The sequence below is a fragment of the Methylobacterium komagatae genome (assembly GCF_042661665.1).
Lineage (GTDB): Bacteria > Pseudomonadota > Alphaproteobacteria > Rhizobiales > Beijerinckiaceae > Methylobacterium > Methylobacterium komagatae.
This window is the reverse complement of sequence record NZ_JBHSWN010000001.1, coordinates 1584603-1697243: the sequence shown is the minus strand read 5'-3', so window position 1 is coordinate 1697243 and position 112641 is coordinate 1584603. Positions and strand designations below refer to the sequence as shown.

95 protein-coding genes, 1 tRNA gene, 15 pseudogenes and 1 other annotated feature (2 of these 112 running past the window's edge) are annotated in these 112641 nt (G+C 68.5%); of the genes and pseudogenes, 58 read left to right on the top strand and 53 right to left on the bottom strand.

Translation table 11 applies throughout. From position 1 onward, the window contains the following. Positions 1–249 carry the final stretch of a uracil-DNA glycosylase gene (locus ACFQE0_RS08235; RefSeq protein WP_230365902.1) on the top strand. Its footprint begins 318 nt before the window's first position, so 249 of the gene's 567 nt are visible here — the last part of the coding sequence; the start codon falls outside the window, past its left edge; the stop codon is at positions 247–249. A 102-nt stretch (positions 250–351) separates the two neighbouring features. On the opposite strand, the gene ACFQE0_RS08230 is transcribed toward ACFQE0_RS08235, so the two are convergent. The 8 genes from ACFQE0_RS08230 to ACFQE0_RS08195 all read right to left on the bottom strand — a co-directional run bounded on the left by ACFQE0_RS08230 (position 352) and on the right by ACFQE0_RS08195 (position 6026). Beyond that, entirely contained in the window at positions 352–1074 is a 723-nt protein-coding gene (locus ACFQE0_RS08230; protein ID WP_206406839.1) for a hypothetical protein, read from the bottom strand. Between the two features lie 31 nt (positions 1075–1105). Beyond that, on the bottom strand, positions 1106–1621 hold the full coding sequence (locus ACFQE0_RS08225; protein WP_378968715.1) for a C1 family peptidase: 516 nt from the start codon (positions 1619–1621) through the stop codon (positions 1106–1108). Positions 1622–1788: 167 nt separating this feature from the next. Further along, the gene (locus ACFQE0_RS08220; RefSeq protein ID WP_081948541.1) at positions 1789–2802 is read right to left on the bottom strand and encodes an ImmA/IrrE family metallo-endopeptidase; all 1014 of its coding nucleotides are present in this window, start codon (positions 2800–2802) and stop codon (positions 1789–1791) included. Between the two features lie 3 nt (positions 2803–2805). Beyond that, positions 2806–3180, bottom strand: coding sequence for a helix-turn-helix domain-containing protein (locus tag ACFQE0_RS08215; protein WP_378968713.1), 375 nt, complete (start codon positions 3178–3180; stop codon positions 2806–2808). Continuing rightward, positions 3177–3569 (bottom strand): hypothetical protein, encoded by a 393-nt coding sequence (locus ACFQE0_RS08210; protein WP_378968711.1) that lies wholly within the window; start codon positions 3567–3569, stop codon positions 3177–3179. The genes ACFQE0_RS08215 and ACFQE0_RS08210 overlap by 4 nt, the downstream gene beginning before the upstream one ends. 1101 nt (positions 3570–4670) lie before the next feature. After that, positions 4671–4745 (bottom strand) — tRNA-Gly (locus ACFQE0_RS08205). 112 nt (positions 4746–4857) lie between these two features. Further along, positions 4858–5322: an NUDIX domain-containing protein gene (locus ACFQE0_RS08200; RefSeq protein WP_378968708.1), complete on the bottom strand. Its 465-nt coding sequence runs from the start codon at positions 5320–5322 to the stop codon at positions 4858–4860. 8 nt (positions 5323–5330) lie between these two features. Beyond that, the gene (locus ACFQE0_RS08195; protein ID WP_378968706.1) at positions 5331–6026 is read right to left on the bottom strand and encodes a fumarylacetoacetate hydrolase family protein; all 696 of its coding nucleotides are present in this window, start codon (positions 6024–6026) and stop codon (positions 5331–5333) included. Between the two features lie 112 nt (positions 6027–6138). Here ACFQE0_RS08195 and ACFQE0_RS08190 point away from each other — a divergent pair. Together ACFQE0_RS08190 and ACFQE0_RS08185 are read left to right on the top strand one after the other, a co-directional pair. After that, positions 6139–7571 (top strand): annotated as a pseudogene (locus tag ACFQE0_RS08190) (FAD-binding oxidoreductase). Positions 7572–7815: 244 nt separating this feature from the next. After that, entirely contained in the window at positions 7816–8112 is a 297-nt protein-coding gene (locus ACFQE0_RS08185) for a DUF2218 domain-containing protein (RefSeq protein ID WP_378968703.1), read from the top strand. 13 nt (positions 8113–8125) lie between these two features. Here ACFQE0_RS08185 and hslV read toward each other — a convergent pair. The 3 genes and pseudogenes from hslV to ACFQE0_RS08170 form a co-directional block, all read right to left on the bottom strand. Further along, positions 8126–8666: pseudogene (gene hslV, locus ACFQE0_RS08180) on the bottom strand (ATP-dependent protease subunit HslV). 103 nt (positions 8667–8769) lie between these two features. Continuing rightward, positions 8770–9876 (bottom strand): annotated as a pseudogene (gene queG / locus ACFQE0_RS08175) (tRNA epoxyqueuosine(34) reductase QueG); the annotation flags it as partial. Between the two features lie 29 nt (positions 9877–9905). Further along, positions 9906–10598: a glutathione S-transferase family protein gene (locus ACFQE0_RS08170; RefSeq protein ID WP_378968701.1), complete on the bottom strand. Its 693-nt coding sequence runs from the start codon at positions 10596–10598 to the stop codon at positions 9906–9908. Positions 10599–10837: 239 nt separating this feature from the next. Here ACFQE0_RS08170 and ACFQE0_RS08165 point away from each other — a divergent pair, with 239 nt between their 5' ends. The 5 genes from ACFQE0_RS08165 to ACFQE0_RS08145 all read left to right on the top strand — a co-directional run bounded on the left by ACFQE0_RS08165 (position 10838) and on the right by ACFQE0_RS08145 (position 15424). Next, positions 10838–11641: an undecaprenyl-diphosphate phosphatase gene (locus tag ACFQE0_RS08165; RefSeq protein ID WP_378968699.1), complete on the top strand. Its 804-nt coding sequence runs from the start codon at positions 10838–10840 to the stop codon at positions 11639–11641. A gap of 157 nt (positions 11642–11798) precedes the next feature. Continuing rightward, complete coding sequence (locus tag ACFQE0_RS08160; protein WP_378968697.1) at positions 11799–13676, top strand: methylmalonyl-CoA mutase family protein; 1878 nt, start codon at positions 11799–11801, stop codon at positions 13674–13676. A 19-nt stretch (positions 13677–13695) separates the two neighbouring features. Then, a complete protein-coding gene (locus ACFQE0_RS08155; RefSeq protein WP_378968695.1) occupies positions 13696–14085 on the top strand; it encodes a hypothetical protein in 390 nt (129 codons plus the stop codon). 128 nt (positions 14086–14213) lie between these two features. Continuing rightward, positions 14214–14657, top strand: a complete 444-nt coding sequence (locus ACFQE0_RS08150; RefSeq protein WP_378968693.1) for a hypothetical protein — start codon at positions 14214–14216, stop codon at positions 14655–14657. A 47-nt stretch (positions 14658–14704) separates the two neighbouring features. Further along, on the top strand, positions 14705–15424 hold the full coding sequence (locus ACFQE0_RS08145) for a glutathione S-transferase (RefSeq protein WP_378968691.1): 720 nt from the start codon (positions 14705–14707) through the stop codon (positions 15422–15424). 15 nt (positions 15425–15439) lie between these two features. Here ACFQE0_RS08145 and ACFQE0_RS08140 read toward each other — a convergent pair whose 3' ends face one another. Beyond that, positions 15440–16972, bottom strand: a complete 1533-nt coding sequence (locus ACFQE0_RS08140; protein ID WP_378968688.1) for a YifB family Mg chelatase-like AAA ATPase — start codon at positions 16970–16972, stop codon at positions 15440–15442. A 147-nt stretch (positions 16973–17119) separates the two neighbouring features. Here ACFQE0_RS08140 and ACFQE0_RS08135 point away from each other — a divergent pair, with 147 nt between their 5' ends. The 3 genes from ACFQE0_RS08135 (at position 17120) to ACFQE0_RS08125 (ending at position 19382) form a co-directional block, all read left to right on the top strand. Continuing rightward, positions 17120–17380, top strand: coding sequence for a PepSY domain-containing protein (locus ACFQE0_RS08135; RefSeq protein WP_378968686.1), 261 nt, complete (start codon positions 17120–17122; stop codon positions 17378–17380). A 324-nt stretch (positions 17381–17704) separates the two neighbouring features. After that, a complete protein-coding gene (locus tag ACFQE0_RS08130; RefSeq protein WP_378975377.1) occupies positions 17705–18472 on the top strand; it encodes an SGNH/GDSL hydrolase family protein in 768 nt (255 codons plus the stop codon). 49 nt (positions 18473–18521) lie between these two features. Continuing rightward, positions 18522–19382 (top strand): SDR family oxidoreductase, encoded by an 861-nt coding sequence (locus tag ACFQE0_RS08125; RefSeq protein ID WP_378968684.1) that lies wholly within the window; start codon positions 18522–18524, stop codon positions 19380–19382. Between the two features lie 6 nt (positions 19383–19388). Here the strand turns inward: ACFQE0_RS08125 and ACFQE0_RS08120 are convergent. The 3 genes and pseudogenes from ACFQE0_RS08120 to ACFQE0_RS08110 all read right to left on the bottom strand — a co-directional run bounded on the left by ACFQE0_RS08120 (position 19389) and on the right by ACFQE0_RS08110 (position 21242). Then, positions 19389–20212: pseudogene (locus ACFQE0_RS08120) on the bottom strand (metal ABC transporter permease). A 35-nt stretch (positions 20213–20247) separates the two neighbouring features. Next, entirely contained in the window at positions 20248–21120 is an 873-nt protein-coding gene (locus tag ACFQE0_RS08115) for a metal ABC transporter ATP-binding protein (RefSeq protein ID WP_378968681.1), read from the bottom strand. Next, positions 21117–21242, bottom strand: coding sequence for a hypothetical protein (locus ACFQE0_RS08110; RefSeq protein ID WP_378968679.1), 126 nt, complete (start codon positions 21240–21242; stop codon positions 21117–21119). The genes ACFQE0_RS08115 and ACFQE0_RS08110 overlap by 4 nt, the downstream gene beginning before the upstream one ends. A gap of 177 nt (positions 21243–21419) precedes the next feature. On the opposite strand from ACFQE0_RS08110, the gene ACFQE0_RS08105 reads away from it, so the two are divergent. Together ACFQE0_RS08105 and ACFQE0_RS08100 are read left to right on the top strand one after the other, a co-directional pair. Continuing rightward, positions 21420–21944 (top strand): Fur family transcriptional regulator, encoded by a 525-nt coding sequence (locus ACFQE0_RS08105; protein ID WP_378968677.1) that lies wholly within the window; start codon positions 21420–21422, stop codon positions 21942–21944. 71 nt (positions 21945–22015) lie between these two features. Continuing rightward, on the top strand, positions 22016–22321 hold the full coding sequence (locus tag ACFQE0_RS08100; protein ID WP_378968675.1) for a hypothetical protein: 306 nt from the start codon (positions 22016–22018) through the stop codon (positions 22319–22321). Here ACFQE0_RS08100 and selB read toward each other — a convergent pair. Beyond that, positions 22279–24276, bottom strand: a complete 1998-nt coding sequence (selB, locus tag ACFQE0_RS08095) for a selenocysteine-specific translation elongation factor (RefSeq protein ID WP_378975375.1) — start codon at positions 24274–24276, stop codon at positions 22279–22281. The genes ACFQE0_RS08100 and selB overlap by 43 nt on opposite strands. Positions 24277–24577: 301 nt before the next feature. On the opposite strand from selB, the gene ACFQE0_RS08090 reads away from it, so the two are divergent. The 11 genes and pseudogenes from ACFQE0_RS08090 to hslU all read left to right on the top strand — a co-directional run bounded on the left by ACFQE0_RS08090 (position 24578) and on the right by hslU (position 36173). After that, positions 24578–25441, top strand: a complete 864-nt coding sequence (locus ACFQE0_RS08090) for a CYTH domain-containing protein (RefSeq protein ID WP_378968673.1) — start codon at positions 24578–24580, stop codon at positions 25439–25441. Beyond that, a pseudogene (locus tag ACFQE0_RS08085) lies at positions 25333–25907 on the top strand (CHAD domain-containing protein); the annotation flags it as partial. The gene ACFQE0_RS08090 and the pseudogene ACFQE0_RS08085, both read left to right, overlap by 109 nt. A gap of 508 nt (positions 25908–26415) precedes the next feature. After that, positions 26416–27669, top strand: coding sequence for a Zn-dependent hydrolase (locus ACFQE0_RS08080; RefSeq protein WP_378968671.1), 1254 nt, complete (start codon positions 26416–26418; stop codon positions 27667–27669). A gap of 115 nt (positions 27670–27784) precedes the next feature. Next, a complete protein-coding gene (locus ACFQE0_RS08075) occupies positions 27785–29068 on the top strand; it encodes a beta-ketoacyl-ACP synthase (RefSeq protein ID WP_378968668.1) in 1284 nt (427 codons plus the stop codon). Beyond that, positions 29065–29829 (top strand): SDR family NAD(P)-dependent oxidoreductase, encoded by a 765-nt coding sequence (locus ACFQE0_RS08070; RefSeq protein ID WP_378968666.1) that lies wholly within the window; start codon positions 29065–29067, stop codon positions 29827–29829. The genes ACFQE0_RS08075 and ACFQE0_RS08070 overlap by 4 nt, the downstream gene beginning before the upstream one ends. 7 nt (positions 29830–29836) lie before the next feature. Further along, positions 29837–30118, top strand: coding sequence for an SH3 domain-containing protein (locus tag ACFQE0_RS08065; protein WP_378968664.1), 282 nt, complete (start codon positions 29837–29839; stop codon positions 30116–30118). Between the two features lie 99 nt (positions 30119–30217). Continuing rightward, positions 30218–31240: a zinc-binding dehydrogenase gene (locus tag ACFQE0_RS08060; protein ID WP_378968662.1), complete on the top strand. Its 1023-nt coding sequence runs from the start codon at positions 30218–30220 to the stop codon at positions 31238–31240. A gap of 76 nt (positions 31241–31316) precedes the next feature. Further along, on the top strand, positions 31317–32312 hold the full coding sequence (locus tag ACFQE0_RS08055; protein WP_378968660.1) for a lipid A biosynthesis lauroyl acyltransferase: 996 nt from the start codon (positions 31317–31319) through the stop codon (positions 32310–32312). 9 nt (positions 32313–32321) lie between these two features. Continuing rightward, the gene (locus ACFQE0_RS08050) at positions 32322–33107 is read left to right on the top strand and encodes a DUF1223 domain-containing protein (RefSeq protein WP_378968658.1); all 786 of its coding nucleotides are present in this window, start codon (positions 32322–32324) and stop codon (positions 33105–33107) included. Positions 33108–33159: 52 nt separating this feature from the next. After that, positions 33160–33215, top strand: a sequence feature (sul1 is cis-regulatory element that is thought to sense ions involved in sulfur or methionine metabolism; They are found in Alphaproteobacteria). 52 nt (positions 33216–33267) lie between these two features. Further along, positions 33268–34764, top strand: a complete 1497-nt coding sequence (locus tag ACFQE0_RS08045; protein ID WP_378968656.1) for a SulP family inorganic anion transporter — start codon at positions 33268–33270, stop codon at positions 34762–34764. 98 nt (positions 34765–34862) lie between these two features. Continuing rightward, positions 34863–36173: pseudogene (gene hslU / locus ACFQE0_RS08040) on the top strand (ATP-dependent protease ATPase subunit HslU). On the opposite strand, the gene ACFQE0_RS08035 reads toward hslU, so the two are convergent. Next, complete coding sequence (locus tag ACFQE0_RS08035) at positions 36163–37212, bottom strand: SDR family oxidoreductase (protein ID WP_378968654.1); 1050 nt, start codon at positions 37210–37212, stop codon at positions 36163–36165. The pseudogene hslU and the gene ACFQE0_RS08035 sit on opposite strands and share 11 nt — an antisense overlap. 181 nt (positions 37213–37393) lie before the next feature. On the opposite strand from ACFQE0_RS08035, the gene ACFQE0_RS08030 reads away from it, so the two are divergent. From ACFQE0_RS08030 to ACFQE0_RS08015, 4 genes are all read left to right on the top strand, one after another. Then, positions 37394–38140 carry a YebC/PmpR family DNA-binding transcriptional regulator gene (locus ACFQE0_RS08030; RefSeq protein ID WP_378968652.1) on the top strand — a complete coding sequence of 249 codons (747 nt, stop codon included), beginning with the start codon at positions 37394–37396 and terminating at the stop codon, positions 38138–38140. 89 nt (positions 38141–38229) lie between these two features. Then, a complete protein-coding gene (gene ada, locus ACFQE0_RS08025) occupies positions 38230–39291 on the top strand; it encodes a bifunctional DNA-binding transcriptional regulator/O6-methylguanine-DNA methyltransferase Ada (protein ID WP_378968649.1) in 1062 nt (353 codons plus the stop codon). A 181-nt stretch (positions 39292–39472) separates the two neighbouring features. Continuing rightward, on the top strand, positions 39473–39619 hold the full coding sequence (locus ACFQE0_RS08020) for a hypothetical protein (RefSeq protein ID WP_378968647.1): 147 nt from the start codon (positions 39473–39475) through the stop codon (positions 39617–39619). 74 nt (positions 39620–39693) lie between these two features. Continuing rightward, positions 39694–39891 carry a hypothetical protein gene (locus ACFQE0_RS08015; protein WP_378968645.1) on the top strand — a complete coding sequence of 66 codons (198 nt, stop codon included), beginning with the start codon at positions 39694–39696 and terminating at the stop codon, positions 39889–39891. A gap of 10 nt (positions 39892–39901) precedes the next feature. On the opposite strand, the pseudogene grpE reads toward ACFQE0_RS08015, so the two are convergent. Together grpE and ACFQE0_RS08005 are read right to left on the bottom strand one after the other, a co-directional pair. Next, positions 39902–40493: pseudogene (grpE, locus tag ACFQE0_RS08010) on the bottom strand (nucleotide exchange factor GrpE). A 111-nt stretch (positions 40494–40604) separates the two neighbouring features. Further along, positions 40605–43397 (bottom strand): [protein-PII] uridylyltransferase, encoded by a 2793-nt coding sequence (locus tag ACFQE0_RS08005; RefSeq protein WP_378975373.1) that lies wholly within the window; start codon positions 43395–43397, stop codon positions 40605–40607. A 157-nt stretch (positions 43398–43554) separates the two neighbouring features. Here ACFQE0_RS08005 and ACFQE0_RS08000 point away from each other — a divergent pair, with 157 nt between their 5' ends. Next, positions 43555–44520: an aliphatic sulfonate ABC transporter substrate-binding protein gene (locus ACFQE0_RS08000; RefSeq protein WP_378968643.1), complete on the top strand. Its 966-nt coding sequence runs from the start codon at positions 43555–43557 to the stop codon at positions 44518–44520. Positions 44521–44530: 10 nt separating this feature from the next. On the opposite strand, the gene ACFQE0_RS07995 is transcribed toward ACFQE0_RS08000, so the two are convergent. After that, complete coding sequence (locus tag ACFQE0_RS07995; RefSeq protein ID WP_378968641.1) at positions 44531–45937, bottom strand: TAXI family TRAP transporter solute-binding subunit; 1407 nt, start codon at positions 45935–45937, stop codon at positions 44531–44533. A 63-nt stretch (positions 45938–46000) separates the two neighbouring features. Next, positions 46001–47403: pseudogene (locus ACFQE0_RS07990) on the bottom strand (TAXI family TRAP transporter solute-binding subunit). 200 nt (positions 47404–47603) lie between these two features. Here ACFQE0_RS07990 and ACFQE0_RS07985 point away from each other — a divergent pair. The 5 genes from ACFQE0_RS07985 (at position 47604) to polA (ending at position 54663) form a co-directional block, all read left to right on the top strand. Continuing rightward, positions 47604–48116, top strand: coding sequence for a regulatory protein RecX (locus tag ACFQE0_RS07985; protein ID WP_378968639.1), 513 nt, complete (start codon positions 47604–47606; stop codon positions 48114–48116). A gap of 87 nt (positions 48117–48203) precedes the next feature. After that, positions 48204–49415: a putative DNA modification/repair radical SAM protein gene (locus ACFQE0_RS07980; protein WP_378968637.1), complete on the top strand. Its 1212-nt coding sequence runs from the start codon at positions 48204–48206 to the stop codon at positions 49413–49415. Beyond that, entirely contained in the window at positions 49415–50953 is a 1539-nt protein-coding gene (locus tag ACFQE0_RS07975) for a UdgX family uracil-DNA binding protein (protein WP_378968635.1), read from the top strand. Before ACFQE0_RS07980 ends, ACFQE0_RS07975 begins: the two co-directional genes overlap by 1 nt. Positions 50954–51087: 134 nt before the next feature. Then, entirely contained in the window at positions 51088–51342 is a 255-nt protein-coding gene (locus ACFQE0_RS07970) for a hypothetical protein (RefSeq protein ID WP_378968632.1), read from the top strand. A gap of 189 nt (positions 51343–51531) precedes the next feature. Next, entirely contained in the window at positions 51532–54663 is a 3132-nt protein-coding gene (gene polA, locus ACFQE0_RS07965; RefSeq protein ID WP_378968630.1) for a DNA polymerase I, read from the top strand. 66 nt (positions 54664–54729) lie between these two features. On the opposite strand, the gene ACFQE0_RS07960 is transcribed toward polA, so the two are convergent. Further along, positions 54730–55017 carry a GIY-YIG nuclease family protein gene (locus tag ACFQE0_RS07960; RefSeq protein ID WP_378975371.1) on the bottom strand — a complete coding sequence of 96 codons (288 nt, stop codon included), beginning with the start codon at positions 55015–55017 and terminating at the stop codon, positions 54730–54732. A gap of 193 nt (positions 55018–55210) precedes the next feature. On the opposite strand from ACFQE0_RS07960, the gene ACFQE0_RS07955 reads away from it, so the two are divergent. Then, entirely contained in the window at positions 55211–56185 is a 975-nt protein-coding gene (locus ACFQE0_RS07955) for an NADPH:quinone oxidoreductase family protein (protein WP_378968627.1), read from the top strand. Between the two features lie 3 nt (positions 56186–56188). On the opposite strand, the gene ACFQE0_RS07950 is transcribed toward ACFQE0_RS07955, so the two are convergent. From ACFQE0_RS07950 to ACFQE0_RS07925, 6 genes and pseudogenes are all read right to left on the bottom strand, one after another. Further along, positions 56189–57202, bottom strand: a complete 1014-nt coding sequence (locus ACFQE0_RS07950) for an adenosine kinase (protein WP_378968625.1) — start codon at positions 57200–57202, stop codon at positions 56189–56191. A 74-nt stretch (positions 57203–57276) separates the two neighbouring features. After that, positions 57277–58668, bottom strand: coding sequence for an MFS transporter (locus ACFQE0_RS07945; protein WP_378968623.1), 1392 nt, complete (start codon positions 58666–58668; stop codon positions 57277–57279). Between the two features lie 67 nt (positions 58669–58735). Then, complete coding sequence (locus ACFQE0_RS07940) at positions 58736–59665, bottom strand: glutaminase (RefSeq protein ID WP_378968621.1); 930 nt, start codon at positions 59663–59665, stop codon at positions 58736–58738. A 244-nt stretch (positions 59666–59909) separates the two neighbouring features. Then, positions 59910–61680: pseudogene (locus tag ACFQE0_RS07935) on the bottom strand (ABC transporter ATP-binding protein). 200 nt (positions 61681–61880) lie between these two features. Next, positions 61881–63284, bottom strand: coding sequence for an MFS transporter (locus ACFQE0_RS07930; protein ID WP_378968619.1), 1404 nt, complete (start codon positions 63282–63284; stop codon positions 61881–61883). Then, complete coding sequence (locus ACFQE0_RS07925; protein ID WP_378968616.1) at positions 63285–64034, bottom strand: PRC-barrel domain-containing protein; 750 nt, start codon at positions 64032–64034, stop codon at positions 63285–63287. A 279-nt stretch (positions 64035–64313) separates the two neighbouring features. Between ACFQE0_RS07925 and ACFQE0_RS07920 the strand changes: the two genes are divergently transcribed. Beyond that, positions 64314–64709, top strand: a complete 396-nt coding sequence (locus tag ACFQE0_RS07920; RefSeq protein WP_378968614.1) for a hypothetical protein — start codon at positions 64314–64316, stop codon at positions 64707–64709. 6 nt (positions 64710–64715) lie between these two features. Here ACFQE0_RS07920 and ACFQE0_RS07915 read toward each other — a convergent pair. After that, positions 64716–65151, bottom strand: a pseudogene (locus tag ACFQE0_RS07915) (PRC-barrel domain-containing protein). Positions 65152–65604: 453 nt separating this feature from the next. Between ACFQE0_RS07915 and ACFQE0_RS07910 the strand changes: the two are divergent. Further along, on the top strand, positions 65605–65961 hold the full coding sequence (locus ACFQE0_RS07910; RefSeq protein ID WP_378968612.1) for an SWIB/MDM2 domain-containing protein: 357 nt from the start codon (positions 65605–65607) through the stop codon (positions 65959–65961). Between the two features lie 66 nt (positions 65962–66027). On the opposite strand, the gene ACFQE0_RS07905 is transcribed toward ACFQE0_RS07910, so the two are convergent. The 4 genes from ACFQE0_RS07905 to ACFQE0_RS07890 form a co-directional block, all read right to left on the bottom strand. Next, entirely contained in the window at positions 66028–66822 is a 795-nt protein-coding gene (locus tag ACFQE0_RS07905) for an SDR family NAD(P)-dependent oxidoreductase (RefSeq protein WP_378975369.1), read from the bottom strand. 68 nt (positions 66823–66890) lie between these two features. Then, entirely contained in the window at positions 66891–68285 is a 1395-nt protein-coding gene (locus ACFQE0_RS07900) for an MFS transporter (protein WP_378968610.1), read from the bottom strand. A gap of 126 nt (positions 68286–68411) precedes the next feature. After that, positions 68412–69149, bottom strand: coding sequence for a peptidase inhibitor family I36 protein (locus tag ACFQE0_RS07895; protein ID WP_378968608.1), 738 nt, complete (start codon positions 69147–69149; stop codon positions 68412–68414). Positions 69150–69153: 4 nt separating this feature from the next. Beyond that, entirely contained in the window at positions 69154–69786 is a 633-nt protein-coding gene (locus ACFQE0_RS07890; RefSeq protein WP_378968606.1) for a 2OG-Fe(II) oxygenase, read from the bottom strand. 260 nt (positions 69787–70046) lie between these two features. On the opposite strand from ACFQE0_RS07890, the gene ACFQE0_RS07885 reads away from it, so the two are divergent. The 3 genes from ACFQE0_RS07885 (at position 70047) to ACFQE0_RS07875 (ending at position 72133) form a co-directional block, all read left to right on the top strand. Next, the gene (locus ACFQE0_RS07885; RefSeq protein ID WP_378968604.1) at positions 70047–70367 is read left to right on the top strand and encodes a hypothetical protein; all 321 of its coding nucleotides are present in this window, start codon (positions 70047–70049) and stop codon (positions 70365–70367) included. Between the two features lie 113 nt (positions 70368–70480). Then, positions 70481–71749: a PQQ-dependent sugar dehydrogenase gene (locus tag ACFQE0_RS07880; protein ID WP_378968602.1), complete on the top strand. Its 1269-nt coding sequence runs from the start codon at positions 70481–70483 to the stop codon at positions 71747–71749. Positions 71750–71815: 66 nt separating this feature from the next. After that, positions 71816–72133 (top strand): c-type cytochrome, encoded by a 318-nt coding sequence (locus tag ACFQE0_RS07875; RefSeq protein ID WP_378968601.1) that lies wholly within the window; start codon positions 71816–71818, stop codon positions 72131–72133. A gap of 114 nt (positions 72134–72247) precedes the next feature. On the opposite strand, the gene lepA is transcribed toward ACFQE0_RS07875, so the two are convergent. From lepA to ACFQE0_RS07860, 3 genes are all read right to left on the bottom strand, one after another. Next, complete coding sequence (gene lepA, locus ACFQE0_RS07870; protein WP_378968598.1) at positions 72248–74050, bottom strand: translation elongation factor 4; 1803 nt, start codon at positions 74048–74050, stop codon at positions 72248–72250. Positions 74051–74263: 213 nt separating this feature from the next. Then, entirely contained in the window at positions 74264–74464 is a 201-nt protein-coding gene (locus tag ACFQE0_RS07865) for a hypothetical protein (RefSeq protein ID WP_238201181.1), read from the bottom strand. A gap of 82 nt (positions 74465–74546) precedes the next feature. Then, positions 74547–75326 carry a HugZ family pyridoxamine 5'-phosphate oxidase gene (locus ACFQE0_RS07860; RefSeq protein WP_378968596.1) on the bottom strand — a complete coding sequence of 260 codons (780 nt, stop codon included), beginning with the start codon at positions 75324–75326 and terminating at the stop codon, positions 74547–74549. Positions 75327–75551: 225 nt separating this feature from the next. On the opposite strand from ACFQE0_RS07860, the gene ACFQE0_RS07855 reads away from it, so the two are divergent. From ACFQE0_RS07855 to ACFQE0_RS07840, 4 genes are all read left to right on the top strand, one after another. Then, complete coding sequence (locus ACFQE0_RS07855; RefSeq protein WP_238201179.1) at positions 75552–76262, top strand: response regulator transcription factor; 711 nt, start codon at positions 75552–75554, stop codon at positions 76260–76262. An 11-nt stretch (positions 76263–76273) separates the two neighbouring features. Beyond that, complete coding sequence (locus ACFQE0_RS07850; RefSeq protein ID WP_378968594.1) at positions 76274–78118, top strand: stimulus-sensing domain-containing protein; 1845 nt, start codon at positions 76274–76276, stop codon at positions 78116–78118. Beyond that, positions 78118–78558: an HPr kinase/phosphorylase gene (locus tag ACFQE0_RS07845; protein ID WP_378968592.1), complete on the top strand. Its 441-nt coding sequence runs from the start codon at positions 78118–78120 to the stop codon at positions 78556–78558. Before ACFQE0_RS07850 ends, ACFQE0_RS07845 begins: the two co-directional genes overlap by 1 nt. 173 nt (positions 78559–78731) lie before the next feature. Further along, the gene (locus ACFQE0_RS07840) at positions 78732–79133 is read left to right on the top strand and encodes a PTS sugar transporter subunit IIA (protein WP_378975367.1); all 402 of its coding nucleotides are present in this window, start codon (positions 78732–78734) and stop codon (positions 79131–79133) included. Here ACFQE0_RS07840 and ACFQE0_RS07835 read toward each other — a convergent pair. From ACFQE0_RS07835 to ACFQE0_RS07820, 4 genes are all read right to left on the bottom strand, one after another. Further along, positions 79099–79938: an EamA family transporter gene (locus ACFQE0_RS07835; RefSeq protein WP_378968590.1), complete on the bottom strand. Its 840-nt coding sequence runs from the start codon at positions 79936–79938 to the stop codon at positions 79099–79101. The genes ACFQE0_RS07840 and ACFQE0_RS07835 overlap by 35 nt on opposite strands. A 47-nt stretch (positions 79939–79985) precedes the next feature. Further along, positions 79986–80672 (bottom strand): ribulose-phosphate 3-epimerase, encoded by a 687-nt coding sequence (gene rpe / locus ACFQE0_RS07830; protein WP_378968588.1) that lies wholly within the window; start codon positions 80670–80672, stop codon positions 79986–79988. Between the two features lie 168 nt (positions 80673–80840). Then, positions 80841–81701 (bottom strand): phosphoribulokinase, encoded by an 861-nt coding sequence (locus ACFQE0_RS07825; RefSeq protein WP_378968586.1) that lies wholly within the window; start codon positions 81699–81701, stop codon positions 80841–80843. Between the two features lie 28 nt (positions 81702–81729). Further along, positions 81730–82779 carry a class 1 fructose-bisphosphatase gene (locus ACFQE0_RS07820; protein ID WP_378968584.1) on the bottom strand — a complete coding sequence of 350 codons (1050 nt, stop codon included), beginning with the start codon at positions 82777–82779 and terminating at the stop codon, positions 81730–81732. Positions 82780–82945: 166 nt separating this feature from the next. Between ACFQE0_RS07820 and ACFQE0_RS07815 the strand changes: the two genes are divergently transcribed. Continuing rightward, positions 82946–83893, top strand: coding sequence for a LysR family transcriptional regulator (locus ACFQE0_RS07815; protein ID WP_378968581.1), 948 nt, complete (start codon positions 82946–82948; stop codon positions 83891–83893). 2 nt (positions 83894–83895) lie between these two features. Continuing rightward, a complete protein-coding gene (locus ACFQE0_RS07810) occupies positions 83896–85131 on the top strand; it encodes an NAD(P)/FAD-dependent oxidoreductase (protein ID WP_378968579.1) in 1236 nt (411 codons plus the stop codon). Here the strand turns inward: ACFQE0_RS07810 and ACFQE0_RS07805 are convergent. Beyond that, complete coding sequence (locus ACFQE0_RS07805; RefSeq protein WP_378968577.1) at positions 85106–86005, bottom strand: LysR family transcriptional regulator; 900 nt, start codon at positions 86003–86005, stop codon at positions 85106–85108. The genes ACFQE0_RS07810 and ACFQE0_RS07805 overlap by 26 nt on opposite strands. 104 nt (positions 86006–86109) lie before the next feature. On the opposite strand from ACFQE0_RS07805, the gene ACFQE0_RS07800 reads away from it, so the two are divergent. The 6 genes and pseudogenes from ACFQE0_RS07800 to ACFQE0_RS07775 all read left to right on the top strand — a co-directional run bounded on the left by ACFQE0_RS07800 (position 86110) and on the right by ACFQE0_RS07775 (position 92206). Next, positions 86110–86724, top strand: coding sequence for a glutathione S-transferase family protein (locus ACFQE0_RS07800; protein ID WP_378968575.1), 615 nt, complete (start codon positions 86110–86112; stop codon positions 86722–86724). 7 nt (positions 86725–86731) lie between these two features. After that, positions 86732–87664 (top strand): pyridoxamine 5'-phosphate oxidase family protein, encoded by a 933-nt coding sequence (locus tag ACFQE0_RS07795; protein ID WP_378968572.1) that lies wholly within the window; start codon positions 86732–86734, stop codon positions 87662–87664. A 104-nt stretch (positions 87665–87768) separates the two neighbouring features. Next, complete coding sequence (locus tag ACFQE0_RS07790) at positions 87769–88149, top strand: response regulator (protein ID WP_378975365.1); 381 nt, start codon at positions 87769–87771, stop codon at positions 88147–88149. Positions 88150–88196: 47 nt separating this feature from the next. Next, a pseudogene (locus ACFQE0_RS07785) lies at positions 88197–90134 on the top strand (AI-2E family transporter); the annotation flags it as partial. 132 nt (positions 90135–90266) lie between these two features. Continuing rightward, positions 90267–91868 (top strand): hybrid sensor histidine kinase/response regulator, encoded by a 1602-nt coding sequence (locus ACFQE0_RS07780; protein WP_378975363.1) that lies wholly within the window; start codon positions 90267–90269, stop codon positions 91866–91868. Positions 91869–91894: 26 nt separating this feature from the next. Next, positions 91895–92206 (top strand): plasmid stabilization protein, encoded by a 312-nt coding sequence (locus ACFQE0_RS07775; RefSeq protein WP_378968570.1) that lies wholly within the window; start codon positions 91895–91897, stop codon positions 92204–92206. Here ACFQE0_RS07775 and ACFQE0_RS07770 read toward each other — a convergent pair. The 3 genes and pseudogenes from ACFQE0_RS07770 to ydiJ form a co-directional block, all read right to left on the bottom strand. Beyond that, the gene (locus tag ACFQE0_RS07770; RefSeq protein ID WP_378968568.1) at positions 92203–92508 is read right to left on the bottom strand and encodes a ketopantoate reductase family protein; all 306 of its coding nucleotides are present in this window, start codon (positions 92506–92508) and stop codon (positions 92203–92205) included. The genes ACFQE0_RS07775 and ACFQE0_RS07770 overlap by 4 nt on opposite strands. Before the next feature lie 31 nt (positions 92509–92539). Further along, positions 92540–93073: pseudogene (locus tag ACFQE0_RS07765) on the bottom strand (ketopantoate reductase family protein); the annotation flags it as partial. Positions 93074–93102: 29 nt separating this feature from the next. Then, positions 93103–96152 (bottom strand): annotated as a pseudogene (gene ydiJ, locus ACFQE0_RS07760) (D-2-hydroxyglutarate dehydrogenase YdiJ). A gap of 96 nt (positions 96153–96248) precedes the next feature. Here ydiJ and ACFQE0_RS07755 point away from each other — a divergent pair. The 6 genes from ACFQE0_RS07755 (at position 96249) to rpmG (ending at position 101767) form a co-directional block, all read left to right on the top strand. Further along, complete coding sequence (locus ACFQE0_RS07755) at positions 96249–96587, top strand: hypothetical protein (protein WP_378968565.1); 339 nt, start codon at positions 96249–96251, stop codon at positions 96585–96587. Positions 96588–96736: 149 nt separating this feature from the next. Beyond that, positions 96737–99049 carry a ribonuclease R gene (gene rnr / locus ACFQE0_RS07750; protein WP_378968563.1) on the top strand — a complete coding sequence of 771 codons (2313 nt, stop codon included), beginning with the start codon at positions 96737–96739 and terminating at the stop codon, positions 99047–99049. 57 nt (positions 99050–99106) lie between these two features. Next, positions 99107–99568 (top strand): DUF983 domain-containing protein, encoded by a 462-nt coding sequence (locus ACFQE0_RS07745; protein WP_378968561.1) that lies wholly within the window; start codon positions 99107–99109, stop codon positions 99566–99568. Next, complete coding sequence (locus ACFQE0_RS07740) at positions 99528–100280, top strand: NUDIX hydrolase (RefSeq protein ID WP_378968559.1); 753 nt, start codon at positions 99528–99530, stop codon at positions 100278–100280. Before ACFQE0_RS07745 ends, ACFQE0_RS07740 begins: the two co-directional genes overlap by 41 nt. 71 nt (positions 100281–100351) lie before the next feature. Then, positions 100352–101491, top strand: coding sequence for an MFS transporter (locus ACFQE0_RS07735; RefSeq protein ID WP_378975361.1), 1140 nt, complete (start codon positions 100352–100354; stop codon positions 101489–101491). A 108-nt stretch (positions 101492–101599) separates the two neighbouring features. Continuing rightward, on the top strand, positions 101600–101767 hold the full coding sequence (gene rpmG, locus ACFQE0_RS07730) for a 50S ribosomal protein L33 (RefSeq protein WP_010684598.1): 168 nt from the start codon (positions 101600–101602) through the stop codon (positions 101765–101767). Positions 101768–101813: 46 nt separating this feature from the next. On the opposite strand, the gene ACFQE0_RS07725 is transcribed toward rpmG, so the two are convergent. The 9 genes and pseudogenes from ACFQE0_RS07725 to ACFQE0_RS07685 all read right to left on the bottom strand — a co-directional run. Then, positions 101814–102719, bottom strand: coding sequence for a LysR family transcriptional regulator (locus ACFQE0_RS07725; protein WP_378968557.1), 906 nt, complete (start codon positions 102717–102719; stop codon positions 101814–101816). A gap of 78 nt (positions 102720–102797) precedes the next feature. Beyond that, positions 102798–104459 (bottom strand): OFA family MFS transporter, encoded by a 1662-nt coding sequence (locus tag ACFQE0_RS07720; RefSeq protein WP_378968555.1) that lies wholly within the window; start codon positions 104457–104459, stop codon positions 102798–102800. A gap of 135 nt (positions 104460–104594) precedes the next feature. Continuing rightward, positions 104595–104888, bottom strand: a complete 294-nt coding sequence (locus tag ACFQE0_RS07715; protein WP_378968553.1) for a formate dehydrogenase subunit delta — start codon at positions 104886–104888, stop codon at positions 104595–104597. 5 nt (positions 104889–104893) lie between these two features. Continuing rightward, positions 104894–107760 (bottom strand): annotated as a pseudogene (gene fdhF / locus ACFQE0_RS07710) (formate dehydrogenase subunit alpha). Positions 107761–107770: 10 nt separating this feature from the next. After that, a pseudogene (locus ACFQE0_RS07705) lies at positions 107771–109329 on the bottom strand (formate dehydrogenase beta subunit). Further along, a complete protein-coding gene (locus ACFQE0_RS07700) occupies positions 109326–109802 on the bottom strand; it encodes a formate dehydrogenase subunit gamma (RefSeq protein WP_378968551.1) in 477 nt (158 codons plus the stop codon). Before ACFQE0_RS07700 ends, ACFQE0_RS07705 begins: the two are co-directional and overlap by 4 nt. Before the next feature lie 258 nt (positions 109803–110060). Then, positions 110061–110717, bottom strand: coding sequence for a glutathione S-transferase family protein (locus tag ACFQE0_RS07695; protein ID WP_378968548.1), 657 nt, complete (start codon positions 110715–110717; stop codon positions 110061–110063). 91 nt (positions 110718–110808) lie between these two features. Then, positions 110809–111270 (bottom strand): cytochrome c-type biogenesis protein, encoded by a 462-nt coding sequence (locus ACFQE0_RS07690; protein ID WP_378968546.1) that lies wholly within the window; start codon positions 111268–111270, stop codon positions 110809–110811. Then, a protein-coding gene (locus tag ACFQE0_RS07685) for a heme lyase CcmF/NrfE family subunit (RefSeq protein WP_378975359.1) crosses the window boundary here: on the bottom strand, positions 111267–112641 show its 3' portion. Its footprint extends 629 nt past the window's final position; the window shows 1375 of its 2004 coding nt (coding positions 630–2004); the start codon falls outside the window, past its right edge — the gene reads right to left on this strand; it ends in the stop codon at positions 111267–111269. The genes ACFQE0_RS07690 and ACFQE0_RS07685 overlap by 4 nt, the downstream gene beginning before the upstream one ends.

Here is a 112641-nt window from a genome sequence, read left to right as displayed (position 1 = left end):
CACACCCGCGCCGAGCGCGACGCCACGTGGTGCCTCATGGAGGCCTTGATCGCGATGGTCGCGCCCAAGCGCATCGTCGCGATCGGGCGCGATGCGGCTCTGGCTCTTTCTGGTATCGACATCCCGCTCTCAGTCGTCCGCCACCCGAGCTACGGCGGACAGGCGGAGTTCATCTCTGGCGTGCATTCGCTCTACGGTGTCGCCCAGACGACCAAGGAGCGGCCGACGCCTGCGAGCCTGCCCTTCTGAACACGCATGCGGGCCTTGCGGAAGGGCTCCGGCGACTCCGTCCGAGACGATCGGCGGCGACGGGACGAACGTGGTCGCGGCGCCCCCTCGATCCGGCATCGGTCAGGCCGCGTATTTCTGGCCGGCATCCCGGACTCGGCTTAGAAGGGTCTTGATGTCGTTGCGACGGGTGCCCTTCGGCAAATCGACCTCAGCACGCGTGGAGACGATCGTGAGTTCGCCGAGATCGAGGCCCGTCTCACGGCAGACGAAATCCATCAGACGCCCAAGGCCGATGAGGTTTCCGAGCAATTTTTCAACGTAGAAGTGGTTACGATACATCGCCGTAAGCCCAAGCTTCTTTCCGCTGTTCTTCGCTCCGGGCACCACCTTGAAACTCAGGAAGCTGAGACATTGTCCTCCGTAGGGTGAATTGTCGACGTCGCGTGCCGCATCGAACAATGGAAGCTCGAATTTGTTGAGGGATTTGACTTTTTTGTCGTTGATCCGTCCGACGATATCCCAAAGCTGATTCGGGCTCTTCCCTTCCGGCACCGAAACGTCGATCATCCGCTCGAAGTAGTAGCCAGACCACCGCTCGTTGCGCCGAACCCTTCTCAACACCCGTTCCTGGAAGACGTCGAAGAAGGCCGGGGCACCGTATCGGTGGTAAAGACTGGCAGGGAAGATCGTGTTCGCCACGGTCCCGACCGCCTGTTGACCCTGTTGGCGGAGGAAGTCATCGACCAGAGCGACGCCTGGATCCTGCAGCGTCGTGTTCCTCGTCGGGTCCGCGATGTCGAGGACGACGTTGTAGGCGCAGTGGCTCGGCTGCGCTTCGACCATCCGTACGGCCTCGCGCCAAGCGCTGATGCAGTCAGGCTGCTGGGGGATCGGGAGATACAACGACATCCTCCGTCAGTTTCGCGGCAGCGTAGATGCGCGGGGCGATAAACGTCTCGGTGAGCCAAGCGTGGCCTCGCTTGCCCCACTTCGCGCCCCAGCTGTTCCGCACCAGGATCGCACGATGGCCGCCGGCCTTTCCGTGGCCGACGGCGACCACGGCGTGACGGCGCTGCGGCTCCGGCGTTTCGCCGGTGGCGGGATGGATCATGCCGTCCGCATCCGGTCGAAAGAAGGAGCGGGAAAGCTGGATCAGGACGATGACCGGCTGGCCGCGCTCGATCTCGCCCACGATGATGTCGAAGGCGACCGGGCGACGTTCGGATCCGCGTCTGAACAGAAGGCCGACGTCGCCCGGCGGGACCCAGGACGCAGCATCGACCGGCGTCGCCGGAAGGTAGGGCCAACCGCCCTCCTCCGGCTGCCCGTCCTCACGCAGTACGTCCAGCATGGACGCCAGCGTCGCTCCTTCATCCGGACCGAAACCCATGCGCGTCTGAGCCCGATGAAACGCGTACTCGGACGAAAGGGGGAGCCATCCGGGCCGAACCCCGGCATGGGTGTCGCTCGCAGCAAACGCGAGACAGGTCGGCCGGGGGCCCTGATCGCGCGCATGACCGAAGCGCGGCCGCAGGTCTACGAAAACCTCGACGCCGCTCATGCCGCCTCAAGCAAGCTCCGCCGCTCGGCACGAGAGAGGCCTTCCTCCTCGGGGCCGGTCAGGTCCATCTCGACGTCCAATTTGGTTAGGAGCGCGTCGGGATCCCAGGGCCGAAACTCGGCGAGTTCGATCAGTCCGCGGAAGTCGTCCGGCGGCGCGGCCGTGACGCGCCGAAGCACGTTGTCGCCGACGCTGTCTTCGGGTGGCTCCGACAATTCGTCCCCGACGATCGCGAAGCCGCTGTCTTTGAGCTGATCGATGTCCCACAGATATCCGCCGCCGCTGTGCTCCTTCAGGCGGAGCACGAAGATGTCGTTGCGGCTTCCATCGATGCGGGTTCCGGCGTCGCGTTCCGTGAGAAGCCAGACGTCGCCTCGATAGTCGTCTGGGCGGTAGGGATCCAGAAGCTCGGCCTTGAGTTCCCGCGGTTTCGTCTCGAGGAGCGCGTCGACGTGTCCGGAGGTGATCAGACGATGCCTCGCGAGCGTGTAGCAGGTCGCCGCGTAGCTGGCGCCCAGACGCAGAGAAAGCTGGTAGACGCGATCGGGTCGGACGAAGTCCCTCGCCGTCCAGCCCTGACGCGATGCGTGTGCGAAGAAGAGCCAACGCGGCATCATGAACTCGACCGCGAAGGCATCCGCTTCGACCTCCTGGAATTTCGGCGCCCTCTCACCAGCCATCGGCATGCGCCGCAGAATTCCCTCGTCGTCGAGACTGGGCTCGTGCCCAAGGGAGAAGTGCCCGAGCTCGTGGGCTGCCGTGAAGCGCTGGATGCTCATGGCGCGCTGTGTGGTCACGAGGATTCCCGGAGCCGGATCGTTCAGATAGGCTCCGAGGAGTCCCTGCAGAGGACGCAGAAGGAGTGGCAGGTCGAGCGCTCCGATCGATCCGAATACGTCGACATTGCCCCCATGCGCTTCGACCCGTGATCGTATGCCGAGATCCCGATGAAGCCGCGCGGCGGCCTGTGTACCGGCCCGGACCGCTCCTGCGTAGGTTGTCGCGACCATCGCTCAGCCTCGATCCGGCCGCGCTCTGACCCGCAGGTACTCCGCGAAGCGACCGAGCTCCTCTCTGTCCTTCTCCGAGAGCGCCGCCGCCTGCCGCGCCAAGTGGGCGACGTCGATCGGCAGTTGTGAGGAGGCCTCGTCTTCTCCGGTGAAGTAGCCCACAGGTTGGCGGTAGAGTCTGGCCAAACGCGTCGGCTCGATGGCTTCCACACGGCGCTGGCCACTCTCGATATCGGTCAAGGCAGTGCGCGGGATCTTGAGGTAGTTCGCCACCTCCTCCTGCTTCAGACCGAGATACTTCCTGGCCTCTTTCAGCCGATCGCCCAGCTTCCTGCGTTCCTCCTCGTCGCTGCCCGGAGGGCTCGAGGCTTGGTTCACGTCTTCACTCCGTTGATCTTGGCCCAGTGCTTCTCGATCCGTGGAACAAGCTGTTCCAACGCCTGCTCCACCGACGTGAAGCCACCCGCGCGTACGACGGTATCCGGCAGGTTGCAGCCGACGACACTTTCGACCGCCGTGAGCAGCGAGACGACCACCAGGGAGTCGATCTGAAACTTCGTCGTGGCGATCGCCGCCGGCGTGGGCGGCAGGGCGTCGCCTTTCACGGCCGCCTCCGATTTGACCGCCTCGATCAGCTCGTCGCGTAGGCACTTCTCGACTTCGGCCGTCGGGAAGGACGACACGGATGGAGCGGGGAACGTGGCGAGCGTCATGGCCTGTCGAAATCCGTGACTTTCCAAGAACAATAATGTCGAATTTTTCGACATGCAAGCGGCGATCAGGATGCGACCTGAAACGGCTGCGGACGCCCTGCAAAAGCGTTGGACGACCGATCGCGGCCAAGCGTATCGGAAATGCCGCATCCGATTTCGGACCGGTGGCACGACGCCGATCCGTACCTTCCATGGCCTCGCGATAGGTTGCCGAGGAAGTTACGGACAAGGAAGACGCCGGACCCAAGCCCGAACGGATCAGTCACCCGACGTGCCGAACCCGCGATCATCCGGCCTCGGGACTAGAACGCCACGCGGCCCTGCAACTGGTCGCGCCGTGTCCCGCCCTGCTGACCGCGGCGATGGCACGACGACCGATCTCGGTCGACGGTGCTGCCTCAGGCGACGCATCGCACACCCGGCCCGCCTCGCGACGAGCGGCAGGTCGATACGCGATGCGAGATCCGGATGCGGGCGAAGGACGCCGTGCGACGCTTCGGCCCGTTGGTGGATCGACCCGATCCGCACGTGAGCCGAGAAGGCACCCCCATCAAAAGGGTGTTTCGATTTTTTCGTGGGCCGACGGCGACCTCGTGCGCGTAAGAACGGCAGGACCTCCTCGATGTCCCACCGAGTGACCGCGCCCGGCGCGCGATCTCGGCCGCCGATGTGCCCGTGTCGAGTGCATAGGAAGCACCGGCCCACTTTTGAACCGCGTTCGCCGTCGGGCGGAGGAGGCGCCCGCATGGACCGCGGAGCACCGAAGGAACCAGCGTACCCTGGATCGGCATAGCCGCGGACGACGTCTGGAACGTCGAACGCCTCCGACCCTGGATATCGCCGATCGACGAGCGGCACACCCGCCTGGACCGAAGGCAGTGGATTTCTGAGCAGGTCGGAAGGAATGCGCAGGTCCCGTGTCCCGCACCTAGGTCGAGATCGAGCTACGAAGGCGCCTAAGGCGTCGGGAGATCCAGCGCGGCCGAAACCGGAAAATCGGAGTGAGCCGTCGCTTGCCCATTCCTTCGGGAGCGGACCCACACGCGGGTCCCGCAGCGTGGCATACCCGGTGCCGCCTTGGTGCTGCCTGGAAAGCTGCAACGCCGGGGTGAGGTGTTGCAACGATCCTGCAAGTACTTGCAATAATTGAAGTTTTGGAGCGGGCGAAGGGATTCGAACCCTCGACCCCAACCTTGGCAAGGTTGTGCTCTACCCCTGAGCTACACCCGCTCTCTAGTGCCTGAGACGCCTCGGAAGTCCGTCTCCGGAAGTCCGTGCCGGCGTCCCCCGGCGCGGCTCTCTAAACACCATTCCTTTCGCCGGCGCAACCCCCTTTTCCGCCTCACCACTGCAAAGCTGGAAAAAGTCCTTCTTGCAGCTCCCGCAGCCGCGCGGCGGTGGCCCGCGTGGTGCCCTCAGGCAGGGCGTCGAGGGGGAAGAACCCGCTCTCCGCGATCTCCCGGTCCGGTGCCTTCGGCCCCCGCAGGCTGAAAGCGGGGGCTTGGAACAGGGCGATGTGGTCGCGGGCGGCCCCCACCTCGCTGTGGAACAGGCCGAGGAGGCGCAGCGGCGCCTGCGCCTCGATCTCCGCCTCCTCGCGGAATTCCCGCACCATCGCGTCGTGGGCGGTCTCGCCGCGCTCCACGCCGCCGCCCGGCAGGTGCCAGCCGGCGACGTAGGTATGGCGCACGAGACAGACGTGGCCCTCCCTGTCGAGGGCGATGCCGCGCACGCCGAGGGTAACGCCGCGGGTGGCGAGGGCGCCGAGCAGAAAGAGCCGCCGGAAGACGGGCCGGTCGAGGAGCATCCGGCGGGTCAGACGACGTCGAGGGTGATCTCGCCGAGGCCCGCCACGGCGGCGACCATCCGCTGCCCGCGCTCCACGGCGCCGACGCCGGAGGGCGTGCCCGTGAAGATCAGGTCGCCGGGCTGGAGGACGAAGTAGCGCGACAGGTAGGCGATCTGCTCGGCCACCGACCAGATCATCTCACCGAGGTCACCCTTCTGCCGCACGGCACCATCGACCGTGAGGGTGATCGCCCCCTTGTCCGGATGCCCGATCACCGAGGCCGGATGGAGCGGGCCGATGGGGCCGGAAAAGTCGGCCGCCTTGCCGAGGTCCCAGGGCCTGGACATCTTCTTAGCCTCGTCCTGCAGGTCGCGCCGGGTCATGTCGAGGCCGACCGCGTAGCCGTAGACCTGATGCAGCGCGGTCTCGACCGGGATGTCGCTGCCCCCGCCGGACAGCGCCGCCACCATCTCCACCTCGAAATGGTAGTTCGCGGTCTTGGGCGGATAGGGGTGCTCCGCCGGTTCCGTCCCGACCACCTGAAGCGCGTCGGCGGGCTTCATGAAGAAGAACGGCGGCTCGCGGTCCGGATCGGCGCCCATTTCACGGGCATGGGCAGCGTAGTTGCGGCCCACACAATAGACCCGCCGCACCGGGAAGAAATCCTGGCTGCCGACGATGGGCAGCGTGGTCCGGGGCGGATTCTGGATGACGGACAGCATCGGGATCCTCGGGTGGTTCGCGTCGTCTCTGGCAGAAACTCTGCCGCGATGGACCCTTTGTAGGCCATCGACCGGGCTTGCTGTATGTACGCCACAGCGCAAAATTCGGGCGATGTCAGAGCCAGCCCCCGCCGATTTCCTGAACGCCCTGCGTGGCGCCATCGGTGAGCGCCATGTCCTCACCGATCCAGGCGTGGTCGCGCCCTACCTGACCGAGCGACGCGGGCTCTATGCGGGCACCACGCGGGCCGTGCTGCGGCCGGGCTCGACGGCGGAGGTGGCGGCCTGCGTCACGCTCTGCGCAGAGGCGGGCGTGCCCTTCGTGGCCCAGGGGGCAATACCGGCCTCACCGGTGGCGGCGTGCCCCAGGGCGGCGTGGTCCTCTCCCTGGAGCGCCTGACCGCCGTGCGGGCCGTCGATCCCATCGGCGCGACGATCATTGTCGAAGCCGGGGCGATTCTCGAAACCGTGCAGCAGGCCGCCGAGGCGGCGGGGATGCTGTTTCCCCTCACCTATGCCTCGCGCGGATCGGCACGGATCGGCGGAGGCATCTCCACCAATGCCGGCGGGCTCAACGTGCTTGCCTACGGCAATGCCCGCGAACTCACCCTCGGCCTCGAAGCCGTCCTCGCGGACGGGCGGGTCTGGGACGGGTTGAAGACCCTGCGCAAGGACAATGCGGGCTATGACCTGAAGCAGCTCTTCATCGGCTCGGAGGGCACGCTCGGCATCGTGACCGCCGTCGCTCTGCGGCTGTTCCCGAAGCCGCGCTCCCTCGGCGTCGCCTTCGCCGGGCTCGCTTCGGCGCAGGCGGCCCTCGACCTGTTCGTCTTCCTGCGCGACCGGGCCGACCGCGAACTCACCGCCTTCGAATACATGCCGCCCTTCGCTCTGGAGATCGCCCTGCAGCACAAGGCCGGCGCCGTGAAGCCGCTGACGGGCGAGCACGGAGCCTATGCCCTCATCGAGTTCTCCTCGTGCCGCCCCGGTTCGGAGGCGCGCCATGATTTGGAAGCCGCCCTCAATGAAGCCCTCGAAGCCGGGCTGATCGGCGATGCCACCGTCGCGGCCGGCGGCGCGCAGGCGAACGCCCTGTGGGATCTCCGCGAAGCGGTGCCGGAGGCGCAGACCCGCGAGGGCGGCTCGATCAAGCACGACGTGTCGGTGCCCCTCGCCCGCCTGCCGGAGTTCTTGGAACGGGCGAACGCAGCCTGCCTCGCCGCCATGCCGGGCCTGCGCCCCTGCGGCTTCGGGCATTTCGGCGACGGCAACATCCACTTCAACCTCAGCCAGCCGGTCGGCATGGACAAGGCGGAGTTCCTCTCGCACTGGACCCGTTTCAACCGCATCGTTCACGACATCGTGCACGACCTCGGAGGCTCCATCGCCGCCGAGCACGGCGTCGGATTGGTGAAGCGCGAGGAGTTGGCCCTCTACGCTCCGCCCGTCGCGCTCGACCTGATGCGCAGGCTCAAGGACACCCTCGATCCGCGCGGCCTGCTCAACCCCGGCAAGGTGATTCCGCCCGCCGAGACGACTGCGTAACAGGGGTCGACTTTTGTGCGGCGCGCCATAATTCGGCTCCCCTGACGGAGGAAGACGGGGACGCGGGGGACACACCTGCCGCAATCGAACCTTGGCATTAACTCATTGCTAAGGCGTCGATCCGACCTTCTGGTGAGGGCGTGGCCTGCATCCCCAGGAAAAGGCCCGCCCCTTGCTTCTCGCCGTCGGGCGTCTCGCAGTTGCGAGACAAACCGCCGAGCGCCATCGATCCGGAGTCATCCGCATGCCCACTTCATTGGCCCGCGTGCAGACCACCGAAGCTAGCCGCTATTTGCAGCAGCTCTGCCGCCATTGGAGCCACAAGTTCGACGTCGAGGCCACGACCGATCACGGCACCGTGCCGTTCGGCGCGGACCGCGTCTGCACCCTCGACGCCGAGCCCGACGCCCTCGTCATGCGCATCGAGAGCGCGGACCCGGTGAACCTCACCCGCCTAGAGAACGTGGTCTCCGACCACCTCCTGCGCTTCGCCTTCCGCGAAGGGCTCGGCGACATCCGCTGGTCGCGCGCCGCCGCCTGAGCCTGATCGGGGACTAGCGCCCCGCCGCGTCCTCCAGCGCCTCGATGACGAGGTTGCCGTTGGTGTAGACGCAGATCTCCGCCGCGATACCCATCGCCCGGCGGACGATCTCTTCCGCATTCAGCGGACCGTCCTCCAGCGCGCGGGCTGCGGCGAGCGCATAATTGCCGCCCGAGCCGATGGCCATGACGCCGCTCTCGGGCTCCAGCACGTCGCCGGAGCCCGACAGGAGCAGGCTGACATCCTTGTCCGCCACCAGCATCATCGCTTCCAGGCGGCGAAGGTAGCGGTCGGTCCGCCAATCCTTCGTCGAGCTCGACGCAGGCGCGGGTGAGCTGGCCGGGATACTGCTCCAGCTTGGCCTCTAAGCGCTCGAACAGGGTGAAGGCATCGGCCGTCGCCCCGGCGAAGCCACCGATCACCGCGCCCTTGGCCAGCCGGCGCACCTTGCGGGCATTGCCCTTCACGATCGTCTGGCCGAGGCTCACCTGCCCGTCGCCGCCGATGACGACGCGACCGCCCTTCCTCACCATCAGGATCGTAGTGGCGTGCATGCTGGGCAGCCCGCCCCGCTCGTCGTGGCTCACGTGTCGGCTCCTGTGTCGTGGTGGGGCGCAGATGGGGACCATCCCCCGCGCGTCCAGAATCGATCTCTGCGCCGAGCGCCATCTGCCATTCCTCGCGGACATGCCCGTCGGTCTCGGCCTCGCCGAAGCTTTGGTGCAGGTCGCGCAGATCTCCGGCTTGCAGCAACCGTCCGCAGGCCCAAACCGCCATGCCGCGCACCAGCGGCGAGGGATCCGACAGATGCACTAGCGCGCTGGCAGCGAGATCCGGCTCGCGGGAATTGCCGATGGCGATCAGCACGTTGCGTAGGAAGCGGTCGCGCCCGGTGCGCTTGACCGGCGTGCCCGCGAAGAAGGCCCGGAACCCCGCATCGTCCAGGGAGGCGAGAAACCGCAGATCAGGCGCGGCGAGGTCGTCGCGGGCGGCGAGGCGCGTTTCGGCCGCCTGCCGGGCGAACTTGTTCCAGGGACAGACCGCGAGGCAATCGTCGCAGCCGAACACCCGGTTGCCCATGGCGGGCCGCAACGGGGCTGGAATCGGGCCCTGATGCTCGATGGTGAGGTAGGAAATGCAGCGACGGGCATCGAGCCGGTAGGGCTCGGGCAGCGCATCGGTGGGGCAGATGTCGAGGCAGGCCCGGCAGGAGCCGCAGCGATCCGTGCCCGGCGTGTCGGGCTCGAACTCGGCGCTGGTATAGATCGCCCCGAGCAACAGCCAATTGCCCGCCTCGCGGGAGATGAGCACCGTGTGCTTGCCCTGCCAGCCAAGCCCCGCCGCCTCAGCGAGCGCCTTCTCCATGACCGGAGCGGTGTCGCAGAAGACCTTTACCCGCGCGTCGGCCTTGGCCGACAGGAAGCCGCCAAGCTCCTTGAGCTTGCCCTTCAAGACTTCGTGATAATCCCGTCGCTGGGCATAGGCGGCGATGGCCCCCTGCCCACGCAGCGCCAGCAACGACAGCGGGTCCTGCTCCGGCCGGTAGCTCATGGCCAGGACGAGGATGCTGCGCACGCCCGGCCAGAGGGTGGTGGGCCGGGCGCGCTGGTCGGCGCGCTCCTCCATCCACTCCATGGTGCCGTGTGCGCCGGAGGCGAGCCAGCTCGATAGCCGCTCGGGCAAATGGGGGACGCGGTCGGGGCGGGTGATGCGCAGGGCGCAAAAGCCCAGGTGCCGGGCGCGGTCTTCGACCAGCCGACGCAGCTTGTCCCCGTGATAGATCCGCCTGACGCTCAGAAATCGAGATCCGCGTAATGGGCGGCCGGCGGCATGCCGGCGACCCGGTCGGCGAGGATGGCGCGGAAGGAAGGCCGCGACTTCACCCGCGCATACCAGTTGCGGGCCATCTCGTCCTCCTCCCAGGGCACGTCGCCGAGATAGTCGACGCAGGAGAGATGGGCGGCCGCCGCGAGATCGGCATAGGACAGGTCGTCGCCCGCGAGCCAGCGGCGCCGGGCGATGAGATAGCCTATGTATTTCAGGTGGTAACGCACGTTGGCGCGGGCGGCGCGGATGGCGTTCATGTCCGGCGGTCCGCCGCCCTGGCTCGACGACATGAACCGCTTGGCGATTTTCTCCGCCACGAGATAGCCGGTCACCTCGCCCTCGAACTTCACGAGGAACCAGTCGAGCAGGCGGCGCACCTCGACCCGGCCCGTGGGGTCCTCCGGCAGGAGGCGGCGCCCGCTCAGGCCGAGGCCGCGCGTCTCATCGAGATATTCCGCGATGACGCCCGCGCCGGGGATGACGGTGCCCGTTTGTTCCAGCAGGACCGGCGTGGTCCCGGCCGGATTGATCATCAGGAACTCGTCGCGACGGTCCCAGCTGCGCTCCTCGATGAGCGTCGGCTCAAGACCCATCTCCGCCAGCACCAGCCGGACGAAGCGGGAATTCGCGCAGAAGGGGAAATGATAGAGGTTCGCCATCGAAGCCGCGTTGAGGACGGAACGGTCACATGCCGGAATGTGGCGCGGGGCTCCTTCTCGCGCCGTCCGCCCTGTCGGGCAGGGCTTCGGTTCGAGCGTTATTGCCGGTTTCTTGCCGCCCCATTAACACGCGTCGCCAAGCTCGGTAACCGCCCGTCAACCGCGATGGGCGATGCCAACGAGTGGTTGTGGGTGTGGGGCGGCGCCTGTGGCGTGCGCCGAATGGCGCGAGGACAGGCATGGATCCGGTCAGCATCGGAAAAGCGGTTCTGCTTGGCCTCGTGGAAGGCGCGACGGAGTTCATTCCCGTCTCCTCCACCGGACATCAATTGCTGGTCGGACATTTCATCGGCTTCCACTCGCCCAACAACACATTCGAGGTGCTGATTCAGCTCGGCGCCATCCTGGCGATCCTGCTGGTGTATTTCCGCCGCCTGCTGAACATCGCCACCGCCGTGCCGCACAATGCGCAGGCGCGTCGCTTCGTTCTCGGCATCCTGATCGCCTTCCTGCCCGCCGCGATCATCGGCGGTCTCTTCTCGAAACTGATCAAGGCCTACCTGTTCAACCCCTGGATCGTCTGCGCGACCCTGGTAGCGGGCGGCCTCGTCCTCCTCGTCATCGACGATACCGATCTCGAGGTGAAGAAGACCGACGTCTACGACTTCACCCTGCCGATGGACTTCAAGATCGGCCTGTTCCAATGCCTCGCGATGATTCCCGGCGTGTCGCGCTCGGGCGCGACGATCGTCGGCGCGATGCTGATGGGCGCCAACAAGCGGGCCGCCACCGAATTCTCGTTCTACCTCGCCATGCCGACCATGGCGGGCGCCTTCGCCAAGGACCTGCTCGACAACTACAAGAACCTGTCGAGCAACGATGTCGGGCTGATCGTGATCGGCTTCGTCGTGTCCTTCATCTCCGCCCTGTTCGTGGTGCGGAAGCTCCTCGACTACGTGTCGGCCCACGGGTTCCGGCTGTTCGCGTGGTGGCGCATCATCGTCGGCGCGCTGGGGCTGGCAGGTCTGATCATCCTCGGCTGAGGCGAATCACCCAAGACGGGAATTGCATCGGGGCGGGTTCTCGTGCGACGCAGCGCAATGACCGCGGCGAATGAACCGCGGCATCAACGTTGCGACCCGCTTGCCGACCGGCCTCAACCCCGGTGCGGAAGCGCCTTGAGGGGGCTCGGCAGATCCGATGGAAGACAAACCGCTCGCCGATCTTTTCGAACCGGCCGACCGCAAGCGGTGGTTGTCCCTCGTCGAGACCGCGCTGAAGGGCGCCGATTTCGAGAAGAAGCTCGTTTCGCGTACCGCCGACGGCCTGCGCATCGAGCCGCTCTACAGCCCGGCCGACGCCGAGGCGCAGCCGGTACGCGCCGCAGGCCCGTGGAAGATCGCTCAGCGCGTCGACCATCCTGACAGCGCCGCCGCGGCGCGGCAGGTGATGACCGACCTCGAAGGCGGGGCGGATGCCCTCGTCCTTGCCTTTGCCGGAGCACCCGGCGCGCGCGGCTACGGCTTAACCGTGACCGATGCGGACGGGCTCGATGCCGCCCTGTCCGGCGTGATGCTGCCGCTGATCGGCCTGCGGCTCGATGCGGGCGGACGCGCGCTCGACGCCGCCCGCTGGGTTCGCGATCTTGCGGCCAAGCGCGGCGAAGACCTGTCGAGCTACGATCTCGACCTCGGCATCGATCCCGTTGGCGTGCTGGCCGCCACGGGCAGCCTGGGCGCGGTGTGGCAGGAGATCGCCCCCCGCCTCGCCGAGGCCGTCACCGAACTGAACGCGGCGGGCTTCACCGGCCGTGCCTTGCTGGCCGATGGCCGCCCCTATCACGAGGCCGGCGCGGGCGAGGCTGCCGAACTCGGCGCCGTGCTCGCCACGGCGGTCGCCTACCTGCGCGCCCTCGAAGCCGGGGGCATCGACCTCGACACGGCTCGCGACCGGATTTCCGTGCTGCTCGTGGCGGATGCCGACGAGTTCGTGACCCTGTCGAAGTTCCGCGCCATGCGGCGCCTTTGGGCACGGGTGGAGCAGGCCTGCGGCCTCGAACCGAAGCCGCTGCGGATCCACGCCGAGACGGCGTGGCGGATGATGACCAAGCGCGAACCCTTCACCAACATCCTGCGCACCGGCATGGCCGCCGCCGCCGCAGGCATGGGCGGGGCCGACGCGGTGTGCTTGCTACCCTGCACCCAGGCGCTGGGATTGCCGGATGCCTTCGCTCGCCGGGTCGGGCGCAACAGCCAGATCGTGCTGATCGAGGAATCGCATCTCGGCCGTGTCACCGATCCGGCCGCAGGCGCGGGCGGTTTTGAGGCTCTGACCAGTCAGATCGCCGAGGCGGCGTGGGATGCCTTCCGGGCCATCGAGGGCGAGGGCGGCATCGTCGCCTCCCTCAGCGTCGGCAAGATCCAGCGGCGGATCGAAGTGCTGCGCGAGGCCCGTGCCAAGGCGGTGGCCACCCGCAAGATGCCGCTGACCGGCGCCACCGAGTTCCCGAACATCGCCGAGAAGCCCGTCGCCGTGCTCGACGTGCCCCCGGTATCCCCCGGCAAGCCCGCCAATTTCGGCTTGGGCGCGGCGGTGGCCTGCGATCCCCTGCCCTCGCAGCGTCTCTCCGAGCCCTTCGAAGCCCTGCGCGACGCCTCCGACGCGGCCCTCGCCAAGACGGGCAAGCGCCCCGGCGTGTTCCTGGCCAATCTCGGCGCGTTGGCGGCCTTCAACATGCGGGCGACCTTCGCTGCCAACGCCTTCGCGGCGGGCGGTCTGGAAGCCCTGTCGAACGAGGGCTTCTCCGACACGGCCGCGCTGGTGGCAGCCTACAAGGAATCCGGTGCCTCCCTGGCCTGCATTTGCTCCTCCGACGCCGTCTATGCCGAGCGGGCGGTGGAGACGGCCGAGGCGCTGGCTGCGGCGGGTGCGGGGACGATCTACCTCGCAGGCCGCCCGGCCGATCTCGAGGCCCCGCTCAAGGCAGCGGGCGTCCACGGCTTCCTCTATGCGGGCTGCGACCTTCTGGCACTGCTCGAGGATGCATTGCGCCGGGGCTTACGCGCCGCTCCCCGCTGATGGCGATCAGGCTGACACGATGATCGGTACATCCTCTCTCGCCCCCCGCCTCGCGGCCTGCCTCGCCTTGTGCGCGACCCCTGGCCTGGCGGCGCCGGGACGGGTGGCGGTACCGGCGCGGTTCGACGGGACGTGGAGCGTCGAGATTCTCACCGAATCCGGCGCCTGCGACCGCAGCTACAGCTACCCCGTGCGGATCGAGAACGGGCAGGCCCGGTTCGTCGGCACCGCCTTCACCGTGAGCGGACAGGTCGCCCGCAACGGGGCGATCCGAGGCTCGGTCTCCTCCGGCCTCGCGACGGCGAACGTCGTCGGCCGTCTCGGCGCCGATGGCCGGGGCCGGGGCACCTGGACTTCCTCCGGCACGCTGGAATGCCGGGGCCGCTGGAACGCCGTGCGGCGAAGCTGACCAAGGCCCCCGGCGCGGTTCTTGCGATGTCCTAAATCGACACGTCGACACCGCGCCCCGGCCCTGTTCCCGACGCAATCCGGGGGGATTCTGGAACCCGGTTCGGACACCCCGACGAGGCCGCCCGCATGAAGTCCCCGATCCTCGCCACGCTCGCCGTCCTCACGCTCGTGTCGGCCGCCGAGGCCCGCCCGCACCGTGTCGGCAAATCGCCCGATCCGGCTGCGGCTGAGAAGGTGATGGCTCCCCTGCGGCAGGCCGCGACGGATTGCTTCGCCGAGACGGTGATGTCGAACCCGAAGGCGATCCGCGAGGCTCGCGCGGGCCACTGGTACGAGGCCGCGAGCGTCACCGGCTTCCTGTGCCGTCCGGAGGTCGCGTCGATGATCCAGGCGCATGACCGCCTGTTCGGCGCCCGCACCGGTGAGCGGTACTTCAAGGGCGCCTATGCCCGCCATCTCGACAAGCAGCTCGCCGAGCGGCTTCAGCCGATGCTGGAGCGCAAAGCCGTGGCGAGCGCCGAGCCGCCCGCCGAGAAGGCCTCCGCCGAAGAGACCTTGCCGGCCGAGTAACGGGAACCGGGCTTCCCGGCCGCGCTTCTGGCTGAGAGGAGCGCGCCATGGCCTACGAGCTGCACTATTGGCCGATGATCCAGGGGCGCGGCGAGTTCGTCCGCCTTGCCCTGGAAGCAGCGGGCGCTGCCTATGTCGATGTCGCCCGCCGGGATGACGACGAGGGCGGAATCGAGCCGATGCTCGCCCGCCTGTCCGATTCGGAATTCCCGCGTCCTCCCTTCGCCCCACCCTTCCTGCGCGACGGCGATCGAGTGATCGGCCAGACGGCGGCGATCCTCCTGTATCTCGCGCCGAAGCTCGGCCTCGTCGGCCAGGACGAGACCGATAGGATCTGGACCCATCAGATCCAGCTCACCATCGAGGACGTGGTGGACGAGGCGCACGACACGCACCATCCGGTCGGGGTCGGCCTGTACTACGAGGATCAGAAGCCCGAGGCCCTGCGCAGGGCCGAGGATTTCCGCAAGCATCGCATCCCGAAGTTCTTCGCATGGTTCGAGCGGGTGCTCGACAGCAACGGGAGCGGATGGCTCGTCGGCCGGTCCACGACCTATGCCGACCTGTCCCTGTTCCAGTTGGTGGAGGGGCTGTCCTACGCCTTTCCCATAGCCACGCACCGCGCCTTGGGCCGCACGCCCCGCGTGGCGTCCCTGCGCGATGCGGTGCGGGGGATTCCGCGGGTGGCCACCTATCTCGCGAGCGGGCGTCGCATCCCTTTCAACGAGGACGGCATTTTCCGGCGCTACCCCGAACTGGATGGGTGAAGGGGCGGCTCGGTCTCAGCCTCCCACCCCCTCGCCCCGTCCGCGATAGGACAGAGCTTCCGCGAGATGCGCCCGCCTCACCGGTTCCTCACCGTCGAGATCGGCCAGGGTGCGGGCGACGCGGAGCACCCGGTGGAAGCTGCGCGCGGAGAGCCGCATCGTCTCGGCCGCCTGCCGGATCAGGGCCGTCCCCTGCGGGTCGGGGCTCGCCACTGCCTCAATCACCTTGGCCGGGCAGGTGGCGTTCGTGGTCTCGGGTGGCAGGTCGAGGGCAGAGTAGCGCGCCGTTTGCCGGGCGCGGGCGGCGGCGACGCGGGCAGCGGCTTCGGCTGAACCCTCTGACGGGGCTGGGAGAATCAGATCGGCGGCCGAGACCGCGGGCACCTCGATGCGCAAATCGATCCGGTCGAGGAGGGGGCCGGAGATGCGGGCCTGATACTGCGCCATGCAGCGGACGTTCGGTCCCCGGCGGCAGGCGAAGCCGGGCTCCAGACCCTGCCCGCAGCGGCAGGGGTTCATGGCCGCAACTAGCTGGAACCGCGCCGGATAGGTCACGCGATGGTTCGCCCGCGCGATCATCACATTGCCCGTCTCCAAAGGCTGACGCAGGGAATCGAGCACCTGGGGGCTGAACTCCGGCAGTTCGTCGAGGAAGAGCACGCCACCATGAGCGAGGGAGACCTCGCCCGGCCGCGCGCCGTGGCCGCCGCCGACGAGCGCCGCCATGGAAGCGGAATGGTGCGGCTGGCGGAACGGCCGCCGGTTCGACAGGGCGCCGCCCTTCAGCCCGCCTGCCACGGAGCGCACCATGGCGATGTCGAGCAATTCCCGGGGCGAGAGCGGCGGCAGGATCGAGGGCAGCCGCGCGGCGAGCATCGACTTCCCCGCCCCCGGCGGCCCATTGAACAGCAGGTTGTGGCCTCCGGCCGCTGCGATCTCCAGGGCCCGCTTGGCGCCTTCCTGACCCTTAATGTCGGCGAGGTCGGGCAGATCCTCGTCCGCCGCCGCCAGAGCAGGGCTCGGCCGGGCCATGACCTGGCTGCCTTTGAAATGGTTAGCGAGCTGGATGAGCGAGCGAGGGGCCAGCACGTCGAGATCGCCCCCGGCCCAGGCCGCCTCGGGCCCCGTCGCCGCCGGGCAGATGAGCCCGAGCCCGCGTTCCGCCGCCGCCAGCGCGGCGGGGAGAACGCCGCTGACCGGCGTGAGAGTGCCGTCGAGCGCCAGTTCCCCGAGGACGCAATAGCCCGCCAGCGTATCCGCCGGGATCGCCCCGATGGCGGCCATGACGCCCAGTGCGATCGGTAGATCGTAATGCGAGCCCTCCTTCGGCAGATCGGCCGGGGCGAGGTTCACGGTGATCCGTTTGGCCGGGAGGGCGAGGCCGGAGGCAATCAGTGCTCCCCTCACCCGCTCGCGCGATTCGGCCACCGCCTTGTCCGCCAAGCCGACGACGGTGAAATTCACCGAGCCCGGGAGGATCTGCACCTGCACATCGACGGCGCGCGCCTCGATCCCTTCGAAGGCGACGGTAGCGACGCGGGTGACCATCCTGGCAAGCGCTCCGGTGCGAATGCCCGCGACCGGGCGTCGCACCTCTGCGGGAAAATCGATGGCGGCTCAAGCCGGTCGGCCATTTGGAACCCAAGCCGCGTTGATCGGTTCGGCCAGTGTTACAAACCAGAAACGGAGACCGCCATGCGTCTGATCCCCGGCCTCGCCGCCCTCGCTTTCGCGCTGACCCTCGCCCCCGCCGCCTATGCGGATACCCCGCTCCCGGCCGAGCAACAGGCCAAGGTCGAGGCGATGCTGCGTCAGGAAGGGTTCACCAAGTGGAGCGAAATCGAACTCGATGACGGCATGATCGAAGTGGATGACGCGATCGGCGCCGACGGCAAGAAGGTGGACCTGAAGCTCGATCCGAAGACGCTCGCCATCGTGAAGCGCAAGGCCGACTGAGGCCGCTTTCGCCCTCGTCCGCTAGTGCAGTGACGTGCTCACTTCCTGACGCCTCTGTCTGGATCGATGCACGAGGCGGGCGAGGGCCTGCGGGGTTCCGCTGCCACGGGGCCGCCATGGTCGTCCGGTAGGGCTGTTTTGTGCTGCAGGCCAAATTCGTTTACAATGAGTTACGAATTCGGTTGGCTTTCACCGTGAATCCGGAAGTGTTCCTTCCGCGGTGCTCCGCCACACTGTAGTCATTCAAGCTGCTCGCCGAACCCGACGGTCCCCGTGTCGACGCTCCCTCTGTCCAGCCCTGCCCGTGCTACCGCCAGCCGCTGGATGCGGCGCGCCGTATTGGCCCTGGGGCTGCTGATCGTCCCCACCGCCGTCCTGGCCTACGCGGATCTGCTGCCCGAATCCCTCGATATGCTCGGCATCGACCTGCAGGAGACGCCGGATCTGCCGCACGTCGCCCGGCAGATCGCCATCGGCGCTCCGCTGCGGATCGTCGCCTTCGGGTCCTCCTCGACGGAGGGAATCGGCGCATCGAGCCCGGCCAACGCCTATCCAGCCCGCCTCCAGGCGGACCTGCGCACCAAGCTGCACGGCGTCGAGGTCACGGTGATCAATCGGGGCATCGGCGGCGAGCACGTGGACGACATGCTCGCCCGCCTTGAGCGCGACGTGATCGGGCCCGAGCCGCAGCTCGTCATCTGGCAGACCGGCAGCAACGATCCCCTGCGCGGCGTCTCGCTGGAGCATTTCCGTGCCGCCACCCTCGACGGCCTTCGCCGCATCCGCGACGCCGGCATCGACGTGGTACTGATGGAGCCGCAATGGTGCCCGAAGCTTGAAGCGACGCCGGGCGCCAACCGCTTCCGTGATGCGGTGCGCGAGATCGGCGACGAGCTCGACATCCCCGTGATCCGCCGCGCCGACCTGATGCATGGCTGGGTTCGCGACGGAAAGCTGACCCCCAAGCGGCTCTTCGCCTCGGACGGCCTGCACATGGCCGACAGAGGCTACGCCCTGCTCGCCTCGGCGGCCGCTGAATCGATCCTGCGCGATGCGGGTCCGGTGCAGGTGACGAAGCCGGTCGCGGAATAGTCGCCCATCCGGCTTGACGGAGGCTTCGGCCTCCCGGACACCCGGATCCATGAATCTCTTCATCTTCGGTCTCGGCTTCACCGGCCGCCGCTTCGCGGAAGCCGCGCGCGATCGCTTCGGTACCATCCGGGGCACCGTGACGGAGGCCTCTGGCGCCGCGCGCATCGAGGCTGAGACGGGCTTTTTCATGCGGGCCTTCGGGCCGGACACGGACGACCCGCGCATCGCGGCCGACCTCGCCGAGAGCGACGCGCTCCTCGTCTCGGTCCCGCCGGATGCCGAGGGAGACCCCGTGCTGCCGCACTACGCCGAGGCCATCGCGGCGAGCCGCATTGGCTGGATCGGCTACCTCTCCACCATCGGCGTCTATGGCGATCAGGGCGGGGCCTGGATCGACGAGACCACCCCACCTGCCGCTCGAAGCGAGCGGACCCGCTCCCGCCTCGCCGCCGAGGCGGCATGGCTGGCGCTCGGCGAGCGTACGGGCAAGGCCGTGCAGGTCTTCCGCCTGTCGGGGATCTACGGGCCTGGCCGCAACCCAATCGTGAAGGTGCGCGAGGGGCGCTCCCAGCGCATCGTGAAGAAGGGGCAGGTCTTCAACCGCATCCATGTGGACGACATCGCGACCACGCTGCTCGCCTCCCTCGACCGGCCCCGGCCCGGCGCGATCTACAACGTCACCGATGACGAGCCGACGCCGCCGCAGGTCGTGATCGAGCATGCCGCCGCCCTGGCGGGCCTGCCGCCCCCACCCGAGGTGGATTTCGTGACGGCCGCCCTCTCGCCCATGGCGCGCAGCTTCTACGGCGAGAACAAGCGGGTGAAGAACCGGCTGATCCGCGAGGAACTTGGCGTCAGCCTCGCCTACCCGACCTATCGCGAAGGGCTCGCCGCGCTGGCGGGGGAGTAGCGCCGCTCAGGCTTCGAGATGCCGGGGCCGCACGAGCCGACGCAGCAACCCGCCCTGAGGTCCGACCAGCACGGAGGCGACGTAGAAGCCTCCCGCCGCGAGCACGATGGCCGGGCCGCTCGGTAGATCGAAATGGTAGGACAGGCTGAGGCCGCCGACGCTCGCGAGGCAGGCGATGCCCACCGCCACCGCCATGATGAAGCCGAGCTCCCGCGCCCAGAACCGCGCGGCCACGGCGGGCAGCAGCATCAGGCCCACGGCGAGCATCGTGCCGAGCGCCTGGAAGCCGCCCACAAGGTTCACCACGACGAGGCCGAGAAAGGCGAAGTGGACCGGCCCCCGGCCCGGCTGACGCTGCGCAGATACAGCGGATCGACGCATTCCAGCACGAGCGGCCGGTAGATCAGCGCCAGGGTGACGAGCGTAAGCGTGCAGATCCCCCCGAGGAGCATCAGCGCCGGATCGTCCAGGGCCAGGACCGAGCCGAACAGGAAGTGCATCAGATCGACCTGAGACCCGCGCAGCGACACGAGCAGGACGCCGCTCGCCAGCGAGATGAGGTAGAAGGCGGCGAGGCTCGCATCTTCGCGCAGCACCGTCGTGCGGGTGACCGCGCCTGCAAGCAGTACCACCGCCAGCCCGGCGACGAGGCCGCCGATGGTCATGGCGGGTAGGGACAGGCCCGCCACGACGAAGCCCGCCGCCGCACCCGGCAAGATGGCGTGGCTCATGGCATCGCTCATCAGGCTCATGCGCCGGAGCATCAGGAACACGCCGACCGGCGGCGCCGAAACCGACAGGGCGAGGCAGCCCGCCAAAGCCCGGCGCATGAAGCCGAACTCGATGAACGGCGCGAGGGGATCGATCACGCGGCGTCCTCGCGACCGTGAGCATGCGGATGGACGTGAGCATGTCCGTGGGAATGCCCATGATCGTGTTCGTGATCATGCCCGTGACTGTGGGCATGATCCGGCGGGCCGGCCTCCGCTCGCGGATGGGCGTGCCGCGCCCCGTCGCAGATGGGTGCGTCCTCGTCCCAGGCCTCAGAGAGACTACGGGCGCGGGCGAGGTTGTCCTGCGTCAGCACCCGCGCGGTCGGGCCCCAGGCCACGGGCTCGCGGGCGAGCAGCAGGGTCGTCGGGAAATGCGTGCGGATCTGCGCGAAATCGTGAAGGGCCGCCACGACCGTGCGTCCTTCCTCGTGCCAGCGTCGCACGAGGCCGAGTAGATCGTCGGTGGTCCGCGCGTCGATGCCAGTGAAGGGCTCGTCCAGCAGGATCGTCCGGCAATCCTGCAGGATCAGCCGGGCGAACAGGGCGCGGCGGAACTGCCCCCCGGAGAGGGTCCCGATGGGCCGCGCCTCGAAGCCCGACAGGCCGACGGTCGCCAGGGCCTCGCGCACCGCCGGTGCGGTGCGGCGCAGGGCGCGCCACGGGCCGAGGCGCCGCCACAGACCCATCGCGGCGAGGTCCATGACGCTCACCGGGAAGCTGCGGTCAATGGCATCGACCTGAGGCAGGTAGGCGATGTCGTCCGGACGTTCGATCCGCCCGTCGAGAACCGGGATCTCTCCGGTCAAACCCTTAAGCAGGGTCGATTTTCCGGCTCCGTTCGGACCCGCCAGGGCGAGGAGATCGCCCGCCCGAATCGTTCCGTCGAGATGGTGGACGGCCGGGTGCCTGTCATAGCCGAGAGTCAGCCCATGCAGGTGGATCGGCGTGGAGGCGGCGGCGCTCACGCGGCCAAAGCCCAGGCGATCGCCAGCCAGACCAACCCCGCCAAGGCCCCCGCCAGGACGAGGCGCGCGGGCAGCCCGCTGCGGTACAGCGTCGGACGGGGCGTGACGGACGAGCGGGACAAGGGGCGCAAACTTTACGAGACGAGGGACGGGCGGGCCGCGCGATCGGCCAGCGCGGCGGGGTGGCCGCGTCCCGGCGTCGCGCCGACCCCTGGTGCGGTCCCGGCCAGGAGTGATACACTGTAACAAAGCCGCCGCACAACAGGCGGGCCGCCGAGCCGCCATCGGGAACCGCCACCTTGCCAGCCGCCGGACATCACAAAGAGCACGACCACGCGCATGATCATGCGCATGGCTCGTCCTGCCGGGCCGAGCCTGCCGAGATCCTGCGCCGCGCCGAAGATCTGTGCCGCGAGAAGGGCGTGCAATTCACCGCCCTGCGCCGCGAGGTGCTCGACGCAGTGGTCCATAGCGAGAAGCCGCCGGGCGCCTACGACATCGCGGAGCGCCTGAGCCGGCCGGGGCGGCGGGTGGCGCCGGTCTCGGTCTACCGCGCCCTCGATTTCCTGACGGAACTCGGCCTCGTCCACCGCATCGCCAGCCGCAACGCCTTCGTACCCTGCGCCCACGCGCACGGATCGGCGGAGAACGTGGTGTTCCTGATCTGCAAGACCTGCGGTGGCATCGACGAGACGACATCGCCCGAGATGGAGAGCGGGCTGGGCAAGACCCTCAAGCGCGCGGGCTTCACCCCGAGCCACAGCATCCTCGAAGTGGAGGGTGATTGCGGTGCCTGCCGGGACAAGGAGCGTCGGCAGGGCTGAGAGGGGTGCGTCGGAAAGGCCAGGAACTCCCGTCGAAGGAGCCTGCTTGAGCCTCTACGGAGCCTCATGCCATGCCGTCCCGTTCGATCCTGATCGTTACCCTTCTGCTCTCGGCGACGCCCGCCCTTGCGCAGGGACGGCCCTCGACCGTCGCGATGAGCTGCGCGCAGACGGTGCGTCTCGTGAATGCACAGGGTGCTATCGTGCTAGGCACGGGCGGCCAGACCTATGACCGCTTCGTCCGCGACCGCTCGTTTTGCGAGCCGACCGAGATCGCCCGGCGGGCGTTCCGGCCGACGCGGGACAATCCCAGCTGCCTGATCGGCTATACCTGCTACGAGCCGAGCCGGGACGATTGGCTGGGCAGCGACTTCTGACGCGCGTCCCCGGTCTCTGGCTCAGCGGCTGGTCCCGCCCCTGAGCCCGCCCCTTGCCCCGTCCCTTGCCCGATGATGATCCGCCGGTCCCCGGCGCGGCGGGTGAAACCGGTGGCGTCGAGATGTTCCAGCAGGGGAATCGAGAACTTGCGCGAGATGCCGAGCGCCGCCCCCGCTTCACGGGCCAGGAAGCCGCTCTCCGCATCCGTCGCCTCGGGGAAGGCGTCGCGCAGGCGTGAACGGGCGCTCGCCACGGCCTCCCGGTGGAACAGCACCGCCCGGCGCTGCACCCTATCGACCGCGCGGATGATCGTCCCCGAGCCGATGAGGTAGTTCAGCGCGTCGCGGCGGCGGATGTCCCGCCCGATCGCCTCGGCCTCGTCGGGCGGGTTGAGGCCGGCCTTGCGGAAGGACTGCTCCAGGCGGCGGACCGTCTCGGTCTCATTGCGGGCCGGGTCGAAATCCGTCCGGCGCCACAGGGTGCCGACCTGGGTCATCTCCCCCGTGGCGACGAGATCGCGCAGAACCGACCCCGTCACGGCCTCCGGCAGGGCGAGCAGTCGCGCCACCTGATCGAGCGACGCGCCATGATCCATCGGGCGTTCCCGGTGAAACTGCGCCATCGCGCCCAGCGTCCCGGTGCGCACCGCCGCGAAGGCGGGTGCCCCGACGAAGCGATCCGCGATCTCCCGCGCTCCGGCGGCGGTGAGCAGGCGGCGGACGCGCTCCGGCGCGGTGCCGGCGAGGCGGGCGAGTTCCGCGAGCGGTGCCCCGAGTGCTCCGGCCTGCCCGAGGCGAACCGTCAGCGCCTCCGCAGGCCGACCGGCCGCGATGGCCGCGAGATCGGCGGTGACCCGAGGATCGTGGCGGCGGCGGCGGCGGCTCGCGGGGTCGAGGATGCGCCCGCCCGCTACCGTGGCAGCGGGAGAATCGAGGCGCAGCACGAAGGGCTCACGGGCCGGCACCGCCACATCCTCCGCCAGGTGGAGCTGCGCCTGCGCCGTCTGGCCCGGCTCCAGGCTCGGGCGGTCCAGGAGGCGCAGGCGCGCCTCGACCTCGGTGGTGCCGAAGAGAAGGCGGCAGGCGAGGCCGCTGGGCAGCGGGGCCTCGGCGCTCGCGGCGGCGGTCAAGGCGACGTCGAGCCAGCGGCTCGTCACGAGAAGATCCGGGAGGCTGAGCGCTTGGCCCCGGGCGATCTCGTCGAGCCCGACGCCCCGCAGGGCCACGGCCGTGCGGCGGCCGGGCTCGGCCGCCTCGACGCTGCGCCCATGGATCTGGAGACCACGCACGACGGCACTGCGTCCGCCCGGCACGATCTCCACGGTGTCGCCCACGGCGAGGCGACCCCGGCGCAGGGTGCCGGTGACGACGGTGCCGAAGCCCGCGCGGGTAAACACCCGGTCGACCGGCAGATACGGGAAGCCGTCATCCGTGCCCGGATGTGACTCCGTGAGCAGGCCGAGAAGGGCGGAGGACAGCGCCGGGATACCGAGCCCCGAAAGCGTCGAGGTGGCGATGACCGGCCCTGCCTCGATCCCCGCCCGGGCGGCGGCGGCAGCGATCTCGGCCGAACGGGCCTGGATCGTCTCCGGCGAGGCGAGATCGGCCTTGGTCAAGGCCAGGACGCCCCGGCGCACGCCGATCAGCCGGGCGATCTCAAGATGCTCGACGGTCTGGGGCTTGATGCCCTCGTTGGCGTCCACCGCCAGCAGCACGGCCCGCATGCCCGTCGCGCCCGAGACCATTGCCCGCACGAAGCGCTCGTGTCCCGGCAGATCGACGAGGTCGATTTCTCCGGCCTCGCCGGACAGCAGCGCGAAGCCCGGGACGATCGACACGCCCCGGGTCTGCTCCTCCTTCAGCCGGTCGGTTTCCACGCCCGTGAGCGCCCGCACCAGGGCGGTCTTTCCGTGATCGACATGGCCGATGACGCCGACGAGGAGTGTCTTCAACACAGTCACGAAGGATGCTCGACTGACAGGCCGTGCGCTCACACGAGGTGAGCGGACCCCGCACCGTCAAGGGGCGGGCATGCAGGCTGGGTTTGGGTGCCGGATACTATTTTGGACAATTAAATTGCAAGCGATTTAATGCCTCACGGCAACTTTCCGGTGTTGAGACGATCAGGCAACGAGGCCGATAACATCGGATCGCTTGGCCCCGTCAAGCGTAGACGAGACCGGGGCGGACGGTCGCGGCCCGACGTGGTAGAGCGACGTATCGTCCTGTCTGACGATCATTCGGGAAGAGGAACCCATGAACGAGGCGGTGCAAGGGACGGACGAGCCGCGCGAGGTCGAGCTGAAGCTCGAATGCGATGGCGCCGGCCTCATGGCCCTGATGGCGCACCCCCTGCTCGGCGACGTCGCCGCCGCCGAGCCTCAGCGTCTGCGCACATGCTATTACGACACGCCCGGCCGAGCGCTGCGCGAGGCGGACCTGACCCTGCGAATCCGTACGAAGGACGGCCGCCACGTCCAGACGGTCAAGGCGGGCTCCGACCAGATCGGCCTGTTCGACCGGGCGGAGTGGGAGAGCGAGGTTCCCGGCGACGCCCCCGATCCCGCAGCCTGGGCGGACACCGCCGCCGAGCCCGTGCTGGCCGAGGCGAAGGAGGCGCTGGAGCCCCTCTTCACCACGGTCATCGCCCGCCGGGTCCACCCTATCAGCTTCGGCGAATCGCGCATCGCGGTGACCCTTGATGACGGCCGGATCGAGAGCGCGTCCGGCGACGCGCTGCTCTGCGAGGTCGAACTCGAACTGGAGAGCGGCCGGGTCGCGGATTTGTTCTCCCTTGCCCAGGCGCTCTCGGAAGCGGCGCCGCTGCGGCTCGCCGTTCTGTCGAAGAGCGCACGCGGCTTCGCGGTGCTCGACCGCGAAGCCCCTCCCCGGCCAAGGCCGACGCGGTGGACCTGTCGCCCGAGGATGATGCCGGAACGGTATTCCGCACCGTTGCCCGCGCGTGCCTCCGGCACCTGCGCATCAACGAGACCGCCTTCCTCTACGGCCCGCGCGATCCGAGCGCCCTGCACCAGATGCGTGTTGCCCTGCGGCGGCTCCGCTCGGCGCTCTCGCTTTGCGCGCCGCTGTTCGAGGACGACCCGCGTGCCCTGGTTCTAGGCGACGAGATCAAGCGGGTGACGGAGCCGTTCGGCCACGCCCGCAACCTCGACGTGTTCCTGCACGATACGCTGCCGGTCCTGGCCGAGCACAACCCGGATCACCCCGGCATCGCCGAGATCGGCGAGAAGGCCCGGTCCGCCCGGGAGGAGGCCTATGCCGCCGTCAACGAGATCCTGGCCAGCGCACAATGGCGCGGCCTGCTCCTCGACATCGCGGGCTGGGTCGAGGCGGGTCCTTGGACGGAGCAGGACGCGGCCCGGCAGGATGGGCGGCACTTCGCAGCCGGCATCCTCGACAAGGCCCGCGGCCGTTTGAAGAAGAGGGGCGCGGCCTGCGCCACCTCGACGCCCATACCCGCCACCGGGCGCGGATTTCTGCCAAGAAGTTGCGCTACGGCGCGGAGTTTTTCGGCGGCCTGTTCCCGAAGGCCAAGGCCCAGCGGCGCCAGAAGGCGTTCGGCAGTGCCCTTTCGGACCTGCAGGACCATCTCGGAACGCTGAACGACATCGAGACCGCCCGCAGCCTGCCTCTAGGGATCGCGAGCGAAGACGGGCCGGCCATGCCGGAGATCGATGAGAAGCAGGTGACGGAGTTGCTCGACAAGGCGGCGGACGCGCGCGCCGAACTCCTCGACGTCAAGCCGTTCTGGCACTGAGGCGGTCACACGAAAGCACCGGAACGGCGCGGCTCTGGGGCATGCCGCACTCCGCTCCGGCGCTAACGTGACAAGGACGAACCCGACCAGGGATTGGAAGGGTTCGTCCTGTCGGCCGCGCGAGGGGGAGCGCGACCGGTTGTGATCATGAATCGCTCATGTTGCCGGTCGATGTCTGAACGTCCCTTGAGGCCACGTGCCGGAGAAAAATTCGCTCTCGACGAGCGTGCCCGGCATCGTCATGCGTGAATTGCAGAGCTAATTGGCATGCTAGATGCCATCATGCGTCGGCCGCGCGAAGCGACGAGGATCTGGTATGAGTGACGTGAGCCCCAGCAGCACCCACAACCTGCGCGCCGATGGCTCGCGCCTCTGGGCGACGATCCACGAAACGGCGCGATTCGGGGGCACGCCCAAGGGTGGCATCAACCGGCTGACGCTCTCCGCCGAGGACGGCCGAGTGCGGGACTGGTTCCGGGATGCCTGCGAGGCGGCGGGCCTGACGGTGAGCGTGGATGCGCTGGGCACCCAATATGCTCTGCGAGCCGGCAAGGACATGAGCTTGCCCCCGATCGCCTTCGGCTCTCACCTCGACACACAGCCGACCGGCGGCAAGTTCGACGGCGTGCTCGGCGTGCTCGCCGGTCTCGAGGTCATGCGCAGTCTGAATGATGCGGGCATCGAGACGCGGGCGCCCCTTCTGCTCGTGAACTGGACCAACGAGGAGGGCTCGCGCTTCGCCCCCGCCATGATGGCGTCGGCGGCCTATGCGGGCGAGTTCACTACGGACGAGATCCTGGCCAAGCGCGACGTGGCGGGCACGACCGTGGCCGAGGCGCTGGACACCATCGGCTATCGCGGTGGCGAGGCGGTGGGCGAGCGTGCCATCGGTGCCTTCGTGGAACTGCATATCGAGCAGGGGCCGATCCTGGAGGCCGAAGGCAAGACCATCGGCGTGGTCGAGGGCGGCCAGGGCATCGCGTGGTTCGACGGCTCGGTGGAGGGCTTTGAAAGCCATGCGGGCACGACGCCGATGCCCCGCCGCCGGGACGCCCTGCTCGGCCTCTCGGAATTCGCCCTCGCGGCGGAGCGCATCGCCCTGGCTCACGGGCCGAGCGCCGTGGCGACGATCGGCGAGGCGACGATCCAGGCCCCCTCGCGCAACGTCGTACCGGGCCGTGTCGCCTTCACCATGGACACGCGCGACCCGCGCTCGGAGACCCTCACCGCCATGGAGGAGGAACTGCGCGCCGCCGCCCGGGAGATCGGCGAGCGCCGGCGCCTGTCGATCGTGCTGGAGCGGATCTGGCGCAAGGAGCCGGTGCCGTTCGATCCCAAGGTCGTGGCGGCGGTCGATGCGGCGGCCGAGGGGCTCGGTCTGTCGCGGCGGCGGATCATCTCGGGGGCGGGCCACGATGCGTGCAACCTCGCCGCGAAGGTTCCCGCCGCGATGATCTTCGTGCCCTGCAAGGACGGCGTGAGCCACAACGAATCCGAATCATCGACAGAGGGCGATTGCGCAGCCGGCGCCGACGTCCTGCTTCAGACGATTCTGCGGCTGGCGAACTGACCCTTCCCGTCATCACGGGCGGCAGCGATGCGATCGGGGGCCGCAGGCTGGGCGCGGGTCCCCTTTTCGTCTCACCCGGCTGTGCGTCGGCGAAAAATCTCGTACAGAGCCGTTCATGACCGCAAGCGCCTATCGCGACGCCAGGGGCCGACCGCTCATTGCGGTGACGGGCATCGGCCTGGTTTCCTCCCTTGGCCGGGGCCAGGCCGACACCTGGGCCGCCCTCACCGAGGGGCGCTCCGGCATCCGCGAGATCGCCCGCTTCTCGACCGAGGGGCTGCGCACGCGCATCGCGGGGACGGTCGACTTCCTCGACACCGACCCGCTGGTGGCCCCGCTCCTTTCGGAGCGGTTCGCCGCCGTGGCGGCGGAGGAGGCGCTCGAACAAGCGAGCCTTGGGACGAAGGGTGACTTTCCGGGTCCACTCTTCATCGCCGTCCCCCCGGTGGAGATGGAATGGCCGCAGCGCCGGGCGCTTGCCGAGGCAACCGGCAGCGACGGGGATGTCGATTATGCCGGTCTGCTCCGGGCGGTTTCCACCGGCCGGTTCGATGCGTGGCACGACCTGTTCCTGTTCGGCACCGTTGCCGAGCGCATCGCCGAACGGTTCGGCACGCGCGGCTCGCCGATCTCCCTTTCGACCGCCTGCTCCTCCGGCGCGACGGCGATCCAGCTCGGCGTTGAGGCGATCCGCCGGGGCGAGGCCTCCGCCGCCCTGTGCATCGGCACGGACGGCTCGGTGAACCCCGAATCGCTGATCCGATTCTCTCTGCTCTCGGCGCTCTCGACCCGCAACGACGTGCCAGAGGAAGCCTCCCGCCCCTTCTCGAAGGACCGGGACGGCTTCGTGATGGGCGAGGGCGCCGCCGCCCTCGTTCTGGAGGATGCCGGAGCGGCCGTGGCGCGGGGGGCGACGATCCTCGGCTACGTGCTCGGCTGCGGCGAGAAGGGCGACGGCTTCCACCGCACCCGTTCCAGCCCGGACGGCGCGCCGATCATCGCCGCGATCCGTGCGAGCCTCGACGATGCCGGCCTCGCGCCTGAGGCCATCGACACGGTGAACGCCCACGGCACCTCGACGCCCGAAAACGACCGGATGGAGGCCATGGGCATCGCCGCCGTGTTCGGCGAACGCGCCGCGAGCCTGCCCGTCACTTCGAACAAGTCGATGATCGGCCACACGCTCACCGCCGCCGGGGCGATCGAGGCGGCTGCCTCGCTGCTCTCGATCCGCCATGGGCGGATCCCGCCAACGATCAACTACCGCACCCCCGATCCGGCGCTCGGCCTCGACATCGTGGGTGAGGCGCGGGACCTGCCCGTGCGCACGGTGCTGTCGAACTCCTTCGGCTTCGGCGGCCAGAATACCTGCCTCGTCCTCGCGGCGGAGCCGGCATGAGCGCGGAAACGGTCAAGCGCGTCCTCGTCACCGGGGGTGGCAGCGGGCTCGGCGCGGCCATCGTGCGCGACCTCGCCCAGGCGGGCTACGCGGTGGACTTCACCTACCGCGCCTCGGGCGAAGCCGCCGCGGCGCTGGCTGCCGAACTGAACGAGGCCCATCCCGGCCTCGAAATCCGGGCCCATGCCCTCGATCTCGCGGACAAGGCGGCGCTCGACGCCTTCTGTGCGAGCGCGGAGGAGGCGGGCTATCACGGCTATGTCCACAATGCCGGCCAATCGGCCGACGGGCTCGCCGCCATGTTCGACCAGGACAAGGCCGAGGCGGCGATGCAGGTGAACTTCTTCTCGCTGACTCGCATCGCCAAGTCGCTGGTGCGTGGCATGACCCGCGCCCGCTTGGGGCGGATCGTCGCCATCGGCTCCGTCGCGGCGCTTCAGGCGAACACCGGTAACGCGGCTTATGCCGCCACCAAGGGCGCGCTGATCGCCTATTGCCGGACGCTCGCCATCGAGACGGCCAAGCGCGGCGTGACGGTCAACGTCATCGCCCCCGGCTTCATCGACACGGCGATGCTCGCCCCCTACGCGGCCTACCGGGCCGGGATGGAGAAGCAGATCCCCGCCGGGCGTTTCGCGCAGCCCGAGGATGTCGCGGCGCTGGCGACCTTTCTGATGAGCGAGGGCGCGGCCTACATCACCGGGACCGTGTTGCCCGTCGATGGCGGCCTGACCGCAATGATGGGCGTCCACCGCATCTGATCGGCCGATGACCTTTCCCCGCCTCGCCCTCCTCCTCCTCCCAGCCGTCTTCGGCGCGGGGGCGGCCCATGCCGACCCGGAAGCCTACCGCGTCACCGGCCTCGCGCCGGGCGAACCGTTGAGCATCCGCGCCGAGCCGGATGCCGCCGCCGAGGTGGTCGGCGAGATCCGCAGACGCGCCCTGGTCTTCGGCTGCACCAACGACACCCCGAGCCGCACCACATGGTGCCGCGTCAGCGTCGGCCGCACGGTCGGCTGGGCACGGCGGCGGTATCTCACGCCGGATTGAGCCGGGATGCCGTGCTCGCGGCGCTGTGATAACCCCCTTCACCGTCATTGCGCGCGGGCCGAGCCGCAATCGATCGGATCCATATCAGCGAACATGCCCATGCGAGCCCTGCAACTCTTCGGCGACCGCGACCTGCGCCTGACCGAGGTCGAGTCACCGCCGCCTCCCGGACCCGGCGAGGTGCGGCTTCGCATCCGCGCCGTGGGGCTCAACTTCATCGACGTCTGGGGCTTTCGCGGCATGGCCTTCGCGAAGCGGAAGATGCCGCTCATCGTCGGCGCCGAGGCGGCGGGCGAAATCGAATCGGTGGGCGAAGGCGTCACCGGTCTTGCTGTCGGCACCCGCGTCGTCCCCTACGGCGCGCTGACCTGCGGCCAGTGCCGCGCCTGCCGTGAGGGCCGCGACAACCTCTGCGAGGATGTCGGCGGCGTGATGGGCTTCCACATCGACGGGTTCGCCCGCGAACTCGTCACCATGCCCGCCCGTCTCGTCGTGCCGGTGCCGGATGGCGTCGAGGATGCGGAGGCGGCCTGTGCGGGCATCGCGTTCGGGACGGTGCAGCACATGCTGTTCGACAACGCCAAGCTCGAACCAGGGGAGAGCGTGCTCGTCCATGCCGGCGGGTCGGGCATCGGCACCGCCGCGATCCGCATGGCCAAGGCGATCGGCTGCACGGTGTTCACCACGGTGGGCGACGACGAGAAGGGCGCCAAGGCCGCTGAACTCGGGGCCGACCACGTGATCAACTACCGCACCGAGCGTTTCGAGGGCGAGGTGCGCCGCCTGACCAAGCGCAAGGGCGTGGACGTGGTGTTCGAGCATGTCGGCGCCGATACGTGGAACGGCTCCCTGCTCTGCCTGAAGCGCGGCGGGCGGCTCGTCACCTGCGGCTCGACCTCCGGCCCCAGCACGACGATGAACCTGATGCAGCTGTTCCAGCAGCAATATCGCATCACCGGCTCGTTCGGATGCAGCCTCGCCAACATCCGCCAATCGCTGGACAAGATGGCGCAGGGTATCCGGCCCGTGGTCGATACAGTCTACCCGATGGCGGAGTTCACCGAAGGGTTGGAGCGGCTCGAATCGCGCAAGGTCTTCGGCAAGATTCTCGTTTCACTGTGAGGCGCGGACGACTGACGTTCGCACCGCACCGTAAAACATGGTCTAAGGGCGCACCTCGCCCCGGAACCCGACTCCTTTGCTGCGCCTCGCCCTCATCCTGAAGCGGTCCTTTCCGCGACTTGCCGGCTTCGCCAGCATTCCCTTGATCCGCCTGATCTTCTTTCTGGCCCGTCTGCTCGGGCCGGAACGGGCGGCGGATTTCGGCGGTCGGCTGCTGCGCCGCATCGGCCCGCTCCTGCCCGCCCACCGGACGGCGCTCGCCAATATCCGCGCGGCCTTTCCCGGCCTGCCGGAGGCGGAGGTGAAGACGATCGCCCTCTCGGCCTGGGACAATCTGGGGCGGACGGGGGCGGAATACGCCCATCTCGACACGCTGCTCGACTACGATCCCGAGGCCACCGGGCCGCTGCGCAGCGAGGTGACGGGGATCGAGCATTTCTTCTCCCTACGAGACGACGGCCAGCCGGGGCTGATCTTCTCGGCCCATCTCGCCAACTGGGAATTGCCCGCGATCTGCGCGGCGAAATTCGGCCTGGAGGCGACCGCCGTGTTCCGGCCGCCGAACAACCCGGCCGCCAAGCGGCTGGTCGAGGAGGTTCGGCGCAGCACGATGGGCGGGCTTGCGGCGTCCGGTCCCGGTTCGGCCTTCTCCATGCAAGGCGTCGTGGAGCGAGGCGGCCATCTCGGCCAGCTGATCGACCAGCACTTCACCCGCGGCGTGGTGGTGAGCTTCTTCGGCCGCCCCTGCCTCGTGAACCCGCTGCTCGCCAAGCTCGCCCGGCACTACGATTGCCCGGTCCACGGGGTGCGGGTGGTGCGCCTGCCCGAGGAGCGGTTCCGCCTGGACCTCACCCCACCCCTCGACCTGCCGCGCGACGCCGACGGCGCCATCGACGTGCCGGGCGCCATGCAGGCGATGACCGACGTGATCGAGGGCTGGGTGCGGGAGAATCCCGGCCAATGGCTGTGGATGCACCGCCGCTGGCGCCCCGATATGCTGCCGAAGACCGCGCCGCGAAAAGCCGCCTCTCAAGGCAACGTGACTTCCCAGGTCGAGCCGACCGCGATCTGATCACGCGGCATGAGGCATTCCACCGTGCACCCCCTGTCCCCGGTTCGGCGCGCCCTTCCCTGCGCCCTGGCGGGGTTCGGCTGCCTGCTCACCGGTGCCGGGGCGCGGGCCGAGCCGGTCGCGGCGGTGGTCGAATTGTTCACGAGCCAGGGTTGCACCGCCTGCCGCGCTGCCGATCCGGTCATGCGCGACCTGGCGCGTAAGCCCGGCCTGATCGCCCTGACCCTGCCCGTGACCTACTGGGACTATCTCGGCTGGCGCGATACGCTCGGCCTTCATGTGCTCAACGAGCGTCAGCGCGCCTATGCGCGGGCGCGGGGAGCCCGGCAGGTGGTGACGCCGCAGGCCGTGGTCGACGGCAGTCTGAGTGCCGTCGGCTCCAACCGGCAGGCCGTCGAGCGGCTGGTGCAGGATTCCAGCCGCACCGCGCCCCTGCCGGTGCCCGTGAGCGCGGAGGTGAAGGGCGACCAGATCATCGTCGAGGTCGGGGCCCGTCCCGCCGGGAAACCCGAGCCGAAGCCCGAGAGCAAGGACGAGGTCTGGCTCGTCCCGGTGCTGAAGCGCCGCGACGTCAAGATCGAGGGCGGCGAGAGCGGCGGCCGGGTGGCGAGCTACGTCAATGTGGTGCGCGGCCTTGTGCGGATCGGCCCCTGGACCGGCCAGCCGGCCCGGTTCGAGGTGCCCGTCTCTGCCGCAGCCGTGCCCGACGCCGATGGCTGGGTCGTGCTGTTGCAGCATGGCCGTGAGGGTCGACTCGGCCGTATCCTGGGCGCGGCCAAGGGACCGGGGCTGTAAACCTCGCCTGCGTTGCATTGCAGCGAGGGTTTGCGTAACAAGGTTCTATTCGCAAGGACCCGGTGCAAGCCCGGGTGGCTCTTCCGGCCGCCGATCCGCCGGACCACGCATTCGAGACGCGCCCCTGCTCATCGCGGCGGTCTCCCTGCGGTTTCAATTAATGACCTCACCTTCCCCTACCGCCCCTGTGGCGGGACTCGGCGCGCGTTTGCGTGACGCCCGCACCGAAATCCTGTCCGGCCTCGTCGTCGCCCTCGCCCTTATCCCGGAAGCCATCGGCTTCTCGGTCATCGCGGGCGTCGATCCGAAGGTCGGCCTCTACGCCTCCGTCGTGATCGCCTGCACCATCGCCTTCACCGGTGGCCGCCCGGCGATGATCTCCGCCGCCACCGCTGCCACCGCTGTGGTGATGACCACCCTCGTCCGCGACCACGGGGTGCAATACCTCTTCGCCGCGACCATCCTGATGGGGCTCATCCAGATCGTCGCGGGCTTTCTGAAGCTCGGGCGATTGATGCGTTTCGTCTCGCAATCGGTGATGACCGGCTTCATCAACGCCCTGGCGATCCTGATCTTCATGGCGCAGCTGCCGGAACTGACCGGAGTCAGCCCGGCGACCTACGGGCTCGTCGCGCTGGGCCTCGCGATCATCTACGGATTCCCCTACCTCACCCGCGCCGTGCCCTCGCCGCTCGTGGCGATCGCCGTGCTCACCGCCCTGACGGCGTGGCTCCAGCTCGACGTGCGCACCGTCGCCCATCTCGGTGCCCTGCCCTCGGCCCTGCCGAGCTTCACGCTCCCGGAGGTCCCGTTCACCCTCGAAACGCTGCGCATCCTCCTGCCCTACGCCGCGACGCTCGCCGCCGTCGGCCTGCTGGAGAGCCTGCTCACCGCGCAGATCGTGGACGACCTGACGGATACGGGCAGCTCCAAGAACCGCGAATGCTACGGCCAGGGCCTCGCCAACATCGCCTCGGCGCTGTTCGGCGGCATGGGCGGCTGCGCGATGATCGGCCAATCCGTCATCAACGTCTCGTCGGGCGCGCGGCGGCGGCTCTCGACCTTCGTGGCGGGCGCCGTGCTGCTGGTGCTGCTCGTCGCCTTCCAGGGCCTGCTCGCCGTGGTGCCCGTGGCGGCGCTGACGGCGGTGATGATCATGGTGTCGATCAACACCTTCTCCTGGCGCTCCCTCGCGCGGCTGCGGACCAACCCCCTGCCCTCGTCCGTGGTGATGCTCGCAACGGTGGCCGTGGTGGTGGCGACCCGCGATCTCGCCATCGGCGTGCTCGTGGGCGTGCTGCTGTCGGGCGTGTTCTTCGCGGGCAAGGTGGCGCGCCTCAGCCGGATCGACTCGGCCCTGTCGCCCGACGGCAAGACCCGCACCTACACGGTCACGGGCCAAGTCTTCTTCGCTTCGGCATCGACCTTCTCGGAGGCGATCGACGTGCTGGAGCCGGTGGAGCGCCTCGTGATCGATGTCGGCTCCGCGCATTTCTGGGACATCTCGGCGGTGGGCGCCCTCGACAAGGTGGTGCTGAAGGCGCGCGAGCGTGGCCGGATCGTGGAAGTGCGCGGCCTCAACGAAGCAAGCGCGACCCTCGTCGAGCGCTTCGGCACCCACGACAAGGCCGTTTCCACGCCCCTCGCGCATCACTGACGGGGCGTCCTGCCACCGCGCCCCCTTGCGCCGCGCGTGCCGGGACCCCATTCCCGGCAGGCCGGCACAGGGGCCGGGGTCCAGGAAAGAGTCAGGCGGTGACGACGTTCTCTCCGCGCGAGATCGTGTCCGAACTCGATCGTTTCATCGTCGGGCAAAACGAGGCCAAGCGGGCGGTGGCCATTGCGCTGCGCAACCGCTGGCGGCGCCAGCAACTCACCGGGCCGCTCCGCGAGGGTGGCGCCCAAGAACATCCTGATGATCGGGCCGACCGGCTGCGGCAAGACCGAGATTGCGCGGCGCCTCGCCAAGCTCGCCAACGCCCCGTTCCTGAAGGTCGAGGCCACGAAGTTCACCGAGGTCGGCTATGTCGGCCGCGACGTCGAGCAGATCGTGCGCGACCTCGTGGAAGTCTCGCTCGGGCTGACCCGCCAAGCCAAGCGCGAGGCGGTGAAGGCCAAGGCCGAGGCGGCGGCCGAAAACCGCATCCTCGACGCCCTGGTCGGCCCCACCGCCAGCGCGGCCACCCGCGACAGCTTCCGCAGGAAGCTGCGCAACAGCGAACTCGACGACAAGGAGGTCGAGATCGAACTCGCCGCCGGGTCGCCCGCCGGCCTGCCGATGTTCGAGATCCCCGGCATGCCCGGCGCCTCCATGGGCGCGATCAACATCGGCGACATGCTGGGCAAGGCCCTGTCCGGGCAGCGGGGCAAGCCCCGCCGCATCAGCGTGCGCGACGCCTACGCGCCCCTGCTCGCCGAGGAATCCGACAAGCTCGTCGATGACGAGGCCCTGACCCGCGAGGCGATCCGCGAGGTCGAGGATAACGGCATCGTCTTCCTCGACGAGATCGACAAGATCTGCGCCCGCGAGGGCCGTAGCGGCGGTGACGTCTCCCGCGAGGGCGTACAGCGCGATCTGCTCCCGCTGATCGAAGGCACCACGGTCGCCACGAAGCACGGGCCGGTGAAGACCGACCACGTGCTGTTCATCGCGAGCGGCGCCTTCCACGTCTCGAAGCCGTCCGACCTGCTCCCCGAGTTGCAGGGCCGCCTGCCGATCCGCGTGGAGTTGCAGCCCCTGACGGTGGACGACTTCAAGCAGATCCTCACCGCCACCGAGGCCAGCCTGATCAAGCAGACCCTGGCCCTGATGGCGACGGAGGGGTGACCCTCGACTTTACCGACGATTCCATCGACGCCCTCGCCAAGGTCGCGGTGGAGGTGAACGGTTCGGTCGAGAATATCGGCGCCCGCCGCCTTCAGACCGTGCTGGAGCGGGTGCTGGACGAAATCTCCTTCACAGCCACCGACCGCTCCGGCGAGACGGTGACGATCGACGCGGCCTATGTCCGCGAGCGGGTCGAGAACCTCGCCGCCAACGCGGACCTCAGCCGGTTCATTCTGTAGGGGCGCGGCGGCGCAGACGCCGCCGCTCTTCGTCGCGCCCATGCGCTTCGGTGGCGAAGAGCATCGTCCCCGCCGCCAGCCCCAATGCGGCGGCGATCCCGAGTTTCAGCCATTTGGGATTGGCCGCCGTGACGTGGGAGGACGAGCGCGAATCGAACCGGCCATGGGCGCCGGGATCGGTGTCGACGGGCTCGTAGAGGTTGTCGGGGCGGTTCTTCGAAGCCTGCACGCTGGTCATTTCCCCTTGGTAGACGTGACGGGCGAGGTAGGTGTCGATCCAACCCGGGATCAGCATGTTGCCGAGGATCGCCTTCCAGGCCGAGGCGCCGATCCAGAGTTCGCGGGGCGCCTCATGGGCCGCCCGGTAGACATGCCGGGCGATGGCTTCGGGCTGATAGATCGGCGGGACGGGTTCGAGCTTGCGTGGCAGCCGCGAGCGCGCCCAATCGAATTGCGGCGTGTTCACCGCCGGCAATTGCACCATCGTCAAGCGCACCCGGCTGCCATCGTGCAGCAATTCGGATCGCAGGGAATCGACGAAGCCGCGCACGGCTGCCTTGGCCGCGCAATAGGTCGCCTGGAGGGGGATTGAGCGGTAGGCCAGCGCCGAGCCGATATGGACGATGGTGCCCCGGTTGGCGGGCACCATGTGCCTGAGGGCGGCGAGCGTGCCGTGGACCTGGCCCAGATAGGTCACATCGGTGACGCGCTGGAACTCCGCCGGGGTCGTCTCCTGAACGGGAGCGTAGACCGTCACCATCGCGTTGTTGACCCACACGTCGATGCCGCCGCAGGTCTTGGCGACGGCATCGGCCACCTCCTGCATGGCCTGCGCATCGGCCACGTCGGCGGCGAAGGCGATGGGGTTGCCGCCCAAGCGCCGCACGTCGTGGATCGTCCCCGCCAGCCCGACTTCGCCGCGCGCGACGAGGCCGACATTCCAGCCATGGCGGGCGAATTCGCAGGCAATGGCCCGGCCGACGCCGGCACTGGCACCAGCCACCACGACGGTTCTGCGGTTCGACGGGGACGAGGGCATCGGGTCTCCGGGACAGGACGATTCGCCGGCCCAACGCCCATGACGGCCGTTCTTTCCCCACTTCCCCCGGGAATGTGCGCGTTGCCTCGCCTAAGCCCGGCGGCCTATAAAAACCGCAGTTCCGTCAGTGGCACCGGGGGCTCTCTCTCCCGCGCCGCGCTACTCGCAAGTCCGAAGGCACATGGCCGGTCATTCCCAGTTCAAGAACATCATGCACCGCAAGGGCCGCGTCGATGCGGTCCGGTCCAAGATCTTCGGCAAGCTCGCCCGCGAAATCACGGTGGCGGCCAAGCTCGGCACGCCGGACCCCGCGATGAACCCGCGCCTTCGCGCCGCCGTGCTCGCCGCCCGCGCCGAGAACATGCCGAAGGATAACATCGAGCGCGCCATCAAGAAGGCGACCGGTGCCGATGGCGAGAACTATGAGGATATCCGCTACGAGGGCTACGGCCCCGGCGGCGCTGCGCTGATCGTCGAGGCGCAGACCGACAACCGCAACCGTACCGCCTCCGATGTTCGCTCGGCTTTCACCAAGTCCGGCGGGAGCCTCGCCGAGACCGGCGCCGTGGCCTTCATGTTCGACCGCGTGGGCGTCATCACCTACCCGGCGAGCGTGGCCGATGCGGACACGATGCTGGAAGCCGCCATCGAGGCGGGCGCCGACGACGTATCCTCCGGCGAAGAGGGCCACGAGGTCATCTGCGCGCAGGATTCCTACGGCGAGGTCACCAAGGCGCTCGAAGCCCGCTTCGGCGATCCGACCCGCACGGGCCTGATCTGGAAGGCTCAGAACACGATCGACGTCGATGATGAGACCGGTGAAAAGCTGATCCGCCTCGTGGAGGTGATCGAGGATCAGGACGACGTGCAGAACGTCTACGTCAACTTCGCCCTGTCCCCGGCGCTGATGGCGAAGCTCGAAGGCTGATCCTTCGCGCGAATTGCGGAGCAAGGCGCGGGATGCCGACCTGTGAGGGCCGGCGCACCATGGCGGACGCCCTCGACGGAGCCCGAGCCATGCCACCGACACTCCTTCCCAGCGACACGGATGCGCGCTGGGAGGCGCTTCTCACCCGCGACGCACGGGCCGATGGGCGCTTCGTCTACGCGGTGCGGACGACGGGGGTGTATTGCCGCCCGAGCTGCGCCGCCCGGACGCCCCGCCGGGAGAACGTGACCTTCCACGCGGACGGCGCGACCGCACGCGCGGCGGGTTTCCGACCCTGCCTGCGCTGCCGACCGGACGAGCCGCCCCAGGCCCAGCGCCGTCGCGAGGCCGTCGCCCGCGCCTGCCGCGTGATCGAATCGGCCGAGACGCCGCCGGCCCTGGCCGACCTCGCCCGCGCCGCGGGGATGAGCCCGTTCCATTTCCACCGGATCTTTCGCGAGGTGACGGGCGTGACGCCCGCCGCCTTCGCCCGCGCGCAGAGAGCGAGCCGTCTCGCCAAGGCGTTGCCGGGCGCGAGCTCCGTCACCGGGGCGCTCTACGAGGCGGGCTACGCCGCCCCCAGCCGGTTCTATGCCGAAGCGGGGGACAGGCTGGGCATGGCGCCCTCGCGCTACCGGAAGGGCGGCGCCGGGGCGCGCATCCGGTTCGGGGTCGGTGCCTGCAGCCTCGGCGCGATCCTCGTCGCGGCGACCGAGACAGGCCTCTGCGCGATCCTGCTGGGGGACGATCCCGATGCGCTGGTGCGCGATCTTCAGGATCGCTTCCCCGCCGCCGAACTCGTCGGTGGGGATGCCGCCTTCGAGCATTGGATGGCGCGGGCGGTCGGGCTTGTGGAAGCGCCGGGTCTCGCCCACGACCTGCCCCTCGATATCGGCGGCACAGCCTTCCAGCAGCGCGTCTGGCAGGCCCTGCGCGCGATCCCGCCCGGCACGACCGCGACCTATGCGGACGTCGCCCGCGCCATCGGGGCGCCGGGCTCGTCGCGCGCCGTGGCGCTCGCCTGCGGTGCCAACGCCCTCGCGGTGGCGATTCCCTGTCACCGGGTGGTGCGCTCGGATGGTAGCCTGTCTGGCTACCGCTGGGGCGTCGCCCGCAAGCGCGACCTCCTCACCCGCGAGGGTGTGCCGTAGAACCTCCGGGGCGCAGGTATCCGAGAAAGCATCGATACATTGCTTTTCGTCGGCTCAACTACTTCGGTTGCGCAATTCTCAGTAGTGGATGCGTGTCGCGAAAAGTGTGAGATCTTCGGTTAGCCGGCCGAACGTCATTGCCGAGGTTCCGATCCGGCCTAGCTCGCAGGGAGAGTGGGCGATGCCGGAGATCCACGCCGTGCCGAACGTTCGAACCCGTATCCTGCGCCGCGTTTTCGGCGCCTCGCTCGCCGCCGCCCTAACCGGGGCCGCACCCGCCGCCATCGCTCAGGAGGCGATCAACACCCCCGCGGGCCGGGTTTCCTGATCTACGGAAATTACTGCGGACCGGGCAATCGCGGCCCTGCCTATCGGCCGATCGACGCCCTCGACACGGCTTGCATGCACCACGACGCCTGCTGGCCGGACGATCCGGCCGTTCTGCCATCCTGCACCTGCAACGACAGGCTGCATGTCGAGGCGGGCCGGGTGGCGCGCGACCCGCGCGCGCCGCAGAAGACGCGCGAGACCGCGCGCTTCATCTCGGATTTCGCAACGGCCCTTCCTTGCGAACCCGCCGCATTGCAGGCGGGCCGCTAGGAACGACAGTTCAGGCCGCGTCGGCGGGGTTCGGGGCGGCCTTCGGGCCACCCTTGGCGACGCCGACGAGCGCAGGGCGCAGGACCCGGTCGCCGATGACGTAGCCGGTCTGGACCACCTGCACGACCGTGCCGGCGGGCACCTCGGCGTTCGGCACCTCGAACATCGCCTGATGGCGATTCGGGTCGAACTTCTGGCCCTGGGGCTCCACCGGCTTCACGCCGTGGCGCTCGAGGTTCTTCACGAGGTCGCGCTCGGTCGAGCTCGATGCCGTCGATCAGCCCCTTCAGGGCGCCCTCGGCGGCGTTGCGCTGGTCGACGGGCACGCTCTCCAGCGCCCGGCGGACGTTGTCGGCCACGTTGAGCATGTCGCGGGCGAAGTTCGTCACGGCATAGGTGCGCGCGTCGGCGACCTCACGCTCGGTGCGCCGACGGAGATTCTCCATCTCGGCGAGCGTGCGCAGCATCCGATCCTTCAGCTCGTCGCGCTCGGCGGTGAGCAGGGCGAGGGCCTCGGCCACGGGATCGACGGAGGCGTCGGCGGGAGCCGACGCGGCCTCGTCCTGGGAGGGGACGTCCTGAGACTTCTCGTCGTTCGTCATCGCATCTTCGAAAGAGTGGCGGTCCAGGGTTAAACCGGGCGTGATATCAGGCCGCGCCCCCGTGAAATCAACCCAAGCCGTTGCAATGAGAGGCCTTCGCGACCGATTCGGTCATGTCTCCCGCAGCGGCGGTGTGGTCACGAGGGCTTCCAGCCCCTCGGCCTTCAGGATCGCCACGTCGGCGGCGAAGACCTGCAACACCGACTTGCGGATCGCGACCTGCCGGTCCGGCTGGGTGACGCGGGTGCCGGTGAGGTCGGTCACGTAGAACACGTCCACGGCCCGCTCGCCGAAGGTCGCGACATGCGCCGAGGTGATGTTCAGGTTGAGCGCGCCGAGCGCGCTCGTCAGATCGAAGAGCAGGCCCGGCCGGTCGAGCCCGGTCACCTCGATCACCGTCTCCCGGCTCGACAGTGCGTTGTCGATGGTCACGTCCGGCGCGACGAGGAAGGTCTTGGCACGGGCGCTGGTCGGCGGATGCTTATCGGCGACCAGTTCGGCGATGCGGATCTCGCCCTTCAGCGCCCGGTCGATCACGTCGGTGATGCGCTTCATGCGGCGCAACTCGTCCTCGTCCCGCTCGAAGGCACGGGAGATGACGAAGGTGTCGAGGGCGAAGCCGTCCGTGGTGGTGAAGATCTGCGCGTCGACGATGTTCGCACCCGCCGCCGCGCAGGCTCCCGTGACGATGGCCAGTAAACGGGGATGATCCGGCGAATAGACGGTCACCTCCGTCACCCCGCGCACGGGATCGAGGCCGACCTCGGTGGCGCTGGTGCGGCCCTCCTCCTCGGTGCGGCGGAGGAGCTGCGCGTTCTTGATCTGCCGGTTGGTGTCGACCTTCAGCCAGTAGGCCTGCTTATGGCGGGCGGCGTAGGCGTCGAACACCGCCGAATCCCAATCCGGCAACTGCTCGCGCAGGCTCATCTGGATCAGCCGCACCCGGTCGGTGCGGGCGATCTCGGAATGGCCGCCGGAGAGATAGACCTCGGTCTCGTCGTAGAGGGTACGCAGCAGCGTACCCTTCCACGCGGTCCACACACCCGGCCCCACGGCGGTGATGTCCGCCACGGTGAGGATGGTCAGCAGCTTCAGCCGCTCCAGGCTCTGGACGATGGAGGCGAAGCGCTCGATCGTTTTGTGATCGGAAAGGTCCCGGCTCTGGGCCGTCATCGACATGAGCAGGTGGTGCTCCACCAGCCACGCCACCGTCTCGGTCTCGGCGGGGGTCAGGCCGAAGCGCGGGCAGAGCTTGCGCGCGATCTGCGCACCCGCCACCGAATGGTCCTCCGGCCGCCCCTTGGCGATGTCGTGCAGCAGGATCGCGACGTAGAGCGCCAGACGGTTGTGGTGCGCGTGGATCAGCCGGGTGACCAGCGGATAGGTCTCCTCGACGCGGCCCGATTCAATCGCGGCCAGCACGCCGACCGTGCGCAGGAGATGCTCGTCCACCGTGAAGTGGTGGTACATGTTGAACTGCATCATCGCGACGACGCGGCCGAAATCCGGGATGAACCGGCCGAGCACGCCCGCCTCGTTCATCTCGCGAAGCGCCTCCTCGGGGGCGTTGTGCGAGGTCAGGATATCCAGGAACAGCCGGTTCGCCTCCTCGTCCCCGCGCAGCGAGGGTGTGATGAGGCGCAGCGAGCGCGTGGCGAGCCGCTTGGCATCCGGATGGATCGGCACGTTGTGCCGGTCGGCCAGCCAGAACAGGCGGATCAGGTTGACCGGATCGCGCTCGAACGCATCCTCCGAGCGCAGGTTGACCCGGCCGTGGTCGATCCAGAAATCCTCGGCCTCCACGGAAGTCGCACGGAAACGGTCGCGGAACTTGCCGATCCAGCGGTCGAGCACGGGTGTACGCTTGGCGTGGCGCGCCTCCATCTCGGCGCTGACGATGGCGGTGAGATCCCCGACATCCTTGGCGACGCGGAAATACGCCTTCATGAAGCGCTCGACGCCCGACAGGCCGCCCCGCGACTCGTAGCCGAGCCGTTCGGCGATGCGCGGCTGAAGGCCGAAGGAGAGGCGCTCCTCGGCGCGCTTCGTGGCGAAGTGCATGTGGCAACGCACCCGCCACAGGAACTCGTCGCACCGCTCGAACAAAGCGTATTCCTCGGGCGTGAACAGCCCGGCGCCGACGAGCTCGCTCTGGTCGCGCACCCGGTAGGTGTACTTCGCGATCCAGAACAGGGTGTTGAGGTCGCGCAGGCCACCCTTCCCGTCCTTGACGTTGGGCTCCACGAGGTAGCGCGACATGCCCGCCTTGGCGACGCGGGTATCGCGCTCGCGCAGCTTGGCCTCGACGAATTCGGAGGCCGAGCCGACGATGACCTCGGCATCGAAGCGCGTCACCAGTTCCTCGAACAGGATGCGCGAGCCGAACAGGTAGCGGGCTTCCAGCAAGGCCGTGCGGATCGTCATGTCCGCACGCCCCTCGCGCAGGCATTCCTCGACCGAGCGGGTGGCGTGGCCGACCTTCAGCTTCAGGTCCCACAGGACGTAGAGCATCGCCTCCACGACGCTCTCGGACCACGCGGTCTGCTTGTAGGGAAGCAGAAACAGCAGATCGATGTCCGAGCCCGGCGCCATCGTGCCCCGGCCGTAGCCGCCGGTGGCCACCACCGCCAGTTGTTCGCCCGTGGTCGGATTGTCGTTGGGATAGAGGCGCCAGACCACGGCGTCGTGGATGGCACGGACCACGGCGTCGGTGAGGCGCGACAAGCTCTGCGCGCATTCCATGCCGTTACGATCGCGCAGGAGCCGTTCTTCGGCCTGGCGGTGGCCGGCCTCGATCACCCGGCGCAATTCGGGCACGAGGACGGCGCGCAGCCGGGTCGGCTCCCGGATGTCCCGGTCGAGGCCTGCGATGAGCGAGTCGAGCTCTGCAACGGGGTCGAGCATGCCTCCCGTTAGCATGATATGCCTACGTTGCCAGTCATGCCTGCGTGACGCAGCGGACAACTCCGTCTCTCGTCCTGCAAGACGGACGAAACGTTTGACAAAACGAACGAAGCGCTCTAGCTCGGCAGTATAAACGACAAGCCGAGGAGACGATTCGATGCCGTTGGTCCGCCGCTCGATCCTGGGGGCCGCCGCCGCCCTGGCCTTGGCCCTGTGCGGGAGCGGCCCGGCCGCCGCCGCCGACCCGTCCGAGATCCGGCTCGACTGGGCGACCTACAACCCCCTCAGCCTCCTCCTCAAGGAGCGTGGCTACGTCGAGGACGCCCTGAAGGCGAAGGGCATCAAGGTTCGCTGGGTCCAGTCCCTAGGCTCGAACAAGGCCCTCGAATTCCTGAATGCCGGGGCCATCGACATCGGCTCCACCGCCGGGGCCGCCGCCCTCGTGGCGCGGATCAACGGCAACCCGATCAAGGCGGTCTACGCATTCTCCCGGCCGGAATGGACCGCCCTCGTCACCCGCAAGGATACGGGCATCACCAAGCCCGCCGACTTGAAGGGCAAGCGCGTGGCGGTGACCCGCGGCACGGACCCGCACATCTTCCTGATCCGCGCTCTTCAAGGCGCCGGACTGACGGAGAAGGACGCCAAGCTCGTCCTGCTCCAGCATCCGGACGGGCGCACCGCCCTCGACCGGGGCGACGTCGATGCCTGGGCGGGCCTCGACCCGATGATGGCCGCCGCCGAGATCGAGAACAACGACGTGCTGTTCTTCCGCGACGCCGCCGCCAACACCTGGGGCGTGCTCGACGTACGCGAGGCCTTCGCCAAGGAGAATCCCGACCTCGTGAAGGTGGTGATCGCCGCCTACGAGCGCGTGCGCACCGAGGCCCTGAAGGATCCGGCGGCCCTCAAGGCGGCCCTGGTCGCCGCGACCAAGCTGCCGGAGCCCGTCGTCGCCCGCCAGTTGGAGCGCACGGACTTGTCGCAACCCGCCATCGGCAAGACGCAGGCGGACGCGATCCGCGCCGCCGGTCTGGCCCTTCAGCAGGCCGGGGTGATCGCGGCGGATGTCGACGTGGCCAAGGCGGTCGATGGGCTGATCGACCCCGCCTTCAACCCGTAAGAGGCCCCAGCTATCCCTCGCCCATCTCCGCGACCCGGAGATGGGTCGTCCGGGCCGTGCGGATCTCGCCCGTTGCGGCGAGGCGGCAATCGTGGATCGTCGCCCTGGCCGTATCGATGGCGATCGCCACCGCAGACATGGTGCGCGAATCTGGCTCCCGCTCGCGGGCATAGCGGACCACATCGGCGGCGAGGCGATCGACCTCGATGGTGAGCCCCTCGATGGCGGCGGGATCGGTGAGCGATCTCGCCTGCCCGGTGATCTCGATCAGCCGGTCCATCACGTCGTCGATGCGCTCGTGCTGCAAGCTCGACAGGCGCTGACGCACCCAGGCGAGCACCGAGACGAGGCCGCCCGCCAGGGCGCCGAGCAGATAAAGCGTGTCGCCATATCGCTCTACGAAGCCGTGCTGCTCGCGCTCGTAATAGTCGATCGCGCCGGGGTGGATCGGAATGCGGGCGCTGGTGGCCGCAGCGGTCGTCTCGTAGGCCGGGGCGAGGACGTATTCGGCGGCATCGGTCTGAAGCGCCGCCGCCGTGCGTTTTTCGAACAATTGCTGGGTGATATCCGCCGCGACCACCCGGCTGAGAGTCGAACGGGCCATGAGCCGGTAGGAGGCGCCAACCGTCTTCACGTCGTCGGCAGGGAGCTTCGGGCGCCCCGTGAACAGGCCGCCTGGGATCGTCACCGCCTGCAATTTCGGGAAGCGTTCGATGATGGCGTCGTCGTCCTCCACGGCGACGAACTCGACCTTGCCGTCCTTCGCCACCGACCGCACCGCGCCGACGAGGGCGATGGCCTTGGGCGCCGAAGGCGCGATGATGCTGAGGAAGGCATCGATCCGCTTTTCCTTGAAGGCCGCCGCGACGGCCTCCGTCTCCACGGGCACGAGTTGCACCGTGGTGGCCCCCAGATGCCCGGCCGCGGGCGCCGTCTCCAGGGTAAGACCGTGATAGGACAGAAGATTGCGGAGAAGCGAGTAATCCGCGTCCTTCTGCGCCCCGATGCCGAGGCGCTTACCGCCGAGCTTGGCGAAGGTCTTGATGCCTGAGGGCTCGGGCGAGGCCAGAATCATCGCCTGATCGCGCAGGATCGCCAGCGTCAGGCCGTTGGTCGGCAGCAGCACGTCGGGCCGCACCACGGCGAGGTCGGCCCGCCCGTCCTGCAGGGCGGCGGCGCTCTCGCGCACGTCGTCGAAGGACAGGATCTTGAGGCGGATACCCTCGTTGCCCGCGTCGAGGGCGTCGGCATAGGCCTTGATGAGCCCCGGCTCGGTGCCGTCCTTCGGAGCGACCGCGATGATGAGCGTCGTCGGCCGCAGCAGGTACCATGCTGCCGCGCCCGCCAGTCCGAGCAGCAGGACGCTGGCGACGAGCAGCACCTCGCGGCGCATCACGAAGGCTGTCAGAGAGGCCATGGGGAAGGGCTAGTCCTGCACGCGTGCGCAGGCCCAACGCAGACGTGGCCTTAGAGTGCCCTGCTATTCGGCAGCGGGCAGGTGCAGGGCCATGAGCTGGGCCGAGCGGCGGCGCTCGGGCACGTCACCCGGGGGCAGGCCGATCCGCCGCCTCGCATCGCCCACCGCTTCGTGGACGCCGTCCACCGCCAGGATCAGGGCGCTGACGGTGCGCATGTCGATCGAACGCTCGCGGGTCTGTGCGACGACGTCGGCGATCAGGTCGTCGATCTCGAGCACGATGGCATCGAGCCGGCCATGGTCGTGGCGGCGCGGATCTCGCGCAGGATGTCGAGCAGCCGGTCGAGGACGATGTCGATCCGCTCCCGGCGCTTGCGCGCGAGGCGCTGGCCGAGCCACGCGAAGCCAGAGCCGATCGTGCCGCCGAAGAAGGCGACGAGGTAGATGTAGTCCTCGTACCGATCGAGGAAGGTCTGCTGCTCACGCTCGAAATAATCAACCGCGCCGGGGTGGTTCGGCAGCCGTGCGGAGGTGGCCGCGACGGTGGTGTCGAACTCGGGCGCCTTCATCAGCTTGGCGATGGGTGCGGCGGCGGCGAGGCGGGAGCGCCACTCGAACAGATGCTGCGTCGCAGAGGCGACGGCGACCCGGCTCACGGTGCCCCGCGCCATCAGCCGGTAGGACGCGCCCACCGTGCGAATCTCTTCCTCGGGCCGCTTGGGCCGCCCGCCGAACGTCCCGGCGGGAATCGTCACCGATTGCAGCTCCGGGAAGCGCTGGAGGATGGCATCGCCGTCGGGGATCGAGACGAAGCCGATCTTGCGCTCGGGCGACCCGGTTTCAACGGCCCGCACCACCGTGGACGCCACCTTGGAGGTCGGACTCGCGATCACCGCGACCGCATCGACGCGCTTGTCCGCGATGGCTTGGGCGATCTCGCCGGACTTGAGCGGCACCACCGTGACGTGGCCGGCTCCCGGCTCGGCCGCCTCCTCGCCCGTCGCCGTATCGGGCACGAGATCGTAGAAGGACAGGACGTTGGCGAGGAAGGGCAGATCCGCCCCGTGCCGCACCACGATGCCGAGGCGCTTTCGGGCGAGATCGGGAAAGTCGTCGATCTCGCTCTGCTCCGGCCGGGCGACGAGCAGGGCCTCGTCGTGCAGGATCGCCAGCGTCAGGCCGTTCTCGGGCAGGAAGACATCGGGCCGCACCACGGCGAGGTCGGCCTTGTTGCGCTGGAGCGCGAGACCGCTGTCGCGCACGTCCTCGTAGCGAACCACCTTGAGGCGGACATCCTCACGGGCCCGGTCGAGGGCCGCCGCATAGGCGTCGATCAGCGAGGCCTCCGGCCCATCCTGCGGACCGACCGCCACGGTGAGCGTGGTCGGGCGCGACAGGTAGAACACTCCGCTCGCCAGGACGACGAGACCGAGCGCCACCATCAGGAGGAGCCATTCGCGCCGCATCAGGATGGCTGCGGCAGAGCGCAGCCTCCTCTGCAGTGCCCCCGGCACGGCGTGAGGAGGGACGGAGCCCGGCCTGTCGCGTTGCGCGCGTTCCATGGGTCGTTCATGAAGCGCAAACCTGTCCAGATCGTGAAGAACACGTGAAGCGCCCCTCCGTTGCATCTTCCAGGCCGGAGACACCTCCCACCCCGCCGCGACCGGTGAGCGCGGCATGGCTGGAACGGGCTGCACTCGACTATCTGCAGCGCTACAGCGCCTCCACCGAGATGCTGCGCCGGACGCTTCTCCGGCGGGTCGAGAAGCGGGCGCGGGCGCGGGGCGAAGAACCGTCCGACTTCGCGCCGATGGTGGAGGCGACCGTCGCCCGCGCCGTCTCGGCGGGTCTGGTGGATGATGCCCGCTTCGCCGAGGGGCGCCTCGCCGCCCTGCGCCGCCGGGGCTCTTCGCGCCGCGGGGCCAGCGCCAAGCTCGCGGCCAAGGGTGTCCCGCGCGAGGTGGTCGAGGCGGTGATCGAGGCGGAGCGCGAGACGCTGAGCGAGGAGGACAGCGAGGAGAAGGCGGCCTGGGCTTATGCCAAACGACGCCGCCTCGGTCCCTATCGCCCGGCGGCGCGGCGGGCCGAGTACCGCGAACGCGACCTCGGCAGCTTGGCACGGCAGGGCTTTCCCTTCGCCCTCGCCCGGCGGATCGTTGAGGCGGACGACGTTCCCTGAGGGGTGCGGCGATCCGGCTCGGGAGCATTGCCCCGGGCCCCGAGTCTACCCCTTGTGTCTCCGGATAGAGTGTTCATCTTCCGTTCCATGGACGAAGCTCTCGCGACAAAACTGCGCATCCTCGCCGATGCCGCGAAATACGACGCTTCCTGCTCATCGTCCGGCGCGCCCAAGCGTGCGGCGGGCAAGGACGGGCTCGGCTCCACGACGGGTGCCGGGATCTGCCACGCCTACACGCCGGATGGGCGCTGCATCTCGCTGTTGAAGATCCTGCTTACCAATTGGTGCCTGTTCGATTGCGCCTATTGCGTGAACCGGCGCTCCTCGAACGTGCGGCGGGCGAAATTTACGGTCGAGGAGGTGGTGAACCTCACCGTCAACTTCTACAAGCGCAACTATATCGAAGGCTTGTTCCTGTCATCGGGCATCATCAAGTCGCCCGACCACACGATGGAACTGCTCACCCGTGTCGCCAAGTCTCTGCGCCGGGACCACGGATTCGCGGGCTACATTCACCTGAAGTCGATCCCCGAGGCGAGCCCGTGGCTGATCGAGGAGGCGGGGCTCTATGCCGACCGTCTGTCGATCAATGTCGAGCTTCCGACCGAGGCGAGCCTCGGTCGGCTCGCGCCGGAGAAGGACGGTGCCGCGATCCAGGGCGCCATGGCGCAGATCGGCGAGCGGATCTTGGAGGCCAAGGCCGAGCGCCGCCGCTTCTCCCCCGCCGGGCACTCGACGCAGGTGATCGTCGGCGCCGACGACACCACCGATGCGGCGCTCATCGCCAAGAGCGAGAACCTCTACGGCAGCGTCGGCTTGAAGCGGGTTTATTACTCGGCCTTCAGCCCGATCCCCGATGGGTCGCAGATCCTACCCCTGAAGCCGCCGCCGCTCGCCCGCGAGCACCGGCTGTACCAAGCGGATTGGCTGCTGCGGTATTACGAGTTCTCGGCGGAAGAGGTCGCCTCGGCCTCCGAGGGCGGAATGCTGGCCCTCGACATCGATCCGAAGCTCGCCTGGGCGCTGAAGAACCGGGACAAGTTCCCCGTCGATGTGAACAAGGCCGACCGCGAGATGCTTCTGCGCGTGCCCGGCCTCGGGGCGCGGGCCGTCGACAAGATCGTCAAGGCGCGCAAGCATACGACCCTGCGCCTCGACGACGTGGCCCGGCTGACATCGAGCCTCAAGCGCGCGCGCCCCTTCCTCGTGGCCGCAGATCACCGGCCGGTGGGGCTCATCGACCGGGGAGACCTGCGCACACGCCTCGTGGAACCGGCCGAGCAACTGAGCCTGTTCTGATGGAGAAAACCAGTCCGTCTTTGCGAGCGCAGCGAAGCAATCCAGGGCAGCGGGACGTCTCCGAAGGTGGCGCCGCTGGATTGCTTCGCTTTGCTCGCAATGACGGCGTGGCGGTTTCCCGCACCATCCTCCTCGGCCCCGGCGCCGACCTCACCGGGTTTCGCGATGCCGCCCGGCGCCTCGCGGCCGAGGGCGTGCCGCCGGAGGCCGTCACCTTCTCCGTCGAGACCACGCCATCTCTGTTCGGCGACGATGCGCCTCCGGCCGCGGCGACGCCCCTCGTCCTGCCGAAGGCCGTGGCCGCCCTGATCCCCCGCGTCGTGCCGCACCGGGATCCCGAGCGGTACGGGCTGCTCTACAGCCTGATCTGGCGCAGCCTCCACGGCGAGCGGCACCTGATGGAGGTGGCGAGCGATCCGCTGGTCCATCGCCTCCACCGGATGGCGAAGGCCATCGGCCGAGATCTGCACAAGATGCACGCCTTCCTCCGCTTTCGCCGGATCGAGGGTGAGGCGGGCGAGCGCTATGTCGCGTGGTTCGAGCCCGACCATCATATCCTCGAAGCCGCCGCGCCGTTCTTCGTGCGGCGCTTCGCCGGGATGCGCTGGACCATCCTGACGCCCGAGGGACGGGCCATCTGGGACGGCGAGGTGCTGTCCTATGGCCCGCCGGGCAGCAAGGCCGACCTGCCCGAGGGGGACGGCTTCGAAGCCGGCTGGCAGACCTACTACGAGACGACCTTCAACCCCGCTCGCGTCAATCCGAGAGCGATGAAGGCCGAGATGCCGAAGAAGTACTGGCACAACATGCCGGAAACGGCCGCCATTCCCGCCCTGCTACGCGGGGCCTCGGCCCGGACCGAGCAGATGATCGAGAGGGAGCCCACCGTGCCCGCACGCCGCGAACCCGCCCGAGCCGTCGCCGCGATGGCCGATCAGGACCCGAAGAGCCTGAAAGACCTCAACGCCATCATCGCCCGCACCGAACCCCTCGTGCCGGGCGCGACCCAGGCCGTGCTGGGCGAAGGCCCGATCGGCGCCACGGTCGCCTTCGTGGGCGAGCAGCCCGGCGACCAGGAGGATCTGAAGGGCCGCCCCTTCATCGGCCCGGCGGGCCAGCTCCTGACCCGCGCCATGGCGGAAGCCGGGATCGATCGGGAGGCGAGCTACCTCACCAACGCGGTGAAGCACTTCAAATTCACGCTGCGCGGCAAGCGCCGCATCCATGAGAAGCCCACGGCCGGCGAAGTCAGCCATTACCGCTGGTGGCTCGACCGGGAGTTGGATTTCGTAGCGCCGAAGCTCGTCGTGGCTTTGGGCGCCACCGCCGTGCTGGCCTTGACGGGCAAGTCGATCCCGATCACCCGGTCACGAGGACCGTTCCGCTTCGACCGGCTGGACAACCGCTTCCAGGGCTACATCACGGTTCACCCCTCCTATCTGCTTCGCCTGCCCGACGAAGCGAAAGAGGAGGCTTACGCCGCCTTTCTGGAGGACCTGAAGCGTGTTGCCGCGCTCGGCGCCGAGCTTGCCGCTTAAGCGAACCGTTTTAATCCCTCGTGCCGCGTGCGAGCAGGCACGTCGCTCCGGGAAAGAGCCATCCATATCTCTCTCATGACAGACGAAGCGGGCGGAACAACCGATCCGTGCTGCACACGGAGAGAGATATAGCCATGAAGACCCGCATTGCCGCTACAATCGCCGCTCTCGTCATCGGCGCCGCCGCTCCTGTCACCTCCGCGATGGCCTATCCGTTCGCTCGTGACACCGGCCCGCTCTACACCGGCTCGATCGGCGTCCACGATACCCCCTTCTACGAGGCCCATCCCGGCTATTGCCGCCCGAGCTCGGCCGCCGAGGGCAACGCCAACCAGCAGACCCGGCCGGTCAAGCAATACGGTCAGACCAGCGGCGGCAACCGCTGCTGAGAACGTTGCGACCGGGAGTGAGCGAGGCGGCGGGGCGCAAGTGCCCCGCCGCTTGTTTTTGCGTTTGCCATCCGCTGGACAACCTTCGGCGAAGCCGCCACGACAGGGCGCGTCGTTCGTCGCGGCGGCCGAGGCCGAACTCGGGCGCGCGCCAAATCGTTGATGAAATCCCGCGAGCCACCAGCCTCCATGACCGCCGAGACCGCTCCCGCCTCGAAGCCAGTCGGCCCCGGCGATCAGGTGATCCTGGTCGATGGATCGTCGTTCATTTTCCGGGCCTATTTCCAGTCGATCAACCAGGACCAGAAGTACAATTCTAGACCCTCGGACGGCCTGCCGACCGGGGCAGTGCGGTTGTTCTGTACCAAGATCGCCCAGTTCCTGCAGGATGGCGCGGCAGGTATCATGCCGACTCATCTCGGCATCGTCTTCGACAAGTCGGAGGGCTCGTTCCGCAAGGAAATGTTCCCCGATTACAAGGGCCACCGCCCCGATGCCCCCGACGACCTGAAGCGTCAGATGCCGCTGATGCGCGACGCGGTGCGCGCCTTCGGCCTGCACGCCGTGGAGTTGGAGCGCTACGAGGCCGACGACCTCATCGCCACCTATGCCCGGCAGGCCGAGGCGCGGGGCGCGGGCGTCATCATCGTCTCCTCCGACAAGGACCTGATGCAGCTCGTCGGGCCGCTGGTGCGGTTCTACGATTTCGAATCCGGCGCCAAGGGGAAGCCGGGCTACCGGCCCGAGCGCAACCTCGATGTCGAGGCGATCATCGCCAAGTGGGAGGGCCTGAGCCCTAACCAGATCGGCGATGCGCTGGCGCTGATCGGCGACACCTCGGACAACGTGCCCGGCGTCCCCGGCATCGGCCTGAAGACCGCCGCCGCCCTCATCAAGGAGTTCGGCTCCCTCGACGCGCTGCTGGAGCGGGCGGGCGAGATCAAGCAGCCGAAGCGCCGGGAGACGCTGCTCGCCAACATCGATCAGGCCAAGCTTTCACGAAAGCTCGTCGCGCTGATGGAGGACGTACCGGTCCCCGTCGACCTCGATGACCTCGGTGTGCCGAAGCCCGACCCGGAGAAGCTCGTCGGCTTCCTGAAGGCGATGGAGTTCAACACCCTGACACGGCGTATCGCGCAGATGCTCCATGTCGATCCGGAGAAGGTGAAGCCCGACCCGTCTCTGGTGCCTGGCGCGAAGGGGCAAGGCGGCGAAGCGGTGCCGTTCTTCGGCGACAGCGTGCCGCCGGACCCCGAGACCGCTGCGGCCGGGGCCGAGCGTCCGCCGGGCGCAGCTCCGCCCGAGGCGGGCGAGGTCGATCCGTTCGCTGATCTCGGCCTGCCGGACGAGGCGCCGAAGCCCCGTGGTCCCGCCGAGCCGACGCCGGGGGCCCTCGTGGCGGCACGGGCGGGCGAGGCGGTGAAGCCGTTCGATACCGCCGCCTACGAAACGGTGATGTCGATCGAGCAGCTCGACGCCTGGATCGCCGAGGCCGAAGAAGCCGGGGTGGTCGCGGTCGATACCGAGACCGACTCGCTCGATTCCTTCCGTGCGGGGCTCGTCGGCGTGTCCCTGGCGGTGGCGCCCGGGCGCGCCTGCTACATTCCCCTGGCCCATCTGCGGACCGCGACCGGACCGACGACAGATGCCGGTGACCTGTTCGGTCAGGGCGCGGCGGCGAGCGACGTGGTGGAGCCGGTGCCCGGCCAGATCCCGCTGGCCGACGCCATCGCCCGGCTGAAGCCGCTTCTCGAAAATCCCAGCGTGCTCAAGGTCGGGCAGAACCTGAAATACGATTGGGTCGTGTTCTCCCGGCACGGCATCGAGGTCGCGCCGTTGGACGACACGATGCTGATTTCCTACGTGCTCGATGCCGGCAAGGGCGGGCACGGCATGGACGAACTCGCCCGCCGCCATCTCGGCCACCAGCCGATCACCTTCTCGGATGTCGCCGGGACCGGCCGTGCCAAGGTCACCTTCGACCGGGTCGCCCTCGACAAGGCCACCGCCTACGCCGCCGAGGATGCGGACGTGACGCTGCGCCTGTGGCGGATGATGAAGCCACGCCTCGTCGCCGAGAAGCGCGTCGCCGTCTACGAGACGCTGGAGCGGCCGCTCCTGCCGGTCATCGCCCGGATGGAGATGGCGGGCATCCGCGTCGACCGGGACATGCTGAGCCGCCTGTCGGGCGATTTCTCCCAGATCCTCGTGCGTCTCGAGGAAGAGATCCAGGAGGATGCCGGGGAGAAATTCTCTGTCGGCTCGCCGAAGCAGATCGGCGACATCCTGTTCGGCAAGATGGGCCTGCCCGGCGCCAAGAAGACGCCCTCCGGCCAATGGGCCACGCCCGCGACGCTGTTGGAGGAGCTGGCCCAGGCGGGGCACGAGCTGCCGAAGAAGATCCTCGAATGGCGGCAGCTCTCGAAGCTGAAATCGACCTACACCGACTCGCTCCAGACCCATGCCGACCGGGAGACGCAGCGGGTCCACACCTCGTTCTCGCTGGCCGCGACGACGACGGGGCGGCTCTCCTCCTCCGAGCCGAATTTGCAGAACATCCCCGTGCGCACGGAGGAAGGGCGCCGCATTCGCCGGGCCTTCGTGGCGGCGCCGGGCATGAAGCTGATCTCGGCCGACTATTCGCAGATCGAGTTGCGGCTGTTGGCTCACATGGCCGACATCCCCGAACTGCGCAAAGCCTTCGAGGACGGCATCGACATCCACGCAGCCACGGCTTCCGCCATGTTCGGCGTACCGCTGAAGGAGATGACGCCGGATCTGCGCCGCCGGGCGAAGACGATCAATTTCGGCATCATCTATGGCATCTCGGCCTTCGGTCTCGCCGACCGCCTCGGCATCGGCCGCGAGGAGGCTTCGGCCTTCATCAAGCAGTATTTCGAGCAGTTCCCCGGCATCCGGGACTACATCGACACGACGAAGCGCAGTTGCCGGGACAAGGGCTACGTCACCACCCTGTTCGGCCGGGTGTGCCACTACCCGCAGATCCGCTCGAACAACCCATCCGAGCGCGCGAGCGTGGAGCGGCAAGCGATCAATGCCCCGATCCAGGGCAGCGCGGCCGACATCATCCGCCGGGCGATGACCCGTATGGAGACTGCCCTTGCAGCCAAACGCCTCGGCGTGACCATGCTGCTGCAGGTCCACGACGAACTGGTGTTCGAAGCGCGCGAGGACGAGGTCGAGACGGCGATCCCGATCATCTCCTCCATCATGGAAGAGGCCCCCTCCCCGGCCCTGACGCTCAGGGTGCCGCTGGTGGTGGAAGCCAAGGCAGCGGGGAATTGGCAGGAGGCGCATTGAGGCCGAATCGCCGCCGTCATTGCGAGCGAAGCGAAGCAATCCAGGGTTCCGCGACGACGCACGCTGTCACGCAAGGCCGGGGTACAGATCGGCCCAATCGGGGTTCATCGCCTCGATGAGCGCGATCTTCCGCTTGCGTGATCCGGCTTTGATCTGCTTCTCGCGGTCGATCGCCTCGGTCATCAGGCCATAGGATTCGTACCAGACCAGCAGCTTGCAGCCGTATTGTCGCGTGAATCCCGGAAGCAATCCTTCCCGGTGTTCGTAGGCCCGCCGGGCAAGATCGGACGTCACGCCGACATAGAGCGTACCGTTCCGGCGGCTGGCCATGATGTAGACGTTCGGCGCACGCAATGCGGCTCCTGCCATGGCTTGCGTTGGAGGTCGCGGATCCCTGGATTGCTTCGCTTTGCTCGCAAAGACGGGAAGCGTTGTGTCCACAGGATCCTTCTTCGTTATCCATCGTCATTGCGAGCGAAGCGAAGCAATCCAGGGCTCCGCGACGTCCGCAAGTTGTACCGACGACACGAGATCACGGGAGCCAACGATGCGCGCACTTCTCTGCAGCACCCTCGACGGCGCGGAGGCCCTCGCCCTTGGTGAGCGGCCGGATCCCGCTCCCGCCGCGGGGCAGGCTCTGGTGCGCGTCACCCTCGCGGCGCTGAATTTCTTCGACACGCTGATCGTCGCCGGGCGCTATCAGGTAAAGCCGCCCCTGCCCTTCTCGCCGGCGGGCGAGGGTGTCGGCGTGGTCGAGGCGTTGGGCGAGGGTGTCACCGGTCTCGCGGTCGGGCAGCGTGTGGTGATCCATGCCGGATACGGCTGCTGCGCCGAGCGCATCGCCATCGATGCGACGAAGCTCACCCCCGTGCCGGACGGCGTGCCGGATGAGCAGGCGGCCGGGCTCACCATCACCTACGGCACCACCCTCCACGCGCTCGCCAACCGGGCGAAGCTCAAGGCGGGTGAGTGGCTGGCGGTGCTCGGCGCCTCGGGCGGCGTCGGGCTCGCGGCGGTGGAACTCGGGGCGCTGATGGGCGCGAAGGTCATCGCCTGCGCCTCGTCCGAGGAGAAGCTCGCCGCCGCCTATGCCCACGGGGCCGCGGAGGGCCTCGTCTACAAGCCCGAGACCCTCAAGGACGACCTGCGCCGCCTCACCGGCGGAGCGGGCGTCGATGTGGTCTACGATGCAGTCGGCGATGCCTTCGCGGAGCCCGCCCTGCGGTCTCTCGCGTGGCGGGGGCGCTACCTCGTGATCGGCTTCGCGGCGGGCGAGATTCCCCGCCTGCCGCTCAACCTGATCCTGCTGAAGGAACTCGACGTGCAGGGCGTCCACTGGGGCGCCTTCACCGAGCGCGACCCGGAGGCACACCGGGCCGATCAGGAGCAGCTGCTCGCCTGGGTGGCGGAGGGCAAGCTCACCGCCAAGGTCCACGGCGTCTATCCTCTGGACGAGTACCGCGAGGCCTTCGGGGTGCTCATCCGGCGGGAAGCCGTGGGGAAGGTCCTGCTGCAGGTATAGGGCTCAGAGGAGCCCCTTCTCCCGCGCGAGCATCACCAGATCCGCCTGCGGCCGGGCACCGATATGCTGGATCACCTCCGCTGCCGCCAGGGCGCCGAGGCGGGCGCTGGCGGCGTGGTCGAGCCCGCGGGCATGGCCGGCCAGGAAGCCGGCGGCGAAGAGATCGCCTGCGCCGGTCGTATCGACCACGTGCTCCACGGGGCTCGCCGCCACCTCGCGGACATGGCCGCCATGGACGACGAGGGCGCCCTTCTCCGAGCGGGTGACGAGGCCGAGCATGTGCATGCCGCGCCCGTTGCGCTCGTCGCGGAGCGCCGCAACGGCCTTCTCCTCGTCGTCGGTCTCGTAGAGGCTCTTCAGCTCGCCGAGATTGGCGAACAGGATGTCGATGCTGCCGTCGCGGATGAGGCCGAGGAACTCGTCGCGATAGCGGCCGACGCAGAAGGCGTCGGAGAGGGTCAGCGCCACGGCGTTGCCCGCGCGGTGGGCGATCTCGACCGCCTTGCGGAACGCGTCCTTGGCGGCGGGCGGATCCCACAGATAGCCTTCGAGGTAGACGACGCGGGCGGAGGCGACCGTCTCCTTATCGACCTCATCCGGTCCCAGACCCTGGCAGGCGCCGAGATAGGTGCTCATGGTGCGCTCGCCATCCGGCGTCACCAGCACCAAGCACCGGGCCGTAGCGGGACCGTCCGTGGCGGCGGGCACATCGAAGCCGACGCCCGTGGCCTTGAGATCATGGCGGAACAGGTGGCCCAACTCGTCGTCGCGGACGCGGCCGATGAAGGCGGTCTTCGCTCCGAGCATCGCGGCGCCCACGGCGGTGTTGGCGCCCGAGCCGCCGGAGACGATCGTCGCCTGACCCATGGCCTGGAACAGCGATTCCGCACGCGGCTCGTCGATCAAAGTCATCGCGCCCCTGGCGATGCCCTCCTTCTCCAGGAAGGCATCATCGGTGCGTGCGATCACATCGACGATGGCGTTGCCGAGGACGAGGAGGTCGAGGGAAGCCGCCATGAATTGATCCGTCTGCCAAGAATTCCGGCGGCTGTGACACCGGGCGCCCGCAGGATCAAGACTCGGCGGTCATCTCACCCCGCGATCTCTTCCAAGGCCACGTCCCGCGTGCGCGGCCCGAGCAAGCCGACGAGGCCGCCTGCCACGAGCATGGCGGCGGAGATGAACACGAACACGCCTGCCGTGCCCTGCTCACGCAGGACGAAGGCGATGATGAAGCCCGTGAAGATCGCCGAGAAGCGGCTCCAGGAATAGACGAAGCCCACCGCCCGCGCCCGGATGCCGGTGGGGAACAGCTCGGCCTGATAGGCGTGGAAGCTGTAGGACATGACGTTCGAGGCGAGCGTCAGGCCGATGCCGAGGGCGACGATGCCGGTGACGTCGCGCATCTGCGCGAAGGCGAGGCCGCAGGCGATGTAGACCAGCGCCGCCGCCACGATGACGTGCTTGCGCTCGAACCGGTCGGCGATGAGGAGACCGATCAGCGGCCCGATGGGCGCGGCCAGCGCGATGAGCGCCGTGTAGGCGAGGCTCGACGTGACGGTGATGCCCTGCCCGATCAACAGTGTCGGCACCCAGTTGGCGAAGCCATAGAAACCGACCGTCTGGAAGATGTTGAACCCCGCCATCATCAGGGTGCGGCGGCGATAGGGCGGCACCCACATGTCGCGGAAGGCGCCGCGCGGGGTGGCAGGCTTGGGCGCAGCCGGTGGCGGGAGGGGACGGCCGTATTCCGCCTCGACCCGCGCTTCGAGCCTGGCCATCACCGCCTCGGCCTCGGCGATCCGCCCGCGCCCCACGAGCCAGCGGGGACTCTCGGGCAGGCCGGAGCGTATCCACCAGACCAGCAAAGCCGCCGAGGCGCCGATCAGCGCGACCCAGCGCCAGCCATCGAGCCCGAAGGGCGAGCGCGGGATCAGCAGGTAGGACAGGAATGCGACGACGGGCACCGCGCAGAAGCCGATCGCCTGGCACAGGGCGAAGGCCCGGCCCCGGATCGCCTTCGGCACCAGTTCCGACAGGTAGCTGCCGATCGTGACCATCTCGAGCCCCAACCCGATCCCGGCGATGAGCCGCCAGAGGTTCAGCCCGAATGCCTCGGTCTGGAAGGCCATGACGACGTTGGCCGCCGTGTAGGACAGGAGCGACCACGTGAAGATCGCTCGCCGCCCGAACCGGTCCGCGAGCCAGCCACAGGCGACCGTGCCGATGAACAGGCCGGTGAACAGGGCGGCGATGAAGCCCGCGACCCCGGTCGCCCCGAACAAGCCCGGCGTGGTCGGCGTCAGGATCCCCGCCTTGACGAGGCCCGGCGCCACGTAGCCGGTGAAGAGCAGATCATAGAGTTCGAAGAAGAAGCCAAGGCCGAGCAGCGCCACGATGCGCCAGACACTCCGCGTCGCGGGCAGCCGATCAAGCCGGGCGACGATCAGGCCCGGATCGTAGGAAGCCGCGCGTGTCGTCATGGAGGGGGCTCGTTCGTGGGATCGCTGCGCCGCTTGCCCCGGAAAGAGCAGGGGCGCAAGGCGAAGGTCACACTCCGAAGACCGACCACCCCATCCGCTGCGTCAGACGCTCCAGGGCGATGCGGCCGAGATGCGAATTCCCGGCGGCGTCGAGGCCGGGCGACCAGACGGCGATGGACGCCTTGCCCGGTGCCACGGCGAAGATGCCGCCGCCCACGCCGCTCTTGCCGGGCAGGCCGACCCGGTAGGCGAAATCGCCCGAGCCATCGTAATGGCCGCAGGTCAGCATGATCGCATTGATGCGGCGCGCCCGCTCCGGCGAGACGACGTTGAAGCCGGTGGCGGGGTTCATGCCGTTATGGACCAGGAACTGCCCTGCCGTGGCGAGTTGGCGGCAGTTCATCGCGATGGCGCAATGGTGGAAGTAGACGCCGAGGGTGTAATCGACCGGGTTTTCGATCACCCCGAAGGACTTCATGTAATAGGCGAGCGCCGAATTGCGGAAGCCGGTGCGTCGTTCGGAGGCCGCGACCTTCTCATCGATGGTGACGGTGGGGTCCTTCGAGAGGAACTGCATGAACCGCAGGATCTCGCCCAGCGCCTCGCGCGGCTCGTGACCAGAGAGGATCACGTCCGTCACCGCAATGGCCCCGGCATTGATGAAGGGGTTGCGCGGCACGCCGCGCTCCCGCTCCAACTGGACGATGGAGTTGAACGGGTTGCCCGAGGGCTCCCGGCCGACGCGCCGCCACAGGCGGTCGCCGATCATGCCCAGCGCCAGGGTCAGCGTGAAGACCTTCGAGATGCTCTGGATCGAGAACAGCACCTCGCTGTCTCCGCCCGCGCTGATCCGCCCGTCCGCCTGGACAACCGCGATGCCGAACCGGTTCGGGTCCACATGGGCGAGTTCGGGGATGTAATCGGCCACCGTGCCGCGATCCGCGCGCGCGGCCATCTCCTCCGAGATTTCACGGACGACGGTGTCGAGATCGGGCATGGCCAGTCGTGGTTTCAAAGGTCGGAGACCTTTTGCGGGTGTAGGGCTCAAGCCCTGCCATGATCGGGGCTTTGCCCCGACCCCCACCAAAGGGATGATCCCTCTGGGATCCCGGTCCTCCTAAGCAAGGACCGGGCCTGGTGCATCGATCCAGACGGAGGCATCAGCCGTGTCAGGAACGATGCAAAGACAATGAGCCGGTGCAGAGGCGCATGAACGGCGTGAGTGCGCCACTGCACTGGCGTCACGCGGCGGCGAGCGTCGCGCCCATCGTTTCCTTCTTCATCGAGCTCGCGGAAGAAGCCGTCGAGATGGGTGAGCTTCTCCGGCGAGCCGTCCTGCGCGATCCGGCCGCCTTCCAGCACGACGATGCGGTCGAAATCCTGAAGGGTCGAGAGACGGTGGGCGATGGCGATCACCGTACGTCCCTTCATGAGATTGGCCAGCGCGTGGCGGATCGCCTGCTCGGATTCCGCATCCAGCGCCGACGTCGCCTCGTCGAGAAGCAGGATCGGCGAGTTCTTCAGGATGGCGCGGGCGATGGCGATGCGCTGGCGCTGGCCGCCCGAGAGCTTCACGCCCCGGTCGCCGACGATGGTGTCGAAACCCTCCGGCAGGGCCTTGATGAAGTCGGTGCAATGGGCAGCCTCGGCCGCCTGCCAGACCTCCTCGTCGGTCGCGTCCGGCCGCCCGTAGCGGATGTTCTCGCGCAGCGTGCGGTGGAACATCGAGACGTCCTGCGGCACGACGGTGATGAACTCGCGCAGCGAGTCCAGCGTCACCCGGTCGATGTCCTGCCCGTTGATGCGGATCGAGCCCGACTGCACGTCGTAGAAGCGCTGGATCAGCGAGAACAGGGTCGACTTGCCGCCGCCCGACTTGCCGACGAGGCCGACCCGCTGGCCGGGCTCGATGGTCAGGTCGAAATCGGTGAAGACGCTGCGCCCGTCGGGATAATTGAACGCGACGTGCTCGAACTCGATCTTGGCGCCTTGGCCTGCCAGCGGCTGCGCCTCGGGATGGTCCACGAGATCGTGCGGCTGAAGCAGGGTGTGCAGGGCCTCGGACATGCGGGCCGTGTGCTGCGTGGCATCGACCAGCGCGACGGCGAGGTCGCGGGTGGCGGCCAGGATGCGGATGCCGAGCGTGCAGACCAGCACCACCTGCCCGTTGGTCGCCTGCCCGACTTCCCACAGCCGGATCGACCAGTAGAGAAGGCCGAGGATCGCAAGCACGGTGAGGATCGCGTGAACGATGCGCAGCTTCTCCAGGTAGAGGAGCGACGAACGGCGCGCCCGCATCTCGGTGGCGATGGTGCCCTCGAAGCGGACACCCTCGCGCTTGAAGGCGGAGAAGGCGCGCACGAGAGACATGTTGCCGACGAGGTCGACCATCTCGCCATCGACGCTCGCGGCCTTGGCGGCGAAGTCGTGGTGCAGCGGCTTGCCCGCCGAGGCCATCTTGAACATCAGCACGACGACCGCCGCGAAGATGCCGGCCAGGATTCCGGCCATGGGCAGGCTGACGGTGGCGATGTAGGCGATCGAGCCGAAGGCCGCGACCGTCGGCGGCATCACGTTGAACACGAACATGTTCTCGACCGTGAAGATCGCGTTCGAGGTCGCGGTGATGCGGCTTGCCAGGGTACCCGGCTGACGGTCCGAGAAGAAGGTCGGCGAGTGTCCGGTCAGGTGCCGGAACAGGTCGCGGCGGATATCGCCCGTGACGCCGACGAAGGTGAAGGCGCCCGTCAGCGCGGCCACGCGCCAGAGCATGTTGTCGACGGCAATGAATACGATGAGGACCGTCAACGCGCTCCAGATGCCGGTATTGGCCGGACCCGGACCCTTGGTAAGCGCATCGACGACGCCCTTCAGGGCGTAGTCGGTCGAGACCGAGAAGCCGACCGCGCCGAGCACCGAGATGAGGATGATCAGATGCGGCAGCCAGCGGCGGCGCAAGTACCGTCCGACGAAGGCGAAGGGCCGTTCGGCGTATCGGTGGAGTTCTTCCATCGTGGCGACCATTCCGTTCTCGCGTGACCGGCAGGCGGCAACCGTGCGAGCATGCGGTATTGAGGGCAAGTCCATCCCGTAGCGCCAACGCATCAGCGTTGCCATACGTTGCAGCGTGGCGTTCCGGATCGCGTGCTTTTAGTACCTCAAGCTGAACAGAGCTTGAGGAGGTTCCTCAAGCGAAAGCGGTGCCGCGCGGTTCAAGGGGCTTCCGCCGCCGTTCCTTCGGGCAGGCGCGATCGGCGCGTCTCCGGCATGATCAGGGCCACGAGCATGAAGGCGGCGAAGCCCAGGAAGGCGAGACCGAGAAACGCGCTGTGACTCCCCAGCCTGTCGGCCATGATGCCCGCGATCGAGGTCGAGAGGGCAGCGCCGATGCCCATGGCGGTGCCGACGGCGCCGAGCGCGAGGTTAAACCGCCCCGTGCCGCGCGTCAGGTCCGAGACGACGAGGGGCACCATCACCCCGAGCACCGAGGCGGACACGCCGTCGAGCACTTGGATCGCCACAAGGGCATAGGGATTCGTGGTGGAGGCAAGGAGAAGCCCGCGTAACGGCAGGGCCGCGAAGCCGACAAGCAGCACCGGGTATCGCCCGAACCGTTCCGTCGCCCGCCCGACCGCCGGTGCACACACGGCGAGCACCGCCTGCGGAACCATGATGCAGGCTGCCACCAGCGCGGTCGCCGTCTCGCTCGCCCGCAGGGTCAGGACGCTGCCGACGAGGGGCATCATCGCCGCGTTGGCGAGGAAGAACAGCATCATGCAGGCGCCGAAACTGAGCAGGCCGCGATTGGCCAGCAACGCCCGCAGGCCCCCGCGCCCCTCGGACGGAGCGGGGCTCGCCTCCTCGGAGATGCGCGAATTGGCTTCGATCTCGCTGGCGCGGATCGCCGACAGGGCCATCACCGCAGGGACCCCGAGGGCAGCGGTGAGATAGAAGACGGCCCCGTTCGAGAGGTAATATCCGCAGGCGCCCATGCCCGCCGCGGCGATGGCGTTGCCGAGCGCCTGGAAGCTCGCATTGCGCCCGAGGCGCTCACCCGCCCGAGCATGGCCGACGAGGCCGATGCTGATGGCGGCGATGGCCGGGGTGAGGACGCAACTCGCCGCCGAGTGCAGGGCCATGGCGAGGAGCACGACGAGGAAGCTCGGCCAGACGGCGAGCGCCAGGGCGCTGCCCGCGACGGCGATGACCGCTACCCCGGCGGCGAACCGCTTGGAGCGCGCGGCATCGACGAAGGCGCCTCCCGGAACCTGCCCGAGCAGGCCCACGAGGCTGCCGACCGTCAGCGCAAAGCCGATATCCGACTGGGTCCATTTCGCCTGGGAGAAATAGACGGCCAGGAAGGGCCCGAATCCGGTTTGAAGGTTGGCCACGAAGAAGGCGAACGCGTCGAGGCCCCGGCGGCTCACGGTCGAGACCGGAGCCCCCTGTCCCTCGGGGGCGGGAGGCCCCGCGACCGGCTCCGCCGACGCGACGATCCGCGGGCGCATCTCGGCCGGAAGCTCCTGGCGGAGTTCCTGCCGCGCCTCATCACCCCGGACGCTACGCGCTGGAGCCGCCGGAACGAGGGGCCGTGCCTTCAAACCGGCCACCGTCATTTATCTTGAGCCCTCTCGGGCGAAGCCGCTGCGGAGGGCGGCGCAGCCGGGAGGCGGTACGGCCGGAGCCGAAGCGGCGGGGGTCGGCGGGACAGCAGGCGTGGGCGGGTTCGCGGGCGCGGTCGTCTGCCCGGCGGGGTTCGCGCCCGCCTGGTCGCCGCTCTCCGGCGGGGTGGTCCCGCTCGCAGGGCCGAGCACGACGATGGGCTCGCCCGACTTGTATTCCGGCGAGACGCGGACCTGATTGCGCGTCAGCGCGACGGAGAGGCGGCGCTCCTTACCGTCCGAGGTGAAGCGCAGCGCACGCCAATCCACGGCGATCTTGCGGGTGCCGACGCCGAGGAAGCCGCCGAAATCGATGATGGCCGCGCGGGGATGGCCTTCCTTGTCGATGATCACGTCGATCACCCGGCCGAGTTCGTCCCCCTGCGCGCTGCGAACGCTGCGGCCGAGCAGGCTCTCGTAATCCGACGTGTCGAGGACGGTCGCGGGCGTGCCCTGCTGCGGCGGTGCCCCGGCGGCCGGCCCGGCAGCGGGAGGCGTCGTGGGGACGGAAGCGGGCGGCACGGCCGGAGACACCGGGGTGGCAGGAGGCGCGGACGGCGCGACGGCAGGCGGCGCGACGACCGGTGCGGGCGCGGCACCCGGGCCGGAGGCGCCCTCGCCGCCGGGCGGCGGTGTCTGGGCGGCGGCCCCCGTCGCCCCCAGGGCGAGCATCAGGGCCGCGATCATCCGACTGGTAGTACGCACGCGTCGTCCTCTGTGAAATCCGATGGGCGGCCAGGCGGGGAGCCGTGCCGCCCGAATCCGGCGCGGCAGGACGGGGGTAACGTCCGACCTGGGCGAAGTTATGGATCAGCTCTGTGGGCTCAGGGCAACAGGCCGCAAGATCCGCGCCGTCCGGGCCCCGCACCGGTTGGGCGGCGGCCTCGTTGGCCGGGTTGCGTCTGTTTTTCGCCGCAACCCCAGCTTAGATCCGATGACATGATCTGCGGCCCGGACGATCGGGGTCCGCGTGAGGAACAGTCCATGTCGCGCATCTCGTCGTCGGCCACCGCGCCCGCCCTGCTTCTCGCCGTGTCCCTGGCCGCGGGCGGTCTCGCGGGCTGTCAGGCGCTCGGCGGCACCGCTGGCGTCATGCCCGAGACGGAGGTCGGCCTGCCCCCGTCCCTGCGCGGCGCGATGCCGAACCGTCAGGCCCACTCGGCAAGCGTCGATGAGGAGGGCCGCCCCCTCCCGGCCGCGCCGACCCGCAACATCGCTATCCCGAAGAACGCGGGCAGCGCGAGCCGCTCCGCCGATGCGAGTGAGCGTCGCATTCGCCGGGAGGATCTCGAGGGCAGCGACGGGCGCAGCGGCAGCTCCAGCAGCATGGCCCCCGCACTCACCCCCGGCGGTGCCGTCGGCCTCGGCGGAAAGTTCTAAGGGGCCTCAGGCCGCCTGGAACCGGCTGCCGTAATAGTCCTCGAGCTGCTTCTGGTAATCCGGGTCGGCGAAGCTGTCTTCGCCCGGCCCGTGGCTCGGCGCCCCGGCGAGGGCGCCGGGATCGATATCGACCACATAGCCGCCCAGGCTCAGTGCTGTAGCGAAGGGCCCGCCAGGGCAGCGGATGGTGGTTCTCCCCGAGGCCGAGGAAACCGCCGAAGGCCAGGACCGCGTAGGCCACCTGCCCCGACACCTTATCGACCATGAAATTGTGGACCGAGCCGAGGTGTCGGCCAGTGCTGTCGTAGACGGCCGTGCCTTCGACCTTGTTCGAGGCGATGAGGCGCGGGGTCTCGTCCAGGGCGATGCCCTCGCCCGCCGGATCGAGTTCCATCGTGCCCGGCTTCCTGACGGCGCGTTCGGTCGGCAGATCGGTGGGCATAATCTCTCCTCTTGCGCTCCCACGCTGCACCGCGAAGGGAGATGCTCAGAACATACGAGCACCGCCGTCGCCGGTTCCCTCGTGGGAGCGCAAGAAGCGATTCGCAGGGTGAAGGAATGCTGTCCGCAGCGGGCCGAACGGTCATGCGGAGACTGGTCCAATGGCCTCCGGAAGGCTCTCAGAGCGTGCCGAGGTGAAAAGAACCGTGCGAACCTGTCACCAAGACTTGCAAATCATGGTTTCGTTCATGTTTCATATCCCAACCTGCGCGATAAGATTCCGGTTCGGCGCACTTGCCGAACGGGCGGAAGTCAGGTCCGCCCTGTGGATTGAGGCGGTCGGCACCCGTTTTCCCCTTGGAACGGGCGCGGCACCGCTTAGTTGAAGCTGCTATGCTGACGCGGCGACGGGGCGCGGTTCGCCCCGGTGAGGTCCGAGCATCGGAGGATATTGATGGCGACGAAGACGGAGAAGGCTGCGCCGAAGGCGGCCAAGACCACGAAGGCTGCTTCTGAATCCGCCCCCGCCAAAACCGCAAAGCCGGCAGCCAAGTCGGCCGCCGCGAAGCCGAACGCTCTTCAGCAGCCGCTGAAGCCCTCGGCCGAGCTCGGCGCCATCGTCGGCACCAGCCCGCTCCCGCGCGGCGAAGTGGTGAGCAAGGTGTGGGAATACATCAAGAAGCACAACCTGCAGAACCCCGAGAACAAGCGCGAGATCGTCGCCGACGACAAGCTGAAGAAGGTCTTCGGCAAGGATAAGTGCTCCATGTTCGAGATGAACAAGCACCTCGCCGCGCACCTCAAGGCCTGAGATCCTCCGGCCCGCCGGACCGACCCCAGGGCCGGTCGCGGCGGATCTCACGGTCGGCGGTTCCGTTCAGGCAAGATATTGTAGAACGCCGCCGTCGACCCGCATCGCCGCGCCTGTCGTGGCGCTGGCGGCTGGGCTGCACAGGTACGCCACGAGATTCGCAACCTCGTCCACATGGGCGAGACGGCGGATCAGCGAGGTCGGCCGGTGCTCGGCCACGAATTGGCGGCCAAGCTCCTCGATATCGCCGGTGGCACCGTCGCCCATCTGCTTCAGGAAGGTCTCGACGCCCTCTGAGAGGGTCGGGCCGGGCAGGACGCTGTTCACCGTCACGCCGCTTCCGGCCACCGTCTGGGCCAAACCCCGGGCGATGGAGAGCTGCGCCGTCTTCGTCATCCCGTAATGGACCATCTCCGTCGGCACGTTGAGGGCCGACTCGCTGGAGATGAAGATCACGCGGCCCCAGCCCCGCTCGACCATGGTAGGCGTGTAGGCCCGCGACAGGCGCACGCCGCTCATCACGTTCACGTCGAAGAAGCGCTGCCAATCGGCGTCGGGAATGTCGAAGAACGGCTTCGGCTCGAAGATGCCGGTATTGTTGACGAGGATGTCGACGCTCGGATTCGCCTCGACCAGCGCCGCCGCTCCGGCCGCATCGGAAACATCGCCCACCGCCGCGAAGGCACGGCCGGCGCTCGCCTCGCCCCGCAGCTTGGCCAGGGCCGCATCGACCCGCTCCGCTGTTCGCCCGTTGATGCCGACTTCCGCCCCCAGATCGCACAGGGCCCGCGCGATGGCGTAGCCGATGCCTCCGGTGGAGCCCGTGACGAGGGCCCTTCGTCCGCTGAGATCGAGATTCATCACCGCACCTGTCCGTGAAGGAAGCCCCGTCGCGGCAAGGTGGGGTGCGCAGTGCTCCAGACCAGGGCTCAGGCGCCCTGCGGCCGACGCAGGGCGCTGGTACAGGCACCGATGGCGGAGAGCACGACGGCCACGCCGAGGGACAGGGTAACCGCCCAACTCGCCCCGAGACCGTGGGTGAGCCCGAACAGCACGGCGACCATGGCGGCCCCGAGCGATTGCCCCGTCAGCCGTGCGGTCGATTGCATGCCGCTCGCCCCACCGCTGCGCTCACGCGGGGCGGAGGTGACGATGATGCGGTTGTTGGGCGACTGGAACAGGCCGAAGCCGAGCCCGCAGAGGGTGAGCCGCCAGACGATGTCGATGAGCGGCGCCCCCTCCGGCAGCAGGGCGAGGAGCGCGACGCCCACGGCCATGACCACGAGCCCGACGCCGCCGAGCAGCCCCGGCGGGTAACGGTCAGCAAGGCGTCCCGAGATCGGCGCCATCACCGCCACGGCGATGGGCCACGGCGTCATCAGAAAGCCCGTCTGCGTGCTCGACAGATGGAGCACGTCCTGGAAGTAGAACGGCAGCGCCACGTAGCACGCCATCTGCGCCGCGAAGGCGCAGATCGAGGAGGCCATGGACAGGGCGAAGGCCGGGATCCGCAACAGGTCGACCGGCAGGAGCGGCGCGGGCAGGCGGACCTGACGGCGCACGAAGATCACCCCGAAGACCAGGGCGCCGATGATCTCCGCGATGGCCTGCCCCTTCGCGCCCGGATCGCCCAGACGGTCGATGCCGACGATCAGAAGGCCGAAGGTCAGGGCATTGAGGAGCGCGCTCAAGGCATCGAACGGGCGACGGCTCTCGGGCGTCGCAGGCAGGGTCCGCGAAGCGACGGCCAGCGCCAGCAGGCCCACCGGCACGTTGACGAGGAACAGCCACGGCCAATCAGCCACCGAAAGGATGGCGGCAGCGACGGTCGGCCCGGCGGCAGAGGCTACCGCCACGACCAGCGCGACGTTGGCCACCCCGGCCCCGATGATCTTGTGCGGGTAGATGAACCGGACGAAGCCGATATTCACGCTCATGATCGCCGCCCCCGCGAGGCCCTGGACGATCCGCGCCATGACGAGCAAGGGCAGGGTCGGTGCGAGGGCGCAGGCGAGGGAGGCCGCGATGAAGACCGCGAGCCCCGGCAGGTAGACGCGCCGGAAGCCGAAGATGTCGCCGAGCGAGGCGAAGGGCAGCAGGCTCGCGGTGACGGCGATCTGATAGGCGTTGACGACGAAGATCGCGTCCGACGGCTGCACCGAGAGGTCCTTGGCCAGGACCGGCAGGGCGACGTTCACGATCGCCCCGTCGAGGACCGCCATGGTCATCGCCAACGCGATGGCCGCCATAGCGAGGCGCCGTTCGCGGATCGGCAATCCATCCTGCGAGGGGGCCGCGGCGGTCCCGGCCGCGTTCTCAGCCATTCTGCGCGCTCCTGCGGCGCCGGAACGGGCCGTGAAGGGGGAGAAGCCCACGCTCTCGCGCAGGCGGGCGCCATCGTCGAGGGGCTCGACGTGTCTTATGTCACCGCACGGGGTGATCCGCGCCGATCAACCGGCGCGGCGACCGCAGCGGACATAGGTGGAGGTGCCGCGATTGCTGGTCCAAGTCAGCCGATCGCCTTCCACGAGGAGGCGGACCTGCGACGACCAGCGGCGGCCGCGATCGCTGCACTCGGCCGCCATCAGCCACGCGGCGCCGCTGCGATGGCCGTCATGGAAGGTGCAGATGGTCCGCCCCGCCCGCGCCCGGTCGGTCGAGATCGTGGCGGGCAGGTAGCCCCTGCGACGGGTCGGGCTGAGGCAGGCGGCGGACGTTGGCCCCCAGGTGCCGACATACTCCGCACTGGCCTGTGCCGGACGACGGGCGGGGGCGGGCACCACGGCCTGGATCGCGTCAGGTGCGGGCACCGGCGCGGCGATTGCGAGCCGCGTCTCGGCCGGGGGCGCAGCGGGTGCCACGTCCGGTGGCAGATCCGGCAGCACCACCACCTTCCGCCGGGCGTCGTCGGGGCGACGGGTGTCCTCGGCCGGAGCCGAGGGGCGGAAAGGAAGGTCCTCGCGCAGATAGGTCGCGCAATAGGCGAAGAGACCGCCCCAGCCCGCGACGAGCAGGGCCGGGATCACATGGCGGGCGCCGACCTTTCCGGCAGGCACGCGCGGCTCGTCCGCCGGAGGTGCCGCCAAGACGAGGGCGCCACCGCCTTGCTCTGCAGGCAGGCGTTCCGGGGAGACCACGATGCCGGTCGGCGCGTGCTGCCACTCGGCCCTGTCGAGCGCGATTTCCATGGCCTCAGCGCCCGAAGATGCCCTTCAGGAACTGGGCGGTGCGATTGCGCTTGCGCTTGCGCTCCAGTTCCGAGGCATCCTTCAGCCACGCCACCTGCACCACCCGGCGCTCGCCCTCGAAGGGCTCGTGGCCGTGCCAGGAATTGTCGGCCCGCAGGAAGGCGAACATCGTGCCCATGGTCGGCGGCACCTCGACGGCGAAGGGCTCGAAGTTCTTGCCGTCGTAGAGCACCCGCAGGCGCCCGGCGGCCGGGGCGTCCCAGGCATCGTTCATGTAGACGAGGAGGGTCAGCACCTTCGACGGGCCGTCCGTATGGATAGCGCCATACTTGAGCTGGCTGCGCTTCATGATGGTGGTGAGGCGCGGGCAGGAGACGAGATCGATCCCGAACTTCTCGCCGAGGATGCGGGAGAACTCGTCGCTCTCCAATTCATCGATCAGCGCCTTGAACCGGCCCTGCAGCGAGACCTCGTCCACCGTAAGGTAGCCGGGCTTGCCGATTTCCGGGAAATCGCGGCGGATCTCGTCGATCGCTGCCGGGTTCAGGACGTTGGTGCCCAGTGTGTACGGGTAGGGCTCCCTTGCGAGCGGCGCGGCGCGAATCGCCTGAACGTCGAGGATCGAAAGAGCCGACATCGCTGGGTGCCCCTGGACTTCAAAGCGTCGCGAAACGGGAATCACGCGGCGAGTGCCCTCGCAAGCGGATCGCATTCACGATTTGTTAGGGCCGACATGACTCGGCCCCCGGCATTTAGTCGGCCGAATGCGGCGGTCAGACGGCGAAAGCGGTGAGGTGGCACATTCCGGTGACAGTCGCCGGGCGCGGTGCCGTGCAGGATGACCGGACCCGCGGCCTGTCGCGGGGCGTGCGTAACTTGGATCCGGTACCACCCGCGATGAGGCCGTCGGTCCTCGCCCTGCTCATGGCCTCGCATGCCGCCGTCGCGGCCGGGCTTCCCGCCCGTGCCGAACCGATGCGCTCGCCCCGAGGCTCGGTGACGGCCCGGATGACCTGCGCCGACGCGATGGCGCTGGTGAAGCGCGAGGGCGACATCATGATCGCCGCCGGGTCCGTGCCCGAGCGCCTCGTGCGGGACCGCAGCCAGTGTGAATTGTCGGAGATCGCGGAGTTGCGCTTCGTGCCGACCCGCGACAACCCGCAATGCCCGATCGGCTACCGCTGCCGCGAGCCGGGCTTCGAGGAGTGGAACTGGTAGGGGCGTCACGGCGGACAATTCCCGTCACCCTAATCCCTTGTGCGCGAGAGATGCCGTTCTATCCTTTGCGCCATGCCGCCCGGAGGACAGGGCGGGTCGGGAGAGACCGCTCCATGCGTACGCTGATTCTCGCCGCGCTGCTTACCGGCGTGGCCCTGCCGGCTCTGGCACAGGGAGCCGCCCCGGCCGAGACCAAGGCCAAGACGGACGATCTCGAGAAGCTCCAGGGCTTCCAGAGCACCAACACCCAGGCCGCACCGGAAATCCCGCAGACCGGACGCCGCGCCGACGCGATCCGCAAGACGCTAGCCAAGGTGAAGCTGCCGGACGGCTTCAAGATCGATCTCTATGCCGTGGTGCCCGATGCCCGCTCGCTGGCGGTGGGGCCGAATGCGGGCGTGGTCTTCGTCGGCACGCGCAAGTCGAAGGTCTACACGGTCACCGACCGCGACAAGGACCGGGTGGCCGACGAGGTGAAGGTCTTCGCCCCCGGCATCGATTTCAAGATTCCCAACGGCGTCTGTTTCTCCCGCGACGGCGTGCTGACCGTGGTGGAACAGAACCGCGTCCTCGCCTTCCCGGCGGCGGAGTTCTTCTACGAGAACCCAGACGTGGCGGCGGGCGTACTGGTCAAGCAGGGCGAGCTGATCCCGGCGGCCGAGGAAAGCTTCAACCACACCGCCCGGGTCTGCCGCGTCGGACCGGACGGCAAGACCTATATCGCGCTGGGCCAGCCCTATAACGTGCCGCCCGCGGCCAAGGCCGACACCTACAAGAAGTGGGGGATCGGCGGGATCGTGCGCATCGATGCCGACGGCAAGAACAAGGAAGTCTACGCCACCGGCATCCGCAACTCCGTCGGCATGGACTTCGCCACCGACAAGAGCCTCTGGTTCACGGATAACCAAGTCGACGGCATGGGCGACGACAAGCCGCCGGGCGAGCTGAACCACGCCACGAAGGCGGGACAGAATTTCGGCTTCCCGTGGTTCGGCGGCGGCGCGGTGCGCACCGTCGAGTACAAGGACGAGACCCCGCCCGCCGACGCGGTGCCCCCGATGGCCGAGCTTCCGCCCCACGCGGCCGATCTCGGCATGACTTTCTACAACGGAAAGATGTTCCCCGAGACGTACAAGGGCGGCATCTTCATCGCCGAGCACGGCTCGTGGAACCGCACCCAGCCGGTCGGCGCGCGGGTGATGTTCGCCAAGCTCGGCGCTGATGGGAAGGTCGAGTCGGTCAAGCCCTTCGCGGAGGGCTGGCTGACCGGTGACGGCGAATATCTCGGCCGTCCCGTGGACGTGGCGGTGATGCTCGACGGCTCGCTGCTCGTCTCCGACGATTCCGCCGGTGCGATCTACCGCATCTCCTACGAGAAGTAGGTTTTTGGAGTGTCGCTCCCCTCCCTCGTGGAGGGGAGCCGCGTCGCGTCAACCGAGCCGGATTCGATGACCCGTTTGTTCCTCATTCTCGCAGCGACTCTCGTGCCGCTGACGGCCCGGGCGGGCGATGCCGCGGCCGGCAAGAAGCGGGCGACCGCCTGCCAGACCTGCCATGGCATGGACGGCCTCTCGAAACTGCCGGAGGCGCCGAACCTCGCCGGTCAGGTCGAGCCCTATCTGGTGAAGGCGCTCACCGAATATCGCGACGGCAAGCGCCAGAACGAGATCATGAACGTCGTCGCGAAGGAGCTGTCCGACGCGGATATCGCGAACCTCGCGGCGTATTACGCTGGCATTCAGATCGATGTGCTACCGCCGGGCTAAGCCTCACGCCGTCATTGCGAGTGCGACGAAGCAATCCAGGGCAGCGGGACGCTTCAGAACGGAGCGCATCAATGGAATGCTTCGCTGCGCTCGCAATGAAGGCGGTCGTGAGGCTCAATCGTCCATCTTGAGCGCGGCGATGAACGCCTCCTGAGGGATCTCGACTCGCCCGAACTGGCGCATCTTCTTCTTGCCCTCTTTTTGCTTGTCGAGGAGCTTGCGCTTGCGCGAGATGTCGCCGCCGTAGCACTTGGCGGTCACGTCCTTGGACAGCGCCCGGATGGTCTCGCGGGCGATGATCTTGCCGCCGATCGCCGCCTGGACCGGGATCTGGAACAGGTGGCGGGGGATGAGATCCTTCAACTTCTCGCACATCGCCCGGCCACGGCTCTCGGCGCGGGTGCGGTGGACGAGCATGGAGAGGGCATCCACCGGCTCGGCGTTGACCAGCAGCGACATCTTCACGAGGTCGCCCTCGCGGTAGTCGGACACGTGGTAGTCGAACGAGGCGTAGCCCTTCGAGATCGACTTCAGCCGGTCGTAGAAATCGAACACCACCTCGTTGAGCGGCAGGTCGTAGATGACCATAGCGCGCTTGCCGACGTAGTTGAGGTCGATCTGGATGCCGCGACGGTCCTGGCAGAGCTTCAGCACACCACCGAGATACTCGTCCGGCGTGAGGATCGTGGCACGGATCCACGGCTCCTCGATGGTCTCGATCTTCATCACGTCCGGCATGTCGGCCGGGTTGTGCAGTTCCTTGGTCGAGCCGTCGCGCATCTGCAGGCGGTAGACCACCGACGGCGCCGTGGAGATCAGGTCGAGGTTGAACTCGCGCTCCAGCCGCTCCTGGATGATCTCCAGGTGCAGCAGGCCGAGGAAGCCGCAGCGGAAGCCGAAGCCGAGCGCCGCGGAGCTCTCCATTTCATAGGAGAACGAGGCGTCGTTCAGCCGGAGCTTGCCCATGGCCGAGCGCAGGTTCTCGAACTCGGCCGCGTCCACCGGGAACAGGCCGCAGAACACCACCGCCTGAACTTCCTTGAAGCCCGGCAGCATGCTGGTGGTCTGGCGCTTGTCCTCGGTGATGGTGTCACCGACGCGGGTGTCGGCGACTTCCTTGATCGAACCGGTGAAGAAGCCGACCTCGCCGGGGCCGAGGGCATCGATCTCAGCCATCTTCGGGCGGAAGACACCGATCCGGTCGACACCGTAGACGGCATCCGCGCCCATCATGCGGATGGTCATGCCCTTCTTCAGCTGGCCGTCCACGATGCGCACCAGTACCACGACGCCGAGATAGGCGTCGTACCAGCTGTCCACGAGCAGCGCCTTGAGCGGCGCGGTCGGATCACCCTTGGGTGCGGGCAGCTTGGTGACGATGGCTTCCAGCACCGCCTCGATGTTGAGGCCGGTCTTGGCCGAGATCGGTACCGCCTCGGAGGCGTCGAGGCCGATCACTTCCTCGATCTGCTCCTTCACCCGGTCCGGCTCGGCGGCGGGAAGGTCGACCTTGTTGAGGACGGGCACGATCTCGTGGTTGGCGTCGAGCGCCTGATAGACGTTGGCCAGCGTCTGCGCCTCGACGCCTTGCGAGGCATCGACCACCAGCAGCGAACCCTCGCAGGCGGCCAGCGAGCGCGAGACCTCGTAGGCGAAGTCCACGTGGCCGGGCGTGTCCATGAGGTTGAGGATGTAGGTCCGGCCGTCCTTGGCCGGGTATTCGAGGCGCACGGTCTGCGCCTTGATCGTGATGCCGCGCTCCTTCTCGATGTCCATCGAGTCGAGCATCTGTTCGCTCATGTCGCGCAGGGCGACGGTGCCGGTGGCCTGGATCAACCGGTCAGCGAGCGTCGATTTCCCGTGGTCGATATGGGCGACGATCGAGAAGTTGCGGATGGTGTCGATCGGGGCGGTCATCGATGTTCCGTTCGGGCGCGCGTCCGCACCGGGGCGCATGCCGTCAAATCGCGGAGGTCGGGCGAGAGGCCGACCGGGCGCCAGCGAGATAGCAGCGACGGGCCACAGCGTCGAGCGCGCGACCGGTCGCAAGGCCCACCCCGATCCCAGATGGACAAACGAAACCGCCCGAAGCGTGGACTTCGGGCGGCTCGCCTGTCGTTCGAACCGAGCTTACCGGCCGCGATCGCGGATCAGACGCTCGATTTCGGCCTCGCCGTGGGAGCGGGCCTTGGCCTCGGTGGGATGCTTCCGGTCCGACCGCTGGTGAAGCTTGCCGTGCTTGCGGATGCTCCACTGGTAGAGCGCGCCGCTCTCGCCGACCGGGTGAACTTCGAGGCTGAAAGGGAAGGTGTCGGAATGCGTATCGTTCATGGCGTCCATATGGGGCGTTTGGACGCCATTTGCCATCCCGGCAACGCAATCCTTTCATACCGCAGTTGTGCTCAGCGCACGATTACCCGTTCCCGGACGTTCGCGCGCGGGTGGCCATGGCCACGAGGCTCTTGCGCAGCCCGCCCATATCCGAGACCGGCTCGGGGTAGAGCACCCGCGCCGTCCGGTCGCCCGCCATCAGATCCATACCCTCCGGGTCGAGACCGCTGAGGCGCCACGGCGCCTCCGGCTCCCCCGCCCCCGCCGCGTAGAGGGCGATGGCATCGGCATGATCGGCGTTCATATGCTCGACGGCGCCGCCTTCACCGGCCACGATCGCCTCCCGGCCGGTCAGGTCGAGCAGGAGCTCGAGCGGGGTGAGGGTCGCCGCCTTGGCAAAGCCGCCATTCAAGTGCCCGGCCTCCGGCGCCAGGGCGAAGAACCCGAAATCCGGGAAGTCGGCGTAGAGCTTCGCCTTGGGATGGCGCGCGAGAAACCGCTCCCGCACACGCGGCTCGGACGTCTGTGTCGCCCGTCCGTTGACCGTAAGACGGGGATGGGCCAGCGGATCGCCCTTGCCGCCCTGGCTGAACAGCAGCGAGCAGCGCGGATCGGCTAAGAGGTTGCGGGTGTGGGCCGAAAGGCGCGACAGCAGCATCAGCGGCGTCCCGTCCGCATCGGTGGCGATGGTGACGAGGGAGGCGAACGGCATACCCTCCGCGTCGATGGTCGCCAGGGCACCGGAGCGGATTGTACGCAGGAGCATCCGCGACAGACCGATCGCGTCGAAGGGCGCCTCCGACGCCGGAAGAGGCCGGGCTGGGCCCTTCGGACCTTCCGTAACGCCGCCCGTTTCAGCCATCGCCTGCTCCCATTCTCGTGAGCGGTCCTGAGGATTACGGCCAAGCTATGACCGCCGCTCGCTTTTTCTAAGGGAACATATTAAAGCACCCATCCCCCTCGGCGCGAGCCGGAACCGCTTCTTGCGGCGGTATGCCCTCGTGTCGACAGCCAGCCCCGCAGGGGCCGGGATGCGACGCGGCCGTTTCGGCGACCGCGCACGATCCCGTTCAGCCAGGGATTGCGCATGCCCACCATTGCCCTCGTCGACGACGACCGGAATATCCTGACCTCCGTCTCGATCGCGCTGGAGACGGAGGGCTACCGGATCCAGACCTACACGGACGGGGCCTCGGCCCTGGACGGGCTGCGCCACTCGCCCCCCGATCTCGCGATCTTCGATATCAAGATGCCGCGCATGGACGGGATGGAGCTGCTGCGGCGGCTGCGCCAGAAATCCGACCTGCCAGTCATCTTCCTGACGTCCAAGGACGAGGAAATCGACGAATTGTTCGGCCTGAAGATGGGCGCGGACGACTTCATCCATAAGCCGTTCTCGCAACGGCTGCTGGTCGAGCGGGTGAAGGCGGTGCTGCGCCGCTTCGCCAAGGAAGCGCCCGGCGCCCCGCCGCGCGGCGAGGCCGAGGCCGCCGCCCGCTCCCTCGAGCGCGGTGCTCTGATGATGGACCCGGAGCGCCACACCTGCACGTGGAAGGGCGAACCGGTGACGCTGACCGTGACCGAGTTCCTGATCCTCCAGGCGCTGGCTCACCGGCCCGGCGTGGTGAAGAGCCGCAACGCCCTGATGGATGCGGCTTATGACGATCAGGTCTACGTCGATGACCGCACCATCGACAGCCACATCAAGCGCCTGCGCAAGAAGTTCAAGGCAACCGACCAGAGCTTCGACATGATCGAGACGCTCTATGGCGTCGGCTACCGGTTCAAGGAGGCGTGAGCCCGATCAGGATGGATCGCTCACACGTGTCGTCGCAGCCCGCCTCTCAGGCCCACGCCGCCCCAGCCGAAGACGCTCCCACCCGTCCCTGGTCACGCCCCTGGACGCGCCACGCGCTGTCCTATCCCCTCCGCCTGCCTCGCGCCCTGTGGGATGCGGTCGGCCAGCGGGCGTCGTCGAGCCTCACCCGGCGCATCGTCGTCCTGAACCTCGTCGGGCTCATCGCGCTGCTCGTCGGCTTCCTCTACCTGAACCAGTTCCGGCAGGGCCTGATCCAGGCCCGCGTGCAGAGCCTCGCCATCCAGGGCGAGATCATCGCGGGTGCCATCTCCACCTCGGCCTCGGTCGATACGGATACGATTCGCGTCGATCCCGACAAGCTGCTGCAGCAGCAGGCGGGTGAGGGTGACGAGGAAGCGCAATCCCTCGCCTTCTCCCTGAATCCCGAGCGCGTGGCCCCGCTTCTTGCCCGACTCGTGACGCCCACCGGCAATCGCGCCCGCGTCTACGATCAGGAGGGTGGGTTGCTGTTCGACACCCGCACCCTGTTCAAGCGGGGCGACGCCTCACGCGCCGAGCCTGCGGCGGGCCGCCCCCATAAGGCGGGGCTGCTCGAATCAGCCTTCGACACGGTGCACGCCAAGATCACCGGCCTCTTCGGGCGCCCGGCGCCGCAGGAGGAAGCAGGGCCCGCCAACGGCCATTCCCTGCGCGAGGTCCAGGCGGCCCTGAACGGCGCCCGTGGCAGCCTCGTGCGACGCAATACGCTCGGCGAGACCACCGTGTCGGTGGCGGTGCCGATCCACAAGGCGGGCGCCGTGCGCGGCGCGCTGCTGATCTCGACCCAGGGCGACGCCATCGACCGGGTCATCGCCTCCGAGCGATTCGGCCTGTTTCAGGTGTTCCTCGTGGCCGCCCTGGTGATGGTGGTGCTGTCCTTCCTGCTGGCCGGCGCCATCGCCGGGCCGGTGCGGCGCCTTGCAGAGGCCGCCGAGAAGGTCCGCATGGGCATCAAAACCCGGGAGGAGATCCCCGACTTCACCGAGCGCACCGACGAGATCGGCCACCTCTCCGGTGCCCTGCGCGACATGACCCAGGCGCTGTACCGGCGCATCGACGCCATCGAGAACTTCGCCGCCGATGTCAGCCACGAGTTGAAGAACCCGCTGACCTCGCTGCGCAGCGCGGTTGAGACTCTGCCGCTCGCCAAGACCGAGGACTCGCGCGGGCGGCTGATGGCGATCATCCAGCACGACGTGAAGCGCCTCGACCGCCTCATCAGCGACATCGCGGACGCCTCGCGGCTCGATGCGGAACTCGCCCGCGCCGAGGCACGGCGCGTCGATCTCAAGAAGCTTCTCTCGACTGTGGTCTCGGTGGCGAACGAGCGGCGGCGGGCGAAGGATTGCCTGATCCAGCTCGACCTCGACCCCGCCGACCCAGAGAGCGCCTATGCCATCATCGGGCACGACAGCCGCCTGGGTCAGGTGGTGAACAACCTTCTCGACAATGCCCGTTCCTTCTCGCCCTCGGATGCCAAGGTGCGGGTAGCCCTGCGCCGAGTGCGCAACGAAATCGAGCTGGTCTGCGAGGACGAGGGGCCGGGCATCCCCGAGCATGCGCTCGAGCGCATCTTCGAGCGCTTCTACACCGATCGCCCTGAACAGGGCTTCGGCCAGAATTCCGGCCTCGGCCTCTCGATTTCCCGCCAGATCGTGCAGGCGCATCGTGGCACGATCCGCGCCGAGAACCGGCCGGGGGCCCCGAACGAGGAGGGCGAGCCCACCGTGCGCGGCGCCCGCTTCATCGTGCGCCTGCCCGCCGCGCCCCGGCAACTCTCACAGCACGCGGCCTGATGGAGAGCCTTCACGCTGCCTGCGTCGCTCTCGGCGAGGCGGGTGTGCTGATCATGGGTCCCTCGGGAGCGGGCAAGTCGACGCTCGCTCTTCTCCTCGCCGATTCGCCGGGCGGGGCCTTCGTCGCCGACGACCGTGTTCAAATGACCGTGCAGGATGGGCATCTCTTCGCGCGGCCTCATCCCGCCGAGGCGGGACGGGTGGAGATTCGCGGCCAGGGCTTGCTCGCAGTGGAATCACTCGGGCTCGCGAGTCGGCCGGAGATACGGCTTGCCCTCACCATCGACCTCGTCGAGACGCAGGCGCGGCTGCCCGAAAAGCCGGAGGATGCGCGAATCCTGGGGATACCCCTCCGACGCCTCATCCTCGACCGCGAGGTCAGGCGCGCAGGCCTGGCGCCTCTGCTGGTGAGGGCTGCCCTACGGGGGAGGCAAGCGTGACTTCGCAGCCGCACACGCTCGGCGTTTTGATTTGTCTTCGTGCAACCCGTAGCGTCTGCCTTCCGGGCATGGCATGATTCGAGGATTGCGCGGGCAAAGAGTCGCGATCGCCTTGTGAGAATCTGTGCAATGCACAACATGGCGGCCGACACAGGATGTCGGAACACGTGTCGATGATTGGCATGGTGCTCGTCACCCACGGTTTGCTCGCGACCGAGTTTAAGGCCGCTCTCGAACACGTGGTTGGCCCACAGGATCAGATCGAAACCATCACGATCGGTCCGGAAGACGATATGGAATTGCGCCGTCGGGACATCATGTCCGCGGTGTGCCGGGTGAACACGGGCGAAGGCGTCGTGGTCCTCACCGACATGTTCGGCGGCACGCCGTCGAACCTTGCCCTGTCGTGTATGAACGGCGGCTCGGTCGAGGTTGTGGCGGGCATCAACCTGCCCATGCTCATCAAGCTGGCGAGCGTCCGCGACGAGGAAAGCCTCAGCGACGCCGTGCTTCACGCCCAGGAAGCGGGACGCAAATACATCAACGTCGCGTCGCGGGTTCTGGCGGGGAAATAGGCTCGGCCGCAGCCGGACGGCGCGTTGCGGTGATTCCCGCCGAGGCCGAAATGATCAGACCGATCGCGAGCCATTGCACCGGCGTCAGCGCCTCGCCGATCAGTAGGTAGGCAAGCAGCGCGGCCACCGCGGGCTCCAGGCTCATCAGCACGCCGAAGGTCGTCCGGTCGAGGCGACGCAGGGCGACCATTTCCAGCGAATACGGCAGGGCGCTCGACAGCAGCGCCACGGCGAGGCCCAGGGCGAGAATCGCCGGGCTGAACAAAGCCATGCCCGCCTCTGCCAGACCGAAGGGCGCCACGACGAGGGCGGCGGCCAGCATGCCGAGGGCGACGGCCTGACCGCCATCGCCACGGCCCGCCCGCTGCCCGAACAGGATGTAGAGTGCCCAGGCGACGCCTGCCGCCAGCGCCAGGGCGATCCCGATCGGGTCGAGGCCGCCCGCACCGCCGAGGGGCAGGAGCAGCCCGAGGCCGAGCACGGCCAACCCGATCCAGGCGATATCCGAGCGCCGCCGCGACCCGGCGATGGCCAGGAGAAGCGGCCCGGTGAACTCGACCGCCACGGCAGGGCCGATGGGGAGCCGCGTTAGGGACAGGTAGAACAGCAGGTTCATCACGCCGAGCGCCGCCCCGTACAGGGCGATCCATCCGGCATCCCGCGCCGACAGGCTCCGGCGCCACGGGCGCCAGATCGCGATCAGCACCAAGGCCGAGAAGCCAACGCGCAGGCTCGACGTACCTGCGGCGCCCGCCACAGGGAACAGCGACTTCGCGATGGCCGCTCCACCCTGAAGCGAGACCATTCCCGTCAGGAGAGCCGAGACGGGCAGAAGGATGGGGGCCCTCGGCCTCACACCGACAGGCTGCGGCCGGAAGCCCCCTCGGCACCCTCGCGGATCGCGGCGATGCGCTCGGCATAGGCCGCCGGGCCGCCGCCGAACACGGCGTTGCCCGCCACGAACGTATCCGCCCCGGCCCGGCTCGCAAGCCGCACCGTCTCCGCGTCGATGCCACCATCGACTTCGATGCGGATATCCCGCCCCGCGATCATGGCGCGGACCCGCGACACGGTTTCGAGGGAGCTCTTCAGGAAGCTCTGACCGCCGAAGCCGGGATTGACGGTCATCACCACCACGAGATCCACGATGTCGAGGAGCGGCTCGACGGCGGTGGCGGGCGTGCCCGGATTGATCGCGATGCCCGCGCGCTTGCCGAGATCACGGATCGTCTGGAGCGACCGGTGGATATGCGGCCCGGCCTCGGCATGGACGGTGATGCCGTCCGCCCCCGCCTGGGCGAAGGCCGCGAGGTAGGGATCGGCGGGGGCGATCATCAGGTGGACGTCGAAGTACTTCTGAGTGTGCGGACGCAGGGCCTTCACCACGGGAGCGCCGAAGGTGATGTTGGGCACGAAATGCCCGTCCATCACATCGAGATGGATCCAGTCGGCGCCCGCCTGCTCGACGGCGCGAACCTCCTCCGCAAGCCGCGAGAAGTCGGCTGAGAGGATCGAGGGGGCGATGACGGGAGGAAGCATCGGACGTCTTTCGAGGATTTTGCCGGTAGGCCCCAGCCGTCATTGCGAGCGAAGCAATTCAGGGAAACGCCCCATTCGGAGGCGGCCCGCTGCCCTGGATTGCTTCGCTTCGCTCGCAATGACGGGGCGCTGTTCAGGCCGGCTCTTGGCGCGGGACCGTTACGAACGTCAAGCCAAACGCCGCCGCCGCTCCACGAGCTGCATGATGATCGGCGTCAGGATGAGCTGCATCGCCAGATCGAGCTTGCCGCCGGGAATCACGATGGAATTCGCCCGGCTCATGAACGAGTCGTGGATCATCGAAACGAGGTACGAAAAGTCGATCCCCTTTGGATTCTTGAAGCGGATCACCACCATCGATTCGTCCGCCGTGGGGATCCACCGGGCGATGAACGGGTTCGAGGTGTCCACCGTCGGCACCCGTTGGAAGTTGATGTCCGTCCAGGAGAATTGCGGACAGATGGTCTGCACGTAATCGGGCATCCGCCGCAGGATCACGTCCGTCACGGCTTCCGTGGAATAGCCCCGGAACGAGCGGTCCCGGTGCAGCTTCTGCACCCATTCGAGGTTGATCACCGGCACCACGCCGATCTTCAGGTCGGCATAGCGGGCGATATCGACCTGATCGTTCACGACGCAGCCGTGCAGGCCCTCGTAGAACAGCAGGTCAGAGCCCGCCTGGAACTCCTCCCACTCCGAGAAAGTGCCTTCGGGGATGCCGTAGAGCCGGGCATCGTGCGCATCGTGCGCGTAATGGCGGGTGCGCCCGCCGCCCGATTCGGAATAGGTGCGGAACACTTCCTCCAGGTCGGGCAGCAGGTTCGCCTTGGGCGCGAAATGCGAGAGTGTCGCCTCGCGCGCCATCATCTGGCGCATCGTGTCCCGGTCGAAGGCGTGGAACCCGTCGCCCTCGATATAGACGGCGTGGACATCCTCCCGGCGGAAGATCTGCTCGAAGGTGTTGCGAACGGAGGTGGTCCCGGCTCCCGAGGAGCCGGTGACCGAGATGATGGGATGGCGCGCCGACATCGCCCTGTCCGAACCGAGGGAGACGTCCTCAGGGCCGGATCAGGCCGCGCTGGCCGAACAGCGGCGAGCGGCCAGCATCCGGCTTGCCGCCGGCGTAGTAGGTGCCGACGCAGGCGACTTCCTCGGCCGAGCCACAGATGAGCGGGGCGCGCTCGTGGATGCCCGTGGCGACGAGGTCGAGAATGCGCTCCTGACCATCCGTGGCGGTACCGCCCGCCTGCTCGATCAGCATGGCGACGGGGGCGACCTCGTAGAGCAGCCGCAGGCGACCGCGGGCATAGCCCTTCCGGGAATCGCCGGGGTACAGGAACACGCCGCCGCGCGTCAGCACGCGCTGCATGTCGGCCACCATCGAGCCGAGCCAGCGCATGTTGTAGTCCTTGTCGCGCGGTCCCTCGGACCCGCGCAGGCAATCCTCGACGAAGGCCTTGACCGGCGGGTCCCAGAACCGGGCGTTCGAGGCGTTGATCGCGTATTCCTTGGCGGCGGCCGGGATCTTCATGGCCGCGACGGTGAGGCGGAACTGACCCTGCTCCCGGTCGAGAACGAAGGTCTGAGTACCCTTGCCGAAGGTGACGATGAGGGTCGTGGCCGGGCCATAATTGACGAAGCCCGCCGCGAGCTGCGTCGTGCCCGGCGTCCGGAAGCTGGCCTCCACGTCGTCGCCCTGGATCGCCGGGCGGATGCCGAACACGGTGCCGACCACCATGTTGACGCCGATATTGGACGAGCCGTCCAGCGGGTCGATGGCGACGGCCAGCGGCGCGCCAGGGTTGAGCACCATGACGTCGGTGGCTTCCTCGGAGGCCACGGTGGCGACGGGGGCGCCACGCAGGGCCGCCGTGACGCGATCATGCGCGATCACGTCGAGGGCCTTCTGCACGTCGCCGTCGCTGTTCTGGTCGCCGGTGGCGGCGAGGTCGCCGCCGAGCGCGCCACGCCCGATCACGGCGCTGATGTCGATGGCCGCCTCGGCCACGGCTGTGACCACCGCCGCGGTGTCCCGCAGGCCCGCATCGGCCTGCACCACCTGAGCGAGGTAGGCGTCGAGGGGTGTCCCGACCGCTAGATCCGCCATCGGCCTGTCCTTCTTCCGGGCTGTTACGTTTGGGTTCGGACCTGTAGCCGTCCGGAGCCGTCCATCATAGACGGCCATGATGGTGGATCGATAAGAACCGTCGGCTACCCTCGTCAAGAAATGTGCACAGCCTTGCGACTTGGGTCAAAAAAACGAGAACGCCGCCATGCGCAACCTGTCCCTGAAGCAACTCCAGGCGGTCGCGGCGGTGGCCAAGCTCGGCACCATGACGCGGGCCGCGCAGGAACTGAACGTCACCTCGGCGGCTCTCTACGCCCGTATCCGCCAGTTGGAGGAGGAGGCTGGGCTCCTCTTGTTCGACCGCACGCCGTCCGGGCTGAAGCCCACGGATGCGGGGCGCGAGATGCTGTGGGCCATCGACAGCATCAACACCATCTTGGAGACCTGCACCGATCGCCTGCGCTCCTTGCGCGGAATTTCCGGCGGGCGCGTCGCCCTGGGCGTGGTGACGACGGCCAAATACTTTGCGCCGCAGGTGATCGCGGGCTTCTCCAAGCTGCATCCGGGCGTGGAGATCAGCCTGTCGGTGCGCAACCGCGGCCAGACGGTCGAGGCCCTGCGCGGCTATGAGATCGACTTCGCGGTGATGGGACGCCCGCCGCGCGACTTCCCGATCGAGGCTGCGACCTTCGGGCCGCACCCGCTCGTGCTCGTGGCCGCGCCGGATCATCCGCTGGCCGGGCGCAAGGGGCTCGCCCGCACGGATCTGGCGGACCAAGCCTTCTTCATGCGCGAGGAGGGCTCGGGCACGCGCACGGTGTTCGAGGAATTCATGAGCGGCGTGCTGGTGAAGCGCGCGCTCCTCGATATCGACACCGGCTCGAACGAGACGATTAAGCAGGCGGTGATCGCCGGCCTCGGCCTCGCCCTGCTCTCGGCCCATTCGGTCGCGGCGGAGGTGGAGAGCAAGCGACTCGCCGTGCTCGACGTGGCGGGCCTGCCGATCCGGCGCGACTGGTACGTAGTGCGGCGTGCGGACAAGGTGCTCGGCCCGGCGGCCTCGGCCGTCTGGAGCTACCTGATGAGCGATGGGGAGCGTTGGCTGCCCGGCCTCGACCTCGTCACGCCGGTCAAACCGGCGCGGGAGAAATAGGCGTGGAACCGGGCATCGTCATCGTCGGCGCAGGTCAGGCAGGCTTCCAGGCCGCCGCATCCCTGCGTGAGGGCGGCTATGCCGGGCCCCTCGCCCTGGTCGGCGACGAGACCGCCCTGCCCTATCAGCGCCCGCCCCTGTCGAAGGCCTATCTCGCGGGCAAGACCGATGCGGAAGGCTTGGCCCTGCGCCCGGCCTCGTTCTTCGCCGAGCACCGGATCGCCCTGCACGCCGGGAGCCTCGCCCGGTCCATCGACCGGGAAGGCCGCCGTCTCGTGCTCGCGGACGGCACCGCCCTTCCTTACGCCCACCTCGTCCTGGCCACCGGCGCGCGGAACCGACCATTGCCGGTGCCCGGCGCCGAACTCGCCGGGGTGCGCCAGCTTCGCGGCCTGTCCGATGCCGACGCCCTGAAGGCGGCTCTGGTGGACTCGCCGCGCATCGTCGTGATCGGGGCGGGGTTCATCGGGCTCGAATTCGCGGCTGTGGCGGCCGGTCGGGGGCTCGACGTCACTGTGGTCGAGGCTGCCGACCGGCCTATGGCGCGGGCGGTCTCGGCCGACACCGCCGCCTTCTTCCGCAGGGCGCAGGAAGAGTTGGGCGTGCGCTTCGCCTTCGGCGCGGGGGTGAGCGGGCTTCTGGGTTGCGAGAGCCGGGTGAGCGCCGTGTCCCTGGCGGATGGCAGGGAGCTTCCCGCCGACCTCGTCGTGATCGGCATCGGCGTGCTGCCGAACGCGGATCTCGCCGCCGAAGCGGGCCTGCCCGCGACGGACGGCGTGCGAGTGGATGCCTTCCTGGCGACGCCCGACCCGGCGATCTCGGCCATCGGCGATTGCGCCCGCTTCCCGAGCCCCTTCGTCCACGGCCTGCCCGGTGACGGCACGGTGCGGATCGAGTCGGTCCAGAACGCCATCGATCAGGGCCGCTGCCTCGCGGCCCGGCTCACCGGCAGACCGGCGGCCTACGGGGCTCTGCCATGGTTCTGGAGCGACCAGGGCGCACACAAGCTCCAGATCGCGGGCCTGTCGGCCCCCGGCGACGAGGCGGTGGTGAGGGGGACGGGCACCGCCTTCTCGGTGTTCCGCTTCAGGGCCGGGCGGCTCTGCGCGGTCGAGTCGGTCAACCGGGCGGGCGACCACATGATCGCCCGGCGCCTCCTGACCGCCGGGACCCCGCTCGCTCCCGATCAAGCCGCCGATCCGGCCTTTGATCTCAAGGGCTTGGCGACCGCTCGTTGAGCACGGGCAGGCTCCTCAGCATTCCGGCGGCGTGATCGAGGAAGGCGACGACCCGCGCGGGCCGGTACTCCGCCCCCTGCGTGACGATCTGGACCGGCAGCGGCGGCGGCTCGTACGGGCCGAGCAAGCGGATAAGCCGCCCCTCGGCCAGATCCTCCGCAGCCTGATACGACAGCACCCGGGCGATGCCGCGCCCGGCCCGCGCGGCGCCGAGAGCGGCCTCCACGTCGTTGACGATGAGCCGGGGCGCCAGCCGCACCCGCGTCCTGCCGAACTGCCATTCCCTCGGCCCCGGCCGGACCAGACCCTGGATCGTCTCATGCGCCGCCAGATCGGCGGGGCGGACGGGCGTTCCGCGGGCAGCGAGGTAGGCCGGGCTCGCCACGAGGATGCGGCTGACCTGCCCGACCTTGCGAGAGACCAGCCGTGATTCGGCCAGCAACCCGATCCGCACGGCCACGTCGAGGCCTTCCTCCACGAGGTCGACGTTGCGGTCCGCGAGCCTCAGCTCGATCTGCGTCTCCGGGAAGGCATCCAGGAAGGCCGAGACGACGGGCGCAACGTGCCTGCGGCCGAACTGCACCGGGGCCGTGACGCGCACGAGGCCGCGCACCGTGCCCTCCCCGGCCCCCGAGATCGCCGACTCGTAGCCCGCAACAAGTCCGCGCGCCTGTTCCGCCAGAGCGAGTCCAGCCGGGGTCGGCGCGAGGCGGCGGGTGGTGCGGGCGACGAGACGGGTGCCGACCCGCGCCTCGAGCCCTGCGAGAGCGCGCGTCGCGGCGGCAGGAGAGCGGTTCATCCGTCTCGCGGCCGCCGCGAGGCTCCCGGTCTCGACCACCGCCACGAAGAAGGCGAGTTCCTCCAGCCGATCCATGACTCGCTCGATTGTTGCGGCACCTGAAATTCTGACCGCCGAAGAGAGCCCGTTTCGCGGGAGACCGGCAAGGACGATCTTTCCCGGCGGAAGGAGATTCCGCCATGACGACCCCCGACATCACCCTCTATGGCCTACGCCTCTCGGGCCATTCCCACCGGGCCGAACTGTTCCTCGCGCTGCTTGGCCTGCCCTACCGGTTCGTCGAGGCCTTTCCGCCTACGGATGAGCTACGCCGCCTGAATCCCCTCGGGCAGATCCCGGTGCTCACCGACGGCGACACGGTGATCGCCGACAGCAACGCGATCCTCGTCTATCTCGCAGCCCGCTACGCTCCGGGGGGCGATTGGATGCCCGCCGACGCCATCGGTGCGGCACAGGTACAGCGGTGGCTGTCGATCGCGGCGGGGGACGTGCGCTTCGGCCCGGCGCGGGCGCGCGTGATGGCCGTGTTCGGCACCCCGGGCGACCGCGCGGCGGCGCTCGCCCTGTCGGAGCGGGTGCTGACCTTCATGGACGGTCATCTCGCCGGGCGCGATTTCCTGGCGACGGCACATCCGACCCTCGCCGATCTCGCATGCTACGCCTATGTCGCGCATGCCCCGGAGGGCGGCGTCTCGCTGGATCCCTATCCGGCGATCCGGGCCTGGATCGGCCGGGTCGAGGCCCTTCCGGGCTTCGTCGCCATGCCGTCCTCTCCACTCCCGACGGCGGCGTGAGGCGACGATGGGCACGTTTCATGCGGATGAGCGCGCGGCGCAGGCATTGGCCGGTCGCGTTCTCGCGGACAATCCGGCGATCCGCCCCTTCATGCCCGACCAGCACCGGACGTTCTTCGCCGGATTGTCGTGGCTGTTCCTCGGCGCCGTAGACGACACGGGCTCGCCCATCGCCACCGTGCTGACCGGCGAGCCCGGCTTTGTCCAATCGCCCGACGCGACGCATCTCACCATCGCGGCGGCGCCGGGCCCCGACGACCCCGCTGCCGCGGCGCTCGCCGTGGGGGCGCAGGTCGGCCTGCTCGGCATCGATCTGGCGACCCGCCGTCGTAACCGGGCGAACGGCACCGTTGTCGACCGCGAGGGAGGCGGTCTCACCGTGGCGATCGAGGAGAGCTTCGGGAACTGCCCGAAGTACATCCAGCGGCGGGAGCATCGGCTCCTCGCGCGGAAGCCTGGCGCGACTCAGCGCTTGGCGGGTCTCGACGAGGCGGCGCGCGGCCTCATCGAGGCGGCGGACACGGTGTTCGTCGCAAGCCGCGCGCGAGAGGGGATCGGCGGTGCCGACATCTCGCACCGGGGTGGGCGGCCGGGCTTCATACGGGTGGAGGGGGAGACGCTGACCCTGCCCGACTTCTCGGGCAACCGCTTCTTCAACACCTTCGGCAACCTCCTCGGGGAGTCGCGGGCGAGCCTGCTGGTCCCGGATTTCGAGACCGGCGACCTGCTTGTGCTGCAGGGCGAGACCGAGATCGACTGGAGTCTCCCCTCAGCCAGTGGGTTCGCCGGCGCGGAGCGGATCTGGCGCCTGCATGTCCGCCGGGGCTGGCGCCGCCCGGCGGCCCTCCCCTTCCGTTGGAGCCTGCCTGAACCCGCCGCGCAGCTCGCCCTCACGGGATCCTGGGCGGCGGTGCCGCAGGAATGTCGTGTGGAAGAGTGAACCCACCGGGACCGGAAAGGCCCCCGCCGCGTTGGGAGGTGTTGGACATTGTGCATCGCCGCGCGATGGCGCAGAGCAATCACGGGGCGATGGGGGGTTGCCGGATGGCGAAGATACTACTTGTCGAGGATCATGAAGAGATTTGGGACTTCCTGTCCCGGCGCCTGAAACGGCGGGGCTATGAAGTGATCCTGGCCCATGACGGCGAGGCGGGCGTGCGTCAGGCGCGGGCCGGACAGCCGGACGTGATCCTCCTGGACATGAACCTTCCCGTCCTCGACGGCTGGTCCGCCGCCCGCGCGCTGAAGGCCGGGGCGGATACCCGCTCCATCCCGATCATCGCACTCACCGCGCACGCCATGTCTGGCGACCGTGACAAGGCGATCCAGGCGGGCTGCGACGACTATCATCCCAAACCCGTCGATTTCTCGAAGCTGCTCAGCCAAATCAGCACGGCCCTCGGGGAGACGGCGCAGACCGGCTGAGGCCGGGACGGCATGGGTGATGTCAGTGGGTTGAGGGAAGCGTGTCAGTGAGCGAGGATCCGGTCACCGCGCAGCGCCTGAAGCAGGGCCTGCCGATCATGGTGGCGCTCGCCTCCTTCCTCCTCGTCGTGGGGGTGATGGCGGCGCTGTATTTCGGGCGCGAGATCCTCGTGCCCGTCGTGCTGGCGATCCTGCTGAGCTTCGTGCTCGCACCCTTCGTGCGCATGCTGCGTCGGGTGCGGGTGCCACGGGCGCCCGCCGTCCTGATCGTGGTCGTGACCGTCTTCGCCGCCCTGTTCGGGGTCGGCAGCCTGATCGCCAGCGAGGCGTCGCAGCTCGCATCCGATCTGCCGCGCTACACGATGGTGATGCGCGACAAGATCCGCGACCTACGCGGTGCGACGGACGGGTCGAGCTCGCTCTCGCGCCTCGTGGACATGGTGCAGGACCTCGGCGCGGCGATCCAGCCGCCGCCGGCCGCCGAGTACAAGGGCGATCCAGGCTCGCCGACCCATCCGCTCACCGTGGAACTCAGCCCCGCCCGGACGAGCGTGCTCGACACGCTCCAGACTTTCGCGGGCCCCGTTCTTCACCCGCTGGCCACCACCGGCCTGATCCTGATCTTCACGATCTTCATTCTGATGCAGCGGGAGGATCTGCGGAACCGCGCCATCCGCCTGATCGGGCCGGGCGATCTGCGGCGCACCACCGCCGCGATCGACGATGCCACGAGCCGCCTGTCGAAGTTCTTCCTGGCGCAGCTCGCCCTCAACATCGCCTTCGGCGTGGTGATCGGTGTCGGCCTGGGGCTGATCGGCGTTCCGAGCCCCACCCTGTTCGGCGTCCTGGCGGCGATCCTGCGCTTCGTCCCCTACATCGGCGCGGCAATCAGCGCCCTGCTGCCGGTGATCCTGGCGGCGGCGGTGGATCCCGGGTGGTCCATGGTGATTTCCACCGTGATCCTGTTCCTCGTGGTCGAGCCCCTGGCGGGCCACGTGGTGGAACCCCTGCTCTACGGGCATTCCACGGGCATCTCGCCGGTGGCGGTGATCCTGTCGGCGACGATCTGGACCTTTCTCTGGGGCCCGATCGGCCTCGTGCTCGCGACGCCGCTGACGGTGTGCCTCGTGGTGCTAGGCCGCCATGTCGACCGGCTGTGGTATCTCGACATCCTGCTGGGCGACCGGCCGGCTCTGGCGCCGCCCGAGATCTTCTATCAGCGCATGCTCGCCAATGACCCGGCGGAGGCGATCGAGCAGGGCCGCCAGTTCCTGAAGGAGCGCGCCCTCGTCACCTATTACGATCAGGTCGTGCTCGCGGGCCTGCTGCTGGCCCAGGAAGATCTGTCGCGCGGCACGCTGGTCCGCGAGCGTCAGGACGAGGTCGGCGCATCGATCCGCGCTGTCGTCGCGCGGCTCGGCACGAGCCCGGTCGCCCGTCGCCCGCGGCGTGGCAAGGCGGGACGGGGGGCGGATACCGAGACGGTGGCCGCCCTCGACGCCATCGGCCCCGACCGGCAGGAAGCGGCTATCGTGCTCGGGCCGGAGGATCTGGCTCCGGCTTGGCGCGGCGCACGGCCCGTGCTGTGCGTGTCGAGCCGGGGACCGTTCGATGAGGCGGCGACGCTGATGCTGAGCCAGATCCTCGCCCGGCACGGCCTCGCCTCGCAAACCCTGTCCATGGCCGCGATCCGTGGCGGCGACCGGCCGGAGGAACAGGAGGGCATCGCGATGGTGTGCTTCTCCTATCTCGAACCGGTCAGCCTCTCGCAGGTGCGGTTCACGGTGCGGCAGGCGCGGGCCGCGATTCCCGGGGTGCGCGTGCTCGTGGGCTTCTGGCGCGAGCGCGACCCGGCGAGCCTCGCTCGCCTGCGCCGGGCGACCTCGGCGGATTACCTCGTCACATCGTTGAGCGACGCGCTCTCGGCCGCGCTCGAAGCGAGCCGGGCTCCGCGCCCGGTGCCCGCCCTGCCGGGCTCTCGGCGCCGAGGGCCGCCCTCACGGCGGGAGCCGTCGCCTGAGCCATGTGGATTCCCCCCAAGCTTCGGGGAACCGTTGGCGCCGGTAGCGCGATTCCCACCGTCGCCCGAGCCGCCCGGGATGTGTGAGACAGAAGACATGTCCGAGCCGCCCGGGACCCGCGTCCACGACGACGCCCCCGCCGAGGTGTCCGATCCGCGCAGCGAGATCTTCTTCGCCGCTGTCGAGACGACCCGGATGCCGATGATCGTCACCGATCCCCGGCAGCCGGACAACCCGATCATCTTCGCCAACCGCGCGTTCCTGGCGATGACCGGCTATACGCCCGAGGAATTGATCGGGCGGAACTGCCGTTTCCTGCAAGGCCCCGAGACCGACCCCGAGACCGTCTCCCAGGTCCGCCAAGCCATCGCCGAACGGCGGGAATTCGCCACGGAGATTCTGAACTACCGCAAGAACGGTTCGACGTTCTGGAACGCCCTGTTCGTCTCGCCCGTGCACAACACCGCCGGTGAGCTCGTCTATTATTTCGCCTCGCAGCTCGATGTGTCGCGCCGACGCGACGCGGAGGAGGCGCTGGGCCAAGCGCAGAAGATGGAGGCGCTCGGCCAGCTGACCGGGGGCATCGCCCACGACTTCAACAACCTGCTTCAGGTCATCGTCGGCTATGTCGACATCCTCTCGGCGGGCCTGGAGAAGCCGGACGCAGACCGGGCACGGCTCGGGCGTGCCACCGACAACATCCGGCAGGCGGCCGAGCGCGCCACGACGCTGACGCAGCAGCTCCTCGCCTTCGCCCGCAAGCAGCGTCTCGATGGGCGCTCGGTCAACCTCAACACCCTCATCGAGGGCATGCGGGAGATGATCACCCGTTCGGTTGGCGACGCGGTGCAGGTTGAGTTCGACCTCGCGGAGAACCTCTGGAATTGCCGCGTCGACCCGACCCAGGCCGAGGTCGCGATCCTCAACGTGCTGATCAACGCCCGCGATGCGATGTCCGGCGGCGGAACCGTGCGGATCTCCACGGCCAACCGCACGGTGACCGTGAATACGGACCGAGATATCGGCCCCCTGCGCGAGGGGCGCTACGCTTCCATCGCCGTCAGCGATACCGGCACCGGTATGCCGCCCGCCGTGCTGGCGCGGGTGATGGACCCATTCTTCACCACGAAGGAAGAGGGCAAGGGCACCGGACTCGGCCTCTCGATGGTCTACGGCTTCGCCAAGCAATCGGGTGGGGCGGCGCAGATCGAGTCCAGCGTCGGCACGGGCACGACGGTCAGCCTGTCCTTCCCGGCCATCGAGGGCGAGCAGGCCATGCCCGCCAAGGTCACCCTGCGCACCGTGGACAGGGAGGGTACCGAGACGATCCTCGTGGTCGATGACCGGCAGGACGTAGCGGAACTGGCCCGGACCATCCTGCGCGACTTCGGCTACACGGTGCTGATGGCGGGCAGCGGCAAGGAGGCCCTGGAAATCCTCGATTCGAGCGAGCGCATCGATCTGCTGTTCACGGACATGATCATGCCCGGCGGCATGAACGGTGTTGTGCTGGCCCGCGAGGCCCGCCGCCGCCAGCCGCGCCTGAAGGTTTTGCTGGCCACCGGATACGCGGAAGCGAGCCTTGAGCGAACCGATGTGGGGGGTTCGGAATTCGAGATATTGAACAAGCCCTACCGCCGTACGGAGCTGATCCGGCGGGTTCGGGCCATCCTCGACGGCCCCACCGGCGTCACGTGAGGCCGTCGCCCACTGGAGAGCGATCCATGTCTCAGGGCGACAAGTCGAAATACACCGACAAGCAGAAGCGCAAGGCCGAGCACATCGCGGAGTCCTACGAGAGTCGCGGCGTGCCGGAAAAGGAGGCCGAAGCCCGCGCCTGGGCGACGGTCAACAAGGACGATGGCGGCGGCAAGCATCCCGGCGGGTCGGGCCGGGCGAAGAATACGGGCCATCCCGCTGCGCACAAGGGCGGCAAGACCGGCGGTGCGGCCTCGGCCAAGCGCAGCGCCGCAGACCGCTCGGCTTCCGCGAAGAAGGCCGCCGCGACGCGGAAGGCGAACGCCGCGAAGGGTTAGCGGTCGGGTTCCACCAGCTTCACCAGCGTGTGCAGCACCCGGTTGGCCGGGGTGGGGATGCCGAGGCGTTCTCCCTCGCGGACGACCTTGCCGTTGAGGTGGTCGATCTCCGTGGGGCGGCCTCTGGCGAGGTCCTGCGCGGTCGAGGAGCGCTGCTCCGCCATGGTCCGGGCAATGACTTCGACCTGGGCGAGCATGTCCTCCGGTAGGTGGATGCCGCAGGCCATGGCCACCGCGACGCATTCGGCCGTGACCTCGGCCAACACCTTCGCCACACCCTCTCTTGCGAAGAGCTCGCCCATAGGGCTTGCCACCGAGGGCCGATAGGGCATTCCAGGCGCAGTTGATCGTCAGCTTCGCCCAGAGCGCGTCGCGCACCCGGTCGGACACGCTCGCCGGGATGCCCGCGGCGTTGAGCCAATCCGCCGCCGCCTCGCCGCCCGTCCCCAGGATCAGATCGCCGCGCCCGTGGTGGCGGACATGGCCCGCACCCTCCATCGCGGTGGCGACATAGACCGCTACCGGCACGACCGGCCGACCGGTCACCGCCGCCAGACGCTCACCGTTATCGACACCGTTCTGCAGGCTGAGGATCGTCGCTTCAGGCGCCAGATGCGGGAGCATCGCCCGTCCCGCCGCTTCGGTATCACCCGATTTCACGCAGACGAGGACGAGATCCGCCCCCGCCACGCCCTCCGGCCCGGCCAATGCGGCGAGCGGCACCGTCTCGCGTCCCTCGGCGGTGTCGAGCACGAGCCCCCGTTCGGCCACGGCCTCGACCAAGGCGGGTCGGCCGATCAACGTGACGGGATGCCCGGCCTTGGCCAGTACGGCGCCGTAATAGCAGCCGACTGCGCCCGCCCCCATGACAGCGACGCGTCGTGTCCGGGTTTGGCTCATGCTGCCAGGGTCTCCGGCGCCGCGACGGCGCTCGTCCGCACATGGTCGAGCAGCGCCCGCACTGGATGGCGCAGGCGGATGCCGTCGATAATCTTCACCTGAGAGCGGCAGGAATAGCCATCGGCCAGGAGATCGCCCGCGCCCTCGTGGACGCGCTGCGCCCAGCTCTGCGCATAGATGATCTCCGACGTCGCCCGGTTCCGGGCCTCGTGGCCGTAGGTTCCGGCCATGCCGCAGCAGCCCGAGGCGGGCACATCGAGCCGCAGGCCGAGATGGAGAAACACGGCCTGCCAATCCTTGACGGCGCCCGGCGCGTTGGTGCGCTCGGTGCAGTGGGGCAGTAGGCGGAAGGTGCCGCCGCCGCTTCTCGGCGCGACCGCATCGAGCCGTCCGGACAGCCATTCCTGTACGAGTTGGACCTTCGGCGCCGCCCCTTCCGGCAGGGCGGCGGCATATTCGGAGCGGTAGGTGAGCGTCATGGACGGGTCGATGCCGATCAAGGGCACCCCTTCCGCTGCAAGCGTCCGGAGGGAGGCAGCTCCGTCGGCGGCGACCTTTCCGAACCGGGCGAGGAAGCCGTGGACATGCAGCGGCTTGCCGTTCGGCCGGTAGGGCGCGAGCCATGGCCGGAAGCCAAGCTCGACCAGCAAGGCGCAGAGGTCGGCAACGAGTTCGGCCTCGAAATGCGTGGTGAAGGCATCCTGCACGATCACGACCGACGCCCTCCGCTCCTCAGCGCTCAAGGCGCGCAAAGCCGCAGGCGTCGCGGTGGAAACACCGAGATGGGCGAGCGTCCCCACGAGGTCGAGGGTCGAGAGAGCGGGAATCGCCACGAGACCGAGCTTGGCCAGGGCCACGCGGGCCACGGGGTTCGCCGCCAGGGCGTTGCCGAGACGAGGCATCCGCGCGGCGAGGGGCAGCACGTGTTCGAGGGCGCCGATCAGGTGGTCCTTCAGAGGGCGCGGATAGCGTTGGTGGTAGAGCGCCAGGAACTTCGCCCGGAAACTCGGCACGTCGACCTTGATCGGACAGGAGCCCGTGCAGGACTTGCAGGCGAGGCAACCATCCATCGCCTCCTTCACAGCGTGTGAGAAGTCGCTCCGGTCGCCCGCCGGGCGCAGGCTGCGGAGGAGGTCGCGCAAAGGGCTCGGCCGCTCCCGGCGCAGGGCTGCAGTGGGATCGGCCCCAGCGGCAGCAGCGAGCCGAAGCCATTCTCGCATGAGCGAGGCGCGCCCCTTGGGCGAGTGCCGCCGCTCGCGAGTCGCCTTCCAGGACGGGCACATGGCCTCGTCCGTATCGTAGGAGAAGCAGGCACCGTTGCCGTTGCAATGGAGCGCCGCGTCGAACTCGGCGCGGATCGCGGGGGGATGGTGCGGTCGGCCTCGCCGCGCCGGGGCACGCCGTCGATCCGCGTCAGCGCGTGACCGGAAGCCGAGGCGATCTTGCCGGGATTCAGCCGGTCGCCGGGATCGAAGGCGCGCTTCACCGTTTCCAGCACGGGCATGAGCGGCCCGAAGGTCTCCGGCACGAATTCCGAGCGGAAGCCCTTTCCGTGCTCGCCCCAGAGCAGGCCGCCATACCGCTTGGTGAGCGCGACGACGCCCTCCGTGACCTCGCGGATCAGCGGCGCCTGCGCCGGATCCTTCAGATCGATGGCGGGGCGGACATGCAGCACCCCGGCATCGACATGGCCGAACATGCCGTAGCGCAGCCCCTTGGCATCGAGGAGGGCGCGGAACTCGGCGATGTAATCGGCCAGTACCTCCGGGGGCACCGCCGTATCCTCCACGAAGGGGATCGGCCGCGCATCGCCCTTGGCCGCACCGAGAAGGCCCACCGCCTTCTTGCGCATGGTCCAGAGCCGTTCGATCGCCGCGCCCCTGGCGATCGTGTGGCCGACGCGCTTGCCGTGGCTCTGCTTCTCGGCGTCGAGGGCATCCGTCAGCCGGCTCAACGATTCTTCGACGATTGAGGGCTCGTCACCCACGAATTCCACGAGGTTGATGCCCTCGACCGTCCGGCCCGCCGGATCATCGGGGAAGAAGGCTCGCACCTCGGCCCAGATCGGGTCCTTGCGGGCGAGGCCGAGCACAGTGGAATCGATGGTCTCGACGGAGGCTGCGCCGAAGGGCATCAGCGCCTGCGCATCGCGCAACGCGGCGTCGAAATCGACGTAGGACAGGGCGACGAGGGCGGAGGCCTTCGGAATCGGCAGCACGTTGAGCCGCGCCTCGGCGATGAGGGCGAGCGTTCCTTCAGCGCCGCAGATCAGGCTCTTCAGGTCGAAACGGCCCTCCGCGTCGCGGACATGGGCGAGGTCGTAGCCCGTGAGGCAGCGGTTGAGCTTGGGAAAACGCGCCGCGATCAGCGCTGCGTTCTCGACAATCGCCGCGTCCACGGCGCGGTGGATTTCCCCGACACGGCCAGGCTGCGCCTTGGCGGCGGCGAGGCCCTCCGCGTCCAGAGGCTCGGCGGTCCAGACCGTGCCGTCGGTCAGCACGCAGGTCAGCGCCAGCACGTGGTCGCGTGTCTTACCGTAGAGGCAGGAGCCCTGACCGCAAGCATCGGTCGAGATCATGCCGCCGATCGTGGCACGGTTCGAGGTCGAGAGTTCCGGCGCGAAGAATAGCCCGTACTTGGCGAGTTCGCGGTTCAGCTGATCCTTCACCACCCCCGGCTCGACGCGGACGATCCGGTTTTCGACGTCGATCTCTAGGATACGGTTCATGTGCCGCGAGGTGTCGACCACGAGCCCGTGCCCAAGCGATTGGCCGTTCGTCCCCGTCGCGCCGCCGCGGGGGCGGATCACGATTTCGGTGAAGCGCGGATCATCCAGCAGGCGGGCGATGCGCACGAGGTCGTCGCGGGATCGTGGGAAAGCCACGGCGCCGGGCTCGACCTGATAGATCGAGTTGTCGGTGGCAAAGACCGTGCGGTCGGCGGGCGTGAGCGACAGGTCGCCTTCGAAGCCCCGCGCCAGCAATTCGGCGCAGGCAGCCTCGTAGAGGGGGACCGCATCGGCGGTGCGGGTAAGAACCGGGATCATGCGACGCGTTCTACACCCGGCGGCCCGTGAGGGAAGCCGAAGTGGCTGGCACCAGCCTTGCCAGTCCGTCGCAAGGATCGGAAACCGGGAATGGGCATGAACGCGGATGTCGAACGGATCAGGAGTGTCCTGGCGGAACTGATCAAGGCGGCCCTCTTATCGGACGACGCGAAGAGCCTCGCCTGCCGGGAAGAGGCGTCCACCCAGATCGCCGCCGTGCAAGCGAACCCGCCTGACCCCGCCCATGTCAGGATGGACGGCGCCTGGACGCTCGCCATCCAGGACGCCGAGACGCCGGAGCTCACGCCGGAGGAGGGCCAAGTGAGCCTCACCTTACCGCGCCAGTGCCTTTTTACCCTCAATGAAATGCTGGCGCCGAACTTCGACCGGGACGAGGCGGTGGAACGCATCCGCAAGTCGGCCTCGACGGGGTGACGCGGGAATGGCTTGACCGAAGCCAACCTGCGGCATCTGTTGAGGAACACGGATGAGGCGTTGCCCTGCGCCACCTGTGCCACCACCTTTGAGGTTGGCGCAGGCCGCACGGCATGCCCCGCCCTTTCTCGAGACACGGCACGGATTCGTTGGCACCCCGCACCCGCGCGAAGGCGGATACCGCCCTCCCCCAGACGATCCCGACGCGCGAGCAGATCCTCGCCTTCATCGCCGAATCCAAGGAACGCGTGGGCAAGCGCGAGATCGCCAAGGCCTTTGGCCTGAAGGGCGGCGCGGCGAAGATTGAACTGAAGGCCGTTCTGAAGGAGATCGAGGCCGAGGGCGGTCTCGAGCGCGGGCGCGGCGGATTCCAGGCCGCCGGGCATCTGCCCCCCGTGGTGCTGGCCGATATCCGCTCCCGCGACCGCCACGGCGACTTTTTGGCCGTGCCCGCCGAATGGACGGGCGAGGGCAAGCCGCCGTCTATCGTGCTCATGCCCGTGCGGGGCGGACGCGGCGCCAAGCGGCCCGCGCCGGGCATCGGCGACCGCGCCCTCATCCGCGTGGAGCGCGACGCCGAGGGTGGCTATTCTGGCCGCGTCATCAAGGTCATCGGAAAGAACAAGGCCGAGATCATCGGGGTCTATCGTGCAGGCGCCCAGGGCGGCCGCATCGTGCCCGTCGACAAGAAGGCACAGGGCAAGGAGATCCTGATCCCGCCGGGCGAGGAAGGCGAGGCCAAGGACGGCGACCTCGTGAGCGTCGCCCTGGAACGCGAGACCCGCTTTGGCCTGCCGCGCGGTCGGGTGCGCGAGCGCCTGGGCTCCCTCGGCTCCGAGAAGGCGGTGAGCCTCATCGCCCTGCACCTGCACGGCATCCCGCACGTCTTTGCCGATTCGACGCTTGCCGAAGCGGACGCGGTAAAGCCCGCGACGCTGAAAGGCCGTGACGATTGGCGCGACCGCCCCTTGCTTACCATCGACCCGCCGGATGCGAAGGATCACGACGACGCCGTGATGGCCGAGCCTGACGAGGACCCTGGCAACCCGGGCGGCTTCGTCGTCACCGTCGCGATTGCCGATGTCGCGGCCTATGTCCGCCCCGGCACGAGCCTCGACCGAGAGGCCTTGGAGCGTGGCAACTCGGTCTATTTCCCTGACCGGGTGGTGCCGATGCTGCCCGAACGCATCTCGAACGATCTCTGCTCGCTGCGCGAGGGTGAGGACCGCCCGGCCATCGCCGTGCGGATGGTGATCGCCGCCGACGGGGTGAAGCGCCGCCACAGCTTCCACCGGGTGATGATGCGCTCGGCCGCCAAGCTCTCCTACGCGCAGGCGCAGGCCGCCATCGACGGGCATGGCCACGAGAAGACCGGCCCGCTTCTCGACCGGGCCCTGCGTCCGCTCTGGGCCGCCTATGCCGCCCTGAAGACCGCCCGTGACCGGCGCGGGCCCTTGGCCCTCGACCTGCCCGAGCGCAAGGTTCTGTTGACGCCCGAGGGCGGCGTCGACCGGGTGATCGTGCCCGAACGCCTCGACGCCCACCGGCTGATCGAGGAGTTCATGATCCAGGCGAACGTCGCCGCCGCCGAAACCCTGGAATCGGCCAAGCAGCCGCTGATCTACCGGATCCACGACGAGCCCGCCCTGGAGAAGATGCGTGCGCTGGGCGAGGTGCTGGGGTCGGTCGGCATCAAGCTGCCGAAGGAAGGCGCGCTCCGGCCCGACCTGTTCAACCGCATCCTGCGCTCGGTGGCCGAGACCGAGCACGCGATCTTCATCAACGAGGTCGTGCTGCGCTCACAGGCCCAGGCCGTCTACGCTTCCGAGAACCTCGGCCATTTCGGCCTGAACCTGCGCCGCTACGCGCATTTCACCTCACCGATCCGGCGCTATGCCGACCTCATCGTCCACCGGGCGCTGATCACGGCTTGCAAGCTCGGGTCAGGAGGCCTCTCGTCCGACATCTCGGCGGGGGATCTCGCCGCCATCGGCGAGACCATCTCCGCGACGGAGCGGCGGGCCATGGCCGCCGAGCGCGAGACGATCGACCGGCTCATCGCGGGCCACCTCGCGGACCAGGTCGGCGCGACCTTCGCCGGGCAGATCTCGGGGGTGAACCGGGCTGGCCTGTTCATCAAGCTCGACGAGACCGGGGCCGACGGCTTCGTGCCGATCTCGCAACTCGGCGCCGACTATTTCCGCCATGAAGAGGGCCGCCACGCCCTCGTCGGCGAGCGCACGGGCGAAACGTTCCGGCTCGGCGACCGGGTCGAGGTGCGGCTCGTGGAGGCGGCGCCCGTGGCGGGTGCCCTGCGCTTCGAGCTTCTGAGCGAGGGGCGGCAGGGGTCGAGGGGCGGTGGCACCCGCAAGGGTCTCGGACGGCCATTCAAGGCGGCTCCGCCCAGCCGCCCGGCGGGTATCCGCAACTCGGGGTCGCGCCATCGGGGCTCCCGCCGCTGAGGGCCGGGATGGTACGACGGGTGCGCGAACGGCAGAAGGAATGAAGGCTGCATGCCGATGACCGAGACTCCCGCCCCGGTCCGCACGGGCCTGATTCGCTCGATGGCGCGCGGCTTCATCGGCCGCTGCCCGCATTGCGGAGAAGGAAAGCTGTTCGGCCGCTTCCTGAAGGTCCGGCCCGAATGCGTGTCCTGCGGACTCGAACTGTCGCACCACCGCGCCGACGATCTGCCGCCCTATGTGGTGATCTTCGTGGTAGCCCACATCGTAGGCTACCTCATCCTGGAGACGGAGAGCGCTTACGACGTGCCGCTCTGGGTCGAACTCGGTATCTGGCCCGTCTTCACCCTGGTTCTGGCGCTCGGCCTGCTCCAGCCCGTGAAGGGGGCCGTCGTCGGCCTGCAATACGCCCTTGGCATGCACGGCTTCTCCGCGCTACCGCGGGGCCGCCCCGCTCCGGGGCCGGAGGAGACACGCCTTGCCCCAGCCGGACCCGGCGGCGCCGCAGGCCGCCCCTAAGGCCGCACCCGAGGCAGCGCGTCCGGCCGCGAGCCTCCGCCCCCGCGACGCAGCGACGATGATCGTGCTCGACCGTCGCGGCCGGGGTGGTCCGAAGATCCTGATGGGGAGGCGCAACGCCCGGCTCGCCTTCATGCCGGGCAAGTTCGTGTTCCCCGGCGGGCGAATCGAACTCGGTGATCGCTCCATGCCGGTGGTGGGCGCCCTGTCCGACCATGCCGAGACGATGCTCTCCCGGCGCATCACCCGGCCGCCGCACCATCTCGGACGCGCCCTGGCGCTCGCTGCGATCCGCGAAACCTACGAGGAGACGGGACTGATGCTCGGAACCACCGAGTATGGCCCGCCCGAGGAGGTGCCCGATGGCTGGGAGGCCTTCCACCGCCACGGCGTCCTACCAGATCTCGAAGCCTTGCACGTCGTCGCCCGCGCGATCACGCCGCCGAAGCGCGTCCGCCGGTTCGACACGCGCTTTTTCGCCATCGACCGCACCTGCGTCGCCGCCGAGGAGCCGGGCCGGGTAAGCGAGGACAGCGAACTCACCGAACTCGCCTGGGTGCGCCTTGATGCGGCGCGCAAGCTCGATCTGCCCTACATCACCCGTGCCATCCTCGACGAGCTCGAGGCGCAGATCGCCGTCGACTTCGCGCCGTACCGGCAGATCCCCTTCCACTTCGAACGCTACGGCCGCCGCGAGCGGGAGTTTTTGTGACACAAACGCATGGATCCGGCTCCATTGCGGCGGCCGGAGAACGGGGTTGGGAGCCGAGCGACCGGGAACGCATCGCCGCCATCGCGGCGGCCATCGCCTGTGTCGCGGTCGTCGGGATCGGCCTGAGCCTGTCGATCCCGCTGCTGTCCATAGAGATGGAGCGGAGGGGCGCGTCGAGCACGCTCATCGGCCTCAACACCGCGATGGCAGGCATCAGCAGCATCTGCCTCGTGCCCTTCGTGCCGCGCATCGCGGCGCGCTTCGGCGTCGTACCCCTGCTGACCCTCTCGCTGATCGTCTCGGCGGCGAGCCTCGTCGCCTTCCCGCTTCTACCGGGCATCCTGCCCTGGTTCCCACTCCGCTTCGTGTTCTCGGCGGGCTTGGGGGCGCTGTTCGTCTTGTCGGAATACTGGATCAACGCGGCAGCGCCCCCGGAGCGGCGGGGCCTCGTGCTTGGGATCTACACCACCGTCCTGGCGCTGGGCTTCGCGGTCGGCCCGGTGCTTCTCGCCCTCGTCGGCACGAACGGCCTGTGGCCCTACCTGACCGGCGCGCTTCTCGTTCTGGCCGGGTTGCTGCCCGTGCTCCTCGCCCGTGGCCTGTCGCCCTCCGTCCAGAGCGGGGCCGGCCGGGGCGTGTTCGGCTACATTCGCCTCGCCCCCGCCGCCCTGTTCGCCGCCCTGCTCTACGGCGCCGTGGAGACGGGCATCTTCGCGATCCTGCCGCTCTACGGCTTGCGGATCGGCTATGACGCGCAGGGCGCGGCCGGGCTCGTGAGCCTGATCGCGCTCGGCAACGTGCTGTTCCAGATTCCCTTCGGCTGGCTTGCCGACCGGGTGGACCGGGGGCTCGTGCTGCTGGGCACCTGCCTCGGCTGCGCTCTGGGCTCGGCACTGATTCCAGCCGCCTCCGGCTCGGCGATGTCGCTTGGCATCCTGCTGTTCCTCTGGGGCGGGCTCGCGGGCACCCTCTACACGGTCGGCCTCGCGGCCTTGGGCGCGCGGACCTCTTCCGCCGATCTCGCGGGCGCCAACGCAACCTTCGTGGTGCTTTACAATGTAGGCCTGATTCTCGGGCCGCCGGTCATCGGGGGCGGGCTCGACCTGATGCCCCCGGACGGCTTCGCCTACGCCCTGCTCGTCCTGTTCCTGGCCTATGCTCTGCCCCTGGCGGCCATCCTGGCACGGGCCCGGACGCGGCGATCCCCTTGACCTGACCGCCTCGATCGGGCATGCAACCGGCCGAATTCGGCCGGGCCTTCCCGGCCCTTTTGCGTTTCGCTCAAGCGGCGGAATGCCACCCGCTCAGGAGCAACCGCCATGGCCAAGGCCGTCACCGTCAAGATCAAGCTCGTCTCCACCGCCGACACGGGCTACTTCTACGTCACGAAGAAGAACTCGCGGACGCAGACCGAGAAGCTCTCCATGCGCAAGTACGACCCCGTCGCGCGCAAGCACGTCGAGTTCAAGGAAAGCAAGATCAAGTAAGCGCTTCACCCGCGCCGAACGTCAGGCCGCCTCCGGGCGGCCTTTTTCATGCGCTGGTCTCGGCTTCCATCGCCTGCGCCAAGTGCCGGGCGACCGAAACGAGGGCCGTGACCATGGGCGTCGAGGGTTCCCGCCGGGGTGCCACGAGGCCGATTGTGTGAACGACATCGGGGGCGGTGATCGGGATCGCCTGGAGACCCTCGATCGCGCCGAGCGCATTGACCAGCACGGCGGGCATGATCGACGCCCAGCGCAATGTGCGCACATGGCTCATCAGAACGATCATTGAGTTCGATTCGAGGGTGGCGGCAGGCTCGCCCCCCGCCGCGCGGATCTGCTGATCGATGATCCGCCGATTCTGCATATTGGGTGTCAGCAGGCACAGGGGCACCTGACCCGTTTCGGCCCAGGTCACCGATTTGCGGCCGTCATAGGGGCCGCCCGCCGCCGTCACGAAGCGGTAGCGCTCCTGATACAGCGGCACCGAGACCACGCGCCCCAGGGGTTCGTTGTCGAGGTAGGTGAGACCCGCATCGGCCTCCAGGTTCTCGATCAGGGAAAAGATGTCGGTCGAGGTAGCCGACTCGATCGTCAGGCGAACATCCGGATGGCGCTCGCGATAGGGCGTGGTCAGCCGCGCCACCATCGGCAGTGCCGTGGGGATGGCCGCGATCCGCAGATGCCCCGTGAGACCCCGGCGCAGGCCGGTGACCTCCTCGTGCATGGCCCGGGCATCGGCCACGATGCGCCGCGCCCAGGCGAGGACCCGCTCTCCCTCCGGCGTGAAGCCCTGAAAGCGCGAGCCGCGCAGCACGAGCTGCACGCCGAAGCGATTCTCAAGCTGCTTCACTCCGGCCGAGAGGGTCTGCTGCGTGACACCGCAGGTCTCGGCCGCATGGCCGAAATGCTGCTCGCGGGCCAGCGCGAGCAGGAAGTCGAGCTTGTCGATCACCTAGGTCTTTCCCGGCCCATCGGATCAAGCTGAGTTAAGCGCCCGGCCGCCTTCGCACAATCCAGGCGCCGATCCCCGTCAACGAAACAGGATGAGTGCCTTCGACAGGGTAATGCCGATGCCCCACAGGATCGGGATGCCGACGACCGCCCAAGCGAGCAACGCCCCGAGGCTAAACCCGCCCCGGCCGATGCCGAAGGAGCCGGAAGCCACCTGACGGGTGCCGGGGACGGCCCCCAGCGCCGCGACATCGGCATCGGCCATGAACCAACGCTTGGCCAACGGGCGCACCGCGAGATTGCAGACGAAGCCCGCCACGAGGAAGCCTGCGAGGATGTACATCGTCCGGCCGTAGAGATCCGCCCCCTGTACGCCCGAGGCGGCCTGGATCTCCCGAATCTTCGTCACGACGAACGGCCCGACGATCCCGGCCGTGGACCATGCGGTGAGCAGCCGCCCGTGGATGGCGCCCACGAACTGCGTGCCGAAGATGTCGGCGAGATAGGCCGGGATGGTCGCGAAGCCTCCGCCATACATCGAGAGGATGACGCAGAAGATCGCCACGAACAGCGCCTGCGCCCCTGCATTGGCCGCGCTGGGGGCAGCGGCATAGAGCAGGGCACCGAGCAGGAAGAAGGTCGCGTAGGTCACCTTACGACCGATCCGGTCGGACAGGGAGGCCCAGAAGAACCGCCCGAGGATGTTGAACAGCGACAGAAGCCCGACGAAGCCCGCCGCGATGGCCGCGACCTGAGCCTTCTGCCCGCCATCGAGGGCGGAGAGCGCCGTACCCGGCTGGCCGATGAGGGCGCCGCCGAAGATCTCCTGAAGCATCGGCGAAGCCAGCGCCAGCACGCCGATACCCGCCGACACGTTGAGGCAGAGCACCAGCCAGATCATCCAGAACTGGACGGTCTTGTGCGCGTCCCGCAGGTGGACGTGACCGGCGGCGATCATCTTGTTGGAGGTGGCGGCGGGCGGCGTCCACCCCTCGGGTTTCCACCCGGCCGGAGGCACGCGATAGCCGAAGGCGCCCGCCATCATGAACAGCAGATAGCCCACGCCCATCACGGCCAGCGTCTGCCAGACACCGGCCGAATCCGGCGTCCGGAAGCTCTTGATGAGCAGGTCGGCGAGGGGCGAGCCGATCATCGCGCCGCCGCCGAACCCCATGATCGCCATGCCGGTCGCCATGCCGCGCCGGTCGGGAAACCATTTGATCAGCGTCGAGACCGGGGAGATGTAGCCGAGCCCGAGGCCGATGCCGCCGATCAGGCCCATGCCGAGCCAGAGCAGCCAGAGCTGGTGGATGTAGACCCCGAAGGCGCCGATAAGGAACCCGCCTGCCCAGCACAGGGCGGCGGCGAGCCCGGCCTTGCGCGGACCCGCCTTTTCCAACCAGCCGCCGAACAGGGCCGCCGAAAGGCCGAGCACGACGATACCGATGGAAAAGATCGTGACGAGATCGCTGACCCGCCAATCGCAGGTCGTCGTGAACAGGGCCGTCATCACGCCCATGTCCGGGCAGGCAGCCGGGGTCGGCTGACCAACCGAGAGCGCGCGGCTCAGCGGCAGCCAGAAGACCGACAGGCCATAGGCCATGCCGATGCACAGATGAATAGCGAGAGCGGCAGGAGGAACGAGCCAGCGATTGAAGCCGGGCCTTGCAACGATCCGTTCACGTGACAGGAAGCCATGTGAAACATCGGGCGCGACCGCGCCCGCAAGACCTGTTGTCATTCGAAATCCTCCACACCCGGCCTCTTGTTGGGCCGGGCATGGAATTCGTTTAGCCTTCCAGGGCGCGCAAGGCTACCGCACGAAGAACGTTGCCGGGTTAATCCCAGACAAAGCACCGAAATTCTTCGCGACCACTCAACCGGCGTCGCTCGCCCCTTCACCGAGCTTCTGCGGATCTCGCGTGGCGGGACGGACTGGGCTTTCGGCCGACGGCTCGTCGATATGCATGGCCTTGCGGACGAGGATATCCGCCTTGTCGCCGAAGGCCGGCAGAGCGGCCTCCAGCTTGTGCACCATCTTCGGCGTCCAGAACGCCTGGATGTGCTTGTGGACGCCGGCCACCGCCTCCTCATCCGGATAGGACCGGAAGAAGGAGGCGATCTGGTTCGCCATGCGGAGGAGCTTGTCCTCCTGGGTCGCAGCCGCCATCGCGCTTACTCCGCCGCTTCCTTGGCCGCGCCCTGAGCGATCCGCGTCAGGGAGAAGTCCTCCTCGTAGAACTTCGCCTGCCAGTCCGAGGGCCGGTTGGTCCGCCGCACCTGCACCGCTGTCACCTTGTATTCGGGGCAGTTGGTCGCCCAATCCGAGTAATCGGTGGTGATGACATTGGCGCCGGTCTTGGCGTGGTGGAAGGTCGTATAGACTACCCCAGGCTGCATCCGCTCGGAGACCTTCGCCTTCAGGGCGATGTCGCCGGAGCGGCTTTCCAGGGAGACGAGGTCACCATCCACGATGCCGCGCAGTTCGGCGTCGAAGGGGTGGATCTCCAGAACGTCCTCCTCGTGCCAGCGGGAGTTCTCGGTGCGCCGGGTTTGCGCGCCGACATTGTACTGGGACAGGATGCGGCCCGTGGTGAGGATAAGCGGGAACTTCGCCCCCGTCCGCTCCTCGGTCGGCACGAACTCGGTGATCATGAACCGGCCCTTGCCGCGGACGAACCGGTCGACGTGCATCATCGGGGTGCCGAGCGGCGCCTTCTCGTTGCACGGCCACTGGATCGAGCCGGCTCGTCGAGCTTGGCATAGGACACGCCGGTGAAGCTCGGCGTCAGACTCGCGATCTCAGCCATGATCTCGGAGGGATGGCTGTAGTTCATCTCGTAGCCGAGAGCCTTGGCGAGGAGGATGGTGCCCTCCCAGTCGCCGTAGCCACCCAGCGGCGGCATCACCTTGCGCACGCGGCTGATGCGCCGCTCGGCATTGGTGAAGGTGCCGTCCTTCTCCAGGAACGAAGCGCCCGGCAGGAAGACGTGGGCGTATTTCGCCGTCTCGTTCAGGAAGATGTCCTGAATGACGATGCATTCCATCGCCATCAGGCCGGCGGTGACATGGTGCGTGTCGGGGTCCGACTGCGCGATGTCCTCGCCCTGGATGTACATGCCCTTGAACGAGCCATCGACGGCCTCGTCCAGCATGTTGGTGATGCGCAGGCCCGGCGCGTTGTCGAGCTTGGCGCCCCACAGGGCCTCGAAGCTCTCGCGGGTGGCATCGTCCGAGACGTGGCGGTAGCCGGTGAGCTCGTGCGGGAACGAGCCCATGTCGCAGGAGCCCTGCACGTTGTTCTGGCCGCGGAGCGGGTTCACGCCCGCGCCGAGCTTACCGATGTTGCCGGTGGCCATGGCGATGTTGGCCATGCCCATCACCATGGTCGAGCCCTGGCTGTGTTCGGTGACGCCGAGGCCGTAATAGATCGCCGCCGGGCCGCCCTTGGCGTAGAGGCGAGCCGCACCGCGCACCGCCTCGGGGTCGAGGCCGGTGAATTGCTGCTGGTTCTCCGGCGAATGCCGCTCCTCGGCGACGAAGCGCGCCCAGGACTCGAATTCCGGCAGGTCGCACCGCTCGCGAACATAAGCCTCGTCGATCAGGCCTTCCGTGACGATGACGTGAGCCATCGAGTTGATGAAGGCGACATTCGAGCCCGGCTTCAGCGGCAGGTGGAAGTCCGCCTTGATGTGCGGCGACTTCACGAGGTCGATCTTGCGCGGGTCGGCGACGATGAGCTTCGCGCCCTGGCGCAGGCGCTTCTTCATCCGCGAGCCGAAGACCGGGTGACCGTCGGTCGGGTTGGCGCCGATGACGAGGATCACGTCGGAATTCTCGACGGACTTGAAGTCCTGCGTGCCGGCCGAGGTGCCGAGCGTCGACATCAGGCCGTAACCGGTCGGCGAGTGGCAGACGCGGGCGCAGGTATCGACGTTGTTGTTGCCGAAGGCGGCGCGAACCAGCTTCTGGACGAGGTAGGCTTCCTCGTTCGTGCAGCGGGACGAGGTGATGCCGCCGACGGAGTCTTTGCCGTACTTGGCCTGGATGCGCTTGAACTCGGAAGCGGCGCGATCGATCGCCTCCTCCCAAGACACCTCACGCCACGGATCCGTGATCTTCTCGCGGATCATCGGCTTGGTGATGCGGTCCTTATGGGTGGCGTAGCCGTAGGCGAAGCGGCCCTTCACGCAGCTATGGCCCTCATTGGCCTTGCCGCCCTTGTAGGGGACCATGCGCACCACCCGGGTGCCCTGCATCTCCGCCTTGAACGAGCAGCCGACGCCGCAATAGGCGCAGGTGGTGACCTCCGCATGCTCGGGCTGGCCGAACTCGTGAATCGTCTTCTCCTGGAGAGTTGCGGTCGGGCAGGCCTGCACGCAGGCGCCGCAGGACACGCACTCGGATTCCATGAAGTTCGTCGGCCCGGCGGCGACGCGGCTATCGAAGCCGCGACCGGCGATGGTCAGTGCGAAGGTGCCCTGTACCTCCTCGCAAGCGCGCACGCAGCGATTACAGACGATGCACTTCGACGGGTCGTAGGTGAAGTACGGGTTGGACTCGTCCTTCGGGAGGTACTTTTCCGCCGTGGGCATGACGTGGTTGTCGCCCTCGTAGCCGTAGCGCACGTCGCGCAGGCCGACGACACCGGCCATGTCCTGCAGCTCACAATCGCCGTTGGCGGCGCAGGTGAGGCAGGTCAGCGGGTGATCGGAGATGTAAAGCTCCATCACGCCCTTGCGGAGCTTGGCGAGCTTGTCGGTCTGCGTGTGCACGACCATGCCGTTCTCGGCCGGCGTGGTGCAGGAGGCCGGCGTACCGCGACGGCCCTCGATCTCAACGAGGCAGAGGCGGCAGGAGCCGAACGGCTCCAGGCTGTCGGTGGCGCAGAGCTTGGGGATCTGCGTCCCGGCCATGGTCGAAGCCGCCATGACGGAGGTTCCGGCCGGAACCGTGACCTCCATGCCGTCGATCGTCAGTGTAACGGTCTGCTCGGCGACCCGGATGGGCGTGCCGTAGTCGATTTCCTTGATGAGGGCCATGGAAGCCTCCTCACTCAGCCGCCGCAGGCAGGGAGCCCGCGCGGTGAAAATCCTCGGGGAAGTGGGTGATGGCGCTCATCACGGGCATCGGCGTCAGGCCACCCATGGCGCAGAGCGAGCCGTCGGTCATGACCTCGCAGAGATCCTCGACGAGCTTGAGGTTCGCCTCGGGGCGGATGCCCGCAATCACCTTGTCCATCGTCTCGACGCCGCGCGTCGCGCCGATGCGGCAGGGGGTGCACTTGCCGCAGGATTCGGTGGCGCAGAACTCGAAGGCGAAGCGGGCCTGGGCCGCCATATCGACGGTGTCGTCGAACACCACGATGCCGCCGTGGCCGACGAGGCCCTTCTTGGCGGCCATCGCCTCGTAATCGAGGGGCGTGTCCAGCAGGTGATCGGGGAAGTAGGCCCCCAGCGGACCGCCGACCTGCACCGCGCGGACCGGACGGCCCGAGCGGGTGCCGCCGCCGTAATCCTCGATCACCTCGCGCAGCGTGATGCCGAAGGCGAGCCGATCAGGCCGCCATGCTTGATGTTGCCTGCGAGCTGGATCGGCAAGGTGCCCAGCGACCGCCCCATGCCGTAATCGGCATAGGCCTTGGCGCCGTTCTCGAGGATCCACGGCACGGCCGTGAAGGTCATGACGTTGTTGACCAGCGTCGGCTTGCCGAGGAAGCCCTTGAGCGCCGGGATCGGGGGCTTCGCCCGCACGATGCCGCGCTTGCCCTCCAGGCTCTCCAGCAGAGAGGTCTCCTCGCCGCAGATATAGGCGCCGGCGCCGAGGCGAACTTCCAGGTGGAAGGTCTTGCCCGAGCCGAGGATGTTCTCACCCAGCACCCCCGCCTTCACGCCGTTGGCAATGGCCTCCTTCAGGGTCTCGAAGGCCTGCGGGTATTCGGAGCGCAGGTAGATGTAGCCGCGCGTGGCCCCCGTCGCGACGGCCGCGATGGTCATGCCCTCGATGAGGTTGAAGGGATCGCCCTCCATCATCATCCGGTCGGCGAACGTCCCGGAATCGCCCTCATCGGCGTTGCAGACGACGTATTTCTGCTCGCTCTTGGCGAGCATCACCGTGTTCCACTTGATGCCCGCCGGGAAGCCGGCGCCGCCGCGCCCGCGCAGGCCGGATTCACGCACTGCCGTAACGATGCCCTCGGCATCGAGTTTCAGCGCGTTCTCGAGGCCGCGATAGCCACCATGGGCCCGGTAATCGTCCACCGAGACGGGATTGATCACGCCGCAGCGGTGGAAGGTCAGGCGCTGCTGCTTGGCGAGGAAGGGAAGCTCTTCCGGCTTGCCGAGGCGCAGGGGATGCTCGCCACCCGTGGGCAGGCCGCCGTCGAGCAGACTGTCCACGTCCTTCTGGGTCACGGGCCCGTAGGCGATGCGGCCCTCGGGGGTCGCGACCTCGACCATCGGCTCCAGCCAGAACAGGCCACGAGAGCCGGTGCGGACGATGGTGACATCCAGGCCGCGCCGCTCGGCGCCTGCGAACAGCGCGCGGGCAACCTTGTTGGCGCCGAGGCCGAGGGCCACGGCATCGCGGGGGATATAAAGGGTGACGCTCACTGGCGTACCTCCGTCAGGGCGGCTTCCAGAGCGTCGGCGGTGAGATGCGCGACGGGCTCGCCATCGACCAGGGCGGCCGGGCCGTTGGCGCAGAGCCCAAGGCAATAGACCGGCTCGACATGGGCCGATCCATCCCTGGCCGTGCCGTGCCAGTCACAGCCGAGACGGCCGAGGATTTCCCGGTGCAGAGCGTCCGACCCCATCGCCTGACAGGCTTCGGCGCGGCACAGCTTCACCTCGTGCCGCCCGTGGGCAGGCTCCTTACGGAAGTCGTGATAGAAGCTGACGCAGCCGAACACCTCGGCATTCGACATGTTCAGCGCATCGGCGATCAGCGGGATCGCGCCGGAATCCACGTAGCCAAAGGTCTCCTGCAAGGCGTGCAGGATCGGCAGCGTAGCGCCTTCCAGATGGCTGTGCTCGGCGATGATGCCCGACGCGCGGTCGGCGCTCCAGGGCTCGTGACGCGGCATAGGTTTCCTGCCCAGTCTGTTCCTTTTCTAAGTCCAAGTGGAACAGAATTGCAGGTTGGCTTCAATCGCGCTGTCCGGTGGAGCGACAAAGGACGTCTGTCGAACTGTTACCTCGCGGGCGACGGGATTGTGCGATGCGCTGAGCGAAGCCGCCCTTAACGAAACCTTTCCCTCTGCCTTCAGGTCTTTCCAGGCCGTTCCGCATCACTGCGATCGGCTGTCGAGGCCCCCAGAAGACATGCAAAAAAATGCCGCCTGTCAGAACTCCATGTCGAGTTCTTCGATCTCCTCAGGCTCGTTCGCGGCGGCCTCGGCCCATTCCACCATCAGCGGCCAGTGCAGGATGGTGTCGCGATAGGCGGTGGCGCCCGGCGGCAGCTTTACGTCGTAGGTGCGGAAGCGGGTACAGACGGGGGCGAACATCGCGTCCGCAAGACAGGGCGTCTGCCCGAACAGGAACGGGCCCTCATAGCGGTCCAGGCAATCGTCGAAGATGGTGACGATTCGCTCGATATCGGCCTTGGCGCCGTTGAACAGCCGGAAGCCGGGATGGAACGCCTTCAGGTTCATCGGCAGGGCCGAGCGCAGGTTCACGAAGCCCGAATGCATCTCGCCTGAGATCGAATGGCAATGCGCCCGCTCGGACCGCCCCTGAGGCAGCAACTGCGCCTCCGGGAAGGTTTCGTTCAGGTAGGCGGTGATGGCGAGGGTATCCCACACGACGATGTCGCCGTGGCGCAGGCGGGGGACCAGGAAGGACGGTGAAAGGTGCAGCAACTCGGCGCGGCTGGTCGAGTCGTCGCCGGACAAAACCTCGGTGGAGAAGTCGAGCCCCGCCATCCGGCAGATCAACCAGCCCCGCAGGGACCATGAGGAATAGTTGCGGCTGGAGATGGTCAGCGTCGCGGCGTTCATCGTCCCCTCCGACATCGCGTCGATTCGCGAGGCAGATCCAAGACTCGTGCCGAACGGTCCGGATAGGCGAATCAGGCCGATGCGGGAGAGCCTACTCCCGTCTCAGAAGCGCCGCGACCTCCGCCTCCTCCGCCGGGGATAGAGAGCGTGCCGAACTCGTGGTGCGACGCCGTGAAAGGCGCCACAGCCCGAACAGGCCGAGGAGCACCGCCAGGGCGGGGGTCAGCCACAGGATGAGCGTGTGCAGCGCAAACACCGGACGCAACAGAACGAACTCGCCATAGCGAGCCACTACGTAGTCACGCACCTGCGCGTCGCTGTCGCCCTTCGCGAGACGGTCGCGCACCAGCAGGCGCAGATCCTTGGCGAGGGGAGCGTCCGAGTCGTCGATGGACTGGTTCTGACAAACGAGGCAGCGCAACCCCTCGGAGATGTCCCGCGCCCGATGCTCCAGGGCGGGGTCCTTCATCACTTCGCTCGGCTGGACGGCCACCGCCGGAAGAGGCGCGAGCAGAAGCGCGGCGATGAGCGCGTAACGGGTCTTCGCGCTCATTCCGCAGGCACCACGCTTGCGGGAAGCGCGCGGCCCTTCGCCTTAGCCGGGGCGCCGACCCGCATCCGACGGTCCGTGAGAGACAAGCCGCCGCCCAACGCCATCACCACAGCGCCGATCCAGATCAGCAGCACCAGGGGCTTGTAGTAGAGACGCAGGCCGATGGAGCCATCCTTCCCGACCTCGCCGAGGCTGGCATAGACCTGGCTCGCACCAACCGTGAGCAGCCCGGATTCGGTCACCGTCATCTGGCGGCTCGGATAAAATCGGCGGCCGGTCTCGACCTTGCCGATCTCTTCTCCGGCCTTGTCGCGGATGGTGAGGAAGGCACCCGCCTCCTCGTAGTTCGGGCCCTTGCGCGGGGCGACCTGATCGAGGGTCGCCTCATAGGGGCCGACCGCGAGGGTCCCGCCGGGGTTGATGCTCGCCAGCCCCTCGCTCGCCCAGCCCTGGGCGGCGATGCCGATCACCACCACACCGACGCCCGCATGAGCGAGCGCGGTGCCCCAGGCCGAGCGCGGCAAGCCGATGGCCCGGCGGGCGATCTCGGAAGGAGCCCGCGTCCGCCGGGCGCCGTAGCCGCGGGCGCGGCCGATGATCTCCAGCGCGGAGCCGATGATCAGGTAAGCCCCGAGGCCGATGCCGACCGGCGCCATGATCGGACCGCCGATGCTCATGGCGAGCACGCCGAGCCCCACCGCCAGAGCCAGGGCGAGGGCGAAGAACAGGCGCTGCGACGCCGCCAGCATGTCCCCGCGCTTCCAGGCGAGCGCCTGCCCGAACGGGACGATCAGCAGCAGCGGGATCGCCAGGGGAATGAAGGTCGCGTTGAAGAAGGGCGGACCGACCGTGATCTTGTCGCCGGTCAGCATCTCCAAAAGCAGCGGATAGAGCGTCCCGACGAACACCGTCGCGCAGGCGGCGACGAGGAACAGGTTGTTGAGGACGAGCGATCCCTCCCGCGAGATCGGTGCGAACAGCCCACCCTGGCGCAGCAGCGGCGCCCGCCACGCGAACAGCGTGAGCGAGCCGCCGATGAACAGCACGAGGATGGCGAGGATGAACACGCCGCGCGTCGGATCGGTGGCAAAGGAATGCACCGAGGTCAGGACGCCCGAACGGACGATGAAGGTGCCCACGAGGGAGAGCGAGAAGGTCAGGATGGCGAGCAGCACCGTCCACACCTTCAGAGCGTCGCGCTTCTCCATCACGACGGTGGAGTGGAGCAGGGCCGTGCCCGCAATCCACGGCATCAGCGAGGCGTTCTCGACCGGATCCCAGAACCACCAGCCACCCCAGCCCAGCTCGTAATAGGCCCAGTAGGATCCCATCGCGATGCCGAGGGTGAGAAAGCACCACGCCGAGAGCGTC

Excerpts from the sequence above, each read along its gene's own strand:
- ACFQE0_RS08230 (WP_206406839.1), bottom strand. The coding sequence starts at position 1,074 with ATGGTCGAAGCGCAGCCGAGCCACTGCGCCTACAACGTCGTCCTCGAC.
- ACFQE0_RS08225 (WP_378968715.1), bottom strand. The coding sequence starts at position 1,621 with ATGGGTTTCGGTCCGGATGAAGGAGCGACGCTGGCGTCCATGCTGGAC.
- ACFQE0_RS08220 (WP_081948541.1), bottom strand. The coding sequence starts at position 2,802 with ATGGTCGCGACAACCTACGCAGGAGCGGTCCGGGCCGGTACACAGGCC.
- ACFQE0_RS08210 (WP_378968711.1), bottom strand. The coding sequence starts at position 3,569 with ATGTCGAAAAATTCGACATTATTGTTCTTGGAAAGTCACGGATTTCGA.
- ACFQE0_RS08200 (WP_378968708.1), bottom strand. The coding sequence starts at position 5,322 with ATGCTCCTCGACCGGCCCGTCTTCCGGCGGCTCTTTCTGCTCGGCGCC.
- ACFQE0_RS08195 (WP_378968706.1), bottom strand. The coding sequence starts at position 6,026 with ATGCTGTCCGTCATCCAGAATCCGCCCCGGACCACGCTGCCCATCGTC.
- ACFQE0_RS08185 (WP_378968703.1), top strand. The coding sequence starts at position 7,816 with ATGCCCACTTCATTGGCCCGCGTGCAGACCACCGAAGCTAGCCGCTAT.
- ACFQE0_RS08170 (WP_378968701.1), bottom strand. The coding sequence starts at position 10,598 with ATGGCGAACCTCTATCATTTCCCCTTCTGCGCGAATTCCCGCTTCGTC.
- ACFQE0_RS08165 (WP_378968699.1), top strand. The coding sequence starts at position 10,838 with ATGGATCCGGTCAGCATCGGAAAAGCGGTTCTGCTTGGCCTCGTGGAA.
- ACFQE0_RS08160 (WP_378968697.1), top strand. The coding sequence starts at position 11,799 with ATGGAAGACAAACCGCTCGCCGATCTTTTCGAACCGGCCGACCGCAAG.
- ACFQE0_RS08155 (WP_378968695.1), top strand. The coding sequence starts at position 13,696 with ATGATCGGTACATCCTCTCTCGCCCCCCGCCTCGCGGCCTGCCTCGCC.
- ACFQE0_RS08150 (WP_378968693.1), top strand. The coding sequence starts at position 14,214 with ATGAAGTCCCCGATCCTCGCCACGCTCGCCGTCCTCACGCTCGTGTCG.
- ACFQE0_RS08145 (WP_378968691.1), top strand. The coding sequence starts at position 14,705 with ATGGCCTACGAGCTGCACTATTGGCCGATGATCCAGGGGCGCGGCGAG.
- ACFQE0_RS08140 (WP_378968688.1), bottom strand. The coding sequence starts at position 16,972 with ATGGTCACCCGCGTCGCTACCGTCGCCTTCGAAGGGATCGAGGCGCGC.
- ACFQE0_RS08135 (WP_378968686.1), top strand. The coding sequence starts at position 17,120 with ATGCGTCTGATCCCCGGCCTCGCCGCCCTCGCTTTCGCGCTGACCCTC.
- ACFQE0_RS08130 (WP_378975377.1), top strand. The coding sequence starts at position 17,705 with ATGCGGCGCGCCGTATTGGCCCTGGGGCTGCTGATCGTCCCCACCGCC.
- ACFQE0_RS08125 (WP_378968684.1), top strand. The coding sequence starts at position 18,522 with ATGAATCTCTTCATCTTCGGTCTCGGCTTCACCGGCCGCCGCTTCGCG.
- ACFQE0_RS08100 (WP_378968675.1), top strand. The coding sequence starts at position 22,016 with ATGCCGTCCCGTTCGATCCTGATCGTTACCCTTCTGCTCTCGGCGACG.
- ACFQE0_RS08090 (WP_378968673.1), top strand. The coding sequence starts at position 24,578 with ATGAACGAGGCGGTGCAAGGGACGGACGAGCCGCGCGAGGTCGAGCTG.
- ACFQE0_RS08080 (WP_378968671.1), top strand. The coding sequence starts at position 26,416 with ATGAGTGACGTGAGCCCCAGCAGCACCCACAACCTGCGCGCCGATGGC.
- ACFQE0_RS08075 (WP_378968668.1), top strand. The coding sequence starts at position 27,785 with ATGACCGCAAGCGCCTATCGCGACGCCAGGGGCCGACCGCTCATTGCG.
- ACFQE0_RS08070 (WP_378968666.1), top strand. The coding sequence starts at position 29,065 with ATGAGCGCGGAAACGGTCAAGCGCGTCCTCGTCACCGGGGGTGGCAGC.
- ACFQE0_RS08065 (WP_378968664.1), top strand. The coding sequence starts at position 29,837 with ATGACCTTTCCCCGCCTCGCCCTCCTCCTCCTCCCAGCCGTCTTCGGC.
- ACFQE0_RS08060 (WP_378968662.1), top strand. The coding sequence starts at position 30,218 with ATGCGAGCCCTGCAACTCTTCGGCGACCGCGACCTGCGCCTGACCGAG.
- ACFQE0_RS08050 (WP_378968658.1), top strand. The coding sequence starts at position 32,322 with ATGAGGCATTCCACCGTGCACCCCCTGTCCCCGGTTCGGCGCGCCCTT.
- ACFQE0_RS08045 (WP_378968656.1), top strand. The coding sequence starts at position 33,268 with ATGACCTCACCTTCCCCTACCGCCCCTGTGGCGGGACTCGGCGCGCGT.
- ACFQE0_RS08035 (WP_378968654.1), bottom strand. The coding sequence starts at position 37,212 with ATGCCCTCGTCCCCGTCGAACCGCAGAACCGTCGTGGTGGCTGGTGCC.
- ACFQE0_RS08030 (WP_378968652.1), top strand. The coding sequence starts at position 37,394 with ATGGCCGGTCATTCCCAGTTCAAGAACATCATGCACCGCAAGGGCCGC.
- ada (WP_378968649.1), top strand. The coding sequence starts at position 38,230 with ATGCCACCGACACTCCTTCCCAGCGACACGGATGCGCGCTGGGAGGCG.
- ACFQE0_RS08020 (WP_378968647.1), top strand. The coding sequence starts at position 39,473 with ATGCCGGAGATCCACGCCGTGCCGAACGTTCGAACCCGTATCCTGCGC.
- ACFQE0_RS08015 (WP_378968645.1), top strand. The coding sequence starts at position 39,694 with ATGCACCACGACGCCTGCTGGCCGGACGATCCGGCCGTTCTGCCATCC.
- ACFQE0_RS08005 (WP_378975373.1), bottom strand. The coding sequence starts at position 43,397 with ATGCTCGACCCCGTTGCAGAGCTCGACTCGCTCATCGCAGGCCTCGAC.
- ACFQE0_RS08000 (WP_378968643.1), top strand. The coding sequence starts at position 43,555 with ATGCCGTTGGTCCGCCGCTCGATCCTGGGGGCCGCCGCCGCCCTGGCC.
- ACFQE0_RS07995 (WP_378968641.1), bottom strand. The coding sequence starts at position 45,937 with ATGGCCTCTCTGACAGCCTTCGTGATGCGCCGCGAGGTGCTGCTCGTC.
- ACFQE0_RS07980 (WP_378968637.1), top strand. The coding sequence starts at position 48,204 with ATGGACGAAGCTCTCGCGACAAAACTGCGCATCCTCGCCGATGCCGCG.
- ACFQE0_RS07975 (WP_378968635.1), top strand. The coding sequence starts at position 49,415 with ATGGAGAAAACCAGTCCGTCTTTGCGAGCGCAGCGAAGCAATCCAGGG.
- ACFQE0_RS07970 (WP_378968632.1), top strand. The coding sequence starts at position 51,088 with ATGAAGACCCGCATTGCCGCTACAATCGCCGCTCTCGTCATCGGCGCC.
- polA (WP_378968630.1), top strand. The coding sequence starts at position 51,532 with ATGACCGCCGAGACCGCTCCCGCCTCGAAGCCAGTCGGCCCCGGCGAT.
- ACFQE0_RS07955 (WP_378968627.1), top strand. The coding sequence starts at position 55,211 with ATGCGCGCACTTCTCTGCAGCACCCTCGACGGCGCGGAGGCCCTCGCC.
- ACFQE0_RS07950 (WP_378968625.1), bottom strand. The coding sequence starts at position 57,202 with ATGGCGGCTTCCCTCGACCTCCTCGTCCTCGGCAACGCCATCGTCGAT.
- ACFQE0_RS07945 (WP_378968623.1), bottom strand. The coding sequence starts at position 58,668 with ATGACGACACGCGCGGCTTCCTACGATCCGGGCCTGATCGTCGCCCGG.
- ACFQE0_RS07940 (WP_378968621.1), bottom strand. The coding sequence starts at position 59,665 with ATGCCCGATCTCGACACCGTCGTCCGTGAAATCTCGGAGGAGATGGCC.
- ACFQE0_RS07930 (WP_378968619.1), bottom strand. The coding sequence starts at position 63,284 with ATGACGGTGGCCGGTTTGAAGGCACGGCCCCTCGTTCCGGCGGCTCCA.
- ACFQE0_RS07920 (WP_378968614.1), top strand. The coding sequence starts at position 64,314 with ATGTCGCGCATCTCGTCGTCGGCCACCGCGCCCGCCCTGCTTCTCGCC.
- ACFQE0_RS07910 (WP_378968612.1), top strand. The coding sequence starts at position 65,605 with ATGGCGACGAAGACGGAGAAGGCTGCGCCGAAGGCGGCCAAGACCACG.
- ACFQE0_RS07905 (WP_378975369.1), bottom strand. The coding sequence starts at position 66,822 with ATGAATCTCGATCTCAGCGGACGAAGGGCCCTCGTCACGGGCTCCACC.
- ACFQE0_RS07900 (WP_378968610.1), bottom strand. The coding sequence starts at position 68,285 with ATGGCTGAGAACGCGGCCGGGACCGCCGCGGCCCCCTCGCAGGATGGA.
- ACFQE0_RS07895 (WP_378968608.1), bottom strand. The coding sequence starts at position 69,149 with ATGGAAATCGCGCTCGACAGGGCCGAGTGGCAGCACGCGCCGACCGGC.
- ACFQE0_RS07890 (WP_378968606.1), bottom strand. The coding sequence starts at position 69,786 with ATGTCGGCTCTTTCGATCCTCGACGTTCAGGCGATTCGCGCCGCGCCG.
- ACFQE0_RS07885 (WP_378968604.1), top strand. The coding sequence starts at position 70,047 with ATGAGGCCGTCGGTCCTCGCCCTGCTCATGGCCTCGCATGCCGCCGTC.
- ACFQE0_RS07880 (WP_378968602.1), top strand. The coding sequence starts at position 70,481 with ATGCGTACGCTGATTCTCGCCGCGCTGCTTACCGGCGTGGCCCTGCCG.
- ACFQE0_RS07875 (WP_378968601.1), top strand. The coding sequence starts at position 71,816 with ATGACCCGTTTGTTCCTCATTCTCGCAGCGACTCTCGTGCCGCTGACG.
- lepA (WP_378968598.1), bottom strand. The coding sequence starts at position 74,050 with ATGACCGCCCCGATCGACACCATCCGCAACTTCTCGATCGTCGCCCAT.
- ACFQE0_RS07865 (WP_238201181.1), bottom strand. The coding sequence starts at position 74,464 with ATGAACGATACGCATTCCGACACCTTCCCTTTCAGCCTCGAAGTTCAC.
- ACFQE0_RS07860 (WP_378968596.1), bottom strand. The coding sequence starts at position 75,326 with ATGGCTGAAACGGGCGGCGTTACGGAAGGTCCGAAGGGCCCAGCCCGG.
- ACFQE0_RS07855 (WP_238201179.1), top strand. The coding sequence starts at position 75,552 with ATGCCCACCATTGCCCTCGTCGACGACGACCGGAATATCCTGACCTCC.
- ACFQE0_RS07850 (WP_378968594.1), top strand. The coding sequence starts at position 76,274 with ATGGATCGCTCACACGTGTCGTCGCAGCCCGCCTCTCAGGCCCACGCC.
- ACFQE0_RS07845 (WP_378968592.1), top strand. The coding sequence starts at position 78,118 with ATGGAGAGCCTTCACGCTGCCTGCGTCGCTCTCGGCGAGGCGGGTGTG.
- ACFQE0_RS07840 (WP_378975367.1), top strand. The coding sequence starts at position 78,732 with ATGATTGGCATGGTGCTCGTCACCCACGGTTTGCTCGCGACCGAGTTT.
- ACFQE0_RS07835 (WP_378968590.1), bottom strand. The coding sequence starts at position 79,938 with ATGGTCTCGCTTCAGGGTGGAGCGGCCATCGCGAAGTCGCTGTTCCCT.
- rpe (WP_378968588.1), bottom strand. The coding sequence starts at position 80,672 with ATGCTTCCTCCCGTCATCGCCCCCTCGATCCTCTCAGCCGACTTCTCG.
- ACFQE0_RS07825 (WP_378968586.1), bottom strand. The coding sequence starts at position 81,701 with ATGTCGGCGCGCCATCCCATCATCTCGGTCACCGGCTCCTCGGGAGCC.
- ACFQE0_RS07820 (WP_378968584.1), bottom strand. The coding sequence starts at position 82,779 with ATGGCGGATCTAGCGGTCGGGACACCCCTCGACGCCTACCTCGCTCAG.
- ACFQE0_RS07815 (WP_378968581.1), top strand. The coding sequence starts at position 82,946 with ATGCGCAACCTGTCCCTGAAGCAACTCCAGGCGGTCGCGGCGGTGGCC.
- ACFQE0_RS07805 (WP_378968577.1), bottom strand. The coding sequence starts at position 86,005 with ATGGATCGGCTGGAGGAACTCGCCTTCTTCGTGGCGGTGGTCGAGACC.
- ACFQE0_RS07800 (WP_378968575.1), top strand. The coding sequence starts at position 86,110 with ATGACGACCCCCGACATCACCCTCTATGGCCTACGCCTCTCGGGCCAT.
- ACFQE0_RS07795 (WP_378968572.1), top strand. The coding sequence starts at position 86,732 with ATGGGCACGTTTCATGCGGATGAGCGCGCGGCGCAGGCATTGGCCGGT.
- ACFQE0_RS07790 (WP_378975365.1), top strand. The coding sequence starts at position 87,769 with ATGGCGAAGATACTACTTGTCGAGGATCATGAAGAGATTTGGGACTTC.
- ACFQE0_RS07780 (WP_378975363.1), top strand. The coding sequence starts at position 90,267 with ATGTCCGAGCCGCCCGGGACCCGCGTCCACGACGACGCCCCCGCCGAG.
- ACFQE0_RS07775 (WP_378968570.1), top strand. The coding sequence starts at position 91,895 with ATGTCTCAGGGCGACAAGTCGAAATACACCGACAAGCAGAAGCGCAAG.
- ACFQE0_RS07770 (WP_378968568.1), bottom strand. The coding sequence starts at position 92,508 with ATGGGCGAGCTCTTCGCAAGAGAGGGTGTGGCGAAGGTGTTGGCCGAG.
- ACFQE0_RS07755 (WP_378968565.1), top strand. The coding sequence starts at position 96,249 with ATGAACGCGGATGTCGAACGGATCAGGAGTGTCCTGGCGGAACTGATC.
- ACFQE0_RS07745 (WP_378968561.1), top strand. The coding sequence starts at position 99,107 with ATGACCGAGACTCCCGCCCCGGTCCGCACGGGCCTGATTCGCTCGATG.
- rpmG (WP_010684598.1), top strand. The coding sequence starts at position 101,600 with ATGGCCAAGGCCGTCACCGTCAAGATCAAGCTCGTCTCCACCGCCGAC.
- ACFQE0_RS07720 (WP_378968555.1), bottom strand. The coding sequence starts at position 104,459 with ATGACAACAGGTCTTGCGGGCGCGGTCGCGCCCGATGTTTCACATGGC.
- ACFQE0_RS07715 (WP_378968553.1), bottom strand. The coding sequence starts at position 104,888 with ATGGCGGCTGCGACCCAGGAGGACAAGCTCCTCCGCATGGCGAACCAG.
- ACFQE0_RS07700 (WP_378968551.1), bottom strand. The coding sequence starts at position 109,802 with ATGCCGCGTCACGAGCCCTGGAGCGCCGACCGCGCGTCGGGCATCATC.
- ACFQE0_RS07695 (WP_378968548.1), bottom strand. The coding sequence starts at position 110,717 with ATGAACGCCGCGACGCTGACCATCTCCAGCCGCAACTATTCCTCATGG.
- ACFQE0_RS07690 (WP_378968546.1), bottom strand. The coding sequence starts at position 111,270 with ATGAGCGCGAAGACCCGTTACGCGCTCATCGCCGCGCTTCTGCTCGCG.